This is a genomic window from Streptomyces sp. NPDC055966, assembly GCF_042269865.1.
Lineage (GTDB): Bacteria > Actinomycetota > Actinomycetes > Streptomycetales > Streptomycetaceae > Streptomyces.
In genome coordinates this window covers 1-113,273 of the sequence record NZ_JBHJYK010000015.1, presented here as the reverse complement: position 1 = coordinate 113,273, position 113,273 = coordinate 1, and the positions used below count along the sequence as shown (strand labels likewise).

Below are 113,273 nucleotides of genomic sequence, written 5' to 3'. Positions count from 1 at the left end.
CGATCATCAGGGAGACCTCGTTCTGGTCCTCGGTCGTCCACCGGAACTTCTTCAGGAAGGCCGCCGCCTTGCCGCCCGACCTGGCGAAGTCCGCGTTGAGGTACTTCTGCAGCGGGGTGTGCGGGTAGGCGCAGGCGACCTTCGCCGCGTCCGCGTCGCAGCCGTCCTTGTACGGCGGCAGCTTCACCTCCGTCATGGGGACCTTCTTGAACAGCCACTGGGGCGAGTACCAGTAGGTCAGGAAGGGCTTCTTCTCCTTGGCGAACTGTTTCATCTGGGTGATCTGCGCGGCCTCCGAACCGGCGAAGACCACCTGATAGTCCAGGTTCAGACTGCCGACCAGGGCCTTGTCGTTGGTGACGTAGGACGGGGAGCCGTCCATCAGCTGGCCCTTGCCGCCGCTCTCCGGGGTGCGGAAGAGGCCGGCGTACTTGTTCAGGTTCTTCCAGTCCGTGATGTCGGGGTGCTGCTTCGCCAGGTAGGTCGGCACGAACCAGCCGATGTGGCCGGTCACGCCGAGGTCGCCGGCGCGGGCGATGGTCTTCTTGTCCTCGACGTACCGCTTCTCCTGGTCCGGGTGGCCCCAGTCCTCCAGGATCGCGTCGACGCGGCCCTGGCTGAGCGCGTCCCACGCGGGCACCTCGTCGACCTGGACGGTGTCGACGCGGTAGCCGAGCTTGTGCTCCAGGAGGTACTGGGCGACGGCCACGTTGGACTGCGCGCCCACCCAGGACTGCACGGACAGGGTCACGGACTTCGTGCCCTGCGCGTTGGCGAACGGCGAGGCCTGCTTGGTCATGTCGGCGGCGCCGCAGCCGGTGGCGAGCCCCAGCACGGCGAGGGCGGCCGGGACGGTCGTACGTACGCGCATGTCAGGCTCCCTTCCTCGCGCGGCGTTCGGTCGGCTGGGTCACCCGGTCCAGCATCAGGCCCAGGCAGACGATGGCGGCACCGGCCACCAGGCCGGTGGCGAGGTCGCCCTGGGCGAGGCCGAAGGCGACGTTGTAGCCGAGGGCGCCGCCGCCGACCAGACCGCCGATGATGACGACGGCGAGGACCAGGACCACGCCCTGGTTGACGGCGAGCAGCAACGAGCGCCGGGCGAGCGGGAGTTGGACCTGCCACAGCTGCTGGCGGCCGGTCGCGCCGAGCGAGCGCGCCGACTCCAGCGCGGCCGGGTCGACCTGGCGCAGGCCCTGCGCGGTGATCCGGACGACGGCGGGCAGGGCGTAGACGACGGCGGCCGCCACGGCCGGGGCGCGGCCGACGCCGAACAGCGCGACGACCGGGATCAGGTACACGAACTGCGGCATCGTCTGGAACACGTCCAGGACCGGGCGCAGGGCGCGCTCGACGCGGTCGCTGCGGGCGGCGGCGATGCCGGTCGCGAAGCCGAGGACCAGGGTGACGGCGACGGCGGCCAGCACCTGGGAGAGCGTGTCGAGGGCCGGGTCCCAGACGCCGAGCACGCCGATCGCGGCCATCGCGAGGACGGCGGTCAGGGCGGTGGCCCAGGTGCCGATCAGCCAGGCCAGCGCTGCGACGATCAGCAGCACGGACCACCAGGGCAGCCACTGCAGACCGCCGCGGACCGGGTCCAGGACCCAGGTGGTGAAGTGGCCGGCCCAGTCGGCGGTGCCGCCGATGACCGGGACGCCGGAGTAGAGGTGGGCGGTCATCCAGTCGACGGCGCTGTTGACCGGCGCGGCGATGCCGAGGGTCCAGCCGGTGGGCCAGTTCAGGCCGTGCAGCAGACGGGCGGCGAGGGCGACGGCCGCGGTGACGGCGAGGGCGTACACCCAGCCGATGGTGCGGGGCGTCCCGGGCTGCGCCGTTCGCGCCGTACGGTCCTCGCCCGCGGCCGCGGTCACGCGGTCCAGGACGATCGCGAGCAGCACGATGGGGATGCCGGCCGCGAGGGCCTGGCCGACGTCGACGGAGGCGAGGGCCTGGTAGACGCGGTCGCCGAGGCCGCCGGCGCCGATGACCGAGGCGATGACGGCCATGGACAGCGCCATCATGATCGTCTGGTTGAGGCCGAGCAGCAGCTCCCCCCGGGCCAGCGGGATCCGGGCGGTCAGCAGCCGCTGGCGGCGGGTGGCGCCGAGGGACTCCACGGCCTCCAGGACCTCGGGGTCGGCGCCGCGCAGGCCGAGCGCGGTGAGGCGGGCCATCGGCGGGGCGGCGTAGACGACGGTGGCGAGGACGGCCGCGGGGACGCCGATGCCGAAGACCAGGACGACGGGGAGGAGGTAGGCGAAGGCCGGGAGCACCTGCATGGTGTCCAGGACCGGGCGCAGGGCGCGGTCGAGGCGGTCGGACAGGCCGGCGGCGAGCCCGAGCAGCACGCCCACGAGCACGGCCGCGAGCACGGCCGCGACCATCAGCGCGAGGGTCTGCATGGTCGGCACCCACATGCCGAGCGCGCCGCACGCCAGGAACGCGGCGGCCGTGCCGGCGGCGAGCCGGACTCCGGCGACGCGCCAGGCGACCAGCGCGCCGAGGACCGTGACGCCGGTCCAGCCCAGGGCGAGCAGGGTGAGGTAGACGGCGCGCACGGAGAGGACGACGGCGTTGCTGATGTAGCCGAAGAAGTACAGGAACAGGGGGTGGCTGTCCCGGTTGTCGATGACCCAGTTACTGGCCGACGTCAGCGGCCCCGCCAGGCTGACGGTCAGCTCGTGCGGCCAGGCGCCGTTGCCCCAGCGGCCGAGGACGGGCAGCAGGACGGCGGTGAGGAGGGCGAGCAGCAGGAGCTTGCCCGCGGCCCGGCTCCTGAGGATCTTCGGTTTGGCGCCGCGGGCGGCCGCCACGGTGAGCGCTGCCATCAGACGGCCTCCGGGGTGCTGCTCGGCACGTCCGTGACACCGGCGACCACGTCCAGCAGCCGCTCGTGGTCGACGACGCCCAGGCATGTGCCCTCGTCCATCACGCGGGCCGGGGCGCCCGACCGGGCGACGGCCTCGATGGCCTCGGCGACGGTGGCGTCGGGGCGCACGGCCGGGCCGCCGTCCTCGTCGGCCGCGGCCGGGCGCATGGCGGTGCGGACCGTCATGACCTGCTCGCGCGGGACGTCCCGGACGAACTCGCGTACGTAGTCGTCGGCCGGGGAGCCGACGATCTCCTCGGGGGTGCCCAGCTGGACGACCTCGCCGTCGCGCATCAGGGCGATCCGGTCGCCGAGCTTGAGGGCCTCGGCGAGGTCGTGGGTGATGAAGACCATCGTGCGGCCCTCCTCGCGGTGCAGCCGGGCCACCTCGTCCTGCATGTCACGGCGGATCAGCGGGTCGAGGGCGCTGAAGGGCTCGTCGAAGAGCAGCACCTCGGGGTCGACCGCCAACGCCCGTGCCAGGCCCACGCGTTGGCGCTGGCCGCCGGAGAGCTGGCTGGGCCGGCGCTTCTCCATGCCCTCCAGGCCGACCTTCTTGACGACCTCGGCGGCGCGGGCGCGGCGCTCGGCCTTGCCGATGCCCTGGATCTCCAGGCCGTAGGCGACGTTGTCGAGGACGGTGCGGTGCGGGAGCAGACCGAAGTGCTGGAAGACCATCGCGGCACGGTGCCTGCGCAGTTCGCGCAGCCGGGCCTTGTCCATGGCGCGGACGTCCTCGCCGTCGATGGCGATCGTGCCGGCGGTCGGCTCGATGAGCCGGGTCAGGCAGCGCACCAGGGTGGACTTGCCGGAGCCGGACAGGCCCATGACGACGAAGACCTCGCCCTTGCGGACGTCGAAGGAGACGTCCCGGACGGCGGCCGTGCAGCCGGTACGGGCGCGCAGGCCGGCGGGGTCCAGCGCGGTGAGTTCGGCGTCGGCGGGGACGCGCTCCGCCTTCGGGCCGAAGACCTTCCACAGGCCCGAGACGGAGAAGACGGGCGTGTCGGTGCCGGTCGCGGTGGGCGGCTTGCGGGTGGGGACGGTGGCGCTCATCGGGCATCACCGCCCAGCTCGACGGCCTTCTCCCCGATGAGGTCGACGGCCTTCTCTCCGACCATCAGCACCCCGATCATCGGGTTCACGGCGGTCATCGTCGGGAAGACGGACGCGTCGGCGATCCGGATGCCCTGCATGCCACGAATCCTCAACTCCGGGTCCACCACGGCGAGTTCGTCGTCGGCGGCACCCATCTTGCAGGTGCCGGCCGGGTGGTAGACGGTGTGCGCGACCTTGCGGGCGTACTCGCTCAGCTCCTCGTCGCCGGTGACCTCCGGGCCGGGGGCGACCTCGCGCTTGAGCCAGCCGGCCAGCGGCTCGGACTTCGCGATCTCGCGGGCGATGCGGATGCCGTCGACCAGGGTCCGGCCGTCGTAGTCGTCCTCGTCGGTGAAGTACCGGAAGTCCAGCGCGGGCTTGACCTCGGGGTCGGCGCTGGTCAGGTACAGGCGGCCGCGGGACTTCGGCTTGGGGATGTTCGGGGTCATCGAGACGCCGTACGCGGGGCGTTCGTAGCCCAGCCGCTCCGGGTTGTCCGTGAACGGGATCTGGTAGAAGTGGAACATCAGGTCCGGGCCCGTGTGCTCGGGGTCGCGGCGCACGAACAGGCCCGCGTCGGAGTCCATCGCGGAGTTCTCCGGAATCGGCCCGTGGGTCTCCCAGACGATGACCGACTCGGGGTGGTCGAGCAGGTTCTCGCCGACGCCCGGCAGATCGTGGACGACCGGGATGCCGAGGGCCTCCAGGTCCTGGCGCGGGCCGATGCCCGAGTGCATGAGCAGGCGCGGGGAGTCGACGGCTCCGGCGCACAGCACGACCTCGTTGCGGGCCCGTATGAGCAGTTCCTCGCCGTCCTTGGTGCGCACGTGGACGCCCTCGGCGCGGGTGCCGGCCAGCTCCAGCCGGTAGGCCCGGGTCTCCAGGTAGATGTGGAGGTTGGGGCGCTCGTCCATCACCGGGTGCAGGTACGCCACCGAGGCGGAGGAGCGCTTGTTGTTCTCGGGGTGGTAGGCGAGGTCGAAGAAGCCGACGCCGTCGGTGAAGGGCTTCTTGTTGAAGCCCTCGACGCGCGGGACGCCGAGCGCCGCCTGGGCGGCGTCGACGAAGTCGCGGGCGATGGCGTTGCGGTCCTTCTCGTCGACCGGGACGATGTTGTTCTTCAGCCGGGCGAAGTACGCCTCCATCGGCACGGCGCCCCAGCCCTTGGCGCCGGCCTCCTCCCACTCGTCCCAGTCGGACGGCAGCGGCTTGAAGGAGATCAGGGTGTTGTGCGAGGAGCAGCCGCCGAGGACGCGGGCGCGGCTGTGCCGGATGTGGGAGTTGCCGCGCGGCTGCTCGACGGTCGGGTAGTCGTAGTCGAGGTCGCCGCCGAGCAGGCCCATCCAGCGACGCAGGGTGAGGACGTCGTCGCGGTCGACGTCGGTGGGGCCGCCCTCGATGACGGCGACGGTGACGTCGGGGTTGTCGGTGAGGCGGGAGGCGATGACCGAGCCGGCCGTGCCGCCGCCGATGACGACGTAGTCGTAGAGGCGGGAGGGGGTGTGGGACATGGGGGTACTCCGAACGGACTTGCTGCGTGGGGACGTTGAGGGGGTCAGCCGGCGAACCAGCGCACGGGCCGGGGCGCGAGGTTCTGGTAGACGTGCTTGGCCTCGCGGTACTCGGCGAGTCCGGCGGGGCCCAGCTCGCGGCCGGTGCCGCTCCTGCCGAAGCCGCCCCACTCCGCCTGCGGGAGGTAGGGGTGGAAGTCGTTGATCCAGACCGTGCCGTGGCGCAGCCGCCCCGCGACCCGGCGGGCCCGGCCCGCGTCGGCGGTCCAGACGGCGCCCGCGAGGCCGTACTCGGTGTCGTTGGCGAGCCGGACGGCCTCGTCCTCGGTGCGGAAGGTCTCGACGGTGAGGACGGGTCCGAAGACCTCCTCCCGGACGACCTTCATCTCGCGGTGGCAGGCGTCGAGGATCGTGGGCTCGTAGAAGTACCCGGACTCCGGGCGGACCTCGCTCGGCTCCGGCCGCTTGCCGCCGCACCGCAGCACCGCGCCCTCGGCGAGCGCGGAGGCGACGTAGCCCTCCACCTTCTCGCGCTGCTGCGCGGAGACGAGCGGGCCGCACTCGACGCCGTCGGCGGTGCCGCGCCCGAGCCTGATCTTCTGGGCCCGGCGGGCGAGTTCGGTGACGAAGCGGTCCCGGACCGACTCCTCGACGATGAGCCGGGCACCGGCCGAGCAGACCTGGCCGCTGTGGATGAAGGCGGCGTTGAGTGCCTGGTCGACGGCGGTGTCGAAGCCCTCGTCGGTGGCGCAGGCGTCGGCGAAGACGACGTTGGGGTTCTTGCCGCCGAGTTCGAGCGCGACCTTCTTCACGGTGGGCGCGGCGGCCTGGGCGACCTTGACGCCGCTGACCAGGCCGCCGGTGAAGGAGACCAGGTCGACGTCGGGGTGCTCGGCGAGCCGGGCGCCGACGGTGTGGCCGGGGCCGGTGACGAGGTTCGCGACCCCGTCGGGCAGCCCGGCCTCGGCGAGCAGTTCGATCAGCGCGATGGTGGTCATCGGGGTGATCTCGCTGGGCTTGAGCACGAAGGTGTTGCCGGCCGCGAGCGCCGGGGCGATCTTCCAGCTGGCCTGGAGCAGCGGGTAGTTCCAGGGCGTGATGAGCGCGCAGACGCCCACGGGCTCGTGCACGACGACGCTGTGGATGTCGCTGGACCCCGCGTCCACGACCCGGCCGGGCGCCTCGGCGGCGACCAGGTCGGCGAAGTAGCGGAAGGCGTCGGCGACGCAGTCGATGTCGACGCGCCCCTCTTCCACGGTCTTGCCCGCGTCCCGGCTCTCCAGCAGGCCGAGCGCCTCGCGGTCGCGCACGAGCAGGTCGGCGACGCGGCGCAGCAGGGCCGCGCGCTCGGCGACGGGGGTGGCGGGCCAGGGCCCCTGGTCAAAAGCCTGCCGGGCCGCCGCGACGGCCCTTTCCGCATCCTTCTCGTCACCCTCGGCGACCACGGCGAACGGCCGGGCGTCCGCGGGGTCCAGGATCTCGCGTGTCGCACCCGAGACCGCTGCCAGCCACTCTCCCCCCGCGTGGATGGTCGCCTGGGCCTGTCGTGCCGTTCCGTTCGCCATGTTCGGTGTTGCCTTCCGTTCCTGATCCATGCCCCTGCGTCACACACCTGCCACGCTCGGGGACCGCGTCCGCCTGCCCGGGCCGACGAGCGGCATGCGTAATCGGTGGTCGAAAGTGCGCCGTGTCACCGAAAGTACGCCTCAAAAGGGACAGAAGGGTGCGACTCGGACCGCTGCGCTCAGTCCATGGGCACCGCACAGTGCGTGCCGGACGGATGGGGCGGCCTCGCTGCCGGGCAACGGGGGACGGACAGCGCGGGTGGGCAGCACGGGAGAACGCGTGCACGGCGGGGGTCCCGCCGTGCACGCGTTCTCCCGGGTCCGTCAGGGGTTCAGGTCGTCGGCCCGCCCGCCGAGGTTGCGGATCATCCGGCGCAGGACGTCCAGCGTGGTGGCGTAGTCCTCCTCGGGGACGCCCTCGTGGATCTCGGCGCGCACCCGCCGCAGGACGTCGACGGCGCGCCGGGTGGCCTCCCGGCCGGCGTCGGTGGTGCGCACGCGGCCGGCCCCGTCGACGCTCAGCCAGGCACGGGCGACCAGGGTGTCGACGGCCCGCCCGATCTCCTCCGGCCCGGAGTCGAGGTGCGCGGCGAGCCGGTCCTGCAGCTCGGCCCGGGTGCGGGGAGCGTCTTCGGCGGCGATGTCCTTCAGGACCCACCACTGCGGCTGGGTGAGATCGATCCCGGCCAGCGCGCCGCACAGATGGCGTACGACGGCCTGATGGGCGGCCCAGGTCCAGTAGCCGACGGGCTGGACGGCCGAGGGGGCGGCCTGCGGGGCGGCGGCGGGGGAAACGCGGACGGTCGTCATGGAGGCCACGCTAGGAGCGGCAGCGCCGGGGCGCCTCGCACGCGCCGCGAACGGGTGAGAGCCGAAGGCGTGCGCGGTCACCCCGCGCTTGAAATTCCTTCACCTCGCATACAACCGTTTCTTACCTTCGCGAGTCTCCGCATCCGAGCCAACAGGCTCCACATCACTCTCGTGCCGCCACGCAACCCCCACTGAGCGTGCGGCACGCTGTCCACTTGGGGAACGCAGATGCGCATTCGAGCCAGCCTGGCCACCGCGACCGTGTCCGGTGCCGTGGCGCTCACCTCTCTCGTCGCCCCGGCCGCGCACGCGGCCGGCAACCCGGCGGGCACCGCCGCGAAGCTGGCGGCGGCACCTTCTGTGGCCGCCGTCCCGGCCGACGACGTCCAGGGCGACACCAAGATCACCAAGGTCACCGTCAACGCCGATACGGACCTCGTCGTGGGCGTCGGCAAGAAGTCCTTCAACATCTACGTGACCGCGAACGACCCGTCCGGCATGTACACCGCCGGCGCCTTCCTGTGGCACGGCACCAGCATCGACGGCGACAACCCCGACGTGGACGGCGTCCTCGCCACGGACCAGGACGCCACGTGCGACAAGTGGAGCGCCACCGCCGCCACGTGCAAGATCACCATCACGGTCGATCCCACCAGCGACCTGTACGACAGCTCCCTGAACGGCAAGTGGAACGTCGCGGCGTGGGCGGTCGGCAACGACTCCGACTACATCCAGAAGAACACGTACAAGAACCACTGGGTGAAGCGCGCCGTCAACGTCAGCGGCTTCAACGCGGGCCCGGAGCCGGTCTCCAAGGGCAGGCCGATCACGGTCACCGGCACGCTGAACCGGGCGAGCTGGACCTACCTGAAGTACTACGGCTACGGCAGCCAGTCCGTCCAGCTGCAGTTCAAGAAGGCGGGCGCGAGCTCCTACAGCACAGTCAAGACGGTCACGTCGTCGTCCAGCGGTTACCTGAAGACCACGGTCACCGCCGCGGCGGACGGCACCTGGCGCTTCCACTACGCGGGCAACAGCACCTCGTCCGCCGCCGACGCGTACGACTACGTCGACGTGCGCTGAGCGCGCCAAGCACCCCGCACGAGCCAGAGGCCCCGGAACACTCCGGGGCCTCTGGCCGTATCAGGTCTTCTACGGCGAACTCGCCGAGTGCGTCGCTCAGATGAGGCCGAGCGCGCGAACCGCCTCGCGCTCCTCCACCAGCTCCTGCACGGACGCGTCGATGCGGGTGCGGGAGAACTCGCTGATCTCCAGGCCCTGGACGATCTCGTACGCGCCGTTCCTGGTCGTGACCGGGAAGGAGGAGATGAGACCCTCCGGGACGCCGTAGGAGCCGTCCGACGGGATGCCCATGGAGGTCCAGTCGCCCTCGGCCGTGCCGTTGACCCAGGTGTGCACGTGGTCGATGGCGGCGTTGGCGGCGGACGCGGCGGAGGACGCGCCACGGGCCTCGATGATCGCGGCACCGCGCTTGGCGACGGTCGGGATGAACTCGTCGGCCAGCCACTTCTCGTCGTTCACGGTCTCGGCGGCGTTCTTGCCGGCGACCGTGGCGTGGAAGATGTCCGGGTACTGGGTGGCGGAGTGGTTGCCCCAGATGGTCAGGCGCTTGATGTCGGCGACCGTGGTGCCCGTCTTCTTCGCGAGCTGGGTCAGCGCGCGGTTGTGGTCGAGGCGGGTCATCGCGGTGAAGCGCTCGGCCGGGACGTCCGGCGCGGCGGCCTGCGCGATGAGCGCGTTGGTGTTGGCCGGGTTGCCGACGACGAGGACCTTGATGTCGTCCGCGGCGTGGTCGTTGATGGCCTTGCCCTGCGGCTTGAAGATGCCGCCGTTGGCCTCCAGCAGGTCGCCGCGCTCCATGCCCTTGGTGCGGGGGCGGGCGCCGACGAGCAGGGCCACGTTGGCGCCGTCGAAGGCGACGTTCGGGTTGTCGGAGATCTCGATGCCCTGGAGCAGCGGGAAGGCGCAGTCGTCCAGCTCCATCGCGGTGCCCTCGGCGGCCTTCAGCGCGGGCGTGATCTCCAGGAGGCGCAGCTTGACCGGCACGTCCGCGCCGAGCAGCTGGCCGGAGGCGATGCGGAAGAGCAGGGCGTAACCGATCTGGCCGGCCGCGCCGGTGACGGTGACGTTCACGGGAGTGCGGGTCATGGCGTTCTCCGTAAGGACAGCTGGCGGTGGGGCTTCCCGGCCCCGGGCGATGATCGATCTCTTGGCGTCAAGAGATCGATCCAGCGGTCAGGCTATCGCGCATCCGGCATGCGAGACGTACCGGGCCGTGTGGCTCGCCCCACAAGGCGGCCACCCGACGCAATCCCGGCCGTCGCCCGGCCCCGATCCGGCACCGGCCCGGCCGCGAACTGCCCATGACCTGGCCCGACCTGGCCCCGGCCCGGCCCAACGAAGCGGCGGCCGCCGGTCCGGGAGAGGGGGACGGAAGGCGGCCGCCGATGGGGGAGGTACCGGCTGGCCGGACTCCCGTGGGGGGTACCGTTCGCGTGCCCAGGATCCGCCGGGCCATGCACGCCCGTCCCGGAATTTCACCCGCACGATGTCACGCGGGTGCGGTTTCCTCCGTTTCGCCGCATTGTGCACCCCGTCCGCCCGTCACTTCGTGCACCCCGTCCGCCCGGAGGCGAGGGTCGCGCACGCCTTGGCCTGTGCCGCGTCCTGCACGGCGACCATCGGGGTGTAGGCGATGGCGTCGCCCACGGCGGTGATCCGCCCCGACTGGCGGACCGTACCGGCCGAGACCTCCACCCTGTCGCCCTGCGTGGCGCCGGTGATCCGGCCCCAGGCGGCGCCGCAGGCCTTGCTGTAGCGGACCTCCAGGGTGGCGGTGCCGACGGCGGCGGTCTTGGCGGTGCTCACCAGTTCGCCGCTGCACCCCATGGCCTCGGCGTCCTTGCCGGTGCACGCGGAGCCGGCGCACTTGACCCCGGGCGGCGGGCTCGTGTTCCGGTCGGCGGTGGGCGACGGCGGCTTGGCCGCGTCCTGGTGCCTGCCGCCGTCGCGGTGGGTGAAGAAGAAGACGCCGCCGATGATGACGAGCACGCCGACGAGCCCCGCGAGGAACATCGTCACCTGCTGCCGCCTCGCGCTCCCCCCGGCGGGCCGGGCGGCGTCGTGCGGCGCCGGGCCGTCCGGCGCCGGGGCGGACCCGCCGGCCGCCCCGGCACCCCGCGCCCCGGCCCCCGGGGCGGACCCGGAGCCGGCCCCGGCACCCGCGCCGGGCCGGGGGCTCGTCCTGGACGGCCCCTGATACCCGGCCAGGCCCCAGGAGTTCACGGAGTCACGGCCGGAAGCCGCTTCGGAGCCGGCGTCCCCGCTCTCGGCCGAGCCGCGGTCGCTGCCCGCGCCGTCGGCGAGGCCGCTGCCCGCGCCACCGGCCGCGCCGCGCCCCGCCCCGCCCCGGACGTCCGCGTCCGGTCCCGAGGGCTGCACGGGAATCGTCGGCGACACACCGGCCGGTCCGGCGATGCCCGGAGTCGCCGTGGCACTGCCGTTCTTCCGGCCGGACAGACCCGGCAGCGCCTGCCCCGACGGCCCCCCGGTGGCCTCCGCCGCGCCGAACTCGCCCAGTGCCGCGCGGGCCTGGGAGATACGGATCGCCTCCATGGTGCGGTCGTGCCGCATCTCCGCCCGGCTCCAGGCGCGTTCGGCCAGCTCCCACATCGTGGTCAGGTGGACGGGGCTGGTACCGGTCACCTCGGCGAGCGCCACGACCGCGCCCTTCGGCGCGAGGAGCCGGCCGCCCAGGTAACGCTCCCAGGACGTCTTGCTGTAGCCCGTGCGGTCGGCCAGCGCGGCGACGCTCAGCCCGCTGTGGTCCACCAACCGCCGTATCTGACTGGTGAACTCCTTGATCTGCGGGTCCAGATCCTCGGGCAGGTCCTTCCAACGAGGCATCGCTTCCCCCCTTGCTCTCCCCCGGTACGTCCCGTCCTGGCTACCCACAAGGATGCCGTGCCTAAGGATCCCAGTTCCCGCAGTGGGAGCGCACGGGGGCACAGGCGGCGCGCGGACGCCGCGGCGGACCGGCCGGGGGACGCGCCGATGGCCCGCGTCCCCGGGGGAGGCGGGCCATCGGCGGCAGCGGGGCTAGTTGTTGCTGAGCGTGACGTGCAGGAGATCCTTCAGGAACGGGACGTGCAGCCACGGATTCGGCTGGACCATCATCGCGAACAGGACGATCGCGAGGCCGAGGACGCCGTAGGTGACGATGTCCGTGAACCGGGAGCGGACGGCGAGCATGCCGACGCTCGGCACGAACCAGCGCATGACCGCACCGGCCAGCAGGGCGGCGCCGATCAGCAGGGTGCCGAAGCGGAACGTGCCGAGCGCGGTCAGCAGCAGGCCGAGCGCGACCGTGCCCACCACGACCAGCATCGGCCACTGCCGGGCCGGGGCCGGCGAGGCACCCGACGCGGCCCGGCCGCCGCCCTCGGGCCGGGCGGTGTCCCGGGTGATCCGCGGAAAGCGGCGCGTGGTCTTCGCGGGCTGCTCCCCGGAGTCCTGGTGCGGCTCGCGGCCGGCGCGGGTGAGGGCCCCCGCGCGGGCGTCATCGGCCGGCACCGCGCTCCGCCGCCTCGACCACGTTGACCAGCAGGAGCGCCCGGGTCATCGGGCCGACACCGCCGGGGTTCGGGGAGATCCAGCCGGCCACCTCGGTCACGTCCGGGTGGACGTCGCCGACGATCTTGCCCTCGGCGTTGCGGGAGACACCGACGTCCAGGACGGCGGCGCCCGGCTTGACGTCCTCGGCGCGGATCAGGTGCGGGGAGCCGGCCGCCGCGATGATGATGTCGGCCCGCTTGAGGTGGGCGGACAGGTCGCGGGTGCCGGTGTGGCACTGGGTCACGGTGGCGTTCTCGCTGCGCCGGGTGAGCAGCAGCGGCATCGGCCGCCCGATGGTCACGCCCCGCCCGACGACGACGACCTCGGCGCCCTTGATCTCGACGCCGTGGCGGCGCAGCAGGGTGAGGATGCCGTTGGGGGTGCAGGGCAGCGGCGCGGGCTCGCCGAGGACGAGGCGGCCGAGGTTCATCGGGTGCAGGCCGTCGGCGTCCTTGGCCGGGTCCATCAGCTCCAGGACGCGGTTCTCGTCGATGCCCCTGGGCAGCGGCAGCTGGACGATGTAGCCGGTGCAGGCCGGGTCCTCGTTGAGCTCGCGGACGACCGCCTCGATCTCCTCCTGCGTGGCGGTGGCGGGCAGTTCGCGCTGGATGGAGGCGATGCCGACCTGCGCGCAGTCGCGGTGCTTGCCGGCGACGTACTTCTGGCTGCCGGGGTCGTCCCCGACCAGGATCGTGCCGAGGCCGGGCGTGACGCCCTTCTCCTTCAGCGCCGCCACGCGGGCGGTCAGATCGGACTTGATCGCGGCTGCGGTGGCCTTGCCATCGAGAATCTGGGCGGTCATACCCCTATCCTCGCGGATGACCCGCCCCCGGTTCCAATCCGGGTACCCCGCCGCCGTACCATCCCGCCCAACTGTTGATCAACTGTGTTGCACTTGCACAACACCTCCGCTCCTCGGCTGGACAAGCCCATATCCGGTCAAGAACGATGAGGGCACAGTGCAGCGGGCAGCTCATCGGGGGGACGGACCGCATCTGTAGAAACGCTTCCTCCGTGCAGTGCCGCGCCTCGTCCCCGCACTCGACCAAACGGAGGAACACCGCCATGAGCTACGGCGACCCGAACAACCCGTACGGCCCGCCGCCCCAGCAGCAGGGCTACGGCTACCCGCAGGGCCAGCAGCCGGGGTACGGCTACCCGCAGGCCCCGCCCGCTCAGCAGCCGTACGGCATGGGCGCCCCGATGACCGCGATGCCGGGCAACGTCAGCGGCGCCCGCGTGATGCTGTGGGTGATCGTCGGCCTGCAGGTGATCGGCGTGGCGCTGTTCGTCTTCTACGCGGCGATCGTGAACCACGCGAAGAAGGACAGCACCCTCCAGAACGACTCCCAGTTCCAGAAGTTCGCCGACTACGGCACCGGCATCCTGGTGGCCATGGCGGTGTTCGCGCTCGCCTGGGGCATCTTCGGAGCCGTCCTCGCCGCGAAGTTCAACACCGGCGGCAACGGCGTCCGCATCACCACCATGGTGTTCAGCATCATCACCGCGGTCCTCGGCCTGTACCCGTTCGTCGTCGTGGGCCTCGTCCACACGGTGCTGGCGATCCTGGTCGCCTGCTTCGTCGGTGGCGCCAACGGCAGGGCGTGGTTCAACCGCCTGCGCTACTGAGCGTTTTCTCGCCAAATCACCGCCAGGGGCCGCGTCTCACCCGTCAAGGGGGAGGCGCGGCCCCGGTGTGTCCCCCTAGGCTGGCCGGGGTAGCCGTACTGTCCGACCCGGCTATCCGTCAGGCACGGGGAGACACACCGTGTACAGCATCATCGTCGTACCTCCGCCGACCACGGAGGACGACCGCCAGCAGATCCGGCTCGCCCCCGGCGAGCGCCTCAGTTTCGGGCGCGCCCCCGGCAGCGGTCTGCCGATCCCGCACGACGGGGTCTCGCGCCGGGCGGGCGAGATCGTCGCGCAGGGCACGTTCTGGATACTGAGCAACCTGTCCGCGCGGCAGACGTACGTCGTGGAGAACCCCGAGGGCGCCGGTGAGCACATCAAGGTCGGCCCGGGCCGCCTCGACGCGCCCGTCCCCTTCGAGTTCTCCCGGATCGTGCTGCCCGCCGCCGGCGATCTGCTGCCGATCGAGGTGTGGGCGCCGCGCCACGACTACCTGGACGACGACGCGGAGCCGGACGGCGAGGCCACCGCGGCCGCGTTCTCCGTCGACCGCACGAAGCGCTACTTCTCCGTCCTGGCCGCCCTGTGCGAATCGCGGCTGCGCGGCGACCCGCACGCCCCGCTGCCCACCGTCGACCAGGTCGTGGACCGGCTGCGCCCCGCCTGGCCGGCCGCCTCGCGCACCTCGGTGCAGTGGAACATCGACTACCTGGCCGTGAAGCTGCGCCTCAAACCCGGCCCGGAGAGCGCCGATCCGGGCCCCCGCCTCAACGGCAAGAAGGAGTCCCTGGTCTCGCTGGCGCTCCGCTTCGACGTGGTGCGGGAGGACGACCTCGTCGTCCTGTCCGGCTCCGCGAGCCGGGCGGGCCGGTGACCGAGCCGTACGCCGTCCCCGTCCCCAGGGGCTACCGGGTCGGCGCCTGGGAGGTACGCGAGCCGATCGCGACGGGCGCCTTCGGCAGCGTCTACGCCGCCCGCCGCACCGAGCGGTCGCGGGACCTCCCCGACTCCGCCGCGCTGAAGTTCCTGCCCACCGGCACCAACACCCCGCGCCAACTGTCCCATCTGCGCGAGCTCGTGGAGCGCGAGGTCACGCTGTACCGCCGCCTGGAGCGGCCGCGCCTGCTCCGCATGTACGACACGCTCGTCGTGGACGACCCCGGCCGCCCCGTCCTCGACGGCGCCACGGTCCTCGTCCTGGAGAAGGCCGAGGGCTCCCTGTCCGTCCTGCTGGCCGCCGCCCCGCGCCCGGACGCCGGCCCCGTCCTGCTCGCCCAGATCTGCGAGGGCCTGGCCCAGCTGCACGCGGCGGGCTGGGTGCACGGAGACCTGAAACCGGCCAACGTGCTGCTGATGCCGGACGGTTCGGCCCGGCTCGGCGACTTCAACATGGCCGCCGAGCTGGAGGGCACCCACGCCTACACCCCCGCCTTCTCCACCCCCGACTACACCCCGCCCGAGCTGCTGTGGGCGGAGATCGGCGACCGCGGCCGCCGCATCCGCCCCTCGGCCGACGTCTGGGCCTTCGGCGTGCTCGCCCACCTCGTCCTCACCGGCACCTTCCCGCTCCCCGGCGCGACCCCGACGGCCCGCCGCGACGCGGCGATGGGCTACGCGCGCGGCACCGACGCGCTGCGTCTGTCGCCCGAACTCCCGGACGCCTGGCGGGAGATCGTCCGCGACTGCCTGGCCCGCACGCACGCCGACCGCATCACGACGGAGCCGCTGCTGCGCCGGGTCGAGGCGGCGGCGGGCACGGGCGATCCGTCGCGCCTGCTCCGCCTGCCGCGCCTGCTCCGGCGCCGCAGACGCCTGCCGGCCGCGGTCGCGGGCCTCCTCGCCGCCGCGGCCCTCGCCTACGGCATCAGTGCCTGGCCCGGCGACGCAAGCACGCACGCAGGCTCGGACGGGAGCGGCGTCAGTGCCGCCCAGGCCGCCGCCGAGGCGCGTTACGGCGCCTCCGAACTCCGTACCGGCCAAGGCGTTCCGGTGCGGTACCGCCGTCTGATCGTGGACTCCGCCCACGCCTGCTCCGAGCCCGATGTCACGCCCGCGCTCATCGCGGCGATGCTGAAGTCCGAGAGCGACTTCGACCCGAACCTCTCCGACCCCGGCAAGCAGGAGTTCGGCATCGCCCGCTGGACCCCCGCCATCCTGCGCTGGTGGATGCGGGACGACGGCGTCCCCGCGTCGGCGACCCCCACGCCGCCGCTGACCCCGTCCGTCTCCGTCCCGGCCATGGGCCGCTACCTGTGCTACATCGACAACCACCTGAAGTCCGGCCTCCCCGGCGACAAACGGGTGCTGGTCTCCGCCGGCTACCGCACCTCGGTCGAGAAGGTGAACGACACGGGCGGAGTTCCCCCGAAGTACCGCGACTACTGCGCCCGTGTCGCCCACTACCTCAAGGAGTACGCGCCCCCGGGCAGGAAGTGACCCTGAGACTTCACAGGTACCGGCGGGCGGCGGGCGCTGTGAGGGTTGGAACCACTCCGCCACGGCGGAGTGACCACACCGTTCATGCAGCACCGTTCACATGGGGGAACACGTGAACATCGTCAAGCCCGCCGCGCTTCTCGTCGCGGCCACCGCCCTCGTCGCCGGCTCCACGGTCGCGGCCGTCGCCGACAGCGCCCCGGACGGCACCCGGGTCACCGGCGTCCAGCAGGTCGCCGACCACGTCCTCGCCGGGCACCCGAAGGTGCTCTCGTCCTCCGCCGACCAGGTCCGCTACGACGGCCTGACCGTCACGAAGGCCCCGCGGGGCAGGATGAGCGCCAAGGACCTGAACTGCGCCTACGGCCACCTGTGCATGACCGTCAACGGCACCAACTTCGACTTCTACAAGTGCCAGACCTGGACCGTCTCGAACTGGACCGGCGACGGCCCGTTCATCAACAACCAGACGCCGGGCACGGTCGCGAAGTTCTTCAACCAGGACGGCAGCGTCCGCTGGACGTCCACGGCCTACGAGTCCGGCACGGCGACCTGGGACCCGATCTACTCCCTGCGTCCCTGCTGACCGACAGACCGACGGCCTCCGGCTCCCTCGGGGGAGGGCCGGAGGCCGTCACGCGTTCAGGGCGCTCAGTGGAAGAAGTGACGCGTACCCGTGAAGTACATCGTCACGCCCGCCTTCTTCGCGGCCTCGACCACCTGCTCGTCGCGGATCGAGCCGCCCGGCTGGACGATCGCCCGGACGCCGGCACCGATCAGGATCTCGGGGCCGTCGGGGAAGGGGAAGAAGGCGTCGGAGGCGGCGTAGGAGCCACGCGCACGCTCCTCACCGGCCCGCTCGACGGCGAGCTTGCAGGAGTCGACGCGGTTGACCTGGCCCATGCCGACGCCGACCGAGGCGCCGCCCTTGGCGAGCAGGATGGCGTTGGACTTGACGGCCCGGCAGGCCTTCCAGGCGAAGGCGAGGTCCGCCAGCTCCTCGGGGGACAGGGCCTCGCCGGACGCCAGCGTCCAGTTGGCGGGGTCGTCGCCGTCGGCCTGGAGGCGGTCGGTGACCTGGAGCAGGAGACCGCCGTCGATCTGCTTGGCCTCGACCCGGTTGCAGGGGGCGCTCGGGGCCTTCAGGACGCGGATGTTCTTCTTCTTGGTGAGGGCTTCGAGGGCCCCCTCCTCGTAGTCCGGGGCGACGATGACCTCGGTGAAGATGTCCGCGACCTGCTCGGCCATCTCCTTGCTGACCGGACGGTTCACGGCGATCACGCCGCCGTAGGCCGAGACCGGGTCGCAGGCGTGCGCCTTGCGGTGCGCCTCGGCGACGTCCGAACCGACCGCGATGCCACAGGGGTTGGCGTGCTTGATGATCGCGACGCACGGCTCGTCGTGGTCGTACGCGGCACGGCGCGCGGCGTCCGTGTCCGTGTAGTTGTTGTACGACATCTCCTTGCCGTGCAGCTGCTCGGCGGCCGCGAGGCCACCCCTGCCGTCGACGTAGAGGGCGGCCGGCTGGTGCGGGTTCTCGCCGTAGCGCAGGGTGTTCTCGCGCTCGAAGGTCGCGCCGAGGAAGTCGGGGAACCGCGAGTCGTCGACGGGGGCGTAGTCGCGCGCGAACCACGAGGCGACGGCCACGTCGTAGGACGCGGTGTGCTGGAATGCCTCGGCGGCGAGCCGCTTGCGGGCGGTGAGGTCGAAGCCGCCGTCCTTGACGGCCGCGAGGACGTCGGCGTAGCGCTCGGGGCTGGTGACCACGGCGACGGAGGGGTGGTTCTTGGCGGCGGCGCGGACCATCGACGGGCCGCCGATGTCGATCTGCTCCACGCACTCGTCGTCCGAGGCGCCGGAGGCGACGGTCTCGCGGAACGGGTAGAGGTTGACGACGACGAGGTCGAACGGCTCCACGCCCAGCTCGGCGAGCTGCTCGCGGTGGCTGTCCAGCCGCAGGTCGGCGAGGATGCCCGCGTGCACCTTCGGGTGCAGGGTCTTGACCCGGCCGTCCAGGCACTCGGGGAAGCCGGTCAGCTCCTCGACCTTGGTGACGGGGACGCCGGCGGCGGCGATCCGGGAGGCCGTCGACCCGGTGGAGACGAGCTGGACGCCGGCCTCGTGCAGCCCCCGCGCAAGCTCTTCCAGCCCGGTCTTGTCGTAGACGCTGACGAGCGCGCGACGGATGGCCCGCTTGCTGCTGCTGTCGCTGGTCTGGGCGGTCACTGGATAACTACCTTTCGTCCCTCAATGCGATAGCCGTTGCGGGCGAGGCGCCCCACGACCTCGACGAGCAGCCTTCGCTCGACTTCCTTGATGCGCTCGTGCAGCGCGCTCTCGTCGTCCTCGTCCCGGATCTCGACCACGCCCTGGGCGATGATCGGGCCGGTGTCGACGCCGTCGTCGACGAAGTGGACGGTGCAGCCGGTGACCCGGGCGCCGTACGCGAGCGCGTCGCGTACGCCGTGGGCCCCGGGAAAGCTGGGCAGCAGGGCGGGGTGCGTGTTGACGAACCGCCCGCCGAACCGCGCCAGGAACTCCTTCCCGACGATCTTCATGAACCCGGCGGAGACGACGAGGTCGGGCTCGTGGTCGGCGACGGCCTCGGCGAGCGCCGCGTCCCACGCGTCCCTGGTGTCGTAGTCCTTGACCTTCCGCACGAAGGTCGGCAGCCCGGCACGCTCGGCCCGGGCGAGCCCCTCGATGCCGTCACGGTCGGCCCCTACGGCGACGATCTCGGCGCCGTACTGCTCGGCTCCGGTACGCGCGATCTCGTCGAGGAGCGCCTGAAGATTGGTGCCGGATCCGGAGACCAGCACCACGAGGCGCTTGACCGCGGGGGCAGCGGGGGTGGCGGCCACGATGGGGCCCTTTCTCGGTTCTGTTCGGCTTTTCCCGGTCTTGTACATTCGTACGAATGCTTCGCGCCCCCGGATACGGGGAACTCTACGAAGCAGCCGACCGCCAGCAACGATACCGGCACACTGGACGGCCCCCTCGGGACGGGGGCGTGGCCGGAAGGTAGCGTTCGGGAGGAACCGGCTCGGGAACGCACGCGGTGTGCCATGCGTTTCCGGGGTGGAAGCTCACGTCGGACAGCCGAATTCACCCAGGGGAAGACGCTCTCTTGATGCCCCATCGCAGCCTGCGACTCCGCACGTTCACTCCGCGCCCGGCCCGGGGAGGCGAGAGCGGGCGCGGCGCCGCGCTGCTGCGGGAGCGGCCGTCCTCGCCGCCGCAGGCGCCGCGCGGAGGAGACCGGGACGGCGAGGGAGACGGCGCGGGGCAGCAGGACGACAACCCCTTCGCCCCGCCCCCGGAGGGCAGCCCGGACAACCCGTGGCGCCCCCGGCACCACGGAGGATCGTCGGGTGCGGACTCGGGCCCGGGCGGCTCCGGGGACGGCGGCCGGGGCGGCGGCCCCGAGGGCGGCTCCCCGTGGGGCGGCCAGTGGAGCGACCGGCAGCCCGGCCGCTCCCCCGGCGGCGGCTTCGGCGAGCGGCCCGGTCCCGGTGGCGGTCCCCAGGGCCCCGGCGGCGGCCCGGCCGGCGGCGGCATGCGCTGGGACCCGACGGACCCGGCCCAGCGCCGCGCCCGTTACGCACTCCTGTCGGGCATGTGGGCGGTCTTCTTCGCCCTGTTCAGCTGGCCGTACGTGTCCCTGCTCCTGGGCGTGCTGGCCCTGTACTGGGGCGTCAGCGCCCTGCGCGCGAGGCCCCGCACCCCGGGCCCGGACACCCGGCCGGCCCCCGGCGCCGGCCGCCCCCAGGTGACGGCGGCGGTGGGCGGCCTGGTGACGGCGTCCCTGGCCCTGATGCTCGTCGCCTCGACCTTCACCGTCCAGTTCGCCTACCGCGACTACTACACGTGCGTGAACGACGCCCTGACCCACGAGGCGAAGCAGTCCTGCGACACCCTGCTGCCGAAGCAGCTGCGCGGGGTGCTGGGGGTAGGGAACAGCTGAAGTGCCCCCTGAGGGGCGCCAGTTGAATCACGGCGCTTCGGCAGGAGGCGGGGGCGGGGGCATGTCCTCCGGATCCGGTGCGGGGCCGTCGGGCTCGGCGGGCGTCTCGGCCTCGGCGATGTCGGCCTCGGTGATGTCAGCCTCGGTGATGTCAGCCTCCGGGATGCCGGCATCGGCGATCTCTGCCTCGGTGATCTCGTCGGCGGTCTCGCGCCGGGCGGCCGTCTCGCGCAGGGCCGCCCAGCGGGAGGTGCGCGCGAGGTCGTCGTGCCAGCCCGGAGGATACGGGTCGTCGGCCGGGAGGAAGTCGTACAACTCCTCCTCGGGGGCCCCGGGCACGACGGACCCGGACTCGGCCTCGTTCCCCTTCGTGGCGCCCTTGGTCGTGCCCTTGTCCTTGCCCTCGTCCCCGGTCTCGGGCCTCCCCGTCCCCTCGGCCGCGGACTCGGCGTCTTCCCCTGCCTGACCCTGCCGACCCTGCTCCCCCGTCCTGTCCTGCGCCGGAATCCCCCCGCCCCGCACCCACCACGTCCGCAGCCGCCAGGCCCGTACCACCAGCGCCACCGGCATCCCGAACACCGCCGTCCAGAGTGCCGCCGCACCCCCGGTCTGCCAGCCCACCGGTCCGAAGCGGGCCAGCGCCGCCACGCCCAGCGGGCCCCCGGACAGTTCGGCGAGGAGCAGGCAGCCCGCCCCGCAGACCAGCGCCGTCAGCAGCACCACCCCGGCCGTGCGAGCCGCCGACCAGCGGGCCGACACCCTCTCCCCCTGCCGCGCGGGCCGCTCCACCGCGCCCCGCGCCACGAACCACCCCGCCGTCACCCCGGCCGCCACCGGCAACGCCCCCGCCGCCCAGTTGAGCTGCGACCCGGCCCCCGCGTCCGGCACCGCCGCCAGCAGCGGGAACGGCGGCAGCAGCGGGGCCGGACGGGAGGCGAAGGGATACACGAGGTGCCCGGCGCCGAGCAGGAAGCCGGGGCCGAGGGCGTACGACGCGGCCCAGACCGCCGCATTGGGGATCAGCGCGACCCCGAGCAGCAGTACCGCACACCGCCCGGTCCAGCCCTCCGTCAGCTGGAGGAACGACGCCCGCGCCGCCCCGCCGTGCCACGCCAGCGACACCCCGACCAGCGCCGCCCCGCCGCCGAGCAGCACGGCCGTCGCCGCACCTGTGGCCCGTACGGCCGTGCCCAGCCGCCGCCACCCGTCGGCGCCGGACACCGGTCGCCGCACCTGTCCCGGCAGCATCCGCCACACCTTCAGCACGGGCTCACGCGGCCGGCCGTACGCCGTCCACACCCCCACCGCCGCCGTGACCCCCACGACGAGCGGCAGACACACCGTCACCCACGGCCACGAAGGCCGCAGTTCCGCGCCCGCGCAGTACAGCGCGGCCGGGCCACCGACGGCGAGATAGCCGAGGACGACCCCCGTCCACACCGTGCGCGCGGGCACCAGCGGCGGTGCGTCGGCGTCGTCGCGGGGGTCGAAGACGGAGTCGGCGGGCGGGTCCACGCCGTCCCGGGCCGCCCGGTGGACCAGCCACACCGGCAGCGCGAGCAGCAGCAGCGGCGTCACCCCCACGGGCATGTGCGCGCCGGAGAGCGTGTCCGTGCGGACCAGTTCGACGCCGTGTGCCAGCAGCCACAGCGCGGCGGCGACATGCAGCGCGCCGCCCGGACCGCTGTCGGGATACGGCGACAGCACCCACAGCCCCATCACGAGCACGGCGAGCGAGCCGAGCCCGAGCCCCGCGGCGACGGCCCCGCCCAGGAGGCTCGCGGCCAGTCCGGGCGAGCGGTCGCGCAGCCGGGTCAGCAGGGTCGACAGCGACGGTCGGCGGCGAGCGGTCATCAGGGTCACGCCCGCCATGCTCCCAACGACACGCGCTTTCCCGTCGTAACAGGCGAACCCCCGTAGTGTCGCTCAATATACTTTTATGTTCATTTTCGTACGGAAGAGTGCACGGTGACGACGCTGCCCCGGGTTCCCTCCCCCGTCTCCCCGCCGGAGTCCCTGACGCCCGCTCAGGCCTTCGACGCGCTGTACGCGTTCTGCGCCCCCGCCCTCGTACGCCAGACCTACCTGCTCACCGGGCGCCGGGAGCTGGCCCGCGAGGCGGTGGAGCGGGCGTTCCAACTGGCCTGGCAGCGCTGGCCCGAGGTGGCCCGGGACCGCGATCCGGCCGGCTGGGTACGGGCGGTGGCGTACGACTGCGCGCTCTCCCCCTGGCACCGCTTCCGCCCCCGCCACCGGCACCCGGAGCCGCCGCCCGCCGACCCGGCCGGCCGCGCGCTGCTGCACGCCCTGCTGAAGCTGCCGCCGTCGTACCGGCGCACGCTCCTGCTCTACGACGGTGTGGGGCTCGACCTGCCGGAGACGGCAGCGGAGACGGAGGCCAGCACCCCGGCGGCCGCCAGTCGGCTGACCCACGCCCGGCAGGCCGTGGCGGCCCGCGTCCCGGACCTGGCCGACCCCCGCGCGCTCCACCGCGGGCTGCTCGAACTGGCCTCGGCCGAGCGGCTGCGGGCCGCGAAGCCGACCACGGTACGGACCGTGAGCGAACGCCGGAACGCCTTCTGGACCCGGACGGCGATCGCCTTCACCGTGACGATCATCGGCGCGACGGCGCTCACCCTGCGCACGGCCCCTACGCACTACGAGGCACCGATCGCTCCCGCGCAGGCGGTGGGCGGCGTGCCGCCCCGGGTGGCGCCGGGTCCGCTGTCCCCGGCGGAGCAGGCCCTGCGGGCCAAGCTGCGCCGCGCGACGGAGAGGAGCGGGCCGCAGCGACTGGTCCCGCTGGCCGGATGAACCCGGTTGGACGGGGACAGCGGAACAGCGGGAGAAGCGGGGACGGTGCGGACAACGGCGGCAGGCCCGCCCCCACCGCGGGGACGGGCCTGCCGGTGTTCCGCTGAGAAGGTCAGCCGCCCAGGATCTCGCGGGCGAGCTTGGCCGTCTCGGTCGGGGTCTTGCCGACCTTGACGCCCGCGGCCTCCAGGGCCTCCTTCTTGGCCTGCGCGGTGCCGGAGGAGCCGGAGACGATGGCGCCGGCGTGGCCCATGGTCTTGCCCTCGGGCGCCGTGAAGCCCGCGACGTAGCCGACGACCGGCTTGGTCACGTTCTCCTTGATGAACGCGGCCGCGCGCTCCTCGGCGTCGCCGCCGATCTCACCGATCATCACGATCAGCTCGGTCTCGGGGTCGTCCTGGAACGCGGCCAGGGCGTCGATGTGGGTGGTGCCGATGATCGGGTCACCGCCGATGCCCACGGCCGTCGAGAAGCCGATGTCACGCAGCTCGTACATCATCTGGTACGTCAGCGTGCCGGACTTCGAGACCAGGCCGATGCGGCCCGGCTTCGTGATGTCGCCCGGGATGATGCCGACGTTCGACTGGCCCGGGGTGATGATGCCGGGGCAGTTCGGGCCGATGATGCGGGTCTTGTTGCCCTTCTTGCCGGCGTACGCCCAGAAGGCGGCCGTGTCGTGCACGGCGATGCCCTCGGTGATCACGACGGCCAGCGGGATCTCGGCGTCGATGGCCTCGACGACCGCGTCCTTGGTGAACTTCTCCGGCACGAAGATCACGGAGACGTTCGCGCCGGTCTCCTTGATCGCCTCGGCGACCGTACCGAAGACCGGTACCTCGGTGCCGTCGAAGTCGACCTTCTGACCGGCCTTGCGCGGGTTCACGCCGCCCACGACGTTGGTGCCGTCACCGAGCATGAGCTTGGTGTGCTTCATGCCCGTGGCGCCGGTCATGCCCTGGACGATGACCTTGCTGTCCTTGTTGAGCCAGATAGCCATGGTGTGTTGGTGTCCTCGTCCTGAGTGCTTACTTGGCGGCGTGGGCCAGCTCGGCGGCCTTGTCGGCCGCGCCGTCCATGGTGTCGACGCGCTGCACCAGCGGGTGGTTGGCGTCCGTGAGGATCTTGCGGCCCAGCTCGGCGTTGTTGCCGTCGAGGCGGACGACGAGCGGCTTCGAGACGTTCTCGCCGCGGTCCTCCAGGAGCTTCAGGGCCTGGACGATGCCGTTGGCGACCTCGTCACAGGCGGTGATGCCACCGAAGACGTTGACGAAGACCGACTTGACGTCGGGGTCGCCGAGGATGATCTCCAGGCCGTTCGCCATCACCTGGGCGGAGGCGCCACCGCCGATGTCCAGGAAGTTGGCGGGCTTGACGCCACCGTGGTTCTCACCGGCGTAGGCGACGACGTCCAGGGTGCTCATGACGAGACCCGCGCCGTTGCCGATGATGCCGACCTCGCCGTCGAGCTTGACGTAGTTGAGGTTCTTCTCCTTGGCAGCGGCCTCGAGCGGGTTGGCCGCGGCCTTGTCGTGGAGCTCCTCGAAGTCGGGGTGACGGAACTCGGCGTTGTCGTCGAGCGACACCTTGCCGTCGAGGGCGATGACGTCGCCGGAGGCGACCTTCGCCAGCGGGTTGACCTCGACCAGGAGGGCGTCCTCCTTGATGAAGGTGTCCCACAGCTTGACGAGGACGTCCGCGACCTTGTCCGCGACCTCGGCCGGGAACTTGGCGGCCTCGACGATCTCGCGGGCCTTCTCCGGGGTCACACCGTCGATCGGGTTGATCGGCGTCTGGGCGACGGCCTCCGGGGTGTCCTTCGCCACCTCCTCGATCTCCATGCCGCCCTGGACGGAGGCGATGGAGAGGAACGTGCGGTTGGCACGGTCGAGGAGGAAGGAGACGTAGTACTCCTCGAGGATCTCCGGGGCGGTCTCGGCGATCATGACCTTGTGGACCGTGTGGCCCTTGATGTCCATGCCGAGGATGTTGTTGGCGTGCTCGACGGCCTCGTCCACGGAGGCGGCCAGCTTGACGCCGCCGGCCTTGCCACGGCCGCCGACCTTCACCTGAGCCTTGACGACGGACTTGCCACCCAGGCGCTCAGTGGCTGCGCGGGCCGCCTCAGGCGTGTCGATGACTTCACCGGCCAGCACCGGTACATCGTGCTTGGCGAAGAGGTCCCTCGCCTGGTACTCGAACAGGTCCACGCGCTTCCGTCCCTATCAGTGATCTCGCGGTTCGTTGGATGCGTGGGCGTGCCGCGAAGGGCAACGTGACGTCCGCTTGTCACAAGGGAGGCGCACACGGTGTCCGAGCGCGCGGCATGTCCGTCTCGCAGGTTATCCCCGCTCGCGGGGGCTCCCTAAATCGAGGGTCACACCCGAGCGGTGATACCTGTCACATGATGCCGGGTTCCCTGGCACGGCGTGCCGCGCACTGGCGCGATGTGCGAGGCCTCACCGGGCTGGGGTTGGCCCGGTGAGGCCTCTGGGCCGGCCCCGGTGGTTCCGGGACCGTGACGGTCGGCCTCCACCCCTATGGGGACCGGCCGTCTCACCCGTGGGGCCCCGCCCGAACGATCCGACGGCATTCGGCCGTCCGGGTCCGGACACCTCACGGAAGCGGGTCGGGCCCCTGCGCGTGTCCGTCAGTGATGGATCAGCAATGGATCAGTGATGCATCAGCGACGGAGCAGTGACGGATCACCGGCGATCAGAGGTGATCGGGGGGCGGTGATCGGCCATCGGTCGCCGGCGACCGGCGAGGCCCGAAGGAGGGGCGGCCGGAGCTAGCCGGGGAAGACAGGGATGTCCCGGTGCCGTTCCCGGGTGCGGGGCATGTCGGTGCGCACGGCGGTGCCGGGCACGAGCCACAGGGGGGCACGGTGACCGAGGGTGACGACATACACGTCGGCATGACGGGACGCGGTCCCCTCGGCCGCCTGCTTGCCCAGTACGCCGTTCGGGGTGCCGGCGGGCGCCGGACGACCGGGGGCGGCGACGGCACCGTTGGAACCGGCGGCGCCGTGGTGCGCGGAGGAACGCGCGGGGGGTGCGGCGCACGGGGACCCTGGGGCGCTCTCCGGCCCGTACGAGGCGAACGGGGCCGGCCCGGCCGGGGCCGCGGCACCGGCGTCGGTACGGGCGTGGCGCGGGTGCGGGTGCGGGTGCGCCGGGGCGGGCGTACCGACCGGGCTCGCGGGCCGGCTCGCCGTGCCCTCGCCCTGCCCCTGCCGGCTCGGCGCAGACACCGGCACGCCGACCGCATCGGGTACGTCCGGCACGTGGCCGAGGTCCGGCAGCGGGAGGGGGGCCGGCACGACGCGCTCGGCCGCTCCCCCGACGGTCCGGACGACCGTGGACACCGTCCGGTTCACCGTGGCCACCGTCCCCGTCACCGGGGACAGCACGCCTTGCACGTCCTGCATGTCCTGTGCAGAGGTGACGGTCTTCTCGCCGGTCGTGCGCGCCGGATGACTCTGCGCGGCCGCCCCGGAGTCCGACGGCGTCAGGGGCAGTACGGATGTCACGGACGCCGCGGATGTCGCGGATGTCGCGGATGTCGCGGACGTGAGGGACGTCGCCGCTCCCCCCGCCGGCGTTCCGTCGGCCGCGTGCGCCTGCTCGCCGAAGAGGAACCCCAGCGCGAACAACCCGCCGACCAGCAGCGTCAGTTGGAGCGCACGCCGCCCGGCCGCCGTGCGCAGCACGCGCACGGTGGTTCCAAGGAGGGCGGCGGAAAAGGTCAAGGAGACTAACGTCCTCGGATCGGCACGGCAGGGACTCCACCGATCCTTCACGGCACCCCCAAGTCCGCGCAAGCCCCGTGTTACCGATGGGTAGCCATATCCCCTTTCATTCCTCCTGTCACACGGTGTCCGGTATCGGCAGTGGTCGCTTCTCCAGGGCCGCCGCCATCACCTCGGGGAACAGGTCGGGCGTGCAGGCGAAGGCCGGTGCGCCGAGTGCGGCGAGCGCCGCCGCGTGCTCCCGGTCGTACGCCGGCGCGCCCTCGTCCGACAGCGCGAGCAGCGCCACGAACTGCACCCCGGACGCCTTCATCGCCGCGACCCGCTTGAGCATCTCGTCGCGGATGCCGCCCTCGTAGAGGTCACTGATCAGCACGACCACCGTCTCGGCGGGACGGGTGATCTGCGACTGGCAGTAGGCGAGCGCCCGGTTGATGTCCGTGCCGCCGCCGAGCTGGGTGCCGAAGAGGACGTCGACCGGATCGTCCAGCTGGTCGGTGAGGTCGGCCACCGCCGTGTCGAAGACGACCAGCCGGGTGCTGATCGCCCGCATGGAGGCCAGCACCGCCCCGAACACCGACGCGTAGACCACGGACGCCGCCATCGAACCGGACTGGTCGATGCAGAGCACGACCTCCTTCTTCACCGACCGCGCGGCCCGCCCGTATCCGACGAGGCGTTCCGGCACGACCGTGCGGTACTCGGGCAGGTAGTGCTTGAGGTTGGCCGCGATGGTGCGGTTCCAGTCGATGTCGTGGTGGCGCGGGCGGCTGACCCGGGCACTGCGGTCCAGGGCACCGGTGAGGGTGGCCCGGGTTCGGGTCGCGAGCCGCTTCTCCAGGTCCTCGACGACCTTGCGGACGACCGCGCGCGCCGTCTCCTTCGTCGTCTCCGGCATCGCCTTGTTGAGCGACAGCAGCGTGCCGACCAGATGCACGTCCGCCTCCACCGCCTCCAGCATCTCCGGCTCCAGCAGCAGGGCGGACAGCCCGAGCCGGTCGATGGCGTCGCGCTGCATGACCTGGACGACGGAGGACGGGAAGTAGCGGCGGATGTCGCCGAGCCAGCGCGCCACCGACGGCGCCGAGGCCCCGAGCCCGGCCGAACGGTCGTGCCCCGCCTGCGGTTTGTCCCCCTTGCCGTAGAGCGCGGCGAGCGTGCCGTCCATCGCCGCGTCCCGCCCGGACAGCGCGCATCCGGTCCCGTCGGCCTGCTCCCCGCCGAGCACCAACCGCCACCGCCGCAACCTCTCACTCGCCGGGTCGCCGACGCCGGGACCTGGACCGACGCCGGGGCTGGGGCCGGGACCGATGCCGGGGCCGGGACCGGTGGTCGTCGTGATCGGCTGGATTGTCATGTGCCCACCCCCGCAAGGCTGTTGTCGTCGGTCGTCCTCGGCTGCCCGCACAGGTCCCGGCCCGGACCCTTGCCCGGGTCCGGGTCCGGCTTCTCGTCCCGGTCCTCCTCCAGGCCGAGCAGCAGCCGCAGCACCGGGAGCACGGCGTCGGCGCGCTCGGTGTCCGGCTCGGCGGCGAAGCCCGGTGCCGTCCCCGCCCCTGCCGCCCGGCCGGCGGTCCGCTCGCCCGGTCCACGCCGGACCAGTTCACCGAGGGTTCTGCGCACTCCCGGCTCGTACGCCGCGAACGTGCGCCGCAGCAGCGGCAGTACGTCCGTGAACGCCTCCGCCGGCACCCCTGTCAGCCAGTTGTCGACCAGGCCGAGCAGCCGCTCGTCGTGCACCAGCAGCAGCCCGCCCCCGCCGCCGACGAAACCCTCGATCCAGGCGGCCGCGTCGGCGGGCGGTGTCCCCGGCGACAGGACGAGCCCCATCAGCCGCGCCGCCTCCTCGGGCCCCAGCACGCCGTCGTCCAGCAGCAGCCGCACCGCCCGCCCCCGCAGCACACCGGCCACGGTGTCGCGCAGCGCCAACGCCCGCAGCACGACTCGCCAGCGGTCCCGCAGCGCGCCGGGTCCGGCACCGCCACCGTCCCCTGCGCCGCCACTCCCCGCGCCTGCGTTCCCCGTGTCGGTGCCCGTGGCGGCCGCCGTCTCCGCCAGCAGCCCCACCGCCGCGTGCACGGCGTCCACATGGCCGCGCATCTCCTCCGCCGCGTCCGTGTCGAGCGCGGCGCAGGCCGGGGGCAGGCCGACGAAGATCCGCTCGGCGAGACCCGCCGCGACCCCGGCCAGCGCGCCGGTGTCGGTGCCCCGCACATCGCCGTAGCGCAGCGAGCGGACGAGGGCGGGCAGGGCCTGGGCGAGATGACCGACGTCGGTGTCGAGCGCGGCCCGGTCGGCCAGCACCCGCATGACCACCGGCAGGGCCTCCGGCACCCCCGCGAGCAGGCACTGCTCGGCGAGCGCGGTGACCTCGGCGAGGCCGCGCGCGGCCTCCGCGTCCGCCTCCGCCCTGGCCTGCGCGGCGCCCTGTACGGTCGTCCCCCACACGCCCGCCTCGGCGACCCGCACCGACAGCTCCGGCTCCCAGCGCAGCCGCCAGGTCTCCCGGAAGGTGCCCGTGCTCCCCCGCGACCGGGCCGGCTCGCCCCAGCCGACGCCGAGCAGCCGCAGCCGGTGCAGCAGTCTGCTGCGGGCGGCGTCCGTCTCCCCGCGCAGGTCCAGCTCCAACTCCCGCTCCGGCGCCTCCGGTTTGAGCCGAAGCGAGCGCTGCTGCCGGGCCAGGTCGCGCTGGAGCGGCACCGCCGGGGCCGCCTCCGGCACCTCCCCCAGCGCGTCCCCGACGACCAGCCGGTCGTGCACCAGCGCCAGCGGCACCTCGGAGCCGTCGCCCAGCACCGCGCGCACGGCGTCGGTGGTCTCGCTCAGCCCGGGCAGCGGGCGGCCGCGCAGCGCGGCCAGGGTCTCGGCGAGCCGGACGGCCTCGATGACATGGGCGGAGGAGACGATCCGGTCCTCCTCGCGCAGCAGCCTCGCCACCTTGGTCAGCCACCGCTCGACCGGCCGGTCGGGGGCGTGGAACAGATGGCCGTACCAGCCCGGCGAGTCGATGCCCGCGCCGTAGCCGCCGGCCCGGGCGAGCCTGCGGTGCGTCCACGGCACCCAGGTCAGGTCCGTCCTGACCTTGGGCAGCCCCTTCAGCAGGGCGCGGTCGGCGGTGACGGTGGTCTTCGCGCGCAGTGCGGGCACGTGCCAGGCCCCGCAGACCACCGCCACGTCGCCCCCGAACTCCTTGCGCGCGGCGCGCAGTTGGAGCCGCATGTGCGCCTCGCGTACGAGGTCACGCGCGTGCCCGCCCGCGCCGTACCGCTCGCGCAGCGCGCCCATGGCGTCCTCCAGGGCGGCGAACGGCGCGAAGGGATCCCGCTCACCCGGGCCCCGGTGCTCGACGACGTCCTCCCACCAGCGCTCGGGGTCGTCGTACCCCGCGGCCTCGGCGAGCGCGGCGAGCGGATCGACCCTGAACCGGCGGGTCTGATCACCGGCTTCGGGGGCGTCACCGATGTCCTGCGGGTCTCCCCTGTCGCCCGCGGCGCCCGGGTTCTCCTCGCTGCCCGCGGCGCCCGTGCTCTCCTCGCCGCCTGCCTCGGCCGGATCCTCCCCCGCGCCCCGTCCCGGCCGCCCGGTCCCGTCCGCAGACACGTCCCGCCCCTGCCACGCGAGCGTGTGCGTGGCAGGCAGGTCGACGAAGCGGGCCGTGACGCCCTGCTCCAGGGCCCAGCGGATCGCCACCCACTCGGGGCTGAACTCGGCGAACGGCCAGAACGCCGAGCGGCCGGGCTCGTCCACGGCGTGGGCGAGCAGGGCGACCGGGGGCCGCAGGCCGGGGTCGGCGGCCAGCGGGATGAGCGCGTCGGCCTCGGGCGGGCCCTCGATCAGGACGGTACGGGGACGGGCGGCGGCCAGCGCGGCCCGCACCGCGCGCGCGGAGCCGGGTCCGTGGTGCCGCACGCCGAGCAGGAGGGGGCCGGGGTCGCGGGCCCCGGGCCCGCGCGTGCCGTTCACGCGCTCACCTCCCGGCACGCGCGGTAGAAGTCCGTCCAGCCCTCGCGCTCGCGGACGACCGTCTCCAGGTACTCCTGCCAGACGACCCGGTCGGCCGCCGGATCGCGGACGACCGCGCCGAGGATGCCGGCGGCGACGTCACCCGGGCGCAGCACGCCGTCGCCGAAGTGGGCGGACAGGGCGAGGCCGCTCGTGACGACGGAGATCGCCTCGGCCGTGGACAGCGTGCCGCTCGGCGACTTCAGCTTCGTGCGGCCGTCGGCGCTCACTCCGTCGCGCAGCTCGCGGAAGACCGTCACGACACGGCGGATCTCCTCGATGCCGTCGGGCGCGGCCGGCAGATCGAGGGAACGGCCGATCTGCTCCACCCGGCGGGTGACGATGTCGACCTCCGCCTCGGCGCTCTCCGGCAGCGGCAGCACCACGGTGTTGAAGCGGCGGCGCAGCGCGCTGGAGAGGTCGTTGACGCCTCTGTCACGGTCGTTGGCGGTGGCGATGAGGTTGAAGCCGCGGACCGCCTGGACCTCCTCGCCCAGCTCGGGGACGGGCAGCGTCTTCTCGGACAGGATCGTGATCAGCGTGTCCTGCACGTCGGCCGGGATACGGGTCAACTCCTCGACGCGCGCCGTCATGCCCTCGGCCATGGCACGCATGACGGGGCTGGGCACGAGGGCGTCACGGCTCGGGCCGTGCGCGAGCAGACGGGCGTAGTTCCAGCCGTACCGGATCGCCTCCTCCGGGGTGCCCGCCGTGCCCTGGACCAGCAGCGTGGAGTCTCCGCTGACCGCGGCCGCGAGATGCTCGGAGACCCAGGTCTTGGCGGTGCCGGGGACGCCGAGCAGGAGCAGGGCGCGGTCGGTGGCGAGCGTGGTGACGGCGACCTCGACGATGCGGCGCGGGCCCACGTACTTGGGTGTGATCACCGTGCCGTCCGGCAGGGTGCCGCCGAGCAGGTACGTCGCCACCGCCCACGGCGACAGCTTCCAGCGGGCCGGGCGCGGGCGGTCGTCCTGCCGGGCGAGCGCGGCGAGTTCGGCGGCGAAGGCGTGCTCGGCGTGCGGTCGCAGCGCCTGCGGCTCCCGGCGTCCGCCCACTGTCCCCGTTCCCCCGCTCGCCGTCCCGCTGCTCCCGCTCGCTTCGCCGGACGCCGCGTCGACGGGCGTCGCTTCCACGGACGTCACTTCCTCGGACACAGACATGGCTGAGGCCCCCTCCAGCTCGGCCGGTTCGGATCTGGCATCCACCGTGCACCACGCCACTGACAATCGCTCTGACCTGCACAAACTCCCACGCATGGCCGATTGTCAGTGGCGGGACCTACCGTCGGGGGCATGACTGAGCAGCGGGTGCGCTGGACCGCGGACCAGGTGCTGGCACTGGCGCCTGACGCCGCGTCACGCACGGCGGGGAGCAAGCTCGGCACGGCCGGTCCGTGGTCCGAGACGGGCAGTGGAGAGGGGACGGTGTGGGGACTGTGCAGGGGCAGTGGCAGCAGGCCGTACCGGACGGTTGTGGACCTGGCCGGACCGGCGTACAAGTGCAGTTGTCCGAGCCGTAAGTTCCCGTGCAAGCACGCACTCGGGCTGCTTCTGCTGTGGGCGGGCGGCGGCGCGGTGCCGGTGTCCGGCGAGCCGCCGGGGTGGGCCGGGGAATGGCTCGCCTCCAGACGCGGGCGGGTCGAGGGCAAACCGGCCCGGGGCGAGGGGAGTTCCGCGTCCGGGCCCGCCGATCCCGAGGCGGTACGGCGGCGGGCCGAGCGCCGGGCCGAGCGGGTCACCGCGGGCGCGACGGAGCTGGAGCAGCGCCTCGCCGACCTGCTGCGTGGCGGCCTGGCCCCGGCCGAGCAGGCGGGGTACGGGGCATGGGACGAGACGGCGGCCCGCATGGTCGACGCGCAGGCGCCCGGACTCGCGGCGCGGGTGCGGGAGTTGGGGGCGATACCGGCGTCGGGGCCGGGCTGGCCGGCCCGGTTGCTGGAGGAGTGCGCGCTGCTGCATCTGCTCGACCAGGGCTGGCTGCGCCGCGACGCGCTGCCGGACGCCCTCGCGGCCACGGTCCGCTCGCGGCTCGGCCTGCCCACACCGGCGGACGGCCCGCCGGTGCGCGACCGCTGGCTGGTCCTCGCCCAGTACGACACGGTGGACGCGAAGCTGACGACCCGCCGGATCTGGCTGCACGGCGCCGATTCGGGCGACACCCGGCTGCTGCTGTCGTACGGCGCCGCGGGCCGGGCCCCGGAGCTGTCCCTGCCGGTCGGGCTGGCGCTGGACGCGGAGCTGTCCGGCCACCCGGGAGCCGCCCGGGCCCGGGCGAGCCTGGGCGAGCGCCACGCCCCGCCGACGCCTGCCGCGTTCCGCCCACCGGGCGTGTCGACGGGGGACGCGGCGGACCGGTACGGCGCGGCGCTGCGCGACGATCCCTGGCTGGAGTCGGTCCCGGTGACGCTGGAGCGGGTGGTCCCGGTCCCCGACGGCGAGACGTGGCAGCTGGCCGACGCCGACACGGACACGGCCCTGCCCCTGACCCGGGCCGCCCGCTCCCGCCCCGGCCTGTGGCGCCTGACCGCCCTGTCCGGCGGCGCCCCCGTGACGGTCTTCGGCGAATGCGGCCACCGCGGCTTCACCCCGCTCACCGCCTGGGCGGCGGGGACGGACGAGGCGGTGCCGCTGTGCTGAGCGGGCCCGAGACGAAACGGAACGCCCTGAGCCATCAGGAGGGGGACGACATGAACGCGACCTCGGCCGCCCGGACCGGCGCGGATCCCGCGGTTTCCTGGGACGACCTGCTCACCACCGCCCTGCTCGGCACCGACCGGCGCCCCTGGGCGGGTTCCGCACCCGGCCGGGAGGCTCCGCTGGCGCTGCTGGACGCGGCCGCCGTCGCGACCGTGCGGCGGCGGGCCGGGCTGCGCCCCGCGCGCGCGGGCCGACGGCCGGAGCCGGCGCCCGCGGACCCGCGCCCGGTCCTGCCCGCCGCAGCGGCCCGCCGCCTCGCCACCCTGCTGGCCGACCGCTCCGGCGCGGCGGGCAGCGGCCGCCGGGGCAGCTCCCCGGACCTCATGGAGCTGCTCCCGCAGTGGCTCGCGGCAGCCGTCGAGCACGGGTACGCGGCGCCCCCGCAAGCGCTGCCCGCCCTGTTGGACGCGGCCCGGGGGCGTACCGACCTGCGCCCGGCGGCACTGGCGTTCGCCGGCCCGCGCGCCCTGTGGCTGGCCCGGTTGAACAGGGACTGGCGCTTCGCCCTGCGCGCGGCCCCCGGCGGCGGTGCCGCACTGCCCGGCCCCGACGACGCCGAGGGGGTGGAGCGGCTGTGGCAGGAGGGGCTGTTCGCCGAGCGGGTGGCGCTGCTGGGCGCACTGCGCGCGCGTGAGCCCGCGCTCGCGCGCGAACTGCTGGCGTCGACCTGGCCGAAGGAGCGGGCGGAGGACCGGCTGATGTTCCTCGACACGCTGCGCGCGGGCCTCGCCGCCGGGGACGAGCCGTTCCTGGAGCAGGCGTTGGGCGACCGCAGCCGCAATGTCCGGGCGACGGCCGCGGAGCTGCTGTCGGCGCTGCCGCACTCGGCGCTGGCCGCGCGCATGGCCGTACGGGCGGCGGCCTGTGTGGCTCTCGACCGTACGGGACCCGTGCCGGCGATCGCGGTCGAGCCGCCGGTCGAGTGCGATTCGAGCATGGAGTGCGACGGTGTGGTGGCCACGCCTCCCGCAGGCAGAGGAGAACGCTCATGGTGGCTGGGGCAGTTGGTGGAGGCCGCCCCGCTCGGCAGCTGGCCGGAGCGGCTCGGCGGGCGCACCGCGCGGGACATCGTGGCGCTGCCCGTGGCCGACGGCTGGCAGGGCGAACTGCACGCGGCCTGGTGCCGGGCGGCGGTGCGGCAGCGCGACGCCGACTGGTCGAGGGCCTTGCTCGGCGCGCCGTCGGCGCCGGAGGCGGGCGGACCGGGGGCGGTGTCCCTGGCGGAGCGCGCGAAGCTGCTGGCGGCCCTGGAGCCGGCGGAACGGGCCGCGTGGGTGGCCGGGTTCATCGCGACACACGGCCTGTCGGAGGCGTTCCAGCTGCTCGGGGTGTGCGCCGTGCCCTGGGCGCCGCCACTGGGCCGCTCGGTCGTGGACGCGCTCAACATCGCGCGCGACGCGGGCAGTTACCCCTGGAGCTTCAGCGGGGTGATGGGACTGGCCGAGCGCTGCCTGGACCCGGCGGAGGTCGCACGGCTGGAAGGGCTGCTGGCGATACCCGACGAGCGGGAGGACGCGGCGCCGGGAGCCGGGGGCTACTGGGCGGAGGCCTTCCAGCGGCTGGTCACGACGCTGCGGCTGCGAGCGGCGATGGCGGACGAGCTGGCACCGGCCGGCACCCCCCGCGCACCCCGCCCGGACCTGCCGTCGGCTCAGCCGCCGGACGCGGCCCGCTGACCCGCGTTCTCGCGCACCCACTCCACGATCGACGCCGTGGTCGCCCCGGGGGTGAAGATCTCCGCGACGCCCTTCTCCTTCAGCGGCGCGATGTCCTCCTCCGGGATGATGCCGCCGCCGAAGACCAGGATGTCCTCGGCCTCGCGCTCCTTGAGCAGGTCGATCACCGCGGCGAACAGCGTGTTGTGCGCGCCCGAGAGGATGGACAGACCGATCGCGTCGGCGTCCTCCTGGATGGCGGTGTCGACGATCTGCTCCGGCGTCTGGTGAAGGCCGGTGTAGATGACCTCCATACCGGCGTCGCGCAGGGCACGAGCGATGACCTTGGCCCCGCGATCGTGGCCGTCGAGCCCCGGCTTGGCGACCACCACGCGGATCGGACCGGCTGCCACACCCATCACTGCCTCCATAGACGATCCCGGAAGCGATCGCTTCCGGCCCATCACGACAAGTACCGCACTTCTGGCGCGTCCCGCCACCCGTCGCGAAGTGAACGAACGTTATCTCCAGCATCCCGCAACCGGCAGTTTTACGGTGCGCAGCGAGGGGGAAATCACACGTGGGACATGAGGGCACACGGGGGATGGAGCCGTCCTCCGGCGTGCCGACAGGAGGTCGGCCCATGAAGGTCACCGGAGTACTGCCACTCTCTCTTGCGATCTACCGGCGCCTGTGGCCGGGACGGCTCGCCGGACTGTCCATGGCGCTGCTCAAGGCGACCGCCCTCGAGGCCGCGATCCTGGCCGGCCACCTGCTGCTCTATCCGACCGGCTTCGTCCAGGAGCGCCGCTTCCCGGCCCTGCCCGCGCAGAACGGCGCCGCCCGGCTGCCCGTCCGCTCCGGCCCGCCGGTCGTGCTGCTGCATGGCTTCATCGACAACCGCTCGGTGTTCGTACTGCTGCGCCGCAGCCTCGCCCAGCACGGCCGGCAGCGCGTCGAGTCGCTCAACTACTCACCGCTGACCTGTGACATCCGCACCGCGGCCGAACTGCTCGGGCGGCATGTCGAGGAGATCTGCGAGCGCACCGGCAGCGCCCGCGTCGACATCGTGGGCCACAGCCTCGGTGGGCTGATAGCGCGCTACTACGTGCAGCGTCTCGGCGGCGATCTGCGGGTGCGCACGCTCGTCACCCTGGGCACCCCGCACGCGGGGACCCGGGTGGCGCCGCTCGCCGACGCCCATCCGATCGTGCGCCAGATGCGGCCCGGTTCCGGGGTGATCGAGGAGCTGGCCCGGCCCGCGCCCGGCTGCCGTACGCGGTTCGTCAGCTTCTGGAGCGACCTGGACACCATCATGGATCCGGTGGAGTCGGCGTGCCTGGACCACCCCGACCTCGACGTGCAGAACGTCCAGGTGACCGGCATCGGGCATCTCGCCCTGCCGGTGCACCCCGCGGTCGCGGCCGGGATACGCGAGGTCCTCGACACGGCGCGCCCCGGGGACGCGCTCGCCGGCGGTCTGACGGTGGCGTGACCTACAGACGGCCTTGAGGTGACCAGCAGCCACCTCACATCGAACGCTCATCGAACTCTCGGCCAAACTCGTGTCCGGCGTCCCCCGAAAGTCCGCCGATTGCCCGTTTCCGGCCCACGCGAAACCGGCTGAAGATTGTCGCGCCCAGGTACCGGCGGGTACAGTCGCCGCACTGCTCTGGCAGCCCCTGTTGTCGAGGCGAAAGAGAAGTTGGTGAACGACCGTCACCCGTCGGGGACCATGACCACCCCGGCCCCGGCTTCTGACGCCTCCTCCGCGCACTACGGCCACGCGCCGTACGGGACGCACGAAGCCTCCTACGGCGACTTCACCACGTACGGCGGCTACGACGCCACCGGTTTCGCGCACTCCCACGACACCACCGGCACCTTCCACGGCGACCCGCTCTTCGGCAGCCTGCCCGGCCCGCAGACCACCGGCGCCTACGACACGACGCCGTGGCAGACCGGCACGACGCCGCACTACGACGCGTACGCGGCCCAGCACCACGCCGCCTACGACTCCGGCGTGCACGACGCCACCGCCTGGACCGTTCCCCCGCAGGCCACGGGCCATGACGTCAGTGGACAGTGGGACGCGAGCGGCTGGCTCCAACCCGAGCAGCCCGGCGGCATGACCCAGCAGTGGGAGTGGGGCACCCAGAGCTTCGAGACCGGCGCGTACGACGCCACGCAGTGGAACTCCCCCGGCCAGGCCGTTCCCGAGCAGGCCGGCGTGCCGTTCGACCAGCAGGCCACCGCCACGTTCGAGCAGGTCGGCGACCCGGCCGCGGACTTCCCTCAGACGGGGTACGCCGCCGACGATCCGGTGGGCACCGCAAACGGTGAACCGCCCGCCGCGAACGACCTGTTGGAGGAGCAGGAAGAGACCACGCCGACGACCCGGGCGGGCGCGCGCAGCGCCGGGCGGTCCCGGCGCCGTACGCCTGCCAAGCGCTCCGCGCTGCTGACCGTCGCCGTGCCCTCGGCCTGTGTGATGGGTGTCGCCGGGATCGCGGTCGCCTCGGTCGGTGCCTTCAGCGACGACAGCAAGGACACCGCCGCCACCGCCGCGGACGCGCACGCGGTCAAGCCGGCGATCGCCAACAGCAAGCTGGACGCCCAGCTCAAGACGCTCTCCGCCGACGCCCACGACTTCGCCGACCGGGCCAGCCGGACGCAGGAGCGGATCGACCTCAAGAACCAGCAGGAGCAGGACCGCAAGAAGGCCCTCGCGGAGGCCGCGCTCAAGGAGCGGCTGCGCCCCAAGTTCGTCCTGCCGGTCACGCAGAGGGGGCTCAGCGCCTACTTCGGCCAGGCGGGCGTGAACTGGATGTCGGTGCACACGGGCATCGACTTCCCCGTCTCCTACGGCACCACGGTGATGGCCGCCACCGACGGCACCGTCACCACCAAGTGGAACAGCGCCTACGGCAACATGCTGATACTGACGGCGAAGGACGGCACGGAGACCTGGTACTGCCACCTGTCCAGCTACCAGGTCCCCGCGGGCACGTCCGTCAAGGCCGGCCAGCCGATCGCGTATTCCGGCAACTCCGGCAACTCCACCGGCCCGCACCTGCACTTCGAGGTGCATCCGGCGGGCGGAGCGGCCGTGGACCCGCTGCCGTGGCTGCGCAGCCACGGCCTGGACCCGACCTGAGCCGCGTATCCCGACGTGAGCCGTGACGGTGTGAGCCCCGCCGGTCCGGCGGGGCTCACACCTTCCACTGCTTCTACAGCTTCTCGACCGGCGCGTAGCGCAGCAGCAGCCGCTTCGGCTTGCCGTCGCCGAAGTCGATCGTCGCCTGGGCCTTGTCGTCGGCGCCCGCCACCGCGACGACCGTGCCGAGCCCGAACTGGTCGTGGGTGACCCGGTCGCCGACCGCCAGCGACACCGCCGGCTTGTCCGTCGTACGCCGCGTGGCGAACCCGGACGCGCCCGCGGCCGACGAGCGCGAGCGGGACGAGGACAGCGAGGCGGCGATCCCGGAGGCCGGGCCGGAGGAGACCGGAGCCGTCGCGCCCGTCCGCTTCCACTCCAGGTGCGCGGTCGGGATCTCCTCCAGGAAGCGGGAAGGCGGGTTGTACGACGGCTGGCCCCAGGCGCTGCGCATGGACGACCGGGTGAGGTACAGCCGCTCACGCGCGCGCGTGATGCCGACGTACGCGAGGCGCCGCTCCTCCTCCAGCTCCTTGGTCTGGCCGAGGGCGCGCATGTGCGGGAAGACGCCGTCCTCCATGCCGGTCAGGAAGACGACCGGGAACTCCAGGCCCTTGGCGGTGTGCAGGGTCATCAGGGTGATGACGCCGGCGCCTTCCTCGTCCTCGTCGGGGATCTGGTCGGAGTCGGCGACGAGGGCCACCTGCTCCAGGAAGTCGGCCAGCGTGCCCTGCTCGCCCTCCGCGCGCTCCTGCTCGAACTCCAGGGCCACGGCCGCGAGTTCCTGGAGGTTCTCGATGCGGGTCTCGTCCTGCGGGTCGGTGGAGGACTGCAACTCGGCCAGGTATCCGGTGCGTTCGAGGACGGCCTCCAGCACGGTGGCCGGTCCGGCGCCGGACTCCACGATGGTGCGCAGGTCCTCCATCAGCGTGTTGAACCGCTTGACCGCGTTGGTGGAGCGCGCGGCCATGCCGTACGCCTCGTCCACGCGCTTGAGCGCCTGCGGGAAGCTGATCTTCTCGCGCTGGGAGAGGGCGTCGATCATCGCCTCGGCGCGCTCGCCGATGCCCCGCTTGGGGACGTTGAGGATGCGGCGCAGCGGCACCGAGTCCTCGGGGTTGGCGAGAACGCGCAGGTAGGCCAGGACGTCCCGGACCTCCTTGCGCTCGTAGAAGCGGACGCCGCCGACGACCTTGTAGGGCAGGCCGACGCGGATGAAGACCTCTTCGAAGACACGGGACTGGGCGTTGGTGCGGTAGAAGACGGCCACGTCGCCCGCCTTGGCGTCGCCCGCGTCGACCAGGCGGTCTATCTCGTCGGCGACGAACTGGGCCTCGTCGTGCTCGGTGTCGGCGACGTAGCCGGTGATCCGGGCGCCCTGGCCGGCGTTGGTCCACAGGTTCTTCGGACGGCGGGACTCGTTGCGCTCGATGACCGCGTTGGCGGCGCTCAGGATCGTCTGGGTGGAGCGGTAGTTCTGCTCCAGCAGGATCGTCGTCGCGTTCGGGTAGTCCTCCTCGAACTGGAGGATGTTGCGGATCGTCGCGCCCCGGAAGGCGTAGATCGACTGGTCCGCGTCACCGACGACGCACAGCTCGGCGGGCGGGAGGTCGTGCTCGCCCGGCGGGGCGGCGACGTCCTCGGTGACGTCCTCGGCGGCGCGCTCGACGGTGCCGACCAGTTCGCGGACCAGTGCGTACTGGGCGTGGTTGGTGTCCTGGTACTCGTCGACCAGGACGTGCCGGAAGCGGCGGCGGTAGTGCTCGGCGACGTCCGGGAAGGCGCGCAGCAGATTGACCGTCGTCATGATCAGGTCGTCGAAGTCGAGCGCGTTGGCCTCGCGGAGGCGGGACTGGTAGAGCGCGTAGGCCTGGGCGAGGGTCTTCTCGAAGCCGTCGGCGGCCTGGGCGGCGAAGTCCTCCTCGTCGATCAGCTCGTTCTTCAGATTGCTGATCTTGGCGCTGAAGGACTTGGGCGGGAAGCGCTTGGGGTCGAGGTCCAGGTCGCGGCAGACCAGGGCCATCAGGCGCTTGCTGTCGGCGGCGTCGTAGATCGAGAACGACGACGTGAAACCGAGCTTCTTCGACTCGCGCCGCAGGATGCGCACGCACGCGCTGTGGAAGGTCATCACCCACATCGCGTGCGCGCGCGGGCCGACGAGCTGCTCGACGCGCTCCTTCATCTCGCCCGCGGCCTTGTTGGTGAAGGTGATCGCGAGGATCTGGCCCGGGTGCACGCTCCGCTCGGCGAGCAGGTGGGCGATGCGGTGGGTGAGCACACGGGTCTTGCCGGAGCCGGCGCCGGCGACGATGAGCAGGGGGGAGCCGGCGTGGACGACCGCGGCGCGCTGGTTGTCGTTCAGCCCCTCCAGCAGCGCCGCCGCGTCGAGTGCGGGGCGGGGGGCGCCGTCGCGGTAGTAGGAATCCCGGTCCGGCGGCACGTCGAACTTCCCGCCGAACAGATCGTCCGGAAGCGGCTCCGGAGCGTGATCGTCCTCGGGCGGCGGCGGAGGCTCCTCCTCGCGCCCGCGCGGGGGCTGGAGGTCCGCCAGGAAGCTGTCGTCAAAGAGGCTGCTCATCGCTCTCCGAGTCTAGGGCGCCCCACCGACAACCGGTCGCCGTCCCGGGAAGAAGACCGCGCGGGCGAAGGGGCGAACATCCCTTACCCAGCGGAATCACCCGATGACCCGGACGTGATTCCGGTCTCGGATCACGAAAATGTATCGGACATATCACGCACCAACCTTCACACTAGCCACACGAGTTGGCTAGGTTGCGGTCGGGCCGCGTGCGCGGCCCCCGCCGAGTCCGGCCCGTCCCGTACGGGGCACCCGGAGCCGGGGACCCACCGAACCTGGGGTGAATCGGCCGAATCCCGTCCGGGACGACGCCGTAGGGCAACCCTTCCGAACCACCGCCCGAACCCGACAGCTAACCCGGTAGGCGGACCATTGGAAGGAGTCGCCTCCCTTGGCGTCGCACCGCAAGCCGCGCCCCGGCGGGACCACCGCGGCGGGTATACGCACCCCCGCTCTCGCCACCGCCGCCCTCACCTCCATAGCCATGCTGTCCCAGACCGCCGAGGCCGCCCCGGGCACCGACCACAACCGGCCGAGCCTGGAGGAGGTGGAGAAGAAGGTCGACGACCTCTACCGGCAGGCGGAGTCGGCGACCGAGAAGTACGACGCGGCCAAGGAGCGCACCGGCAAGGAGCGCGGCCACGTCGACGCCCTCCGCCAGGAGGTCGCCCGCCGCACCGACAGCCTCAACAAGGCCCGCGAGGAGCTGGGTTCGTTCGCCGCGGCCCAGTACCGCACCGGCGCCGCCGCGCCGAGCACGGCCACCTTCCTGCTGGCGAACGACCCGCAGGACTACTTCGACCAGACCCAGCTGATGAACCGGCTGACCACGCGCGAGAAGAGCGCGGTCGACGCCTACATCGGCGATCAGGCCGCCACGATGAAGAAGCGGCGGGAGGCCGCCGAGAGCCTCCAGACGCTGACCACCTCGCAGCAGGACCTCCAGACGGCCAAGACGACCGTCCAGAAGAAGCTCGCCTCCGCGCGCGAACTGCTCTCGCAACTGACGGCCCAGGAGAAGGCGCGACTCGCGCAGATCGAACAGGCCAAGCAGCAGGAGGCGGCGCGCAAGGCGGCCGAGCTGGCGAAGCAGCAGGCCGCGGCCCGGGCCAAGCAGCAGAGCAGTTCGTCCGGCTCGTCGTCGTCCGGCTCCGGCGGGTCCACGTCCACGGGCTCGACGGGTTCCACCTCTTCGGGGTCCTCGGGATCCTCCGGCTCGTCCGGTTCGTACGACACGAAGGCCGAGAAGGCCCTCGCCTTCGCCCGCGCCCAGATCGGCAAGCCGTACGTGTGGGGCGCCACCGGGCCGGGCTCCTACGACTGCTCGGGCCTGACCCAGGCCGCATGGAAGGCAGCCGGCGTCGCGCTCCCGCGCACCACGTACGACCAGGTGAACGCCGGCACCACGGTCTCCCTGGCGGACGCGCGCCCGGGCGACCTGATCTTCTTCTACGACGACATCAGCCACGTCGGCCTCTACATCGGCAACGGCATGATGATCCACGCCCCCAAGCCGGGCGCCTACGTCCGCGAGGAGTCGGTGTACTACGGCGGAGAATCGATCATCCACAGCGTGGTCCGCCCGGGCTGATCTCCGCACCGGTGCCCACGCGCGCGTACCGGCGTTTCCCGGCCACGCGCGCGTACCGGCTGTTCTCGCGCCTCGGCTCCGCGTCCCGGACCTGGCCTGGTACGTCGTCCTGCCGGCGGCCGAGGCGGCGCGGCCCCGGCCCGGCTACGACGTACGGCGGTGGTCGACGGTGTTCCCGATGGGGATGACGGCGGCTGCGACGCTTTCCGTCGCGGCCGCCGTGCGACTCCCGTGGCTCCGGTGGCCGGGGCGGGTGCTGGTGTGGGTGGCGGTGGCGGCGTGGCTCGCGGTCGGCGCCGGAGCGGTGCGCGCGGCCCGTACGGCGGGAGGGACGGCCGTCAGGTCCACAGGACGGCGATGAAGATGTTCGCCATGGTCAGCAGGCCGACGACGCCGAAGGCACCCTTCTCGACCTTCTCCTCGTCGCGCTTGACGTAGACCAGGCCGAGGATCACGATCAGCAGGGCCAGCTTCAGACCGATCTTGATGGTGTTGATGTGGTGGTCACCGGCCTGGTTGAGGCCGACCAGCACCACTCCGGTGACGAGCATGGTGAGCGCGCCGTGCAGCATCCCGGGGACGAAGCGGGCCGTGCCCTGGCCCATCGCCTTCATCTGGGTGAGGAAACCGCCGAGCAGCGCCGCGATGCCGATGATGTGCAGGCCGACGAAGAGATGGATGAGTACGTCCATGAGGCCGGAGCCTAATCAGGGCGATGCGGTCCCTCGCCACCGGGCCCTGGCACAGCCGTCCGCACCCGGCCGTCCACCGCTGCGGATCTTGCATATATGCGGCCCATAGCACCTCACGCCTCCCGCCTGTTCCGCTTTCCGCGCATCGGTCACCACGCCACGTGAAGGGGACGACTCCGGACCGGCCGCACGATCACGTACGGTCACCTACCGATCTGTCGACGCCAGTTCCGTACACTGCGTTACCTACCCGTCACACTCCGGCCTAGCGTCCTCCCCCAGGTGACCGGCTCCCCATCACCGCCCGGGCCAGGGGCGGCGGCCGGGCACCACCGCCGAGAAGGGTCCGGCGGCGGCCCGTTCCCCCTGTGCGGGCCACCGCCGGACGCAGGCACCGCTGGGCCGGACCGCACGGCCCACGGACCGCTCGGCCGTCGGATCGTGTCGAGTCGCACGGAAGGACGTGACAGTCCAGGTGGCAGCGCACCGCAAGCCCCGGCAACGCCCGATCGGCCCCACGGCCCGGACCGCTGCCACGCTCGCCCTGACGGGCGCGGCCACCGCGACGGGCTTCGGCGGTTCGGCGCACGCCGAGCCCCCGCCGACACCGGCACAGGTGAAGGCCAGGGTGGACGCGCTGTACCAGCAGGCCGAGGCCGCGACCGAGAAGTACGACGGTGCCAAGGAGGCGGCGGACAGCACCCGGCGCAGGCTCAACGCCCTGCGCGACGAGACCGCCCGCAAGCAGGACGGCCTCAACTCGGCCCGGGAGGCGCTCGGTTCGTTCGCCACGGCGCAGTACCGCGCCGGCGGCTTCTCCCCCGCCTGGCAGCTGGCCCTCTCCGACAACCCCGACCGGTACCTGGCCGACGCCGCGTTCGCCGAGCGGGCCGGTGACCAGCAGGCCGCCGCCGTGTCCCGGGTGCGCGAACAGCTGTGGGAGATCGAGCAGTTGCGCGGCGCGGCGCGCGTCCAGCTGACGTCGTTGCGCTCCCGGCAGGCGGAGCTGCGGCGTCAGAAGACGACGATCACCGGCAAACTGGGCGAGGCCCGGCGGCTGCTGGCGCGGCTCACGCCGCGGCAGCGGTCCGCGGTCACCGGCGACGGCGGCACCCGGGGGCGTGCCTCCCGGTCCGCCTCGGACGTCCGGGACGCCCTTGCACAGGCCGGGCCCGCCGCGGCCCCCGACACGCGGGCGGCGGCGGCCGTCGGCTACGCCTACGCCAAGCTCGGCAGCCCCTACGTGTGGGGGGCGACCGGCCCGAACGCCTTCGACTGCTCGGGCCTGGTCCAGGCCGCCTACCGCTCCGCCGGCATCTCCCTGCCCCGCACCACCTACGCCCAGATCGACGCGGGCCGCCGCGTCTCCCGCTCCGAACTGCGGCCCGGGGACCTGGTGTTCTTCTACTCCGGCGTCAGTCACGTCGGCATCTACGTGGGAGGCGGACTGATGATCCACGCCCCCAACCCCTCGGCGCCGGTCCGGCTGGCCCCGATCGACCTGATGCCGTTCGCGGGGGCGACCCGGGTGGTGTGAGGGCGCCCCCCAGGGGTCCCGGAGCCGGTCGGGGTCAGACCAGGCGGCGGGCCGTCGCCCAGCGGGTCAGCTCGTGGCGGTTGGACAGCTGGAGCTTGCGCAGGACCGCCGAGACATGGGACTCGACCGTCTTCACCGAGATGAACAGCTGTTTGGCGATCTCCTTGTAGGCGTAGCCGCGGGCGATCAGCCGCAGCACCTCGCGCTCGCGCTGGGTGAGGCGGTCCAGGTCCTCGTCCACGGGCGGGGCGTCGGTGGAGGCGAAGGCGTCCAGGACGAACCCGGCCAGCCGCGGCGAGAAGACCGCGTCGCCCTCCTGCACCCGGAAGATCGAGGCGACCAGATCGGTGCCCGTGATGGTCTTGGTGACATAGCCTCGGGCGCCGCCGCGGATCACTCCGATCACGTCCTCCGCCGCGTCCGACACGGACAGCGCGAGGAAGCGGACGGGCTGCTCGGCGTCCGCCATCAACGCCGCGCACCGGCGCAGCACTTCGACCCCGCCGCCGCCCGGCAGGTGGACGTCGAGGAGGACCACCTCGGGCCGGGTCGCGGTGATGACCGTGACCGCCTGGTCGACGTCCGCTGCCTCCCCGACCACCTCGACCCCGGTCTCCGCGGTCTGGCCGATCTCGGCCTGGACACCGGCGCGGAACATCCGGTGGTCGTCCACGAGCACGACCCGTACGTGCCGTCCGGCCGCGCCGGCCCCCGTCGTACCGTTCGTCTCGGTCGCGTCGCTCATGACGTCTTCTCCGCCCTCTCCATCTCCAGCTCGACCTCCGTGCCGCCGCCGGGCACCGCCCGCAGCCGGGCCGTGCCGCCGTTGCGCTCCATGCGGCCGATGATCGATTCTCTGACGCCCATCCGGTCGGCGGGTATCGCGTCGGGGTCGAAGCCCGGTCCGCGATCGCGTACGGACACGAAGACCGTCCTCCCCTCGACTTCGGCATAGACCTGTACGGCACCGCCCTCGCCACCGTACTTGGCGGCGTTCACCATCGCCTCGCGCGCGGCCTGCATCTGCGCACGGGTCCTGTCGTCCAGCGGGCAGTCACCGACGACGACCACCTCGATGGGCACACCGTGCTTGTCCTCGACCTCGGCCGCGCTGCGCCGCACCGCCTCGGCGACCGTGTCCGGCTCGTCGGCCTCGTCCTTGCCGGTGCCCTCCGGCTTGTACAGCCAGGTGCGCAGGTCGCGCTCCTGGGCGCGGGCGAGACGGCGCACCTCGCCCGCGTTGTCCGCGTTGCGCTGGATCAGGGTGAGGGTGTGCAGCACGGAGTCGTGGACGTGCGCGGCGACCTCGGCGCGCTCCTGGGCGCGGATGCGCATCAGGCGCTCCTCCGACAGGTCCTGGGTCATGCGCACCAGATAGGGACCTGCGAGCAGCGTGATGCCGACGAGGACGGCGAGCGCCGCCTGGAGGACCGCGCCGAGGTGGGCGGCCGACCCCTGGAGCACGAAGACGGCCGAGACACCGGCCGTGACGAGCAGGACACCGCCGGCTGCGCGCAGCAGCGTCAGTGTGCGGCGCCGGCGGCCGACCTCGACCCAGCGGGCCCGGCGTGCGTTGTCCGCCTGCCTCCACACCAGGGCGACACCGGCCGCGACGAGCACGGCCGGCACCAGATACGCCTTGGCGGCGCTGGTCAGATTGACGCTGCCCACGAACACCATGGACACGGCGACCATGAGGAGCAGCGCGACGATCTGGCCCTTGTCCGGTCTGCGGGCCACGAGTCTGCGGCGGCCGCCCGGCGCGGTCTCCGCGGCGACCGGCGGCTTGTGACCTCCGACGCCGCCGACGCCGAGGGGGACGAAGAACCAGAAGGCCGCGTACAGCAGCGCGCCGAGGCCGTTGGCCATGAACAGGCCGACGAAGACGAGCCGCACCCAGATGACGGGCAGCCCGAGATGCCCGGCGAGGCCCCGCGCCACTCCGCCGAGCCAGCGTCCGTCGCTGCTGCGGTAGAGCTTGCGCGGCGGCCGCGGGTCGTCGACTGGCAGGCTTGCGGCTTCCGGCATGCCAACGATGGTCACATGACCGGCGGGGCCAGGCATCAGGGTCGGCCCCCGAGACGCCCCTGATCTTCGGCGGAACCCGGTCGGGGAGCGCCGGGCGAGTAGGGTCCGGTGCCGGTCGAACGGCTCCCCGCCCCTTCTCAGGGCCGAATTCAGGGTTCGCCCAGGGTCGTCCCGACTGCCGTCGCGACGGCCGGGCCGTCACCATGGACGCATGACGGATCACGAGCACGCCGCGACGGGTCCGGGACCCGGCCCCGGCCCGCGCCCGGCCCCGGGCACCGGACCGACGGATGCCGGGCCCGCCGCGACACGGAAGACGGGAGCGGCCGGCCCCGGCACCGACACCCCCGCCGGGGAAGAGGAGCAGGAGCAGCAGGCCGTCACGGCCTTCGACCGGTTCCGGCGCGACCGCCGGCACAAGATGATCGCGGGCGTGTGCGCGGGCCTGGGCCGGCGGACGGACATGGACCCGGTGATCTTCCGGATCACGCTGGCCGTGCTGTCCGCGACCGGCGGCATCGGCCTGATCTTCTACGGCTTCGTCTGGCTCCTCGTGCCGTTCGAGGACGAGGAGGAGAACGAGCTGCGCAAGCTCCTGACCGGCCGGGTCGACGGGCAGGCGCTCGCCGCCGTGCTGTTCGCCCTGGTCGGCTGCGGGATCTTCCTGACCCTGCTGCGAAACGGCGGGGTGCTGACCTTCGCCGCGGTGCTCTCTCTCCTGCTGGCGGGCGCCGGGTACTGGTCGCGGCGCCGCGGCGGTGCCGACCCCGACCCCCTCGCCGCGCAGGCCGCCGCCGACGCCCCGCCGGAGGCCCAGGCGCCGCCGGTCGTCACCACCTATCCGTCCTGGTGGCGGGACCCGATCGTCAAGGACGGCACCCATGTCGGCGGCACGGGCTATCTGTGGGGGCCCGGCGACACCCGCGACCGCGACCTGACCTCGGTCGTCGACGTGCGCGTCGCGTTGCCGTGGCCGCACACCGGCTCCATACAGCCGCGGCCGGCCGCGCCCCCGAGACCGCGCGGACCGCGCTGGATCGGCGGCTGGGTGTTCCTGCTCGCCCTGGTGGCGGGCGGCCTGGGCACGGGGCTCACCTGGGACACCCGCCCGCTGGGCACCAGCCTCCAGACCGGTCTCGCCTGCGCGCTGGCGGTCTTCGGCCTGGGCCTCGCGCTCAGCTCCTTCCTGGGGCGCACGGGCGCCGGGACGGTGTTCCTGGCGCTGGTCACGGCGGTGCTGCTCGCCGGGGCGACGGCCATGCCGAAGGACATCACCACCCACTGGAGGGACACCTCCTGGACACCCGCGGCGACGGCACAGGTCCAGCCGCGCTACGACCTCGGCACCGGTCGGGGCACCCTCGACCTGACCCGGGTACGTCCGGCCGAGGGAGAGACGGTCACGACGAACGCCCATGTGGGAGCCGGGCAGCTGCGGGTGATCCTGCCGGCGGCCGGGACCGTGCGGATGGACATCGAGGTGGGAGTCGGCGACATCCGGCTGCCGGGGGACAACAGGAAGGACGTGGACGTGCGGCCACGCAGGCTTCAGAACGTGACACTGGCGCCGGCCAAGGGCGCCGAGAGCGCCGGCACGCTGGACCTCGAACTCGGGGTCGGTGCGGGACAGGTGGAGGTCAGCCGTGCTGCGTCATGAGTTCCAGCCCGGGAGGCTGATCGCCGGGCTCTTCCTCACCGCCGCAGGGGCGGTCTGTGCGGGAGCCGCGGGCGGGCTGTGGAAGACACCGTGGTTCGCGATCGCACCGCTGGTCGTGACCGGGCTGTTCCTGGCCGCTGTGGCAGGGGGCGTGGCCCGGGCGATACGCAGACGGAGCGGCACGGAGGGCGACTGACGGCAGCCGGCCGCCGACCTGCCTACCGGTATCCGCCCTGCCGTCGTCGGGATCGCCAGAGCGCGTCCACGGAGAGGTAGGGGGCGCCGGCCAGGATCAGGGGGAGCCAGGCCATCAGGTAGGCGAGGTCGTTGCCGTAGTAGTAGGGGGTCGTCGCCCAGCTCACGGTCAGCCACAGGCTGAGCGAGATCAGCGCGCCGCCGAGCGCGGCCAGCCGGGCGAGCAGGCCGAGCAGGGTGCCGATGCCGACGGCCAGTTCACCGAAGGCGATGGCGTAGCCGAAGCCGACGGGGCTCTTCAGGGCCAGGTCGATCAGGGCCGGGACGGCGGCGGAGTCGCGGGCCGCGCGCATGATGTCGCCGACCGAGCCGGTGCCGCCGGACTTCATGAAGGCGCTGTCGGTGAGCTTGTCCAGGCCGGCGTAGATGAAGGTGACGCCGAGGAAGACGCGCAGCGGGAGCAGGGCGTAGTGGGCGGCCGTGTCCCGCCAGCCGCGGGGGCCGTTCAGCCGGTTCATGTGCGTGTCCGTGCGCATGCCGTGAGTCATCGTCGCCAGCCGCCTCTCGCCCGCCGTCCCACCCCTCACTCGACGATACGTACGACAGTCAGGGCCGGTTCAATCCCCTCCCGGAGGTTTTTCCGGAATTCGGGTGCTTGTGCGAAGCGGGCATGTGAAAGCGCGAAAGGACGAAAGGAAGGGAGGAAGGAAGACATGACGGTGACGCGGCAGCGGTCCGGGTCACTCCGTCACCCGGACCGTGTACCGGTTGGTCGCCACCCCGGCCGCGGTGACCACCTGGACCTCCACCGAGCCCGGCTCGACCTCGACCGGTACGGGGACGGTCAGGACGGTGTCGGTGGGGTTGCGGAAGCCACCCGTGACGGGAATCAGAGGGACGTGCACGTCGACGGTGCCGATGCGGACCACCATCCGGGAGAGCCGGTCGGCGGTCCGGGCACCGGGCGGGACGAAGCCCGCGCCGCGGATCTCGATGTCGTCGCCGGTGCGGATCGGCCCGTCCAGGTCGCCCGGTTCGCGGGCGCGGACCACGGAGAGGACGACCGGGCGGCCGCCCTCGGCGTACTTGCCGGCCAGGTAGGTGGCGGCCGAGATCAGCACGATCACGGCCAGCCCCCAGGGCAGATCGGGCAGTTGGTCGGGCCGGCGGGCGAGCCGTACGGCGGCGAACACCAGGGCGACGGCGCTGATGACGGCGTACTGGATGTCGCTGAAAGCGCCCCGGCCGGAGTCGTCGGTGAGCAGGTCGGCGGCGCGCGGCCGGTGGGCCGGCACCTTCTGCAGCCGCTGGGCGAGGATGCGCAGCGCCACTACGCGGCGGACCAGGACGGCGATGCCGCACACCACGCCGAGGACGGTCACCACGCCCGTGCCGCGCGCGAGGTCGAGTCCCGAGATCAGCGCGTCGCGTTCGGCGTGGCCGGAGGCGGCGGCGAGCCGGGCGGCCAGCAGCAGCACGGCGTAGCCGACGAACAGCACCCAGGCGGCGGCCACCGTGCGGGAGGTGGACATCCGGTTGTCCTCGCCGATCACCGGGGCGAGCGCTCCGCCGCGGGCGCGGTGGAGCCGGCCGGCGGTGGTCAGGGCGCCGGCGACGACGAGCGCGGCGAGCAGCGCCGCGGTGCGGGCGGTGGTCCAGCCCGCACCGATCGCGGTGAGCGCCTCGCCGAGCAGGAGGGCGACGACGCCGCCCCACACCGCGACCACCGTGAGCAGCCACAGCCCGGCGACCCACGCCTCGCCCTCGGCGCGGCCGCGCTCCGCGACGGCCTCCGCGCGCTGGGTCAGTTCCTCCGACACCCACTGGCGGGACGCCGAGGCCGAGTGCGCCACGCCTGCCGGCAGCCCCTGCCCCGCGGCGAACTCGTCCCGTCGGCGCAGGAACGCGGCGACGGCCCGCCGGTGCCCCTCGCGGGCGCCGTGCGGACAGTCCTCGCAGGTGCAACCGCCCTCGTGGGTCCCGTCGGCACCCGTGTCCTGTCTCGCCTCCTGCACCGCCACGCCGGACGCCCGCCTTCCCCACGACTTGTCGACACGGCCGGCGGCCCCTCGGCAGGCCGTCTCGTCGCCGCACAACTCCCCCGCTTCGTCAGCGAATTGTGCCCTACGGCGAGCCGTCCGGGCTTGTCGGACCGGGTCAGGGCGGGTGAAGTGAGGGCCTGTGTGTTGACTCGGCCGGCGAGGAGTTCGCGTCGGCGAAGGCGGTCGTGCTCGGGGAGTTCAGCTGAGCAGGTCCGGTTCGCTGCGGCTGATGTCCTGCCACAGCGGCTGGTAGTTGATCCAGGCCACGAGGTCGCCGCCGAGCTGTTCGCGGGTGGCGACGGCCAGTTTGTGGTCGATGAGGACCGGGCGGCCGGCCGCCTTCGCCATCAGCTGCACCTGGCAGGAGCGTTCCATGGACAGGAACCACCAGGCGGCCGCGTCCACCGAGTCGCCGACGGTGAGCAGTCCGTGGTTGCGCAGGACGAGCGCCTTGCGGGAGCCGAGGGCGGTGGCGATGCGGCGGCCTTCCTCGGCGTCGACGGTGACGCCGCTGTAGGCGTCGTAGAGCGCCACGTCCTCGTAGAAGGCGCAGCTCTCCTGGGTGATCGGGTCGACCAGCTCGCCGAGCGCGGCGAGGGCGCGGCCGTGCACGGAGTGGCAGTGGGCGACGGCGACGACGTCGGGGCGCGCGGCGTGGACCTGGGCGTGGACGGTGAACGCGGCCTGGTTGACGTGGTAGCGGCCCTCGATGACCTGCCCGTCCTGGTTGGCGAGGACGAGGTCGCTGACGGTGACGTGCTTGAACGGCATGCCGAAGGGGTTCACCCAGAAGCAGTCGGTGAACTCCGGGTCGCGTGCGGTGATGTGGCCCGAGACCCCGTCCTCGAATCCGCTGCGCCCGAAGACCCGCAGGGCCCCGGCGAGTCGCTCCTTGCGGTGCCGGCGTTCGTCCTCCGCCGAGTCGTGCATCGGCGGCATGGCGAAGCGGAGCTGGTCGGTGGGCAGCGGCAGGGGCGAGGTCGGCCCGTGCATAGGTCCTCCAGCGCTGGATTGCGGTCTGGGCCGGAAGTTACCCGCGGTCAGCGCAAAAGGGCAGAGTCGTTTTGTAAAGATGACGTACGCAGCGAATACACGACAGAGGTTGTCCGGTTTACCGGTGAGACTGTCGCGTATGACGTCCGTGAACTGGGAGGCCTTCGCCTCCGCCGAACCCGAACTGGCCCGGATCACCGAGGAGCGCTTCCGCGCCCACCGGCATCATGTGCTCGCCACCGTGCGCAAAGATGGTTCGCCGCGCACCTCCGGGCTGGAGACCGACTTCCGTGGCGGCGAGCTGTGGCTCGGCATGATGGACCGCTCGCTGAAGGCCCTCGACCTGCTGCGCGATCCCCGCTTCGCGCTCCAGGCGAACCCGGGCGAGGGCACGGAGATGGGCGGCGGGGACGTACGGATCTCGGGCCGGGCGTACGAGGTCGAGGGCGAGCGGAAGTCCGGATACGCGAAAGAGGCGGAACCGCCGGAGCCGTTCCACCTCTTCCGTACCGAGCTGACGGAGGTCGTGCGGACCTACGTCGAGGACGAGCGGTATCTCGTCCTCCAGGTCTGGAAGCCCGGTGCGCCCCTGCGCACGGTCAGGCGCGCGTAGGAGCCGTGGGAGTCAGCCGGTCACTCCCACTCGATGGTGCCCGGGGGCTTCGAGGTCACGTCGAGGACGACGCGGTTGACGTCCCGGACCTCGTTGGTGATGCGGGTCGAGATACGGGCGAGGACGTCGTAGGGCAGCCGGGACCAGTCGGCGGTCATGGCGTCCTCGGAGGAGACCGGGCGCAGCACGATCGGGTGACCGTAGGTGCGGCCGTCGCCCTGGACGCCCACGCTGCGGACGTCGGCGAGCAGGACCACCGGGCACTGCCAGATGTCACGGTCCAGGCCGGCCGCGGTCAGCTCCTCGCGGGCGATGGCGTCGGCGTCGCGGAGCAGGTCCAGACGCTCCTTCGTCACCTCGCCGACGATGCGGATGCCGAGACCCGGGCCCGGGAAGGGCTGGCGCTGGACGATCTCGTCCGGCAGGCCCAGCTCCTGGCCGACCATCCGGACCTCGTCCTTGAACAGCTTGCGCAGCGGCTCGATGAGCTGGAACTCAAGGTCCTCGGGGAGGCCGCCGACGTTGTGGTGCGACTTGATGTTGGCGGTGCCGGTGCCGCCGCCGGACTCGACCACGTCCGGGTACAGGGTGCCCTGGACCAGGAACTCCACGGCCGGGCCCGCGTCGGCGATGATCTCGGCCTGCGCCTGCTCGAAGACGCGGATGAACTCCCGGCCGATGATCTTGCGCTTCTCCTCGGGCTCCGAGACGCCCTTGAGCGCGGTCAGGAAGCGCTCCTCGGCGTCGACGACGACCAGCTTGACGCCGGTCGCGGCCACGAAGTCCTTCTCGACCTGCTCGGTCTCGCCCTTGCGCATCAGACCGTGGTCGACGTACACGCAGGTCAGCTGGTCGCCGATGGCGCGCGCGACGAGGGCGGCGGCGACGGCGGAGTCCACGCCGCCGGACAGACCGCAGATCGCACGCTTGTCGCCGACCTGCTCGCGGATCGCGGCGACCTGCTCCTCGATCACGTTGCCGGTGGTCCAGGACGGGGTCAGGCCCGCGCCGCGGTACAGGAAGTGCTCCAGCACCTGCTGGCCGTGCGTGGAGTGCATGACCTCGGGGTGGTACTGGACGCCGTAGAGCTTCTTCTCGTCGTTCTCGAAGGCGGCGACCGGGACGACGTCCGTGGACGCGGTCACGGAGAAGCCCTCGGGGGCGGCGGAGCAGGCGTCGCCGTGCGACATCCACACGTGCTGCTCGGCCGGGGTGCCCTCGAAGAGGGTGGAGGACGTCCGGGAGACGTGCAGGTCGGTGCGGCCGTACTCGCGGGCGCCGGTGTTGTCCACCGTGCCGCCGAGGACCTGCGCCATCAGCTGGAAGCCGTAGCACATGCCGAAGACGGGCACGCCGGCCTCGAAGAGCGCGCGGTCGAGGCGGGGGGCACCCTCCTCGTAGACCGACGAGGGGCCGCCGGAGAGGATGATCGCCGCGGGGTTCTTGGCGAGCATCTCCTGGACCGGCATGGTGCTCGGCACGATCTCGCTGTAGACCCGCGCCTCGCGGACGCGACGGGCGATGAGCTGGGCGTACTGCGCGCCGAAGTCGACGACCAGGACGGTGTCGGGGGCGGCGGCAGCGGTGTTCGCTGATGACACGGGGTGCCTTCTGGTGGTCGGGCGGGGGTCTGTGGTTCCGATTCTAACGGGGCGGGGGTGGGACCTCTTCGGTCAGGCGCCGTGGCATACTGACCGCATGCTCGCGCACTCGACCTTCCTCTTTACCTATGGCAACCGGCCCGCCGGCTGCCATGGTCGTGCTGCTTGAGCTGAGCGAACGCCAAGCGACTTCCCAGGCGCCCCGGGCCGACAAGGCCCGGGGCGCCTGACGTTTTCCGGGTTCTGTCGTTCCGGGGCTCCCCCGACAGCCGCCCACCGGTCCCAGCGACCCTCACCCAGGAGCCCCGAACATGACCACCACCTCCCCGGAAGCGCCCGAAGCCCCGGAAGTCCCCGAAGCCCCGGAAGAGACCATCGCCGGTGCCCGTGAGCGCATCGACGTGCTCGACGACCGGATCATCGGCCTCATCCAGGAGCGGATGGCCGTCTCCGCCGTCGTGCAGCAGACCCGCATCACCTCCGGCGGGCGGCGCGTGCACCTCTCCCGCGAGATGGAGATCCTCGGCCGCTACCGCGAGGCCCTCGGCAAGCCCGGCACCCCCCTCGCCATGACCCTGCTCGAACTGTGCCGGGGTCGCATCTGAGTTCTACCGCCGTCTCACCCGTACGGCGCGTGACCGGCCCGCGCACCGCTTCGTTGAGGGGTTGTCCGTGCCAGCCAGGGGCGGGCCCGACAGAACCACGCGTGGCTCGCTGGAGCGATGAGGCGTACGGGTCGTGCCGTGCGCCGTGGGACCTCGCTCCGGAAAGTGACCGGACGGCAGGGGACAGCAGCCCGGTCACCCCAGAGAACGGTCGGCTCCGGGGACGCCCGGGGCCGACCGGCGGGAAAACTGCACATCAGCACCAGTGCCGGGTCGAACGATGCGCCGCAGCCCCGGGTCCCCGCGCAGACAGCGAACGACGGCACGACGGCACTGCTGCCTACTCCGACCGCCGACCGACCAGCGGTGCGCCCCCCCCCGGCACCGCTTCCCAGGCACCGACGCTGCCCTGCCGTCGGTGCTGACTGAAAGAGAAGGGCCCCGCGACCTCTCCGTCCCGCGGGGCCCTTCGTCATGCCCAAGGCCCTTCGGCATACCCGAGAAGGCACCGGCAAGTGACTCGGATCACATCGAAATCCGGTGCCGCCGGGGCAACCGTTCATGGTTCTCGCTGATCAAACCTGCCGAGTCGTACGAGGGACCTGCTTTCGGAGGGGGATGCAGGTCCCTCTGCGCCGATTCCTGTGCAGGTTCCTGCGCCGGCCCGCGCGGGGCGCCGCGCTTACTTCTTCGGCGGCACCGCCGGAATCCCCAGGAACGGCAGCCGCAGTGCGCCGAAGGCGTCCTGCGGGACCGCCGGGGACTGCGGTTCGACCGGCTTCAGGCGCTCGTACGCCGCTCCCGGTGCCGGGCGCGGGTCCGCCTCGCCCTTGTTCGGCCAGAACGACATCGCACGCTCGGCCTGCGCGGTGATCGTCAGCGAGGGGTTCACGCCCAGGTTCGCCGAGACCGCGGCGCCGTCCACGACCGAGATGCCGGGGTGGCCGTAGAGACGGTGGTACGGGTCGATCACTCCGGTCTCCGCCGAGTCGCCGATGGGGCAGCCGCCGAGGAAGTGCGCGGTCAGCGGGGTGCCCATCAGTTCGCCGACGTTGCTGCCGGCGAAGCCGTTGATCTCGGCGGCGAGCACGCTCGCGGCCTCGGTGGCGGCCTTGATCTGCTTGGGGTTGGGGGCGCCGTGGCCCTGGCGGGCGGTGAGCAGGCCCTTGCCGACGCCGTTGGGCTTCAGGTACGTCGTCAGCGAGTTGTCCAGGGACTGCATGACCAGGCCGATGATGGTCCGCTCCGACCAGCGCCGGTTGGACAGCGACCGCAGCACCAGGAGCGGGTGCCTGGCCGCGTTCGTCAGCCAGGCCAGCGCGCGCGAGGAGCCCTCCGCGTACGGCACCTGGAGGATCGACAGGCCGCCCATCGCGTTGGAGCCCTTGCCGTAGCGGACCGGCTCGATGTGCGTGTTCTCGTCCGGGTGGATCGAGGACGTGATCGCGACGCCCTGCGTGAAGTCGGCCGCCGCCGTGCCGTGTGCCTTGCGGTAGCGGCGGTTGTCGGTCTGCGCGCCGACCAGCGCCTCGGAGTTGGTCCGGGTCAGGTGGCCGAGGCGCTCGGACAGGTACGGCAGCTGGCCGCCGGACCGCATCCGGTGCAGCAGGGTCTGCGTGCCGTAGGTGCCGGCCGCGAGGACGACCTTCCGGGCGGTGAACAGACGGCCCTCGCCCTTCTTCTTCCGGTCCGTCGGCAGGGTCGCCACCGCGTACCCGCCGCGCGAGTCGTCCGTGACGGACACGACCGTCGTCATGGGGTGCACCTCCGCGCCCGCCCGCTGGGCGAGGTGGAGGTAGTTCTCGTTGAGGGTGTTCTTCGCACCGTGGCGGCAGCCGGTCATGCACTCGCCGCACTCGGTGCAGGCGTTGCGGGACGGGCCCGCGCCGCCGAAGTACGGGTCGGCGACCTCCTGCCCCGGGCTCGCCTTCGCCGTCCCGTCGGCGTCCTTGCCGTCACCGAAGAACACCCCGACCGGGGCCAGATGGAAGGTGTCGCCGACGCCCATCTGCTGGGCCGCCGCCTTCAGATGCACGTCGGACGGCGTCATCGTCGGGTTCAGGCGGACGCCGAGCATGCGCCGGGCCTGGTCGTAGTACGGCCGCAGCTCCTCCTGCCAGTCGGTGATGTCCTTCCACTGCGGGTCCTCGAAGAAGGGCTTCGGCGGGACGTAGAGGGTGTTGGCGTAGTTGAGCGAGCCGCCGCCCACACCCGCGCCGGCCAGCACCATCACGTTGCCCAGCAGATGGATGCGCTGGATGCCGTACAGGCCGAGCTTCGGGGCCCAGAGGTAGTTCTTCAGGTCCCAGGAGTTCTTCGGGAGGGCCTCGCGGGTGTAGCGGCGGCCGGCCTCCAACACGCCTACCTTGTAACCCTTTTCGGTCAGGCGGAGGGCGGACACCGCACCGCCGAATCCGGAGCCGACGATCAGGACGTCGTAGTCGTAGGCGTCGTGCGGCACGTGTGCTCCTCGTTGGGTCGTCCTCGTCGGGCCGTCAAGGGAAGGGGAATCGGGGCCGTCAAGGGAGTAAGGGAATTACCTGAACCGGAACGCCTTCATCACCCGAAGACTCGTGCTCATGAAGCGGGCGTAACTCGCGTCGTCCATCCCCAGCGACGGCGCCATCGGCAGCAGCCGCTGCTGGGCCACCGTCTGGGCCTCGGTGTACTTGAGGATGCCCTCCGAGCCGTGCCGGCGGCCGAGACCGGAGTCCTTCATGCCGCCCATCGGGGACTGGACGCTGCCGTAGGCGGGCGCGTAGCCCTCGTTGACGTTGACCGTGCCGGTGCGCAGGCGGGCGGCGACCTCGCGGCCGCGCCGGGCGCTGCCCGTCCAGACCGACGCGTTCAGGCCGTACGGCGTGGCGTTGGCGCGCTCGACCGCCTCGTCGTCGGAGGAGAAGCGGTAGACCGAGACGACCGGCCCGAAGGTCTCCTCCGCACAGACGGCCATGGAGTCCTCGACGCCGTCCAGGACGGTGGGCTCGAAGAAGTAGGGGCCGATGTCGGGGCGGGCCCGGCCGCCCGCGAGCACCTTCGCGCCCTTGCCGACGGCCTCCTCGACGTGCCGCTCGACGGTCTTCAGCTGGCGTTCGCCCACCAGCGAGCCCATGTCGGCGCCGTAGGCGAGGGAGTTGCCGAGCCGCATGGCCCGGGTGCGGGCGGCGAAGCGCTCCAGGAAGGCGTCGGCGACCGACTCGTGGACGTACAGCCGCTCGATGGAGATGCAGAGCTGTCCGGCCGAGGAGAAGCAGGCGCGTACGGCGCCGGCGGCGGCCTTCTCGATGTCGGCGTCGTCCAGCACCAGCATGGCGTTCTTGCCGCCGAGTTCGAGGGAGACGCCGACCAGACGGGCGGCGGCGCCCTGGGCGACCTCGCGGCCGGTGCGGGTGGAGCCGGTGAAGGAGACGTAGTCGGCGTGCCGGACGACCTCGGGGCCGACGACCGGGCCCTCGCCGAGGACGACCTGGAAGACGCCCTCGGGCAGACCGGCCTCGATCAGCAGGTCGCGCGCCCACAGCGCCGTCAGACAGGTCTCCGTGTCCGGCTTCATCACCACGGCGTTGCCGGCCACGAAGGCGGGCAGGGCGTCGCCGACGGACAGTTCCAGGGGGTAGTTCCAGGGGGCGATCTGGCCCACGACCCCGCGCGGGTGGCGCAGTTCGGTGACCTTCGTCAGGGTCGGGATGGCGCCGGTGTGCCGCTTGGGCCGCAGATAGGCGGGGGCCTTGCGGCCGTAGTGGCGGGCCGCGACGGCGACGGCCTGCACCTCCTCGTGCGCGTGCAGCCGGGCCTTGCCGGTCTCCAGCTGGATGAGGTCGAGGACCTCGGCCTGCCGCTGGAGCACCAGGTCGTGGAAGCGCAGCAGCACGGCGGCCCGCCGCCCCACCGGGGTCCGCCCCCACACGGACTGCGCGGCGCGGGCGGCCTCGAAGGCCTTCTCCACGTCCTCGGGGGTGGACTCGGGCAGGTCGGCCAGCTTCTCGCCGGTGAACGGGGTGTGGTTGGCGGTCCGGCCGGAGCCGACCACGCCCTTGGTGAGCCGGGCCACCAGTTCCGGGGTGACCACGTCGGCGGCGGTGCGGGCGCCCTCGGGGGCGGGCGCGAGGGGGTTGGTACCGGCGATGTCCGAGGCCTGCGTGTCCGTCATGAGGCGCAGGGTATGCCGGAGCACAGCCTTTGTGTACCCGTCGGTAACGGGGATTCACGACCTGCTCACACACTGCCAGTGATCACTGGCAGTGAATGTGCTGATCAGGGCGTTGACACCCGCCCGAACAGAACGATCATTCGAGTCCGGCTTTTTTCGCCAGGAGCAGGCCGAGGGTGGTGCGCGGGGTGCGGCGACGCGGTCCTGCCGCGGGGCCGGCCTCGGCCGCCTCGGCCGCCTCGGCCGCCTGGACCTGCCGTACGGCCCGCGGCGGCACGGGCTCCGGTACGGGGGTGAGCCCGAGGTAGTCGTGGAGTGCGGCCGCGACCTGCGCCGCGTCGGGGCGGGCCGCCGGCTCGTCGGCGTTCAGCCGGTCCAGCAGCGGGCCGAGCGCGCCCAGCGGCACCTGGCCGGCGACCTCGACGGCCCCGGTGCCCCCTGTGCCCTCGGTGGCCTCACTGTCCCCGCGGCCCTCGGTGTCCTCCCCCACCGCGGCCCGCAGCAGCGCGCCCAGGGACCACAGGTCGGAGGCCGGTCCGGCGCCGGGGCCCGCGGCGCGCTCGGGGGCGACGAACCCGGCGGGCGCCGCGCCGGGGTGGCCGTCGCCGGTTCCGAAGTCGGTGACGACGACCCGCCCGGTGCCGGACTCCAGCAGCACGTTGGCCGGCTTGACGTCCCGGTGCACGATGCCGACGGCGTGCGCGGCGCGCAGGGCGCCGAGGACGGCGAGCCCGATCCGGGCGGCCTCGACGGGCGGCAGGGGCCCGCGCCGCAGCACCTCGCGCAGCGACTCGCCCTCCACCAACTCCATGACGATCCACGGGACATGACCCTCGGCGACGACGTCCAGCACCGTGACGGCACAGGGGTGGCGCACCCGGGCGGCGGCCCTGGCCTCCGTGGAGAGCCGGTGGGCGATACGGCGGCTGTCCTCGTCGTCGGCCGGATCGCCGGGCAGCAGCGGCTCCTTGAGGGCGACCTGCCCCTGCCCGGCCTCGTCCTGTGCGCGCCAGACCGTCCCGGTGGGCCCGGAGCCGAGGCGACCGGTGAGGCGGTAGCGGCCACCGATCAGACGTGCGCCGGGCGGGTGTTCGCCGTCTTCAGTCATGCCCCATGAGTACCGTGTGCACCAGGCCGTTGTCGAAGCGAACGGTCAGGGCCCCGCGCGGGGGCGGCAGTTCGGGCGGTCACTCCACCGGTGCGGGTTGAATCCGCGAGGCGCGGTGCGCACCCCCACGGCACCGCCACCGCCCGCGAAGTCCGCCGGTATCACCGACTCCCGCTCGGCGGCCGCACGTTCCAGCGCCGGATCCACAGGGGCCGGGATCCGGTCACGAAGCCGTGACCGAGAAGGTGTCCAGCGCCACGTCGAAGTACTCCCGCGCCTCCCGCACCTTGCCGACCGGCGCCGACACCCACACGTCGTACAGCCGCCCGGACTCCTCCCAGCACAGGTCGTAGGTGTGCCGCGGGCCCTCCGCCGCGCTGAAGCCGGCCCAGCTGAACTCCCAGAGCGCGGCCGGGTGTCCCGCGTGCACGGCGCGGGTGACCCGGCCGTCGTGGTAACCGGGATTCGTGTGCGGGCCGTCGGCCGCCGACCGCTCCATCGCCGCCTGCGGGCCGCCCGGCCGGGCCGCGCCGACCCGGATGCCGAGGCGGAAGGTCCCGCCCGGCGAGAGGTAGAAGACGCGCTCGCCCTGCGGGCTGCGGGTGAAGTCCTCCGGTACGGCGAGGGAGTAGCCGGCCGGGTCCCGGGCCGTGCGGTAGCCGGAGGGCGCGGTACGGGAGTCGGTGCCCGTCGGACCCGGCGAGGCGGTCGGCGAGGGGGGCGAGGGTGAGGTCGAGGACGGACGGGTGCCGGTACTGCCGGTTCCGGTCGCCGGGGACGTCGCCGTACCGCCGGGGCTGCCGCCCCCTCCGGCGTCGTCCCCGTGCAGCAGCAGTGCGGCCGACACGCCGGCTCCGGCCAGCGCGGCGACGAGCACCGCCGCGATCAGCACCCCGCGGGTGGCGGTCCGGGGCGGCGGGACGGCCGAGGGAGCGGGGGCGGCGGGCGGGCGCGGCACGTCCGGCCGGGTCGGCGAGTAGGGCGCCACCGCCCCGGCCGTACGGCTCCCCGTACGGCTCCCTGTGCGATGTCCCGTACGGCTGCCCGCACCCGGCCGCGCCGTACGCCCCCCGCCGGTCCAATGACCGCGCGACCCGCCCGCCGCGGCGGCCGCGCCCGGTGCGTCCGGCGTCCGTCCCGTCTCCAGGTACGTCCGCAGCATGTCCTCGGCGTCGGCCGCGCCGAGCCGCCGCTCCGGGTCGCGCTCCAGCAGCCCCCGCACGACGGGCAGCAGCGGCTCGGCCTCGGCGGGTGGCCGGATCTCGGCGGCGACGACGGCGTGCAGGATGCCGCCGATCGAGTCGCGCCGGAACGGCGACTCGCCGCTGAGCGCCGTGCACAGCAGCGCGCCCAGCGACCACAGGTCGGACTCCGGCCCGGTGCGCACCCCCGACATCCGCTCGGGCGCGGTGTACTCGGGCGAGCCGACGAAGGAACCCGTCTCGGTGAGCGTGGTGGCGCCCGCGACCTGCGCGATGCCGAAGTCGGTGAGCACGACCCGGCCGGTGCCCGACTCGATCAGCACGTTCGCGGGCTTGATGTCCCGGTGCAGCACCCCCGCCTCGTGCGCCGCGCGCACCGCGCTGAGCAGGGCGACCCCGATGCGCGCGGCCTCGGCGGCGTCGACCGGGCCGTGCCGGGCGATCCGGTCGGCGAGCGAGCCGCCCTCGACCAACTCCATGACCAGATACGGTCGTTCGTCCTGCTCCACGACGTCGTGCACGACGATGATGTGCGGATGCCGCAACTGGGCGACCGCCCGCGCCTCGCGGAACGTACGGTCCTGGCGGCGCCGCGTGTCGTCGTCCGGGAGCGCGTCGTCCGCGAGGATCTCCTTGACCGCGACCCGGCGCCCCAGCAACTCGTCGCTCGCCCGCCACACGACGCCCATGCCGCCGCGCCCGATGCGTGCCTCCAGACGGTAACGGCCCGCGATCACCCGGAAGTCGGCGCCCTCGGTCCCCATGCGCCCCATCATGCCGCACCGGACCCGCGCGCTCCGGGACACCGATCAGCCAAGCAGTACCGATCGACCAGCGGTTTTCGGCCGTATCGGCCGCGCCGGCCGCATCGGGCGCCCTCGGCGGTCCTGAGCGTCCGTCAGCTGTTGCCCGGTTCCTGCCAGCCCTGGAGCACCCACGTGAACTGCTTGCTGGTCCGCGCCCAGTCCTCGGCCGGCGTCGACATGTAGATGGCGTACTCGACGCCCGAACGGGAGTAGTACGTCTCCTCGATGGCGTGCCGCGGTCCGGCGACGTACGGCGGGTCCTTCTTCAGCGCGTTCCAGGTGTACTCCCACAGCGCGCCCGGGCGGTCGCGGTAGATGTTCCCTTTCATCTGCACTTTTTTGTAGTCGACCAGTCGCTGGAGCTGCGTCTCCAGGTCCTTCTGGTGCAGAAGGGGCGTGGCGAAGTCCGGGGAGCCGTCGATGGCGATGCGCACGAAGTGCTTGCCGTCGTCCGGGCTGTAGTCGATCTGCTTGAGGTTGCCCTGGATCTCGTAGACCTTCCGCTTCCAGCCCTTGGGCAGGGTGAGGCTGAAGCCGAGCGGGTCGTGGTGGGTCTCCCAGTCGGCCGGGATCGTGCCGTCGGGGTCCTGCGAGCTCGCGGCGCTCGCGGAGGGGTCGGTGGCCGGGCCCGCGCCGCCGCTCGACCCGGTGCTGCTCGCCGCCGCGCCCCACTCCTGGACGGCGACCGCCGCGCCGCCGCCGAGCACGGCGGCCGCCGCGACGACGAGGGCGAGGGTGCGCAGCCGGCGCCGGGGACGGCCCCGTCCCGCGCCGCCGCGGCCCGCGGGGACCGCGGCCGATCCCGCCGGTCCGCGCGGGGCGGGTGCCACGGCCGTCGGTCCGGTCATCGAGCGGCCGGCGCCCGGCGCGGCCGGGTCGCCGTAGCCGGGGACGGTCGCGCCGGTGCCGTAACCGGTACCGGAGGTGCCGGGGCCGTAGCCCACGGAGGCGCTGCTGGTGTGCAGGCCGGAGTTCTGGGTCGGGACGAAGGCCTGCGCCGCGTCGGGGCGGCGGCCCTCCGCCGCCTCGGCGAGCAGTTGCTCCGCCTCCTCGGCGCCCGGCCGCCGGTCGGGCTCCTTGCGCAGCAGGGCGGATATGACGGGGCCGAGCGCACCGGCGTGGCGCGTCTCGGCGGCCTCCTCCTCGACCACGGCCTGCATGGTGCTCAGTGGTGAGGTGCGGCGGAAGGGCGAGCGGCCCTCGACCGCCGTGTACAGCGTGGCGCCGAGCGCCCACAGGTCCGAGGACGGGCCCGGGTCGTGGCCGCGCACCCGCTCAGGCGCGAGATAGTCGACCGAGCCGACGACCTCTCCGGTGCGGGTGATGGTGGAGTCGCCCTCGATCTGGGCGATGCCGAAGTCGGTGAGCAGGACCCGGCCGTCCTTGCCGAGGAGTACGTTGCCGGGCTTGACGTCCCGGTGCAGCACACCGGCGGAGTGCGCGGCGCGCAGCGCCCGCAGCACCCACAGGCCGATCCGCGCGGCCTCCCGCGGTTCGACGCGGCCGCGCTCCTTGACCTCGTCGGCCAGCGAGTTGCCCTCGACCAGCTCCATGACGATCCACGGGCGGCCGTCGTGTTCGAGGACGTCGTGCACGGTGACGACGGCGGAGTGGTTGATGCGCGCGGCGGCCCGGGCCTCGGCCCGGGTACGGGCGAGCAGCACGGCCCGGTCGCTGTCCGAGACGTAGAGGGCCGCCGTCAACTCCTTGACGGCGACCGTCCGGTGCAGCACCTCGTCGTGGGCGCGCCACACCCGGCCCATGCCGCCGCTGCCGATGGAATCGGCGAGCCGGTAGCGGCCCGCTACGAGCAGGCCCTGCATCTGATTCACGTTGCCCCGCAATGCTCTTGACAGGCTCAGACTAAGGACCGGCCCGCCCGCAGGGAACCAGCGGGGTACCAAGGTGACAGCACTGTGACGCTTGTCGCCTGCCCAAGCGCTTTCCGCCGGTTACCCGGCGCGCTCAACCGGTGCCCGTGGCGCTCAACCGGTGTAGGTGTACGTCTCGGTGGCCTGCTCGTACAACCGGGTCACCTGGTCCCGCTCGGACTCCGGGCCACGGACCTGGATGATGTGGTAGCGGCCGTTCAGCAGGATCGCCATGTTGCGCACGAACAGGTCGCGCCCCTGCCCGTCGGTCCAGGTGAACTGCCCCTCGGCCATGGTCCGTCCGCCCACCTCGATGGTCCGCAGCCCGGTGGCCGTGGCCCAGCTGGAGTCCCGGTACGGCTGCAGCTCGCTCTCCTTGTCCCGCTGGTACGCCATCGGGTCACTGCCGTAGGCCGCCGCGCTGTCCCTTCCGGGTACGACGATCAACTCGAAGTCCCCCTGCCCGTACACGACCTCCCCGCTGCCGTTCTTCGGGGTGCGGCCCCAGCCCTTGGCGACGGCGATCTTGAAACCGCCGGGGTCGGTACGCAGAGTGAAACCGTCACCGACGCTCGGATCGCCCCCGGTCTGGGTCTGGGTGGCGGGCGCGGACGCGGAGGGACCGCCGTCCGCGGACTGCCCGGAGGAGGGCTGCGGGCCGGAGGGCTGCGGGTCGTGCGAGGGCGCGGGGCTCGCCTCCCCCGCGCTGCCGGTCCGGTCGCCGCCGGCCGCTCCGTCGTGCCCCTGCTTGGGCAGGAACAGCATCGCGTACGCGATCGCGCCGGCCAGCAGGAGCAGGATCAGCACAAGCAGGGTCCGGCCGAGACCGCGCGGCGAACGCGCCTCGCCCCCGGCCCGCTCAGGGGACCGCTTGTGCCGGCCGTGCGGCGAGGCCTCCGCCGCACGGGCACGCCGGCGCCGCAGCCGCACCAACTCGCCGCGGCGCCGGACGATCGGCAGCCGGCGCGGGTCGCTGGGCGGCACGGTCACCACGTGCGTACCGGCGTCGGGCTCGGGCGCGGACCGCACCAACGACCGCAGCCAGCCGCCCAGTTCCTCGAAGTCGAGCCGCTCGGTCGGATCCTGCCGGAGCAACGACTCCACGACCGGCCGCAGCGGCCCGCACTCCTCGGCGAAGGCGGGCGGCTCGGCGCACACGAGCTGCACCAGCTCGGCCGTCGACTCCTCCGGGTACGGCGCGTGCCCCTGCACCGCCCGGAACAGCAACGCCCCGAGCGCCCACAGGTCGGTCGCGGGCCCGATCGGCGCCGCCAGCTGCCAGTTCTCGTGTACGGGCCCGGCCTGCTCCGGCGCCCACCGCTCGGTCACCGGCCCGACCACCGTCATCCGCACCTGCCGCGCCCTCTCGGCCGCCAGAGCGGTCACGGGCCCACGCGGAGGCCCGGCCAGAACACCGGACTCATCCCAACGGGAGACACCGGCGGACTGCGAGGGCAGAACCTGACGGGTGGCATCGATGCCGGGGAGGGGGGAGGAGGGCTGCTCGGGGGCGGCGGGGTTCTGGCCGGGGGTGAACGGGTTCTGGCCGGGCGCGAGCGGGCTCCCGCCGGGGGCGAGTGAGTTCTGGCCGGGGACCGCGGGGGGCTGGCCGGGGGTGAACGGGTTCCGGCCGGGGGCCAGCGGGCTCTGACCGGACGCGGCGGCGTTCCGGCCCGGGACGGCGGGGGCCTGGCCGGGGCTGACAGGGCTCTGACCGAGTGCGAGCGGGTTCTGGCCCGGCACGGCGGAGTTCTGGCCGGGGACGAGCGGGTTCCGGCCCGGGACGGCGGGGTTCTGGCCGGGGACGAGCGGGTTCCGGCCCGGGACGGCGGGGTTCTGGCCGGGGACAGCGGGGTTCTGGCCCGGCATGGCCGAGGGGCGCCGTCCGTCCGAGGGCAGCCCGTGGCCGCCGTGGGGGTTTGCTCCCGGAGCGGGGAGTGTCCGGTCGGCGCCGTAGGTGGTGCTGCCCTCGGCGGGCGGGCGGGCGCCGGGCAGTGCGGGGCGTCCGGTCTGCCGGGACTCCTGCACCCGGGCGGCGGCACGCGCGCCCGCGCGATACGCGGCGATGGCTCCGGCGCGGGCGGCCCGGATGTCGGCCCCGCTCGCCCCGCTCGCCCCACCCGTACCGCTCGCTCCGCTCTCCAGGGCCCGCGGTTCTGGCGTATCGGCGCCGCCCGACGTCCCGTCGGCGCCCGGCAGGCCGCCGGCCGCCCTCGCCCGGATCGCCGCCCGGCGCGCGGCCTCGGGATCGACGTCGGCGGACGGAACACCGCCCGCCGGGCCACCGGAAGAGGCGGCGGCTCCCTGCCCACCGCCGAACGCACCGTCGGCACCGTCCGCACCGTCCGCACCGGCATTCGCCGCCCACCCTCCGGCGAACGCACCCCCGCCCCGCCCCGCAGGCCCACCCACGCGACCGCCACCCGGGCTGCCGGTGGACGCCGTCCCGGTCTCCGGCTCGGCCCGCTCCAGGCCCGCCGGACCCACAGGTCCCGCCGTTCCCGTCCCGCCCGGCGTCCCGGGAATTCCCTCGTTCGGTGCGTCGTCAAGGCTCGGTACCGGGTCGTACCCGCTCAGCGCCTCCTCCGCCGCGCCGACCGCGAGGCCGGTCAGCATCACGCGGCCGTCGTCGCAGACGAGCACCGTACGGGCCGTGATGTTGCGATGCACCCAGCCGTGGGCGTGCAGCACCCGCAGCGCCATGAGCACGTCGGAGGCGACCTCGGCCGCCCGGTACGGCGACAGCGGCTGCTCGGCGAGGAACGCGGACAGCGGGCGCGCCGCGACCCACTCGCTGACGATCCACAGGGACCCGCCCTCGGCGAACACGTCGAAGACCTGGTCCAGCCGGGGATGGTCGGGGATGCGGGCGGCCGCCTGCGCGGCCTCGACGGCGCGCCGTACGGCCGGGTCGGCGGGCCGGCGGGTGGCCGTACGGGCGTCCGGCGCCGCCCGCCGGGACCCGCGCTCGCGCGCCGTGAACCCCTCGGGCAGTCCCTCCGCGTCGAGCACCTCGGCCTCGACGACCTCCGGCAACGGCACCTGCCGGACGAGGACTTCCTGCCCGCTGTAGGTGTCGAAGGCGCGGGTCTCGGTGAGTTCGTACTCGTCGGAGGGCGGCAGCGGCAGGCGGTAGCGGTCGGCGAGCACCCGACCCGCGTAGTCGTCCACGTTGCCTCCCCCGGCCGCCCGGTTGGTCACATCCGTTCGCCTCGCGCCCCGTTTCGCACACTCATACGGCTGCGTACGGTCCGCAACCATTCACGATACGTGCCGGAGGCAACCCGCATTGAGCGGATGCCGGATTATGACGCCCCAAACCGCCGTACGGTGATTACGACTTGGGTGTGAAGGACGCCGTCAGCGTCTTCCAGGTGTCCTTGCGCAGCGCGCTGTCCCAGTCCGCGTCCTTCGCGGTGTACATCAGCCCGTAGCCGAGACTGCCGTTGACGACGAATCCCCGGTCGATGGTGTGGTACTTGGCGCCGTCGACGTACGTGAACTCCCAGTCGGCCGTGTTCCAGTCGCGGTAGTCCACCTTCTCTATACGGACCTTGTGGTACTGGGAACGCACCATGTAGCGCTCCTGGTTCTTCCAGTCCGCCACCGGGTCGCCCTTGGGCGTGGTCGTCCACGCGACGAGCAGCTTCTGCCCGTCGGGGCCGGTGTAGCGGTCGCCGGCGCTGTCGCTGGACCCGTACGACCAGCCCTTGGGCAGCCCGATCGAGTAGCCCTGGCCGCCCTTGCGGGTCGACACCGCCGGCGCGCTGCCGCCGCCCTTCGCGGCGGACGAGCCGGAGCCGGCGGCGGACGCGCTCGCGCCGCCGTCGGTCCGGTCGCCCGACGGCGTGCCGCCGGCGGACGACGGGCTCGACCCCTCCGCCCGCGCGGCGCCGCCCGTGCCGCGGTCCTCCTTGGTGGACGCGCTCGCGCTCGCCGCCGCCCTGGCCCCGCCGCCGTTGTCGTTCTTGTCGCCGCCGCTGAGGGCGAAGGCGAGCACGGTGCCGAGCACGGCGAGGGCGACCACCACGGCGATGATCACCAGCGTGCGCCGGGGCACCACGTCGGTCAGCGGCGCCCTCGGCACCGGCCGCGGCGGCAGGTCCAGGTCCGGCGGCGGCATCACCGGCCAGCCCGAACTCGGCTTGCTCGCACCGGAGTTCGGCCCGCCCACGGCGGACGGGGCCGTACCGGTCTGCCGTGCGCCGCCCTCCGCAGGCCCACCGGGCCGTCCGGCGCCGGAGGCACCGGGTCGGTCGGCGCCGGTGACAGGACCGGCCGCGCCCGCGGAACCGGTCGTACGCGCGCCACCCCCCGACCCGCTCGCACCACGTGCACCGCTCGCACCACGCGTACCGCTCGAAGCGGCCGTGCCGCCCGCGGGGGGCGTGCTCGGGTTGCCGCCGCTCTTCGCCCGCGTCGCGGCCGCGGCCGAGGCGGCGCCCGCCGCCTTGCGGACCGAACGCAGCGCGCCGCGCAGCTTGTCCGCGGCCTCCTCGCTCCGTCTGCCCTCGGCGGGTGCGGGCTGCGGCGGCAGCGGAACCACCCGGGTGGCGTCCATCGGCTCCGGCTCGGGCGCGCGGATCACCTTGTTGAACTCGGAGCGGGCGCCCGCGTCGTCGAGCCGCTTGGCCGGGTCCTTGGTGAGCAGGCCGTAGATGACGTCCCGCAGCGGGCCCGCGTTCTTGGGCTCCTCCAGCGGCTCGGTCATCACCGCGGTGAGCGTGGCGATCGCCGAACCCTTGTCGTACGGCGGAGTGCCCTCCACCGCCGCGTACAGCAGGCCGCCGAGGGACCACAGGTCGGCCGCCGGGCCGGGCTTGTGGCCGCGGGCGCGCTCCGGGGAGATGTAGGAGGGGGCGCCGACGAGCATGCCGGTGGAGGTGATGGACGGGTCGCCCTCGACCTGGGCGATGCCGAAGTCGGTGAGCACGACCCGGCCGTCCTCGGCGATGAGCACGTTGGACGGCTTCACGTCCCGGTGCAGGATGCCCTCGCGGTGCGCCGAGCGCAGCACGTCGAGGACGGCGAGCCCGACCTCGGCGGCGCGCCTCGGCTCCAGCAGACCGTCCTCGCGGATGACCTCGGCGAGGGACTTGCCCTCCACCAACTCCATGACGATCCAGGGCCGGTCGTCCTCGTCGACGACGTCGAAGACCGTCACCGCGCTGTTGTTGCGGATCCGGGCGATCGCCTTGGCCTCGCGCAGCGTGCGCGTGATCAGGCGCCGCTTCTCCTCCTCGTCGATGTTCGACGGGAACCGCAGCTCCTTGACGGCCACCGTCCGGCCCAGGGTCTCGTCATCGGCCCGCCACACGGTGCCCATGCCGCCGCGGCCCAGCACGTCTCCCAGCCGGTACCGCCCGGCGAGGAGACGACGCTCGCTCTTGTCCTGACGAGTTTCCTGACGAGAAGTGCCCGCCCGCTCCGCCTCCGACATGCGTCCCCTCATGCAACCCGCCCTGACAGAGCCTCCATTGTCTCTCACCCGACAAGTGCCCGACGCCCAGGGGGCCTACCTGAAGCAGCCGTTCCGCTTATCGGGATGAGGGGTTGCAAGAGGGGAGGAACCGGGACCCTGACACCGCTTCAGGGTCTGACGCGGCTACAGCGGCACGATGTCCGGCGCCCCCAGCCGGGCCGCGTCCGCCGTCAGGTCGTCGGGCTGGAGCTGGGACTCGCGCTCGGCCTCCACCCGCTTCTCGTAGTGCTCGACCTCTCTCTCGACCTGGCCCTTGTCCCAGCCGAGGACCGGCGCCATCAGCTCGGCCGCCTCGCGGGCGCAGCGCGTGCCCCGGTCGAAGGTCTCGATGGAGATGCGGGTGCGGCGGGTGAGGACGTCGTCCAGGTGCCGGGCGCCCTCGTGGGAGGTGGCGTAGACCACCTCGGCACGCAGATGGTCGTCGGCACCGGTCAGCGGCGCGCCCAGCGCGGGGTCGGCGGCGACGAGGTCCAGGACCTCCTCGGCCAGCGAGCCGTACCGGTTCAGCAGATGCTCGACGCGGGCCACGTGCACTCCGGTGCGGGCGGCGATGCGCGCGCGTGCGTTCCACAGCGCCTGGTACCCCTCGGCGCCCAGCAGCGGGGTCTCCTCGGTCACGCAGTCGGCGACGCGCATGTCCAGGCCGTGCACCGCCTCGTCGACGGCGTCCTTGGCCATCACGCGGTAGGTGGTGTACTTGCCGCCCGCGACGACCACGAGCCCCGGCGCCGGATGGGCGACCGTGTGCTCGCGGGACAGCTTGCTCGTGGCGTCCGACTCCCCGGCGAGCAGCGGGCGCAGGCCCGCGTACACACCCTGGACGTCGTCGCGGCCGAGCGGGACCGCCAGCACGGAGTTGACGTGCTCCAGCAGGTAGTCGATGTCGGCGCTGGACGCGGCCGGATGGGCCTTGTCGAGGTCCCAGTCGGTGTCGGTGGTGCCGATGATCCAGTGCCGGCCCCAGGGGATGACGAAGAGGACGGACTTCTCGGTGCGCAGGATCAGGCCGCTGGCGGAGTGGATGCGGTCCTTGGGCACGACGAGGTGGATGCCCTTGGAGGCGCGGACGTGGAACTGGCCGCGCTCGCCCACCATGGCCTGGGTGTCGTCGGTCCACACGCCCGTCGCGTTGACGATCTGTTTGGCGCGGATCTCGTACTCCCCGCCACCCTCGACGTCCCGCAGCCGCGCGCCGACGACCCGGTCGCCCTCGCGCAGGAACCCGGTCACGCGCGCGCGGTTGGCCACCTTCGCGCCGAAGGACGCGGCGGTGCGCACCAGGGTGGCCACGAAGCGGGCGTCGTCCACCTGGGCGTCGTAGTACTGCAGGGCGCCGACCAGCGCGTCCTTCTTCAGGCAGGGGGCGACGCGCAGGGCGTGACGGCGGGTCAGATGCCGGTGCAGCGGCAGGCCCCGGCCGTGTCCGCGCGCCATGGACATCGCGTCGTACAGGGCCACGCCCGAGCCGGCGTAGAGCCGCTCCCAGCCCTTGTGCTGCAACGGGTAGAGGAACGGCACCGGCTTGACCAGGTGCGGGGCGAGCCGCTCCAGCAGCAGCCCGCGCTCCTTCAACGCCTCCCGTACGAGGGCGAAGTCGAGCATCTCCAGGTAGCGCAGGCCGCCGTGGATGAGCTTGCTGGACCGGCTGGAGGTGCCGGACGCCCAGTCGCGGGCCTCGACGAGACCGGTGGACAGACCGCGCGTGACCGCGTCCAGCGCCGTACCGGCACCGACGACTCCGGCGCCGACCACCAGCACGTCCAGCTCGCGCTCCGCCATCGCCGCCAGTGCCTCGGCGCGCTGCTCAGGGCCCAGAGTCGCTGTCCTCACCGCTGCCTCCCGCTGTCGCACTCGCTCGCGTCGGCCGCACCCGGTGGGCGAAGCCCGGTTCATCCCCTCCTCATGCCCAAATTCTGACCGGCTTGCCCGGCTTCAGCCACCACGGGCTTCCACGCTGTGGACAACTCACGCACAACCCTCGGAAGACACACGAACACAATCACACATAACGGTCATATCTCTACCTAGGCTGACATCGTGCCCGCTCAGGCTGTCCACAGCGGTTGCGCACCTGTCCCGCTTCGGCTACTGGGAAGGACGGCTCACGCCAATGCCCGCAGACCTCGCCGTCATCGGACTCGGTCCCTACGGCTTGCCGCTCGCCCAGGCCGCCGTCGCCGCCGGCATCTCCACCATCGGCTACGCCACGGGCCCCGAGGCGGGCTCGCTCAGCCCGGCCGAGCTGCGCCGGATGCACGCCGCGGGCTTCCGGCCCGGCACCGACGCCGCCCAGCTCGGCCGGGTGCGCACCGCCGTGATCTGCGCGCCGACCCCGCGCGACGCCGACGGCGGGCTCGACCTCGGCCAGGTGGAAGCGGCCGCCCGCACCCTGGCCGAACGGCTGCGCCCGCATACCACCGTCATCCTGGAGTCCCCCGTCCTGCCCGGCACGACGGAGAACTTCCTGCGGCCGCTGCTGGAGAAGGGCTCGGGGCTGCGCGCCGGACGCGACTTCCACCTCGCCTACGCGCCCAGCCGCGTCGACCCCGGCAACCGCGACCACACCCCCGCCGGCACCCCCAAGGTCATCGGCGGCCTCACCCCCGCCTGCACCGAGTCGGCCGCCGCCTTCTACGGCCGGCTCACCGACAAGGTCGTCCGCGCGCGCGGGCTGCGCGAGGCGGAGACCGTGCAACTGCTGGAGACCAACTTCCGGCACGTCAACATCGCGCTCGTCAACGAGATGGCCGTCCTCTGCTACGAGCTCGGCGTCGACCTGTGGGACGTCATCCGCTGCGCGGAGACCAAGCCCTTCGGCTTCCAGGCCTTCCGCCCCGGCCCCGGCGTCGGCGGGCACGGTGTCCCGCAGGACCTCACCGGCCACGCCACCCGCACGCTGCGCATCGTGGAACTGGCCCAGCAGGTCAACCACCGCATGCCGCGCTACGTCGTCCAGCGCGCCGCCACCCTCCTCAACGAGTACGGCAAGTCCGCTCGGGGCGCGCGCGTGCTGCTGCTCGGCGTCACCTACAAGGCCGACCTCGCCGACCTCCAGGGCACACCGGCCCAGGAGGTCGCGATCCGGCTGATGGAGATGGGCGCCTCGGTGAGCTACCACGACCCGTACGTGGCCGCGTGGAACGTCCTGGACCGCCCGGTCCCGCGCGCGGACTCGCTCTACGAGGCGGCCGCCGAAGCCGACCTGACGATCCTGCTCCAGCAGCACCGCACGTACGACCTGCAAGGCCTGTCGGTGAAGGCCCAGCTCCTCCTGGACACCCGCGGCGCCACGCCGACGGGGGCGGCGCACCGGCTCTGAGCGGGCGGAATCGCTCTCCGGAAAAATATCGGCCGCCGATGTCGAGAACCCGCGTCCGGCTCCGTCCCCGGGGTGAACGCGACCACAATGGGTCGCACCAGGCGAGGAGAGACACGATGGCCAAGTACCTGCTGCTGAAGCACTACCGCGGCGCCCCGGCCGCGGTCAACGACGTGCCGATGGACCGGTGGACGCCGGAGGAGATCTCGGCGCACGTGCAGTACATGAACGACTTCGCGGCCCGGCTGGAGAAGACCGGCGAGTTCGTCGACGGCCAGGCGCTCGCCCCCGAAGGGGCCTGGGTCCGGTACGACGGCGAGGGGCGCCCGCCGGTCACCGACGGCCCGTTCGCCGAGACGAAGGACCTGATCGCCGGCTGGATGGTGATCGACGTCGACAGCTACGAGCGCGCCGTCGAGCTGGCCGGGGAGCTGTCGGCCGCCCCGGGTGCGGGCGGGAAGCCGATCCACGAGTGGCTGGAGGTGCGCCCGTTCCTGACCGCGTCGCCCACCATCACGGAGTGCTTTCACTCGTGAACGAGGCTCTGCTGAGGAGCCTCACACCGAGCGTGCTCGCCGTCCTCGTCCGCCGCGGAGCCGACTTCGCGGCGGCCGAGGACGCCGTACAGGACGCGCTGGTCGAGGCGGTCCGCGTCTGGCCGGCCGAGCCGCCGCGCGATCCGAAGGGCTGGCTGGTCACCGTGGCCTGGCGCCGGTTCCTCGACGCGACCCGCGCGGACACCGCGCGCCGCCGGCGTGAGGACCTCGTCGACGCGGAACCGGCCGCCGGTCCCGCGTCCGGGGCCGACGACACGCTCCAGCTCTACTTCCTCTGCGCCCACCCCTCGCTGACACCGTCGTCCGCGGTCGCGCTCACGCTGCGTGCCGTCGGCGGGCTGACCACCCGCCAGATCGCCCAGGCCTATCTGGTGCCCGAGGCGACCATGGCGCAGCGCATCAGCCGGGCCAAGCGCACCGTCTCCGGCGTACGCCTCGACGAGCCCGGTGACGTGGCCACCGTGCTGCGCGTCCTCTACCTGGTCTTCAACGAGGGCTACTCCGGCGACGTCGACCTCGCCGCCGAGGCCATCCGGCTCACCCGGCAGCTCGCGGCCCACGTCGACCACCCCGAGGCGGCGGGGCTGCTGGCCCTGATGCTGCTCCACCACGCGCGGCGCGCCGCGCGGACCGCGCCCGACGGCAGCCTCGTACCGCTCGCGGAGCAGGACCGCGGCCGGTGGGACACCGCGCTGATCGCCGAGGGGGTCGAGATCCTGCAGACGGCCCTCGCCCGCGACCGGCTGGGCGAGTTCCAGGCCCAGGCCGCCGTCGCCGCACTCCACGCGGACGCGCCCACCGCGCAGGAGACCGACTGGGTGCAGATCGTCGAGTGGTACGACGAGCTCGCGCGCCTCACCGACAGCCCGGTCGTCCGGCTCAACCGCGCGGTCGCCGTCGGCGAGGCCGACGGACCGCGCGCAGGCCTCGCGGCGCTCGCGGAACTGGACGACTCACTGCCGCGCCACACCGCGGTGGCGGCGTACCTCCACGAGCGCGACGGCGACCTGGCGACGGCGGCACGGCTGTACGCCGAGGCGGCCCACAAGGCACCCCACCTCGCCGAGCGCGACCACCTGACACGCCAGGCCGCCCGGCTCAACGCCCGCCGGAGTCGCTGACGGGCCGTGCGGGACCCCCACCGCACCGGTGGACGGGGCCCCGCGGCGTCGTACGGGTCAGCGGCGGTGCTGGCTGTCCGCGACGGTGACCTCGACCCGCTGGAACTCCTTCAGCTCGCTGTAGCCGGTCGTGGCCATGGCGCGGCGCAGGGCGCCGAAGAAGTTCATCGAGCCGTCGGGGGTGTGGGACGGGCCGGTGAGGATCTCCTCGATCGTGCCGACCGTGCCGAGGTCGACCTTCTGGCCGCGGGGCAGCTCCTCGTTGACCGCCTCCATGCCCCAGTGGTGGCCCTTGCCCGGCGCGTCCGTGCCGCGCGCCAGCGGGGAGCCCATCATCACCGCGTCGGCGCCGCAGGCGATCGCCTTGGGCAGGTCGCCGGACCAGCCGACGCCGCCGTCCGCGATCACGTGCACGTACCGGCCGCCGGACTCGTCCATGTAGTCCCGGCGGGCCGCGGCCACGTCGGCGACGGCCGTGGCCATCGGGACCTGGATGCCCAGCACGTTGCGCGTGGTGTGCGCGGCGCCGCCGCCGAAGCCGACCAGCACACCGGCCGCGCCCGTGCGCATCAGGTGCAGGGCCGCGGTGTACGTGGCGCAGCCGCCGACGATCACCGGGACGTCCAGCTCGTAGATGAACTGCTTCAGGTTCAGCGGCTCGTGCGAGGACGAGACGTGCTCCGCCGAGACCGTCGTACCGCGGATCACGAAGATGTCCACGCCCGCGTCCACGACCGCCTTGGAGAACTGGGCCGTGCGCTGCGGGGAGAGCGCGGCCGCCGTGACCACGCCGGAGTCGCGCACCTCCTTGATGCGCGCGCCGATCAGCTCCTCCTTGATCGGCGCGGCGTAGATCTCCTGGAGGCGGCGGGTCGCCTGCTCGGCGGGCAGCTGGGCGATCTCGTCCAGCAGCGGCTGGGGGTCCTCGTGCCGCGTCCACAGACCTTCGAGGTTGAGGACACCCAGGCCGCCCAGCTCACCGATGCGGATCGCGGTGGCCGGGGAGACGACCGAGTCCATGGGGGCGGCCAGGAAGGGCAGCTCGAAGCGGTAGGCGTCGATCTGCCAGGCGATCGAGACCTCCTTCGGGTCCCGCGTACGGCGGCTGGGGACGACGGCGATGTCGTCGAAGGCGTACGCCCTGCGGCCCCGCTTGCCGCGCCCGATCTCGATCTCAGTCACGTCTTGGCCTTTCCCTGATGCGTTTCAGCGTCTCCCAGTATCGCCGACGGGTACGACAAGGGCGGCCCCGGATGCTCCGGGGCCGCCCTTTTCCTGCCGTCACGCGTACGCGTGCGTCACTTCCTGCTGTAGTTCGGCGCCTCGACCGTCATCTGGATGTCGTGCGGGTGGCTCTCCTTCAGGCCCGCCGAGGTGATCCGCACGAACCGGCCGCCCTCCTGGAGCTCGGGCACGGTCCTGCCGCCGACGTAGAACATCGACTGGCGCAGACCGCCGACCAGCTGGTGGACGACGGAGGCCAGCGGGCCGCGGTAGGGCACCTGGCCCTCGATGCCCTCGGGGATCAGCTGCTCGTCGGAGGCGACGCCCTCCTGGAAGTAGCGGTCCTTGGAGAACGACTTGCGGTCGCCGCGGGTCTGCATGGCACCGAGGGAGCCCATGCCGCGGTACGACTTGAACTGCTTGCCGTTGATGAACAGCAGCTCGCCCGGGGACTCCTCGCAGCCCGCGAGCAGCGAGCCGAGCATCACCGTGTCGGCGCCCGCGACCAGGGCCTTGGCGATGTCGCCGGAGTACTGCAGACCGCCGTCGCCGATGACCGGGACACCGGCCTCCTTGGCGGCGAGGGCGGCCTCGTAGATCGCGGTGACCTGCGGGACGCCGACACCGGCGACCACGCGCGTGGTGCAGATGGAGCCCGGTCCGACACCGACCTTGATGCCGTCGGCGCCCGCGTCGACCAGCGCCTGGGCGCCGTCGCGGGTGGCGACGTTGCCGCCGATGACGTCGACGCCGGCGGCGTTCGACTTGATCTTGGCGATCATGTCGCCGACCAGCCGGGAGTGGCCGTGCGCGGTGTCCACGACGATGAAGTCGGCACCGGCCTCGACCAGGGCCTGGGCGCGCTCGTAGGAGTCACCGGCCACGCCGACCGCCGCGCCGACCAGCAGCCGGCCCTCGGAGTCCTTCGCGGCGTTCGGGTACTGCTCGGCCTTGACGAAGTCCTTGACGGTGATCAGGCCCTTGAGGACGCCCTCGTCGTCGACCAGCGGCAGCTTCTCGATCTTGTGCTTGCGCAGCAGCTCCATCGCCTCGGCGCCGGAGATGCCGACCTTGCCGGTGACCAGCGGCATCGGGGTCATGACCTCGTGCACGCGGCGGCTGCGGTCGCTCTCGAAGGCCATGTCACGGTTGGTGACGATGCCGAGGAGCTTCTTGTCGCCGTGCGTCACCGGGACGCCGCTGATGCGGAACCTGGCGCACAGCGCGTCGGCCTCGGCGAGCGTGGCCTCCGGGTGGATGGTGATGGGGTCGGTGACCATGCCGGACTCGGAGCGCTTCACCAGGTCGACCTGGTTGGCCTGGTCCTCGATGGAGAGGTTGCGGTGCAGCACGCCCACGCCGCCCTGGCGGGCCATCGCGATCGCCATGCGGGACTCGGTCACCTTGTCCATGGCGGCGGACAGCAGCGGGATGTTGACCCGCACGTTCTTGGAGACGTACGAGGCGGTGTCGATGTCGTCGGGCGCCATGTCCGACGAGCCCGGCAGCAGCAGCACGTCGTCGTAGGTCAGCCCGAGTGTCGCGAATTTTCCGGGCACTCCGTCGACGTTGGCAGTCATGACACCTTCCCCAAATGGCCTTGATCGGTGCGGATGTCCATGCTAACGGGAAGCGCCGCTAGCAAATTCCACGGTACGGGGTGGCTTCAGGCTTCGTATGTTCGTACGGAAGCGGAAGCGTGACTGTTCAACAACGGGCGCCGCAGGGGCTCCGCTCACGGTGTCACTGCTCGGCGAGCGCCCTCAGGCGGCTCAGCGCGCGGTGCTGGGCGACCCGGACCGCGCCGGGTGACATTCCCAACATCTGTCCCGTCTCCTCCGCGGTCAAGCCCACGGCGATGCGCAGCAGGAGCAGTTCGCGCTGGTTCTCGGGGAGGTTGGCCAGCAGTTTCTTGGCCCACGCGGCGTCGCTGTTGAGCAGGGCGCGCTCCTCGGGACCGAGGGAGTCGTCGGGGCGCTCCGGCATCTCGTCCGAGGGGACGACCGTGGAGCCCGGGTGGCGCATCGCCGCACGCTGGAGGTCGGCCACCTTGTGCGAGGCGATGGCGAAGACGAACGCCTCGAAGGGGCGGCCGGTGTCGCGGTAGCGCGGCAGGGCCAACAGGACCGCGACGCAGACCTCCTGGGCGAGGTCCTCGACGAAGTGACGCGCGTCGCCCGGCAGCCGGGACAGCCGGGTGCGGCAATAGCGCAGCGCGAGGGGGTGGACATGGGCGAGCAGATCGTGCGTGGCCTGCTCGTCCCCGTCGACGGCACGATGCACGAGCGCACCGATCGCCCCCTGGGCCGTGCCCGCATCGTCGTCGCGCATCGGTCCATGGTGCCTTGCGGCCGTCCGGTCCGTCGCATTGTGCTCGTGGTTGTGCACCGAAGCGTTATGAGCAGGTGCGCCGGCACTCATCTCCTGCGCCCTCCCCTTCCGCTCGACCGACTCGTCCCCGAGAGACTCCACATCTCAAGGATGCGGCATCCGCGCCGAAACGAGCGTCGCGCGTACGGCGTGCTGCCTTGCGCGCCACTCGCAGAGATGTCCGGTGGGGTCGTACGCCCGGCGCACGCCACCCGCGCGCCCGCACCCCGAACCACCCCGCACGGCACCGTCCGTGGCCGCTCCGCTCCGGGCCGACGAACGCCGCCGACCTGGGCCTTGCCGGACGACACCGCTCCTGCGGACCGGCGTGTGACGGCACCCGGCGCACGGCGCGTGATCACGGTCCCGCACACGGGGGAACACCGTGCCGACGAGTCGGCGCAGATGCCCCCGAATGTGACCGGGTCCACCCCGTGACGGCACCTCACAGCAACTCCCCCGGGCGGCCGGGACGCGCGTCCGGGGCGTTCACGAGCGCTCCCGGGGCGCGAGCCAAGTCCCGGGGCGCGCGCGGCGACTGCCCGGGGCGGCGGGGCCGTCGCCGGCCTCGGGCGAACCGCCCGGGGCCGACCGGTCCCGCCCGGCCCCGTGGGGCCGGACACCGGCTACCGGACCAGTCCCCAGCGGAAGCCGAGCGCCACGGCGTGGGCCCGGTCCGAGGCGCCGAGCTTCTTGAACAGGCGGCGCGCGTGCGTCTTGACCGTGTCCTCGGAGAGGAACAGCTCGCGCCCGATCTCCGCGTTGGAGCGGCCGTGGCTCATGCCCTCCAGGACCTGGATCTCGCGCGCGGTGAGCGTGGGCGCGGCGCCCATCTCGGCGGAGCGGAGCCGGCGCGGGGCCAGCCGCCAGGTCGGGTCGGCCAGCGCCTGCGTCACCGTGGCGCGCAGCTCCGCGCGCGAGGCGTCCTTGTGCAGATACCCGCGGGCGCCGGCGGCGACCGCGAGGGCCACGCCGTCGAGATCCTCGGCGACGGTGAGCATGATGATGCGCGCGCCCGGGTCCGCCGACAGCAGCCGGCGCACGGTTTCCACACCGCCCAGGCCGGGCATGCGGACATCCATCAGGATGAGATCGGAGCGGTCGGCGCCCCAGCGGCGGAGGACTTCCTCGCCGTTGGCCGCCGTCGTCACGCGCTCGACACCGGGCACGGTCGCGACCGCGCGGCGCAGTGCTTCTCGGGCAAGCGGGGAGTCGTCGCAGACGAGGACGGAAGTCATGACCGCCCTCCGCAGCTGATGCGCGTCACCTTGAGCCTCCAGGCTGGTACGGAATCGTCACCTGTGCGGTCGACCGCCCCGGACGCCTGCCCGAGTGCCGGTGTTCTCAACCGCCTCCGCACTCTCAACGACGGTCACTCGAAAGAGTTACGGGGCTGCATACCGTCATCGGCACTCTACGTGAGGGTCTCGACACGGTGCAGACACGACCAACAGACCCTCAACTTTTCATCACAACCCATGCCCCATTCGGCCGCTTTTCTTCCCGTTTCGGGATGTCCGAGGCTAGATTCGCAATGAGTCATATTTTCATCTCCTTAGACCGGAGATGTACGGTCGTTGGCACCGTATCCGCCCAGAACGGCTACAAGGGGTCACGTAATGGCAGATTTCTCCCGCCTTCCCGGACCGAACGCTGACCTGTGGGACTGGCAGCTGCTGGCTGCCTGCCGCGGGGTGGACAGCTCGCTCTTCTTCCACCCGGAGGGTGAGCGCGGGGCGGCTCGGAGCGCTCGCGAGAACTCGGCCAAGGAGGTCTGCATGAGGTGCCCTGTCCGTGCGGAGTGCGCGGCGCATGCGCTTGCGGTGCGTGAGCCGTACGGCGTGTGGGGCGGCCTGACCGAGGACGAGCGTGAAGAGTTGATGGGGCGGGCTCGCAACCGCCTGGTGTCGGCGTCGACCACCAGCGGGAACACCGCCCCGAGTCATTGAAGGAACGTTTCTTCAACTATTCCGGGCACCCACGCGCGTGCCCGTGACCGGTGCCGTCGCGCCGCTTACGCGCGCGCGGGCGTGCCCTCGTGCCCCTGTGTGTGCCCCTGTGCGCGCAGGGACACACGGGCCAGTTGCTCCAGGGTCGCCGCCACGGCCGGCACCTGGGCCAGGTCGGGCAGTGTGAGGGCGACGATCTCGCGCCGTACCGCCGGCTCCAGCCGGACCGTGCGCACGCCCCTCGGCCGGACCGACTCCACCGCGAGCTGCGGCAGTACGGCCACGCCGAGGCCCGCGCCGACCAGACCGACCACCGCCGGGTAGTCGTCGGTGGCGAAGTCGATGCGCGGGGTGAAGCCGGCCCCCTCGCACACCTCGACCAGCTGGCCCCGGCAGCGCGGGCAGCCCGCGATCCAGGGTTCCTGGGCCAGCTCGCCGATGGCGACGCTCTCCGCGCGCGCGAGGCGGTGCCGCTCGGGCACGAGCGCGACCAGCCGGTCCGTCAGCAGGGGCCGTACGACGAGGTCGTCCCAGTCCTCGGCGGCGGCCGCGCCGGCGTAGCGGAAGGCCAGGGCCAGGTCGCAGTCGCCCTCGCGGAGCAGCTCGACCGACTTCGGGGGCTCGGCCTCCTCCAGGGAGACGCGGGTGCCGGGGTGGGCGGCGCGCAGGGCGGCCAGGGCGGTGGGGACCAGGGTGGAGCTGCCGCTCGGGAAGGAGACCAGCCGGACCCGGCCGGCGCGCAGGCCGGCGATGGCGGCGACCTCCTCCTCGGCGGCGGTGAGCCCGGCGAGGATGCCGGAGGCGTGCCGGACGAGGGCCTCGCCGGCCTGGGTCAGGCGCATCTCGCGGCCGGTGCGGACCAGGAGCGGGGTGCCGACCGAGGTCTCCAGGGCCTTCATCTGCTGGCTGACGGCGGGCTGGGTGCAGCCCAGTTCGCGCCCCGCCGCCGAGAAGGAACCGGTGGCGGCGACGGCGCGCAGGACACGGAGATGGCGGGCTTCTATCACCCTCCAAGTATAAGCCCCGCTTGGAGATCGCGCCCGATATTCGCTCGACGCTTTGAGATGACCTCCCGTACCGTATGTGCATGAAAGTCCTCACGGTCAATCTGGGCCGCCCGCAGCCGGTGCCGTACACGGACCAGGCGCAGGGCGTGACGGGCATCGACAAGAAGCCGGCCGACGGTCCGGTTCGGGTGGCGGCGCCGGGCCCCAAGGGGACCGGCGCGAGCGGGCTCGCCGGGGACGCGGTGTGCGACCTGCGCCATCACGGCGGGGACGAGCAGGCGGTGTACGCGTTCGCCCGCGAGGACCTCGACGACTGGGAGCGCGAACTCGGCAGATCTTTGGCCAACGGTTGCTTCGGGGAGAACCTGACGACGCGCGGGCTGGACGTCTCCGGGGCGCTGATCGGCGAGCGCTGGCGGGTCGGCGCCGAGCTGGTCCTGGAGGTGACCTCGGGCCGGATTCCGTGCCGTACGTTCCAGGGCCATCTGGGCGAGCGCAGCTGGGTCAGGAGATTCACCCGGAAGGCCGTGACGGGGGCCTACCTCCGGGTGATCGAACCGGGTGAGATCCGCTCGGGCGATCCGGTCGAGATCGTGCACCGCCCGGACCACGGGGTGACGGCGGCGATGGAGTTCCGCGCGACCACCACCGAGCGGGAGCTGCTGCCGCGGCTGCTCGCGGCGGGCGGCGCGCTGCACGCGGAGGCCCTGGCGCAGGCGCGCAAGTACGTGGCGCAGCAGCGGGGCTGAGCGGCTGTCACCCCGGTTCCCGCACGGGGCCCGGGGCAGCGGAGGCTGTCGGTCCGGGTCACTACCCTTGGGCCATGACAACGGCTCTGATTACGGGATCGACCGCGGGGATCGGCGCCGCGTTCGCGCGGCGGCTGGCGGCGGAAGGGCATGACCTCGTCCTGGTGGCGCGGGACGCCAAGCGGCTGCGCGAGCAGGCCACCGAGTTGCACGACCGGCACGGCATCGAGGTCGAGGTGCTGAGCGCCGACCTGTCCGAGGACAAGGGCATCGAGTCGGTGGCGGACCGGCTGGGCGACCGGAAGCACCCGGTCGACCTGCTGGTCAACAACGCCGGCTTCGGCAACAAGGGACGCTACCTCGACGTGTCCATGGCCGACGAGCTGAAGATGCTCAAGGTGCACTGCGAGGCGGTGCTCCGGCTGACGTCGGCGGCGGCCGAGGCGATGCGCGAGCGGCACCGGGGCGGCATCGTCAACGTCGCCTCCGTGGCCGCCTTCGTGCCGCGCGGCACCTACGGCGCCTCCAAGGCCTGGGTCGTGCAGTTCACCCAGGGGGCGGCCAGGGACCTGGCCGGCAGCGGGGTGCGGCTGATGGCCCTGTGCCCCGGCTTCGTGCGCACCGAGTTCCACGAGCGGGCCGGGATGGGCACGGACAACATCCCGGGCTGGATGTGGCTGGACGCCGACAAGCTGGTCGCGGCGGCCCTGGCCGATCTGGCGCGCGGCAGGTCGCTGTCGATCCCCGACCCGAGGTACAAGGCGCTGATGGGCCTGGTGAAGGTCACGCCCCGGGCGCTGCTGGGCGGGATCACCTCGAAGACGGGGCGCAAGTACGGACCGCAGTAGCCCCCGGGCGAGCACGGACGACGCCGTCGCCCCGGTGTGAGAACGGGGCGAAAATGGGCGTGACGGAAACCGGGCCAGGGGGGCCGGGAGGCGGCGTCATGACCTTCGTACAACTCATCGAGTGCAGGACGAGCCGGCTGGACGAGATGAACCGGCTCATGGACGACTGGGTCGCGCAGACCAAGGGACGGCGGACGGCGACGCACGCGCTGGTCGGCAAGGACCGCTCGGACGCGTCGCACGTCGTGGAGTTCGTGGAGTTCCCGTCGTACGAGGAGGCGATGCGGAACTCGAACCTCCCGGAGACCGACCGGGTCTTCCAGGGGATCCTCGCCCTGTGCGACGGGATGCCGACGTTCACGGACCTGGACGTCGTGCGGGACGACCGGCCGGCCGAGGAGACCGTGCGGCGGTTCTTCGCGGCGCTGACGGCTCCGGGTGAACTGCCGCCGCTCAACGACCTGTTGGACGAGGACATCCACAGCCACGACCCGATCAACCCGCAGGACACCCTGGGGCTGGACAACTTCCGCGCCGAGGTCCGGATGTGGCGCACGGGCTTCGACCTCACGTTCACGATCGAGGACCTGCTCGTGCAGGACGAGCGGGCCTGCGCGCGCTGGACCGGGAACGCCACGCACAAGGGCGAGTTCCTGGGGATCGCGCCGACCGGGCGGCAGGTCGTCATGAGCGGGACGACGGTGTTCCGGTTCGGCGCCGACGGCAAGATCGCCGAGACCTGGTGGCAGCACGACACACTGGGGCTGATGCAGCAGCTGGGCGCGCTGGACGAGTTGGAGCAGTAGCCCCGCGCGGGGGCGGACAGGGCGAAGGCCCGGCTCCCCTTCCGGGGTGCCGGGCCTTCGCTGACGGGTGCTTGCCTCAGTGGGCGTGGCCGTGGCTGTGACCGTGGCCCGCGGCCTCCGGCTCCTCTTCCTTCTTCTCGACGACCAGGGTCTCGGTCGTGAGCAGCAGGGAGGCGATGGAGGCGGCGTTCTCCAGGGCGGAGCGGGTGACCTTCACCGGGTCGATGACGCCGGCCTTGACCAGGTCGCCGTACTCGCCGGTGGCGGCGTTGTAGCCCTGCCCCTTCTCCAGGTCCTTGACCTTGGAGACGATGACGTAGCCCTCCTGGCCGGCGTTCTCGCCGATCCAGCGCAGCGGCTCGACCACGGCGTTGCGGACGACCGCGACACCGGTGGCCTCGTCGCCGGTCTTGTCGAGGTTGCCCTCCAGGACCTTGGAGGCGTGGACCAGGGCGGAGCCACCACCGGAGACGATGCCCTCCTCGACCGCGGCGCGGGTCGCGGAGATGGCGTCCTCCAGACGGTGCTTCTTCTCCTTCAGCTCCACCTCGGTGGCGGCGCCGACCTTGATCACGCACACGCCGCCGGCCAGCTTCGCGAGGCGCTCCTGGAGCTTCTCGCGGTCCCAGTCGGAGTCGGTGTTCTCGATCTCGGCCTTGATCTGGGCGACGCGGCCGTGGACGTCCTCGGTCTTGCCGGAGCCGTCGACGATGGTGGTGTCGTCCTTGGTGACCGTCACGCGGCGGGCGGAGCCCAGCACGTCCAGGCCGGCCTGGTCGAGCTTGAGGCCGACCTCCTCGGAGATGACGGTGGCGCCCGTGAGGACGGCCATGTCCTGGAGCATCGCCTTGCGGCGGTCGCCGAAGCCGGGGGCCTTGACCGCGACCGCGTTGAAGGTGCCGCGGATCTTGTTGACGACCAGGGTCGACAGGGCCTCGCCCTCGACGTCCTCGGCGATGATCAGCAGCGGCTTGGAGGCTCCGGCCTGGATGACCTTCTCCAGCAGCGGCAGCATGTCCTGGATGGAGGAGATCTTGCCCTGGTTGATGAGGATGTAGGGGTCCTCCAGGACGGCCTCCATGCGCTCCTGGTCCGTCACGAAGTACGGCGACAGGTAGCCCTTGTCGAAGGCCATGCCCTCGGTGAAGTCCAGCTCCAGACCGAAGGTGTTGGACTCCTCGACGGTGATGACACCGTCCTTGCCGACCTTGTCCATCGCCTCGGCGATCAGCTCGCCGACCTGCTGGTCCTGGGCGGACAGCGCGGCGACGGCCGCGATGTCGGACTTCTCGTCGATCGGGCGGGCCGTGGCCAGCAGCTCGTCGGAGACGGCCTTGACGGCGGCGTCGATGCCCTTCTTCAGGGAGGCCGGGGAGGCGCCGGCGGCGACGTTCTTCAGGCCCTCGCGCACCAGCGCCTGGGCGAGCACGGTGGCGGTGGTGGTGCCGTCACCCGCGATGTCGTTGGTCTTGGTCGCCACCTCCTTCACCAGCTGCGCGCCGAGGTTCTCGTACGGGTCCTCGATCTCGACCTCGCGGGCGATCGTGACACCGTCGTTGGTGATGGTGGGGGCGCCGAACTTCTTGTCGATGACGACGTTGCGGCCCTTGGGGCCGATCGTCACCTTCACCGTGTCGGCCAGCTTGTTGACGCCGCGCTCAAGGGCGCGACGGGCGTCCTCGTCGAACTTCAGAATCTTCGCCATGACAGCGGAAGCCCTCTCGGAAATCTGTGGGTGAAAAAAGCTGCGCCCCGGGCGCCCGGCTTCTTATCGGTCGCGGGGGCCAGGGGCGCAGCTCAGGAGCAAAGGAATGCTCGAAGTGATTACTTCTCGATGATCGCGAGCACGTCGCGAGCCGAGAGGACGAGGAACTCCTCGCCGTTGTACTTCACCTCGGTGCCGCCGTACTTGCTGTACAGGACGACGTCGCCGACCTTGACGTCGAGCGGAAGACGCTCGCCGTTCTCGAAGCGGCCCGGACCCACGGCGAGGACGGCGCCCTCCTGGGGCTTCTCCTTCGCGGTGTCCGGGATGACCAGGCCAGAGGCGGTGGTCTGCTCGGCGTCGAGCGGCTGGACCACGATGCGGTCCTCAAGCGGCTTGATGGCAACCTTGGAGCTGGTGGTCGTCACGATCCGACCTCCCCCTTCGGAGATCTCACGGGGTTAACTGTCTGAGGTGGCGACCAGGTGGATCCGTCGTCGCGGGTGCCGGACCTGCCCGTCGCGTGTTTGGCACTCTCACGCGTCGAGTGCCAGAGCCGAGACTATGACCGCGATTAGCACTCGGTCAAGCGGACTGCTAATCCGTGCGGCGCGTCGGCCGGACGAAGGTCCCGGACGGCCCCCGCGACCGCTTCCGGGAGCGGCTACAGGTAGTCCTCCAGCCGCCCCACCGTCAGCCCCCGCTGCTGGGCCCTGCGCAGCACCCTGATCGTGCGGTCCCGCAGGGTCCGGCCCGTCGTCTCGTCCGGCCCGACCAGGACGATGTCACCGGGGCGAAGGCGGTGCTCGCCCCGGCTGTAGGCCAGGTCGGCCGGGGTCATGGCGGCGCGCCACAGGACGAACGCGGAGATGCCGCAGTCGGTGGCGGCGCGCAGGGTGGTCGTGTCGTAGGAGCCGTAGGGCGGGCGGAAGAGGCGGGGGCGCAGGCCGAGCCGGGACTGGAGGCGGTCCTGCTGGCCGCAGATCTCGGCGCGCTGGCTCGCGTACGGCAGTCCGGCCAGGACGCGGTGGTCGAGGGTGTGGTTCTGGATGCCTGCGCCCAGCGCGCGCAGCCGGGCGAAGTGGTCGTACCGGGGGCCGGCCACGCTGTCGGTGAGGAACATGCTGACCGGCAGCCGCAGTTCGCGGACCATGTCGACGAAGCGGGGGTCCTTGTCGGCGCCGTCGTCGTAGGTGAGGAAGACGACCGGGTCACTGGTGGGGACGTGGTCCATGACCCGGGGCAGGGAGCGGCCGGCGCTGTGCGGGCTCAGGGCGAGGGTGTGGGCGTCCGGCCGGGGCGGGCGGGCGAGGGGCTCGGTGAGGCCCCAGTGGCGGTAGCGCCGGTCCGTGGCGGGGCCGTGCGGGGCGTGCGGCCGGACCTCTTCGGCGGCCTTGCGGCCGAGGCGTTCGATGGGGTCGACGGACTGCGCGCAGCCCGCGAGGAGGAGCGCGGGGAGGAGGAGCGCGGCGCTCAGCGCCCGGCGCGCGCGGCGGGCGGGGGCACCGCCGGGCACAGGGCCGGACACGGGGCCGGGCACGGGAGTTCGCCGGTGGGGCGGGGCCCAGGGGCTCCTCCCGCGCGTCACAGGTAGTCCTCCAGGCGGGCCACGGCGTAGCCCTCGCGGGTGACCTTGTTCAGGAAGCGGCGCATGTCGTCGACCATCGTGCCGTTCCACTCGGAGCGGCCGCGGAAGTGGGTGAGGACGATGTCGCCGCGGCGCAGCTTCTGGTCGTCCTCGCGGTACTCCCAGTGGTCGACGTACACCTCCTCGTTCCAGATCGGCGCGTACCTGATGCCGCAGGCCTTGGCGGCGCGCAGGCTGTCCTGGTTGTAGTTGCCGTACGGGAAGCGCATGACGGTGGGCGCCTTGCCGAACTGCTTCTTCATGATCTCCTGCATGCCGCAGATCTCGGCCTTCTGGTCCTCGTAGGACAGGCCCGGCAGGTAGGGGTGGTGCAGGGTGTGGTTGTCGAGGGTGTGGCCCTCGGCCTGCATGGTGCGGAAGTAGCCGTAGTCGTCCTTCACCAGGTAGTTGCTGAGGAAGGCGGTGTACGGGATCTTCAGGTCCCGCATCATGCGCAGGAAGCGGGGGTCCTTCTCCGAGCCGTCGTCGATCGTGAGGAAGACGATCTTCCGGTCGGTGGGGATCGTGGTGAAGACCGGGGGCAGGTCCCAGTCCACCTGGTGTTTCACCTCGAAGCCGGCCCGGGCCCTGATCTCCGGCTTCACCCTGGGCGGTGGCGGGGGCGCCAGCGGGACCCCGTTCAGGCCCCAGCGCTTGGCGGCGGCGACGAGGCGGGCGTGCTCGGCGGCCTGCCGGGCCCGGGCGCCCAGGGCCTGTTCGGGGCCGCCCCGGCCGCTGGGGGCGGGGCGGGTCACGGCGGGGCGAATCTCGACGGGACGGGTCTCGGCGGGGCCGGCGCAGCCGGAGAGGAGGGCGGCGCAGGCCAGGGCGGCGGCTCCGCAGCCGAGTCCGGGACGTCCGCAGTGCGACCAATTCTTATCGTTTTGTACGACTGCTCGCATGACGCCGGATCCTCCCAGGACCGCCCCCGGATCCCCGGCCGACACCGCCGCCGCAGGCGCGCCGTCCACCGACTGGCCCACAATGACCCGGTGAACGACCTCGCTCTCCTGCTCACCCCCGAAGGCCGCGCCCTCCTCGACGAGGTGCGCGACACCGCACCGGCGGACGAACTCGCCGTCGCCACCCGGCTGCGCCGCGACCACCCGGCCGAGCTGGTGTCGGCCGCGCTCGGCCAGGCCCGGCTGCGGCAGCGGGCGGCGGCGAAGTTCGGGGCGGCGGACGCGGGGCGGATGTTCTTCACGCCGAACGGGGTCGAGCAGTCGACGCGGGCCGGCGTGGCGGCGTACCGCGCCGAGCGGTTCACGGCGCTCGGCGTGACCTGCGTCGCCGACCTGTGCTGCGGGATCGGCGGGGACGCGATCGCGCTGGCCCGGGCCGGGATCCGGGTGCTCGCCGTGGACCGGGACCCGGTGACGGCGGCCACGGCCCGCGCGAACGCCGAGGCGCTGGGCCTCGCCGAGCTGATCGAGGTCCGCGAGGCCGACGTCACGGAGGTGGACACGAGCGGGTACGACGCGGTGTTCGTGGACCCGGCGAGGCGGAGCGGCCGCGGCCGCATCTTCGACCCGGAGGCGTACTCGCCGCCCCTGTCCTGGGCGGTCGGCGCGGCCCGTACGGCTCCCCGCGCCGCTCTGAAGATCGCCCCGGGCATCCCGCACGAGGCGGTTCCCGCCGAGGCGGAGGCCGAGTGGATCTCCGACGGCGGGGACGTGAAGGAGGCGGTGCTGTGGTTCGGCACCGGCGCGCCGGGCGCCGTACGGGCCACCCTGCTGCCCGGCCCGCGCACGCTGCTGGGCCGCGGGCTGCCCGACCCGGACGTCCGGCCGGTGGGGCGGTACCTGTACGAGCCCGACGGCGCCGTGATCCGCGCGCATCTGGTCGCCGAGGTCGCGCAGGACCTGGCCGGAGGTCTGCTCGACCCCACCATCGCGTACGTCACCGCCGACGAGCGGCGCCCGACCCCGTACGCCACCGCCTACGAGATCACCGACCAACTCCCCTTCAACGTCAAGAAGTTGAAGGCCCTGCTGCGTGAACGCGAGGTCGGCACGCTGACCGTGAAGAAGCGCGGGTCGGCGGTCGAGCCGGAGGAACTGCGCAAGAAGGTGAAGCCGCAGGGGCCGAACGCGGCGACGGTGTTCCTGACCCGGGTGGCGGGCGCACCGACGATGCTCGTGGGGCACCCCGCCTGAGCGCTCCGCCGGAAGTGCCGGGATGCGCCGTCGATCGTCTGCGGGCCCGCTCCGTCACGGCAGTTCGGCGGCCCGGCGCAGCAGCAGTTCCCGCTCCTTCTCGTTGCGTGCCAGGGCCGCCGCCCGGGTGAACTCCTCGCGGGCCTCCGTCGTGCGGCCGAGGCGGGCCAGGAGGTCGGCGCGGACGCTGGGGAGCAGGTGGTAGTCGCGCAGGGCGGGGTCGGCGGTCAGGGCGTCGACCAGCCGCAGTCCCTCCGCCGGGCCGTCGGCCATCGACACGGCGACCGCGCGGTTCAGTTCGACCACGGGGGACGGGGCACGGGCCGCCAGCAGCGCGTACAGGGTGGCGATGGCGCGCCAGTCGGTGTCCTCGTAGCGGTACGCGTGCGCGTGGCACGCGGCGATGGCCGCCTGGAGGGCGTACGGGCCCGGGGCGCCCGACGCGGTGGCGCGGTCGAGGGCGTGGATGCCGCGGGCGATGAGGCGCCGGTTCCAGCGGCGGCGGTTCTGCTGCGCCAGCAGGACCGGTTCGCCCTCCGGGCCGGTGCGGGCGGCCGTGCGGGACGCCTGGAACTCCAGCAGCGCGGTCAGGCCGTGCACCTCCGGTTCCTTGGGCATCAGGGCGGACAGGACGCGGGCCAGCCGCAGCGCGTCCTCGCACAGGCCGGGGCGCAGCCAGTCGTCGCCGACGGTCGCCGCGTACCCCTCGTTGAAGATCAGGTAGATGACGTCCAGGACCGAGCCGAGGCGGGCCTCGCGGTCGGGGCCGTACGGCAGCTCGAAGGCGACGTTCTTCGTGGCGAGCGTCCGCTTGGCGCGGACGACGCGCTGGGCGATCGTCGGTTCCGGCACCAGGTAGGCGCGGGCGATCTCGGCCGTGGTCAGGCCGCCGACGAGGCGCAGGGTGAGCGCGGTGCGGGCCTGCGGGGACAGCACCGGGTGGCAGGTGGTGAAGACGAGCCGGAGCAGGTCGTCGTCGATGTCGTCCGGGTCGGCCGGCTCCTCGGGCGGCACCGTCGTCGCCAGGTCCCGGCCGATCTCGGCGAGCTTGCGGGCGTAGGTCTCGCGGCGCCGGATCAGGTCGACGGCGCGGTGCCGGGCGGTGGCCATGAGCCAGGCGCCCGGGTTGTCGGGCACACCGTCCCGGGACCACCGCTCCAGGGCTGCGACCAGGGCGTCCTGGGTCAGCTCCTCGGCGATGCCGACGTCCCGGACGATCCGGGCCACGCCCGCGACGACACGCGGGGACTCCAGCCGGAAGACGGTCTCGATGGCGTGCGCCGCGGCGGGGTCCGGGGTGCCGTGCCGTGCCGGGGTGGGCTGTGCTTCCACAGCCCACCATGCAACACCCCTCGATGCCGCAGGGCCAGCGAACACTCAGCCCTCGGCGATCTCCCGCACCTCGCACGAGACGGTCCAGTAGTCCTCGTGCACCTTCAGGAACCGCTTGGTCCACTCGACGGCCTCGGCCTTGTCCTTGCACTGCATGATCGCGTAGCCGCCGACGACCTCCTTGGACTCGGTGAACGGCCCGTCGGTGACGGACAGCTTCCCGCCCTGCCAGCGCACGGTGGTGCCCTGGGCGGCGGGGGTCAGCCCGGCGGTCTCCAGCATCACGCCGGCCTTGGTGATCTCCTCGATCAGCTCGCCCATCCGTCCCATCAGCTCCTCGCTGGGGCCGGCGGGAGCGGTGGACTCGTCGATGTGCACGATCGACAGATAGCGGGGCATGGTGACTCCTTCGGTCCGGGTGGTGGGGTCCGTCCCCGCCACTCACCCATGCGTCGAACGGCGGGACCCGGGATCGACACACCTCCGGAAATATTTTTCTTCAGCGCAGGGACGCCCACAGCGCGCTCGCCGCCGGTTCCTTCGCGATCACCCGGTTGGGGTCGGAGGGGGCCGTGACGACCGGCATCATCACCGTCGTCACATGGTCGGCGGTCAGGGCCTTCAGGCTCTCGCCGAGGCTCATCAGCGCGTTCAGGGAGCCGAGGCCGGTGTCCGTGGTGAGGCCGGCGGTGGCCGCGTCGGCGACCCGGTAGAGCCGGGCCGGGTCGGTGAGCAGGCTGGTGCTCGCCATCTGCTGCAGCAGGGCCTTGACCAGCTTCTGCTGGAGCCCTATCCGGCCGAGATCGCTGCCGTCGCCTATGCCGTGCCGGGTGCGGGCGAGGGCCAGGGCCTGCGTGCCGTCGAGGTGGTGGGCGCCGGCGGCGAGGTCGAGGTGGCTGTCGGCGTCGTGGATGTCCTGGCCGGTGGTGACGTCGACCCCGCCGAGGGCGTCCACCAGCTTGGCGAAGCCGGAGAAGTCGGCCTCCATGAAGTGGTCCATGCGGACGCCGGTGATCGACTCGACGGTCTTCACGGCGCACACCGGCCCGCCCACCTCGTAGGCGGTGTTGAACATCGCGCCGTACGCCACCGCCGTGGACCGGCCCGCGGACAGCGGGCAGGACGGGCGGGTGACGAGGGTGTCGCGCGGGATGCTGACCACGGTGGCCCGGGTCCGGCCCGCGTCGATGTGCACGACCATCGCCGTGTCCGAGCGGGCGCCCGAGCTGTCGCCGCCGCCCAGCTTCCGGTTGGCGCTGCCGCTGCGCGAGTCCGAGCCGAGGACCAGGATGTTCAGGGAGCCGGACGGCAGCGGGGAGGCGGAGGCCGAGGGGGACGGGATGGTCATCGGCCTGGCGGGGCGGTCGTCGCCCAGCGCGCCGTTGATGTCGACGCTCCTGATGTTGTGGTCGAGATGCCAGTACGCCCAGCCGACGGTCCCCCCGCCCAGCACCAGCACCCCCGCCAGAGCGAGGCCGACGATCTTCGGCACCCTCGGCCGCCGGCCACCTCGTCCGCCCGTGTCGTCCTGCTCGCCGTGCCCCTCGTGTCGCGTCACGGCACAGGAACGTAAGTCCGAATTATTAGGGGACTGTTAGCAGAAGCGGTGGGAGTCGGTTTTCTTCGGAAATTCTCATCCCGCATGTTTTGGCCACATGACCGACTCAATTCGGAGCAGGCGGCGCTAGACCGCCGCAGGCGCATCCGTGCTCGACCGCACCACCAGGCTCGTCGCCAGCTCCACCCGTGTCGCCGTCCGCTCCTGCTGCTCGCGCCCCAGCTCCAGCACCAGCCGGGCGGCCGCCTCGGCCATCTCGGTCAGCGGCTGCCGTACGGTCGTCAGCGGCGGACCCACCCAGCGGGCCACCGGCAGATCGTCGAAGCCGACCACACTGAGGTCCTCCGGGATGCGCAGCCCCAGCTCGCGGGCGGCCTCGTACAGGCCGAGCGCCTGGAGGTCGTTGCCCGCGAAGACGGCGGTGGGCCGGTCGGGGCGGCGCAGCAGCTCCAGGCCGAGCCGGTAGCCGGCGTCGTGGTGGAAGTCGCCGCCCACGATCAGCGAGGGATCGACGGGCAGGCCGGCCGTCTCCAGCGCGGCCCGGTAGCCGTCGACCCGGGCGCGGCTGCACATCATCCGGGACGGGCCGCTGATCGCGCCGATCCGGGTGTGGCCGAGTTCGACCAGGTGGCGGGTGGCGGCGAGGCCGCCCTGCCAGTTGGTGGCGCCGATGGAGGGCACGTCGGGGCCCGGGTCGCCGGCCGGATCCATCACCACGAACGGGATGGACCGGCTGGTCAGCAGCGCCCGCTGGGACTCGTCGAGCCCGGACAGCACGAGGACCACGCCGTGCGGGCGGCGCGCGGCGACCTGGTCGGCCCAGGTCCGGCCCGGGGTGAGGCGCCCGGCCGACTCCGACAGCACGACGCTCAGCCCGGCGTCCCGGGCCACGTTCTCCACGCCCCGGATGACCTCCATCGCCCAGGCGCTCTCCAGCTCGTGGAAGACCAGGTCGATCAGCGGGGAGCGGGACGCCTCGGCGCGCCGGCGCCGGTAGCCGTGGGCACGCAGCAGTTCCTCGACGCGGGTGCGGGTCGCCGGGGCGACATCGGCGCGGCCGTTGAGGACCTTCGAAACAGTCGGGGCGGACACCCCGGCCTCACGGGCGATTTCGGCGAGGGTCGCCGTCTGGCTCTCTGCGGGCTTCGAAGGTTTCATGCCCGGGATCGTATGAGCCCAGCAGAGCCGGACGGGAGTCCCATGCCGTGAGGTCCTGTGCGACGGGGCGTGAGCGAACAGCGCGAACATTGGCAAAAAGCAAGCCCTGTGCCGCGCGTGTTCAGGAAGCGTTCATGTTGCCCCTGGGAGGGTCGGGCCGCACTCGACTCCCCCCACAGGAGCACCCTTGACAACGATGCCTTCGACGACGCCTTCGACGGCGAAGTCCGTCATGAAGAAGCTGCCCGAGGTCACCCTCGCGTTCTGGATCATGAAGATCGCGGCGACGACCCTGGGCGAGACCGCGGGCGACCTGTTCGCCCAGACCCTGAAGCTCGGCTACTTCCTCACCACGATCGCCCTGTTCGCGGTCTTCGTGGTGACGCTGGTGATCCAGCTCCGCTCGACGCGCTACAACCCGTTCTTCTACTGGACCGTGATCCTGTCGACCTCCATGGCCGGCACCACCATGTCCGACTTCATGAACCGGGACGACAGCGCCAAGTACCTTTCCGGCGGCGCCACATCGCTCGGCTGGGGCCCACAGGGCCTCGGCCTCGGCTACCCGGAGGGCGCCGCGATCCTGATCTCCCTCCTGCTGCTGATCTTCCTCGGCTGGAAGCTGAGCGGGATGACCTTCCAGATCACCGAGATCGTCACGTTCCACGGCGAGGCCCTGTTCTGGTCGGCGATCCTGGTCTCCAACACGCTCGGCACCTCGATGGGCGACTTCCTGTCCGACAGCTCGGGCCTCGGCTACCTGGGCGGTGCCTCGCTGGTGACCGGCCTCCTGCTGCTCCTCGTCGCCCTGATGAAGGTCCCGGCGGTGCCGAACGTCCTGCTCTTCTGGATCGCGTTCGTCCTGACCCGCCCGCTCGGCGCCACGGCCGGCGACCTGCTGACCAAGCCGGTCGCCAAGGGCGGGCTCGACCTGGGTACGGCCGGTTCCTCGGCGGTGCTGCTGGCCGTGCTGTTCGGCCTGATGGCGTACGCGCATCTGAAGGAACGGCGGGCTGCGGTTCCGGCGACCCCTGAGGCGCAGGCGTCGCGGCCGCAGCGGGCCGGGCACCGGTAACGCCGAAGTCCCGCCTCGGAACCCGAGGCGGGACTTCGTGTGGAGCGCCGGGCAGGCCTTGCACCTGCATCTCCCCGCAGGAAGCGGGACGTCTTTCCTTGGACCACCAACGCACTGCGTCCGGGTCGGTTTCCGTTTCCGGTTCCCGGCCGTTCGCTGTGTGATGATCATAGCGCATTCCGGCCGGGCCTCTCAACCTCAGCCCCCGGCCACCGCTTCGAACCGCCAGCGGTGCACGCCCCGGGTCACCAACTCCGTGTCCGGCTCCGGCAGTTCGGGCAGCTCGGCGGCGTACGGCGCGTCCCACCACGTGATGACCAGCACCCGGTCCTGCGGCGCCCGGAGGGTCTCCCGGCGCAACGGCTCGGCGGCGAGCGGCTGTTCACGTACCCAGGCCAGCAGCTCCTCGCCCCGGCCGGCGACGGCCCGGGCCTCCCACATCAGCGCGACCGTCACGAGTACAGGTTCTCCTTGCTGACCTCGTGCACATGATCGTGGTCATGGCCGTGCTCCTGACCGGGCACGTGCGGGTCGGTCACCGGCAGGGAGGAGTCGGCCGACAGGTCCCAGCCGGAGGCGGCACGGCCCCGCGCGACCATCTCGGCGCCGAGGGCCGCCACCATCGCGCCGTTGTCCGTGCACAGCTTGGGACGCGGGACGCGCAGCCGGATCCCGGCGGCCTCGCAGCGCTCCTGGGCGAGGGCGCGCAGCCGGGAGTTGGCCGCGACACCGCCGCCGATCATCAGGTGGTCGACGCCCTCGTCCTTGCAGGCGCGGACCGCCTTGCGGGTGAGGACGTCCACGACGGCCTCCTGGAAGGAGGCGGCCACGTCGCGGACCGGGACCTCCTCGCCGGCCGCGCGCCTGGCCTCGATCCAGCGGGCCACGGCCGTCTTCAGGCCGGAGAAGGAGAAGTCGTAGGCCGGGTCGCGCGAGCCGGTCAGGCCGCGCGGGAAGGCGATCGCCGTCGGGTCGCCCTCGCGCGCGTACCGGTCGATGACCGGGCCGCCGGGGAAGCCCAGGTTTAGCACGCGGGCGATCTTGTCGAAGGCCTCGCCCGCCGCGTCGTCGATGGTCGCGCCCATGGGCCGTACGTCGGAGGTGATGTCCGACGACAGCAGCAGCGAGGAGTGGCCGCCGGAGACCAGCAGGGCCATGGTCGGCTCGGGCAGCGGGCCGTGCTCCAGCTGGTCGACGCAGATGTGCGAGGCGAGGTGGTTGACGCCGTACAGGGGCTTGCCCAGGGCGTAGGCGTACGCCTTGGCCGCCGAGACGCCGACGAGGAGGGCGCCCGCGAGGCCGGGGCCCGCGGTCACGGAGATGCCGTCGAGGTCCTTCGCCGAGACGCCCGCCTCCTTCAGCGCGCGGTCGATGGTGGGGACCATCGCCTCCAGGTGGGCGCGGGAGGCCACTTCCGGGACGACACCGCCGAAGCGGGCGTGCTCGTCGACGCTGGAGGCCACGGCGTCCGCCAGCAGGGTGGTGCCCCGGACGATGCCGACGCCGGTCTCGTCGCAGGAGGTCTCGATGCCGAGTACGAGAGGCTCGTCGCGTGAGTCAGCCATGGTTCTTCTCTTCGGTCGCTTGGTCGGTGATCAGGCGCATCACGAGCGCGTCCACGTTGCCCGGCTGGTAGTAGCCGCGCCGGAAGCCGATGGGCTCGAAGCCGTAGCGCTCGTAGAGCTTCTGGGCGCGGACGTTGTCGACCCGGCACTCCAGCATCACCTCGTGGCACTCGAACGCGGTCGCCGCGCGCAGCAGTTCGGCCAGCAGCCGCCCGCCGAGGCCGGTGCCCTGCAGCTCGCGGGCGACGGCGATGGTCTGCACGTCGGCCTGGTCGCCGGACGAGGCGAGGCCCGCGTACCCGACGATCCCGCCCTCCCCCTCGGCGACCAGATAGCGGCGGGTCGCCTCGGCGCCCCGGGAGTGGGCCAGCTCGGACCAGAACATGCCCCGGGACCAGGCGTCCTCGGGGAACAGGTCCTTCTCCAGCTCCAGGACCCGGTCGATGTCCCACCAGCGCATCTCGCGCAGTCGCACGCTCACGTCGGTCACTTCGGGGTGACCACCTTGTAGTTCTTGGGCACCTGCGCGTCCGGGCGGCGCAGGTACAGCGGCCGGGGGGCGGGCAGTTCCTCGCCCGCGGCGAGCCTCTCGGCGGCCAGCGCGGCGAGCGCCGCGGCGGAGACGTGCTCGGGTTCGAGGGCGTGCGGGAACGTGTCCGGGTAGAGCAGCGCGCCCGCGCCGACCGCGGGCAGCCCCGCGACCCGCTCGGCGATGTCGGCCGGCCGGTCCACGGCCGGGCCGGTGAGCCGGGTGCGCGAGTCGGCGTACGTGGCCCAGTAGACCTCCTTGCGCCGGGCGTCGGTCGCCACGACGAAGGGGCCCTTCTCGATGTCGGCGGCATAGGCGAGGCCGTCCAGCGTGCACACGCCGTGCACCGGGACGCCGAGCGCGAGGCCGAAGGTGTCGGCGGTCATCAGACCGACGCGCAGCCCGGTGTAGGGGCCGGGCCCGACGCCGACGACGATGCCGGTGACGGCGTCCAGTCCCAGTCCGGCCTCGGCGAGCACACGGTCCACGGCAGGCAGCAGCAGCTCTCCGTGCCGGCGCGCGTCCACCTGGCTCGACGAGGCGACGACGTCCGTGCCGTCGTGCAGCGCGACGGTGACGGCGGGTGTTGCGGTATCCAGAGCGAGCAAGAGCACGCGAACAGCCTACGGCGCCGACGGCTCGGGCATCGCCGTCCCGGTCGAACGGTCACTGACTGCTACGGTCTGTACGAAGTACGACATATCGCATGAGGGCAGAACGAGGCAGAGGTGGGGCACGTGGCAGGGACCAGCTCGGGGATCGTGGTCGGCCTCACCGCGCTGGCCGTCGGCGCCGTCGGTTTCCTCGCCCACCAGGCCCACACTGCCGGACCGGTGGGCCCGGCCGGCCGCCCCGGGGCGACGGCCTCGCCCGCGGCCCGCGCCGGCAAGGCGCCCCGGGACCCCCGGCACCCGACGGCCCTGCCGAGCGGCTCCGGCAGGGGTGAACGGGTCGTGTACTCGCTGGACGACGACCGGGTCTGGCTGGTCGGCCGCACGGACCGGGTGGAGCGCACCTTCACGGTGAGCCCCGGCACCGTCGATCCGCCGCCCGGCTCGTACTGGATCACCTCCCGCTCCAGCGCGGTCATCGGCACCGACGGCACGCCGGTCGAGCACGTCGTGCGGTTCACCAGCGTCGACGGGCTGGCGATCGGCTTCAGCGCGGCGGTGGGCACGCAGCCTCCGGCCGGGCCCGGTGTGCGGACCGGAGGGGTCCGGGAGAACCGGGTGGACGGCGAGGAGATGTGGAAGTTCGCGACGATCGGGGTGCCGGTCGTCGTGATCCGCTAGGCGGCGCTGCGCCCCGCGGTGCGCTCCGCGGGGGATCGGGGGAGGTCGTCGGGCGGCTGCGGCGCCGTGGCGGCTGGTCGCGCAGTTCCCCGCGCCCCTTCGGGGCGCTCCGGCGGTCTGGAGATCGCGTCCGCCGCCGCGCACGACGCCAGCAGTTCGTGCATCGAGACCCGGGTGGGGCTGGTCGCGGTCATGGACGCCTCCTGAGGTGCGGGGGCGGGTGAAGTTAGGTACGCCTAACTTCGGGCTGGCTACCATATGACCACGCCCGGGACGTCCTGCGCAATATCTTGCCGACGGCCTGTCGGAATCCTGATGTTCCCCAGGCGGAGGTTCAGGCGGCCAGCGTCTCCAGGCCGGCCTCCGCCCAGCGCTCCCCCAGTCCGGTCACGGTCACGTGCCGTACCTCGTCGTCGGTGTCACCGACGGCGCGGTGGACGAGGACCTGGAGCCGGTCCTCGGTCAGCTCCTCGACCTTGCCCTCGCCCCACTCCACGACGATCACCGAGTCGGGCAGCGAGACGTCGAGGTCCAGGTCCTCCATCTCGTCCAGGCCGCCGCCGAGCCGGTAGGCGTCGACGTGGACCAGGGGCGGGCCGTCGCCGAGAGAGGGGTGGACGCGGGCGATCACGAAGGTCGGCGAGGTGACCGCGCCGCGCACGCCCAGGCCTTCGCCGAGCCCGCGGGTCAGCGTGGTCTTGCCCGCGCCCAGCTCCCCGCTGAGCATCACCAGGTCGCCCGCGCGCAGCAGTTTGGCCAGCCGGCGGCCCAGCTCCCGCATCTGCTCGGGCGAGGTGATCGTCAGCCGCGTCTCAACGGGGCCCTGCGGTGCTGCTGGTGCTGCCGGTCGTTCCATAGCCACTAACCGTAGCCCCTGCCGGCACGGCACCGGCGCGGGTGAGCAGATCGGCGAGACGGTCGGTGACCGCTTCCGGGTGCTCCAGCATCACCAGGTGCCCGGCGTCCGGCACGAGCACCAGCTCGCACTCGGGCAGCAGGTCGGCGATGACCTCGCTGTGCTCGCTGGGCGTGACCAGGTCCTGCACTCCGGCCAGCACCAGCACGGGCATGTCCTGGAAGGAGGCGAGGGCCTCGGTCTTGTCGTGGTCGGTGAAGGCCGGGTAGAACTCGGCGACCACGTCGATCGGCGTCGACTCGATCATCCGCTCGGCGAACCGCTCGACGGCCGGATCGACGTCCCGCCCGGCGAACGAGTACCGCTTGATGATCCCGGCGAACAGCTCGGCGGTGGCCCGGCGGCCCTTCTCCACCAGCTCCGCCTGCTGCCCGAGCGCCTTCAGCACGCCCGGCAGGATGCGGCGCACCGCGTTGACACCGGCGATCGGCAGCCCGAAGTTCACCTCGCCGAGCCGTCCGGACGACGTGCCGACGAAGGCGGTGGCGACGACCCGGTCCCGGATCAGCTCCGGGTACTGGGCGGCGAGGGCCATCGTCGTCATCCCGCCCATCGAGTGCCCGACCAGCACGATCGGCCCCTCCGGCACGGCGGCGTCGAGCACGGCCTTCAGATCGCGGCCGAGCTGGTCGATGGTGACCGGCACCCGGTCCCGGGTCTGGGCCACCCCCCGGCCGGAGCGGCCGTGGCTGCGCTGGTCCCAGTGCACGGTGCGCACGACCCCGCGCAGGGCCGCCCGCTGGAAGTGCCAGGAGTCCTGGTTGAGGCAGTAGCCGTGGCTGAAGACGACGGTGACGGGAGCGGGCGCCTTGCGGCCGAAGAGCCTTCGCCGGCGCGGCGAGACGTGCGGGCCGGTGTCCGGCTCTATCTCCTCGACCTCGTAGTACAGCTCGGTGCCGTCGTCGGCGATCGCCTTGCCCGGGGTGCCGCGCAGGGTGCCGTAGGGGCCTGCGGAGTCCAGGGCCAGCCGGGCCTTGCGGCGCATGCCGCGGCCGACCGTCATCCGCTCGACCGCCACGCCGGCCGCCGCGCCCGCCGCGAGGACGCCTATCGCGGCACCGGCGATGCCGGTCGCCCGGCGCCAGCCGCCGGCCGCTCCCGCGGAGGCGGCGGCCGCCGAGGCGATGACGCCCGCCACGGCCTCCGCGCTGCTCTCGCTCACTACCGCTCCTCTTCGCCGGATGCGATTTCGCTGGGTGCGATCGATGGTGCCGTTGTCGCCGCCGTAACAGGTATGACCGGTGTTACACGTGATACGGGTCGCGTTCCGCCCGACGGACTACCGGAGTCTTCCCCGTTCCCGGGGAGTCGTTCACATGTCCGCGTTCACATAGACGCGGGGAACGCGGGTTCCGATGCGCGTCACGATCTCGTACGCGATCGTGCCGCAGGCCTGCGCCCAGTCCTCGGCGGTGGGCTCGCCGCGGTCGCCGGGCCCGAACAGCACGGCCTCGCTGCCGACCGCGGGCTCGTCGCCGCCGAGGTCCACCACGAACTGGTCCATGGCGACCCGCCCGGCGATCGTGCGCCACTTGCCGTCGACCAGCACCGGACCGGCGCCGGAGGCGTGCCGCGGGATGCCGTCCGCGTAGCCGACCGGGACCAGGCCGAGGGTCGTCTCGCCGGGTGTGACGTAGTGGTGGCCGTAGCTGACGCCGTGTCCGCCGGGGACGTGCTTGACCAGGGCCAGCGAGGCGCTGAGCGTCATCACCGGGCGCAGTCCGAAGTCGGCCGGCGTGCCCAGTTCGGGGCTCGGCGAGATGCCGTACATGGCGATGCCCGTGCGGACCAGGTCGAAGTGGGTCTCGGGAAGGGTCAGTGCGGCGGGCGAGTTGGCGATGTGCCGCACCTCGGGGCGCACACCCTGCTCCTCGGCGTACGCCACCATCTCCCGGAAGCGGTCGAGCTGGGCGGCGATGGACGGATGCCCGGGCTCGTCCGCGCAGGCGAAGTGCGACCACAGTCCGGTGACCCGCACCAGTCCCTCGGCCTCGGCGGCGAGGGCCGCGCCGACCAGCTCGGCCCAGTCGGCCCCGGGCGGGCAGCCGTTGCGGCCGAGCCCGGTGTCCGCCTTGAGCTGCACCCGCGCGGGCCGGCCGGCCTCGCGGGCCGCCAGCACGGCCTCGCGCAGCGCCCACATCCCGCTCAGGGACACGTCGATGCCGGCCTCGACCGCCTGCCGCCAGGGCCCGCCGGGCACCCACAGCCAGCACAGGATCCGGCCGGGCAGCCCGGCCGCGCGCAGCGCGAGGGCCTCCTCGGGCGTGGCCGTGCCGAGCCAGGTCGCGCCCGCCGCGAGGGCCGCGCGGGCGCACGGCAGCGCCCCGTGGCCGTACCCGTCGGACTTGACGACGGCCATCACGGCGGCGCCCTTCGCCCGGGCGCGCAGGGTCCGCACATTGGCACGCAGGGCACCCAGATCGATCTCGGCGCGGGCGCGCAGGGGGGCGGTCGGCTCAGCTGCTGTCTCACTCATGGCGCCCCCAGTGTCTCAGAGGACCTCGCGGGCCCCGGTCGCAGTCTCGGCTCCTCAGGTGCCGGGCCTGCGCCCCCACACGTAGACGTGGTCGCCCTTCTTCAGCACACCCCACAGTGTCTTCGCGTCGCCGAGCCTCAGATTGACGCAGCCCCAGGAGCCGACGGTGGTGTAGAGGGTGCCGTAGACGGCGTGGAAGGCCTCGCCGCCGTCGAAGAACTGGGCGTAGGGCATGGGCTGGTGGTAGAGGGTCGACACGTGGTTCTTGTGCCGCCAGTAGACCGTGTGCCAGCCCTTGCGGGTGACGTGCCCCGCGCGTCCGCTGCGCATCGGCACCGGCCCGAACACCACCCTGGAGCCCCGCTGCACCCAGGTGAGCTGCCGGTCCAGGTCGACACAGGCGACGGTGTACGACCGGACGGGGCACTTGCGGTCCGCGTTCGGATCCTTCCGTGCCGAGACGAGCATCATGGTCGCCCAGGTGACGGGCCCGGCGAAGCCGCTCGCGGGCTTGATCTCGTACTTCAGCTGGAAGGCGCGGACGGCCCTGCAGTCGGCGGCGGACTGCTTGCCGTCCACCCTCAGCCCCAGCCAGCGCTCCACCTGCCGCTGGTACGGCCCGGTCTGCTTGCTGCACGACACCCGGGCGACGGCGTCGGAGAGCGGCACGTACTCGATGAGGTCGTACGCCCCGGCCGCCGCCTGCCCGGGCTCGATGCGGTCCTCGCGGGGCGTCGGCACGTACACGTCCGGCGCCAGCACCTGGTCGGGCGTGTCGATCTGTGCGGGCTGGCCGACCGGGGCCACACCGGGGACGAGATCGGGTTCGGGTTCGGTGCGGGGGGCGGGAGGCGCCGGCCGGGCCACCCGGGCGGGCGCGGCGCCCGCGGCGAGGGTGCCGGCCGGCAGCGCCGTCACGATGGCGAGCAGCACCGCGACAGCCCGGGACGCGATTCGTCTGCTGATCATGCGATCAGCCAAACGTGCGGCCCCATCGGATCGGCGATGCCGCGCGGAGGGGTCACCCGAGCGGTTGAGGGCCCCGTCCGCGGCACGTCATCCGCGACCCGGCCGTCGCGGGGCGGCTCAGTACCGCACGTCCCGCCACGCCTCCGGGATCTGCTCGGAGACCTCGTGCGCCCCCGCCGGCGCCCCCTGTGCCGCGAACCGCCCGGCGAGCCCGTGCAGATACGCGGCCGTGCTCCCCGCGTCCAGCGCCCGGAGCCCGGCCGCCAGCAACGACCCGGCGAGCCCCGACAGCACATCGCCGCTGCCCGCCGTGGCCAGCCAGGACGTGCCCGTGGGGTTCACCCGCACCGCGCCGCCCCCGGCGTCGGCGACCAGCGTGGTGGACCCCTTCAGCAGCACGGTCGCCCGGTACACCGCCGCCAGCTCCCGCGCGGCCGCCAGCCGGCGCCCCTCGACCTCCTCGCGCCGCACCCCCAGCAGCGCGGCCGCCTCCCCGGCATGAGGGGTCATCAGCGTCGGCGCCGTACGCCCCCGCACCGTGTCCCGATCGGCCAGCCGCAGCCCGTCCGCGTCGAGCAGCACCGGCACGTCGGTGCCGAGCACCTCGGCGACGGTCGCCGCGTCCTCCCCGGCGCCGGGCCCGGTCACCCAGGCCTGCACGCGGCCCGCCTTCGCCGGACCCCGGTCGGAGACCAGCGTCTCCGGGAAGCGCGCGATGACCGCGTCCCCGGCGGGACCGACGTACCGTACGGCCCCGGCCCCGCCCCGCAGCGCCCCGGACACGGCGAGCACGGCCGCCCCCGGATAGCGCGCGGACCCGGCCGCGATCCCGACGACGCCCCGCCGGTACTTGTCGCTCTCCGCCCCCGGCACCGGCAGCAGCCGCGCCACGTCGGCGTGCTGCAGGGCCTCCAGCTCGCCCTCGCCGGGCAGTTCGAGGCCGATGTCGACGAGCCGTACGACTCCGGCGTACTCCCGTGCCGGGTCGACCAGCAGGCCGGGCTTGTACGTGCCGAAGGTGACGGTCAGATCGGCCCGTACGGCGGCCCCGAGCACCTCCCCGGTGCCCGCCTCGACCCCGCTGGGCAGGTCCACGGCCACCACGGCGGCCCGGGACAGCTCGGCCGCCTCGGCGAGGGCCGCCGCCCCGGGCCGCAGCCCGCCCTCCCCGCCGATCCCGACGATCCCGTCCACGACCAGGTCGGCCCGCTCGACCAACTCCTCGGCCGTGGCGGCGGAGTCGGCCGCCACCGCGCCGCCCGCCCGCCGCAGCGCGGCCAGTCCCCCGGCGTGCGCCCGCTCGGGCGAGAGCAGTACGGCCGTGACGCCGGCTCCGCGCCGGGCCAGCCGGGCCCCCGCGTACAGGGCGTCCCCGCCGTTGTCCCCGCTGCCCACGAGCAGCACCACCCGGCTGCCGTACACCCGCCCGAGCAGTTCCGCGCAGGCCGCGGCCAGTCCCGCGGCGGCCCGCTGCATCAGCGCGCCCTCCGGCAGCCGTGCCATGAGGGCCCGTTCGGCCGCCCTTACCGTCTCCACGCTGTACGCAGTACGCATGGCACCGAGTCTGCCCCGCACCCCCCACCCGTCACACCCACCCCGGCCCCGGACCCCGGCCCCCGCCTCCGAACCGACGGCACGACGACACCTGGACGGCCCCCGGCGCTCCCTCCCCGGACCGACCGCGCCCGGAACCGACCTCGGGACCGCCCCGCCCCTGACCGACCGCCCGCAGAACACCCACCGGGAACCAGCCGCCCCGGCCCGACCGTGTCCCGGCCGGCGTCGCGGGACCCGCGGCCGCTCAGCCCTCGGCGATCACCACCGCCGAGGCGACACCGGCGTCATGGCTGAGCGAGACGTGCCAGGACGTGACGCCCAGCTCCGCCGCCCTGGCCGCCACCGTCCCGCGCACCCGCAGCCGGGGCTGCCCGGTGTCCTCGACGTACACCTCGGCGTCGGTCCACTGCAGCCCGGGGGGCGCGCCCAGGGCCTTGGCCAGCGCCTCCTTGGCCGCGAACCGGGCCGCGAGCGAGGCGATCCCGCGCCGCTCCCCGCTGGGCAGCAGCAGCTCCGTCGCCACGAACAGCCGGTCGGCCATCTGGGGCGTGCGCTCCAGCGACGCCCGGAACCGGTCGATCTCGGCGACGTCGATCCCCACTCCGATGATGCTCATGCCGGGCAGCCTACGATCGCCCGGTGCCGTCTACGCTGCGCACCATGACGTCCCACGCCTATCTCTCCGACCTGTTCGCGCTGGACGACCGCACCGCCCTGGTGACCGGGGGCAGTTCCGGCATCGGCCGGGCCATCGCCGGGGCGCTGGCGCGGGCCGGCGCCCGGGTGGTGGTCGTGGCCCGGGGCAAGGACCAACTCATCGGCACCGTCGATGAGTTGAGGTCGGCAGGGGCCCAGGCGGCCTGGGTCGCGGGCGACTTGGCCACGCGCGCCGGGGTGCGGGCCGTGGCCGAGGAGGCGGCGGAGGTCTTCGGGGAGCCGGACATCCTCGTCAACTCCGCCGGGATCAACCTCAGGCCGCCCCTGGGCGAGCTGGGCGAGGACGTGTGGGACACCACCATGGCCGTGAACCTGGAGGCGCCCTTCCTGCTGGGGCAGCGCTTCGGCCCCGGCATGGCGGAGCGCGGCTTCGGCCGGATCGTCCACGTCACCTCGCAGCAGGCCCACCGCGCCTTCGTGCAGAGCGGTGCCTACGGCGTCTCCAAGGGCGGGCTGGAGTCGCTGGCCCGCTCGCAGGCCGAGGCCTGGTCGCCGTACGGCGTCACGGTGAACACGCTGGTGCCGGGCTTCGTGATGACGCCGCTGAACGAGCGGCTCGCCGCCGACCCCGAGAAGTCGGCCGCCCTGGCCGCGCGCACGATGATCGGCCGCAACGGCCTGGCCGAGGACTTCGAAGGCGCGGCCGTCTTTCTCGCGAGCCGCGCCTCCGCCTACGTCACCGGCCAGTCGCTCTTCGTGGACGGCGGGCTGTCCGTCCACTGAGCGGGCCTACTCGACCGTGACCGACTTCGCCAGGTTCCGCGGCTGGTCCACCTCGTTGCCCCGCGCGGTGGCCAGCTCGCAGGCGAAGACCTGCAGCGGCACGGTCGCGACCAGCGGCTGGAGCAGGGTCGGCGTGGCCGGGATGCGGATCAGGTGGTCGGCGTACGGCACGACCGCCTCGTCGCCCTCCTCGGCGATCACGATCGTGCGGGCGCCCCGGGCCCGGATCTCCTGGATGTTGGAGACGATCTTGTCGTGCAGGACCGAGCGGCCGCGCGGGGACGGGACGACCACGACCACCGGCACGTCCTCCTCGATCAGCGCGATCGGACCGTGCTTCAGCTCGCCCGCCGCGAAGCCCTCGGCGTGCATGTAGGCCAGCTCCTTGAGCTTCAGCGCGCCTTCGAGGGCCACCGGGTATCCGACGTGCCGGCCCAGGAACAGCACCGTGTCCTTCTCCGCCAGCGTCCGGGCCAGGGCCCGTACCGGCTCCATGGTCTCCAGGACCCGCTCGACCTCCTCGGAGATCCGGGAGAGGTCCTTGATCACGGCCTGGATCTCGTCGCCCCACTTGGTGCCGCGCACCTGGCCCAGGTACAGCGCGACCAGGTAGCAGGCCACCAGCTGGGTCAGGAAGCACTTGGTGGAGGCGACGGCGACCTCGGGGCCGGCGTGCGTGTACAGCACCGCGTCCGACTCGCGCGGGATGGTCGAGCCGTTGGTGTTGCAGATGGCCAGCACCTTGGAGCCCTGCTCACGGGCGTGCCGCAGCGCCATGAGGGTGTCCATGGTCTCGCCGGACTGGGAGATGGCGATGACCAGGGAACGGCTGTCCAGGATCGGGTCCCGGTAGCGGAACTCGCTGGCCAGCTCCACCTCGCACGGGATGCGCGTCCAGTGCTCGATGGCGTACTTGGCGATCAGGCCCGCGTGGAAGGCCGTACCGCAGGCGACGATGACGACCTTGTCGATCTCGCGCAGCTCGGACGGCGCGATGCGCACCTCGTCCAGGGTGAGGGAGCCGGACGGGTCGATCCGGCCCAGCAGCGTGTCGGCGACCGCCTTCGGCTGCTCGGCGATCTCCTTGAGCATGAAGTAGTCGTAGCCGCCCTTCTCGGCGGCGGAGGCGTCCCAGTCCACGTGGTAGCTGCGGACCTCGGCCGGGCGGCCGTCGAAACCGGTGACCGTGACGCCGTCGCGGCGCAGCTCCACCACCTGGTCCTGGCCCAGCTCGACCGCGGACCGGGTGTGGGCGATGAACGCGGCGACGTCGGAGGCCAGGAACGCCTCGCCCTCGCCGACGCCGACGACGAGCGGTGAGTTCCGGCGGGCGCCCACGACCACGTCCGGCTCGTCGGCATGCACCGCGACCAGCGTGAACGCGCCCTCCAGCCGTCGGCACACCAGCCGCATGGCCTCGGCCAGGTCGGCGGTCTGCGAGAACTCCTCGGCGAGCAGATGGGCGACCACCTCGGTGTCCGTCTCGGAGGTCAGCTCATGGCCGCGCTCGGCCAGTTCGGCGCGCAGGACGGCGAAGTTCTCGATGATGCCGTTGTGCACGACGGCGACGCGGCCGGCGTTGTCGAGGTGCGGATGGGCGTTGCCGTCGGTCGGTCCGCCGTGCGTGGCCCAGCGGGTGTGGCCGATGCCCGTCGCGCCGGTCGGCAGCGGCCGCTCGACCAGCTCCTTCTCCAGGTTGACCAGCTTCCCGGCCTTCTTCGCCGCGGCCAGCCCGCCGTCCGCGAGCACGGCGACGCCCGCCGAGTCGTACCCCCGGTACTCCAGCCGCTTCAGTCCGGCCATCACGACATCGAGCGCCGACTGCGCCCCTACGTATCCCACGATTCCGCACATGCGCCGCAGCCTACGACCGCGGAGCGGCCCGAACAGGCCTCCGCCTGCCCGAATTCGGAAATTCCCACCGTCGTACGAAGGCCTCGGGAGGGCCTTTTGCGATGCGGTGACCGTATGCGTGACGGAGCCCACCCACCGCCTCGTTCAAACTCCGTTAACAATGGAATGTGATCTCACCGGTCTCCTCGATCCGGAGCGCCCACCGGCACAAGCCGGAGGCGACTCCCTACGTCGACCTCACCCGCGCCGAGTGGAGCGCGCTGCGCGAGAAGACGCCGCTGCCGCTCACCGCCGAGGAGGTGGAGAAGCTGCGCGGCCTGGGCGACGTCATCGACCTCGACGAGGTCCGCGACGTCTACCTCCCGCTCTCCCGGCTCCTCAACCTCTACGTCGGTGCCACGGACGGACTCAGAGGCGCGCTGAACACGTTCCTCGGCGAGCAGGGCTCCCAGTCCGGCACCCCGTTCGTCATAGGCGTCGCCGGCTCCGTGGCCTGCGGCAAGTCCACCGTCTCCCGGCTCCTGCAGGCCCTGCTCTCCCGCTGGCCCGAACACCCGCGGGTCGAGCTGGTCACCACGGACGGCTTCCTCCTGCCCACCCGGGAGCTGGAGGCCCGCGGCCTGATGTCGCGGAAAGGTTTCCCCGAGTCCTACGACCGCCGGGCCCTGACCCGCTTCGTCGCCGACATCAAGGCCGGCAAGGACGAGGTGACGGCCCCCGTCTACTCCCACCTGATCTACGACATCGTCCCCGACCAGCGGCTGACGGTCCGCCGCCCCGACATCCTGATCGTCGAGGGCCTGAACGTCCTCCAGCCCGCCCTGCCCGGCAGCGACGGCCGCACCCGCGTCGGCCTCGCGGACTACTTCGACTTCAGCGTGTACGTCGACGCGAGCACCGAGGACATCGAGCGCTGGTACCTGAACCGCTTCAGGAAGCTGCGCCAGACGGCGTTCCAGAACCCCAACTCGTACTTCCGCAAGTACACCCAGGTCTCCGAGGAGGAGGCCCTCGACTACGCCCGCACCCTGTGGCGCACGATCAACAAGCCCAACCTGGTCGAGAACATCGCCCCCACCCGCGGCCGGGCCACCCTCGTGGTCCGCAAGGGCCCTGACCACAAGGTGCAGCGGCTGAGGCTGCGGAAGCTGTAGACGCGCCGAAGGGGCGGAGCCGCGCATCGCGCACAGCCCCGCCCCCTCGAACCCGGAACCGTCGACTAGCCGAGCGCCGACTTCACGGCATCGGCCAACCGCCCGGCCACCGACCGCGCCTGCTCGATGTCCGCGGCCTCGACCATCACGCGCACCAGCGGCTCGGTGCCCGACGGACGGAGCAACACCCGCCCGGTCTCGCCGAGTTCGCGCTCCGCCTCGGCGACGGCGGCAGCCAGGTCACCGGACGTCTTCACGCGGGACTTGTCCACGTCGGGCACGTTGACGAGGACCTGCGGCAGCCGCTCCATCACCGAGGCCAGCTCCCGCAGCGACCGCCCGGTCTCCGCGACCCGCGCGGCGAGCAGCAGCCCGGTCAGCGTGCCGTCACCGGTGGTCGCGTGGTCGAGGATGATCACGTGCCCGGACTGCTCGCCGCCGAGGGCGTACCCGTGCTCCTTCATCTCCTCCAGCACGTACCGGTCGCCGACGCCGGTCTGCACGAGCCGGATCCCGGCCCGCTCCATCGCCAGCTTGAAGCCGAGGTTCGACATCACGGTCGCGACCACGGTGTCGGCCCGCAGCGCGGAGCGCTCCCGCAGGGCCAGCGCCAGCACGGACAGGATCTGGTCGCCGTCGATCTCCTCGCCGGTGTGGTCCACGGCCAGGCAGCGGTCGGCGTCGCCGTCGTGCGCGACGCCGAAGTCCGCGCCGTGCTCCACGACGGCGGCCTTCAGCTTGTCGAGGTGGGTCGAGCCGCAGCCGTCGTTGATGTTGAGCCCGTCCGGCTGCGCGCCGATCGTGACGATCTCCGCGCCCGCCCGGGAGAACGCCTCCGGCGAGACCCCCGAGGCCGCGCCGTGCGCTTCGTCCAGGACGATCTTCAGGCCGTCGAGCCGGTTCGGCAGCACGGCGAGGAGATGGCCGACGTACTGCTCGAAGCCCTCCTCGTACGCGCGCACGCGGCCCACACCCGCACCCGTCGGCCGCTCCCAGGGCTCGCCGTGCCGGTGGGACTCGTAGACCGCCTCGATCCTGTCCTCCAGCTCGTCGGCGAGCTTGTGGCCGCCGCGGGCGAAGAACTTGATGCCGTTGTCCGGCATGGCGTTGTGGCTGGCGGAGAGCATCACGCCCAGGTCGGCGCCGAGCACGCCGGTCAGGTGGGCCACGGCGGGCGTCGGCAGCACGCCGACGGTCAGCACGTCCACGCCCGCGCTCGCGAGACCGGCGACCACGGCCGCCTCCAGGAACTCCCCGGACGCGCGCGGGTCCCGCCCGACCACCGCCTTCGGCCGGTGGCCCGCGAAGGTGCCCGCCTCGGCCAGCACGTGCGCCGCGGCGACGGAGAGGCCGAGCGCCATCTCGGCGGTCAGATCCGCGTTGGCGACACCGCGCACGCCGTCCGTACCGAAGAGTCGTCCCACTTGTCCTCCCGAGGAAACTTCCGATCACACAAGCCTTCGAGCGTCTTGTGTCGTTATACGCCCTTGACTGGGATAAACGAACGCCCCGACAGCACATGTGGCGTGCCGCCGGGGCGTTCGGAGTACGTGCGGGCCAGTACGTACCCGTATACGTACGAGCAGGCAGCTGGCGATTAACGCTTGCTGTACTGCGGGGCCTTGCGGGCCTTCTTCAGACCGGCCTTCTTGCGCTCGACCGCACGGTCGTCGCGCTTGAGGAAGCCGGCCTTCTTCAGCGGGCCGCGGTTGTTGTCGACGTCGGCCTCGTTCAGCGCACGGGCGACACCGAGACGGAGCGCACCGGCCTGACCGGAGACACCGCCACCCGCGATGCGGGCGATGACGTCGTAACGGCCTTCGAGCTCCAGCACCTTGAAGGGCTCGTTGACTTCCTGCTGGTGCACCTTGTTCGGGAAGTAGTCCTCAAGGGTGCGACCGTTGATCTTCCACTTGCCGGTGCCCGGGACGATCCGGACGCGGGCGATGGCGTTCTTGCGGCGACCCAGGCCGGCGGCCGGCTGGGGCTCACCGAAGCGCGAGGCGAGGGACTCGGAGGTGTACTCACCCTCCAGCGGAACCTCGGACTCGGTGGTGTAGCTGTCGATGTCGACGAGCTCAGTCTCTTCGACCGGCTGCTCAACGGTGGTCTCGGCCACGATTCTCCTCAGATTCTCTTCAGTCTTAGGGGGTGGCCGGACTTACTGCGCGACCTGGGTGATCTCGTACGGCTGCGGCTGCTGCGCGCCGTGCGGGTGCTGGTCACCCTTGTAGACCTTCAGCTTCGAGAGCATCTGACGGCCCAGCGTGTTCTTGGGGAGCATGCCCTTGACGGCCTTCTCGATGGCCTTCTCGGGGTTCTTGTCGAGGAGCTCGTCGTAACGGACGGAGCGCAGACCACCCGGGTAGCCGGAGTGGCGGTACGCCATCTTCTGGGTGCGCTTGTTGCCGGACAGGTGCACCTTGTCGGCGTTGATGATGACGACGAAGTCACCGGCGTCGACGTGGGGGGCGTAGATCGGCTTGTGCTTGCCCCGGAGGAGGGTCGCTGCGGTGGTGGCGAGACGGCCCAGGACGACGTCCTGAGCGTCGATGACGTGCCACTGGCGCGTCACATCGCCGGGCTTGGGGCTGTACGTACGCACGGTTCGTAGCCTTCGCTTCGAGTGAATGGTCCTGAACAGGTCACCGAAACGATCACGACAGCCTTGACCGCACTGCGGTGACGCAAACCGCGTGCTGGTCGCTGGTCATCGGCCCGGCGGACCGGTGTAAGGGCCCGTCCCGTGAGAATGAGCAAGCCAATACACAACGAAGAAGCAGGTTACCTGCCGGGGCCCCGCAGGGTCAAAACGACCCTGATTCCCACCCTGCCGGCGGACAAACGTGGCATGCCGCCGCACGCGCTCCGCGCGCCCGGGGAGCCCGTCTAAGATGCGCCCCATGAGTTACGGGCAGGGGGGACCCCAGTCTCAGTGGGATCCCTGGAAACCGAATTCCCAGCAGCCCTGGGCAAGCAGCGGTGACGACGGGACCCCGGACTGGGCGGCACTCGCCGAGGCGTCCGAGACCCGCACCAAGCGCCGCAAGCTGCTGTTCATCGGCGGCGGCGCGGTGGCCACGATCGCCGTCGGCACCGCCGTGGCCATGGCCGTGGTGTCCGCGAACGGCAAGAACAGCGCCTCGGGCAACCCGACCAACCTGCCCGCCAGCGCCTCGGCGAGCGGGTCGGTCACCCCGTCCTTCGCGCCCACCAGCGCCCCGCCGCCACTGGACCCGAAGGAGTTCATAGCCAGCGCCGCGAAGGACAAGGCCCCGATCAGCGCCGACAGCCTCTTCCCCGGCACCCAGCTGACCACGGGAAACAGCGTCTACAAGAAGGGCGCCACGGCCGACACCACGAGCTGCGCCTCCGCCGCCGGCGGCAAGCTGCCGCAGATCCTCACCGCCAACGGCTGCACCCGGCTGATCCGCGTGACCTACGCCAAGGACGGCATCGCGGCCACCGTCGGCGTCGCCCTCTTCGACACCCAGGCCGAGGCCACGAAGGTCAAGGCCCAGGCCGCCAAGAACGCCATGGTGCGCTCCCTGCCCGGCAAGGGCGTCAAGGACTTCTGCAACGCCGCGGTCTGCCTGACCACAGCGAACTCCGTCGGCCGCTACGCCTACTTCACGACGGTCGGCTTCACCGACGGCAAGAACGTCACCAACAAGGACTCCAAGGTCTTCAACACCGGCAACGACCTCCAGGAGTTCACCTTCAACCAGATCTACCGCCGCGGCCAGGCCCAGGCATCCGCGGCGACGAACGGCTAGGTCAGCAGCACCCCGCCGACGGGAGCGAGCGCTTGTTGCGGGCTTCCCTGCTGCGTGCGGCCAGCAGCTCGTCGGCGGGGTAGCCGACCTCCTCCAGCGTCAGCCCGTGCGGTCGTACGACGTGCACGGCTGAGTCCCGCACCCCCGCGGCCAGCACCTTCCCGGGCCACTGCGGTCCGCGGTGCCCGTCCCCGACGAAGAGCAGCGCGCCGATCAGCGAACGCACCATGTTGTGGCAGAAGGCGTCGGCGCGCACGGTGGCGGTGATGATCCCGTCGGACCCGCGCACGAGGCTCAGCTCCTGCAGGGTCCGGATCGTCGTGGCCCCCTCCCGCTTCTTGCAGTAGGCGGCGAAGTCGTGCTCGCCCAGCAGCTGCCGGGCCGCCTCGTTCATGGCGTCCACGTCGAGCGGCCAGTCGTGCCAGAGCACATGGCCGCGCAGCAGGGGGTCCACACCCCCGGGGTTGTCGGTCACCCGGTACGCATAGCGCCGCCAGACCGCCGAGAACCGCGCGTTGAAGCCCGCCGGGGCCGGCCTGAGCGCCCACACCCGCACGTCCTTCGGCAGCCGCCCGGCGAGCCGCTTGAGGAGCTTCTCGTGATGCTCCCGCCAGACCCCCTCGGGCAGGTCCACGTGCGCCACCTGGCCCCGCGCGTGCACCCCGGCGTCGGTGCGTCCGGCGACGGTCAGCTCGTACGTCTCCCGGGACCGGGTGACGGTCCGCAGCGCGTCCTCGATCTCCCCCTGCACGGTCCGCCTGCCGCCGGCCTGCTTGGCCCAGCCGTGGAAGTCGGTCCCGTCGTAGGACAGATCGAGGCGGACACGGACGCAACCGGGCTGTACTTCGTCACTCACGGGGAAATCCTCTCAAGCTCCAGCTCCTCTCCGGTACGCGAAAGCGGGCCCGCCCCGAAGGGCGGACCCGCTTCCCGCGTCAGGCAGAGCCTCAGGCGTCCTTCGACTCCTCGGCAGCGGCCTCCTCGGCCGGCGCCTCGGTGGTCTCGGCAGCCTTGGCCTCCTCGGCCTCCTTGACCGCACGCTTGGTGGCGGCCTCGGCCTCGCCGGTCGCCTGCTGGGCGACCGTCAGCGCCTCGACCAGCTCGATGACGGCCATGGGCGCGTTGTCGCCACGGCGGTTACCGATCTTGGTGATGCGGGTGTAGCCACCGGGGCGGTTCTCGTACCGCGGGCCGATCTCGGTGAAGAGCGTGTGGACGACGCTCTTGTCCGTGATGACCTGGAGCACCTGACGGCGGTTGTGAAGGTCGCCCTTCTTCGCCTTGGTGACCAGACGCTCGGCGTACGGGCGCAGGCGGCGGGCCTTCGCCTCGGTGGTGGTGATACGGCCGTGCTCGAAGAGGCTCTTCGCCAGGTTCGCGAGGAGCAGCTTCTCGTGCGCGGCGCTGCCGCCCAGACGGGCACCCTTGGTGGGCTTCGGCATTTTTCTTCTCCTGTGTGTCTGCCCCGGCCGTGTCAGGTACCGGGGTCAGGAACCCGATGAGCGGATGCTCACCGGCAACGACCGATCAGTACTGCTCGGTCTCCACGAAACCCGCGTCCGCGTCGTCGTCGGCGCCGAAGGCGTCGGCAGCGGCCGTGGGGTCGAATCCGGGCGGGCTGTCCTTGAGGGCCAGGCCCATGCCGGCCAGCTTCGCCTTGACCTCGTCGATCGACTTCGCACCGAAGTTGCGGATGTCGAGGAGGTCGGCCTCGGAGCGGGCGACGAGCTCACCCACGGAGTGGATGCCCTCACGCTTGAGGCAGTTGTAGGAGCGGACCGTGAGCTCCAGCTCCTCGATCGGCAGCGCGAGGTCGGCGGCCAGGGCGGCGTCCGTGGGGG

Annotated in this window: 97 protein-coding genes, 1 pseudogene and 1 riboswitch (1 of these 99 running past the window's edge); of the genes and pseudogenes, 31 read left to right on the top strand and 67 right to left on the bottom strand. The window is 72.7% G+C overall.

Features of this window, described 5'->3' with window-relative positions; genetic code table 11:
• The 6 genes from ACFC8N_RS29320 to ACFC8N_RS29295 all read right to left on the bottom strand — a co-directional run.
• A protein-coding gene (locus ACFC8N_RS29320) for an ABC transporter substrate-binding protein (protein ID WP_376291112.1) crosses the window boundary here: on the bottom strand, nucleotides 1-871 show its 5' portion. 83 nt of this gene lie to the left of the window's left edge; the window shows 871 of its 954 coding nt (coding positions 1-871); the start codon lies at nucleotides 869-871; its stop codon lies off the left edge, out of view.
• A gap of 1 nt (nucleotide 872) precedes the next feature.
• Nucleotides 873-2,828, bottom strand: a complete 1,956-nt coding sequence (locus ACFC8N_RS29315; RefSeq protein ID WP_376291110.1) for an ABC transporter permease — start codon at nucleotides 2,826-2,828, stop codon at nucleotides 873-875.
• Nucleotides 2,828-3,925 (bottom strand): glycine betaine/L-proline ABC transporter ATP-binding protein, encoded by a 1,098-nt coding sequence (locus tag ACFC8N_RS29310; protein ID WP_362818231.1) that lies wholly within the window; start codon nucleotides 3,923-3,925, stop codon nucleotides 2,828-2,830. The genes ACFC8N_RS29315 and ACFC8N_RS29310 overlap by 1 nt, the downstream gene beginning before the upstream one ends.
• Nucleotides 3,922-5,478 (bottom strand): GMC family oxidoreductase, encoded by a 1,557-nt coding sequence (locus tag ACFC8N_RS29305; protein WP_376291107.1) that lies wholly within the window; start codon nucleotides 5,476-5,478, stop codon nucleotides 3,922-3,924. Before ACFC8N_RS29305 ends, ACFC8N_RS29310 begins: the two co-directional genes overlap by 4 nt.
• A gap of 44 nt (nucleotides 5,479-5,522) precedes the next feature.
• Complete coding sequence (locus ACFC8N_RS29300) at nucleotides 5,523-7,043, bottom strand: aldehyde dehydrogenase family protein (protein WP_362818228.1); 1,521 nt, start codon at nucleotides 7,041-7,043, stop codon at nucleotides 5,523-5,525.
• A gap of 324 nt (nucleotides 7,044-7,367) precedes the next feature.
• On the bottom strand, nucleotides 7,368-7,853 hold the full coding sequence (locus tag ACFC8N_RS29295) for a MarR family winged helix-turn-helix transcriptional regulator (protein WP_376291104.1): 486 nt from the start codon (nucleotides 7,851-7,853) through the stop codon (nucleotides 7,368-7,370).
• Between the two features lie 228 nt (nucleotides 7,854-8,081).
• Here ACFC8N_RS29295 and ACFC8N_RS29290 point away from each other — a divergent pair, with 228 nt between their 5' ends.
• Nucleotides 8,082-8,936 (top strand): calcium-binding protein, encoded by an 855-nt coding sequence (locus tag ACFC8N_RS29290; protein WP_376291102.1) that lies wholly within the window; start codon nucleotides 8,082-8,084, stop codon nucleotides 8,934-8,936.
• A 96-nt stretch (nucleotides 8,937-9,032) separates the two neighbouring features.
• Here the strand turns inward: ACFC8N_RS29290 and ACFC8N_RS29285 are convergent, their stop codons facing one another.
• From ACFC8N_RS29285 to ACFC8N_RS29270, 4 genes are all read right to left on the bottom strand, one after another.
• The gene (locus ACFC8N_RS29285; protein WP_356030164.1) at nucleotides 9,033-10,022 is read right to left on the bottom strand and encodes a malate dehydrogenase; all 990 of its coding nucleotides are present in this window, start codon (nucleotides 10,020-10,022) and stop codon (nucleotides 9,033-9,035) included.
• A gap of 456 nt (nucleotides 10,023-10,478) precedes the next feature.
• Nucleotides 10,479-11,780, bottom strand: coding sequence for a DUF2690 domain-containing protein (locus tag ACFC8N_RS29280; RefSeq protein WP_376291099.1), 1,302 nt, complete (start codon nucleotides 11,778-11,780; stop codon nucleotides 10,479-10,481).
• 192 nt (nucleotides 11,781-11,972) lie between these two features.
• Nucleotides 11,973-12,446 carry a DUF3017 domain-containing protein gene (locus tag ACFC8N_RS29275; protein ID WP_362818220.1) on the bottom strand — a complete coding sequence of 158 codons (474 nt, stop codon included), beginning with the start codon at nucleotides 12,444-12,446 and terminating at the stop codon, nucleotides 11,973-11,975.
• On the bottom strand, nucleotides 12,433-13,290 hold the full coding sequence (locus ACFC8N_RS29270; RefSeq protein WP_376291096.1) for a bifunctional methylenetetrahydrofolate dehydrogenase/methenyltetrahydrofolate cyclohydrolase: 858 nt from the start codon (nucleotides 13,288-13,290) through the stop codon (nucleotides 12,433-12,435). The genes ACFC8N_RS29275 and ACFC8N_RS29270 overlap by 14 nt, the downstream gene beginning before the upstream one ends.
• 263 nt (nucleotides 13,291-13,553) lie before the next feature.
• On the opposite strand from ACFC8N_RS29270, the gene ACFC8N_RS29265 reads away from it, so the two are divergent.
• The 4 genes from ACFC8N_RS29265 (at nucleotide 13,554) to ACFC8N_RS29250 (ending at nucleotide 17,142) form a co-directional block, all read left to right on the top strand.
• The gene (locus tag ACFC8N_RS29265; protein WP_356030158.1) at nucleotides 13,554-14,117 is read left to right on the top strand and encodes a hypothetical protein; all 564 of its coding nucleotides are present in this window, start codon (nucleotides 13,554-13,556) and stop codon (nucleotides 14,115-14,117) included.
• Nucleotides 14,118-14,256: 139 nt separating this feature from the next.
• Nucleotides 14,257-14,994, top strand: a complete 738-nt coding sequence (locus ACFC8N_RS29260) for an FHA domain-containing protein (RefSeq protein WP_356030156.1) — start codon at nucleotides 14,257-14,259, stop codon at nucleotides 14,992-14,994.
• Nucleotides 14,991-16,556 (top strand): protein kinase, encoded by a 1,566-nt coding sequence (locus ACFC8N_RS29255; RefSeq protein ID WP_356030154.1) that lies wholly within the window; start codon nucleotides 14,991-14,993, stop codon nucleotides 16,554-16,556. The genes ACFC8N_RS29260 and ACFC8N_RS29255 overlap by 4 nt, the downstream gene beginning before the upstream one ends.
• Before the next feature lie 100 nt (nucleotides 16,557-16,656).
• Nucleotides 16,657-17,142, top strand: coding sequence for a hypothetical protein (locus tag ACFC8N_RS29250; protein ID WP_356030153.1), 486 nt, complete (start codon nucleotides 16,657-16,659; stop codon nucleotides 17,140-17,142).
• A 65-nt stretch (nucleotides 17,143-17,207) separates the two neighbouring features.
• Here ACFC8N_RS29250 and purH read toward each other — a convergent pair whose 3' ends face one another.
• Nucleotides 17,208-18,782 (bottom strand): bifunctional phosphoribosylaminoimidazolecarboxamide formyltransferase/IMP cyclohydrolase, encoded by a 1,575-nt coding sequence (gene purH / locus ACFC8N_RS29245; RefSeq protein ID WP_356030151.1) that lies wholly within the window; start codon nucleotides 18,780-18,782, stop codon nucleotides 17,208-17,210.
• Nucleotides 18,779-19,417: a phosphoribosylglycinamide formyltransferase gene (purN, locus tag ACFC8N_RS29240; protein WP_356030150.1), complete on the bottom strand. Its 639-nt coding sequence runs from the start codon at nucleotides 19,415-19,417 to the stop codon at nucleotides 18,779-18,781. The genes purH and purN overlap by 4 nt, the downstream gene beginning before the upstream one ends.
• Nucleotides 19,418-19,686: 269 nt before the next feature.
• Between purN and ACFC8N_RS29235 the strand changes: the two genes are divergently transcribed.
• Nucleotides 19,687-20,520 carry a hypothetical protein gene (locus ACFC8N_RS29235; protein ID WP_376291091.1) on the top strand — a complete coding sequence of 278 codons (834 nt, stop codon included), beginning with the start codon at nucleotides 19,687-19,689 and terminating at the stop codon, nucleotides 20,518-20,520.
• Nucleotides 20,521-20,547: 27 nt separating this feature from the next.
• On the opposite strand, the gene ACFC8N_RS29230 is transcribed toward ACFC8N_RS29235, so the two are convergent.
• The gene (locus tag ACFC8N_RS29230) at nucleotides 20,548-22,392 is read right to left on the bottom strand and encodes a DUF6350 family protein (RefSeq protein ID WP_376291088.1); all 1,845 of its coding nucleotides are present in this window, start codon (nucleotides 22,390-22,392) and stop codon (nucleotides 20,548-20,550) included.
• Between the two features lie 96 nt (nucleotides 22,393-22,488).
• On the opposite strand from ACFC8N_RS29230, the gene ACFC8N_RS29225 reads away from it, so the two are divergent.
• Entirely contained in the window at nucleotides 22,489-23,334 is an 846-nt protein-coding gene (locus ACFC8N_RS29225) for a sigma factor-like helix-turn-helix DNA-binding protein (protein WP_356030145.1), read from the top strand.
• Nucleotides 23,335-23,446: 112 nt separating this feature from the next.
• Here ACFC8N_RS29225 and sucD read toward each other — a convergent pair whose 3' ends face one another.
• From sucD to ACFC8N_RS29195, 6 genes are all read right to left on the bottom strand, one after another.
• Nucleotides 23,447-24,331: a succinate--CoA ligase subunit alpha gene (sucD, locus tag ACFC8N_RS29220; RefSeq protein ID WP_071370071.1), complete on the bottom strand. Its 885-nt coding sequence runs from the start codon at nucleotides 24,329-24,331 to the stop codon at nucleotides 23,447-23,449.
• Between the two features lie 28 nt (nucleotides 24,332-24,359).
• Nucleotides 24,360-25,541 (bottom strand): ADP-forming succinate--CoA ligase subunit beta, encoded by a 1,182-nt coding sequence (sucC, locus tag ACFC8N_RS29215; protein ID WP_356030144.1) that lies wholly within the window; start codon nucleotides 25,539-25,541, stop codon nucleotides 24,360-24,362.
• Nucleotides 25,542-26,122: 581 nt separating this feature from the next.
• A complete protein-coding gene (locus ACFC8N_RS29210; protein ID WP_376291085.1) occupies nucleotides 26,123-27,082 on the bottom strand; it encodes a hypothetical protein in 960 nt (319 codons plus the stop codon).
• Between the two features lie 118 nt (nucleotides 27,083-27,200).
• Nucleotides 27,201-28,439, bottom strand: a complete 1,239-nt coding sequence (locus ACFC8N_RS29205) for a VWA domain-containing protein (protein ID WP_376291082.1) — start codon at nucleotides 28,437-28,439, stop codon at nucleotides 27,201-27,203.
• Complete coding sequence (locus ACFC8N_RS29200; protein WP_376291079.1) at nucleotides 28,436-31,045, bottom strand: DUF5682 family protein; 2,610 nt, start codon at nucleotides 31,043-31,045, stop codon at nucleotides 28,436-28,438. Before ACFC8N_RS29200 ends, ACFC8N_RS29205 begins: the two co-directional genes overlap by 4 nt.
• Nucleotides 31,042-32,244, bottom strand: coding sequence for an AAA family ATPase (locus ACFC8N_RS29195; RefSeq protein WP_356030138.1), 1,203 nt, complete (start codon nucleotides 32,242-32,244; stop codon nucleotides 31,042-31,044). The genes ACFC8N_RS29200 and ACFC8N_RS29195 overlap by 4 nt, the downstream gene beginning before the upstream one ends.
• A 132-nt stretch (nucleotides 32,245-32,376) precedes the next feature.
• On the opposite strand from ACFC8N_RS29195, the gene ACFC8N_RS29190 reads away from it, so the two are divergent.
• On the top strand, nucleotides 32,377-33,720 hold the full coding sequence (locus ACFC8N_RS29190; RefSeq protein WP_376291077.1) for an SWIM zinc finger family protein: 1,344 nt from the start codon (nucleotides 32,377-32,379) through the stop codon (nucleotides 33,718-33,720).
• 50 nt (nucleotides 33,721-33,770) lie between these two features.
• On the top strand, nucleotides 33,771-35,456 hold the full coding sequence (locus ACFC8N_RS29185; RefSeq protein ID WP_376291075.1) for a DUF5691 domain-containing protein: 1,686 nt from the start codon (nucleotides 33,771-33,773) through the stop codon (nucleotides 35,454-35,456).
• Here ACFC8N_RS29185 and ACFC8N_RS29180 read toward each other — a convergent pair.
• Nucleotides 35,432-35,854 (bottom strand): cobalamin B12-binding domain-containing protein, encoded by a 423-nt coding sequence (locus ACFC8N_RS29180; RefSeq protein ID WP_362818198.1) that lies wholly within the window; start codon nucleotides 35,852-35,854, stop codon nucleotides 35,432-35,434. The genes ACFC8N_RS29185 and ACFC8N_RS29180 overlap by 25 nt on opposite strands.
• A gap of 224 nt (nucleotides 35,855-36,078) precedes the next feature.
• Here ACFC8N_RS29180 and ACFC8N_RS29175 point away from each other — a divergent pair, with 224 nt between their 5' ends.
• Nucleotides 36,079-36,930, top strand: coding sequence for an esterase/lipase family protein (locus ACFC8N_RS29175; protein WP_376291072.1), 852 nt, complete (start codon nucleotides 36,079-36,081; stop codon nucleotides 36,928-36,930).
• A gap of 213 nt (nucleotides 36,931-37,143) precedes the next feature.
• Entirely contained in the window at nucleotides 37,144-38,592 is a 1,449-nt protein-coding gene (locus ACFC8N_RS29170; RefSeq protein WP_356030132.1) for a M23 family metallopeptidase, read from the top strand.
• Nucleotides 38,593-38,665: 73 nt separating this feature from the next.
• Here ACFC8N_RS29170 and pcrA read toward each other — a convergent pair whose 3' ends face one another.
• A complete protein-coding gene (gene pcrA / locus ACFC8N_RS29165; protein WP_362818194.1) occupies nucleotides 38,666-41,170 on the bottom strand; it encodes a DNA helicase PcrA in 2,505 nt (834 codons plus the stop codon).
• Nucleotides 41,171-41,381: 211 nt separating this feature from the next.
• Nucleotides 41,382-41,554: riboswitch (cyclic di-AMP (ydaO/yuaA leader) on the top strand.
• A gap of 7 nt (nucleotides 41,555-41,561) precedes the next feature.
• Here pcrA and ACFC8N_RS29160 point away from each other — a divergent pair.
• The gene (locus tag ACFC8N_RS29160) at nucleotides 41,562-42,761 is read left to right on the top strand and encodes an NlpC/P60 family protein (RefSeq protein WP_376291069.1); all 1,200 of its coding nucleotides are present in this window, start codon (nucleotides 41,562-41,564) and stop codon (nucleotides 42,759-42,761) included.
• Between the two features lie 88 nt (nucleotides 42,762-42,849).
• Nucleotides 42,850-43,122, top strand: a pseudogene (locus ACFC8N_RS29155) (hypothetical protein); the annotation flags it as partial.
• On the opposite strand, the gene ACFC8N_RS29150 reads toward ACFC8N_RS29155, so the two are convergent.
• Entirely contained in the window at nucleotides 43,100-43,453 is a 354-nt protein-coding gene (locus tag ACFC8N_RS29150) for a hypothetical protein (RefSeq protein WP_071370084.1), read from the bottom strand. The pseudogene ACFC8N_RS29155 and the gene ACFC8N_RS29150 sit on opposite strands and share 23 nt — an antisense overlap.
• 475 nt (nucleotides 43,454-43,928) lie before the next feature.
• On the opposite strand from ACFC8N_RS29150, the gene ACFC8N_RS29145 reads away from it, so the two are divergent.
• On the top strand, nucleotides 43,929-44,990 hold the full coding sequence (locus tag ACFC8N_RS29145; protein WP_376291068.1) for an NlpC/P60 family protein: 1,062 nt from the start codon (nucleotides 43,929-43,931) through the stop codon (nucleotides 44,988-44,990).
• A gap of 34 nt (nucleotides 44,991-45,024) precedes the next feature.
• On the opposite strand, the gene ACFC8N_RS29140 is transcribed toward ACFC8N_RS29145, so the two are convergent.
• On the bottom strand, nucleotides 45,025-45,735 hold the full coding sequence (locus ACFC8N_RS29140; RefSeq protein WP_356033417.1) for a response regulator transcription factor: 711 nt from the start codon (nucleotides 45,733-45,735) through the stop codon (nucleotides 45,025-45,027).
• Nucleotides 45,732-47,018, bottom strand: a complete 1,287-nt coding sequence (locus ACFC8N_RS29135; protein WP_362818189.1) for a PspC domain-containing protein — start codon at nucleotides 47,016-47,018, stop codon at nucleotides 45,732-45,734. Before ACFC8N_RS29135 ends, ACFC8N_RS29140 begins: the two co-directional genes overlap by 4 nt.
• Before the next feature lie 211 nt (nucleotides 47,019-47,229).
• On the opposite strand from ACFC8N_RS29135, the gene ACFC8N_RS29130 reads away from it, so the two are divergent.
• Nucleotides 47,230-48,675, top strand: a complete 1,446-nt coding sequence (locus tag ACFC8N_RS29130) for a PspC domain-containing protein (RefSeq protein WP_376291065.1) — start codon at nucleotides 47,230-47,232, stop codon at nucleotides 48,673-48,675.
• Nucleotides 48,662-48,871 carry a hypothetical protein gene (locus tag ACFC8N_RS29125; RefSeq protein ID WP_356033425.1) on the top strand — a complete coding sequence of 70 codons (210 nt, stop codon included), beginning with the start codon at nucleotides 48,662-48,664 and terminating at the stop codon, nucleotides 48,869-48,871. Before ACFC8N_RS29130 ends, ACFC8N_RS29125 begins: the two co-directional genes overlap by 14 nt.
• A 22-nt stretch (nucleotides 48,872-48,893) precedes the next feature.
• On the opposite strand, the gene ACFC8N_RS29120 is transcribed toward ACFC8N_RS29125, so the two are convergent.
• The 3 genes from ACFC8N_RS29120 to ACFC8N_RS29110 form a co-directional block, all read right to left on the bottom strand.
• Nucleotides 48,894-49,418 (bottom strand): DoxX family membrane protein, encoded by a 525-nt coding sequence (locus ACFC8N_RS29120; RefSeq protein WP_376291062.1) that lies wholly within the window; start codon nucleotides 49,416-49,418, stop codon nucleotides 48,894-48,896.
• A 192-nt stretch (nucleotides 49,419-49,610) separates the two neighbouring features.
• Complete coding sequence (locus ACFC8N_RS29115) at nucleotides 49,611-50,891, bottom strand: hypothetical protein (RefSeq protein ID WP_376291060.1); 1,281 nt, start codon at nucleotides 50,889-50,891, stop codon at nucleotides 49,611-49,613.
• 219 nt (nucleotides 50,892-51,110) lie between these two features.
• Nucleotides 51,111-51,905, bottom strand: coding sequence for a class II aldolase/adducin family protein (locus ACFC8N_RS29110; RefSeq protein WP_356033432.1), 795 nt, complete (start codon nucleotides 51,903-51,905; stop codon nucleotides 51,111-51,113).
• Between the two features lie 139 nt (nucleotides 51,906-52,044).
• On the opposite strand from ACFC8N_RS29110, the gene ACFC8N_RS29105 reads away from it, so the two are divergent.
• Nucleotides 52,045-52,518 carry a pyridoxamine 5'-phosphate oxidase family protein gene (locus tag ACFC8N_RS29105; RefSeq protein ID WP_356033435.1) on the top strand — a complete coding sequence of 158 codons (474 nt, stop codon included), beginning with the start codon at nucleotides 52,045-52,047 and terminating at the stop codon, nucleotides 52,516-52,518.
• Nucleotides 52,519-52,538: 20 nt separating this feature from the next.
• Here ACFC8N_RS29105 and guaA read toward each other — a convergent pair whose 3' ends face one another.
• Nucleotides 52,539-54,119 (bottom strand): glutamine-hydrolyzing GMP synthase, encoded by a 1,581-nt coding sequence (guaA, locus tag ACFC8N_RS29100; RefSeq protein ID WP_356033438.1) that lies wholly within the window; start codon nucleotides 54,117-54,119, stop codon nucleotides 52,539-52,541.
• Between the two features lie 311 nt (nucleotides 54,120-54,430).
• Between guaA and ACFC8N_RS29095 the strand changes: the two genes are divergently transcribed.
• Nucleotides 54,431-54,724 carry a chorismate mutase gene (locus ACFC8N_RS29095; protein WP_376291057.1) on the top strand — a complete coding sequence of 98 codons (294 nt, stop codon included), beginning with the start codon at nucleotides 54,431-54,433 and terminating at the stop codon, nucleotides 54,722-54,724.
• 682 nt (nucleotides 54,725-55,406) lie between these two features.
• Here ACFC8N_RS29095 and ACFC8N_RS29090 read toward each other — a convergent pair.
• From ACFC8N_RS29090 to ACFC8N_RS29055, 8 genes are all read right to left on the bottom strand, one after another.
• Nucleotides 55,407-57,185, bottom strand: a complete 1,779-nt coding sequence (locus ACFC8N_RS29090; RefSeq protein ID WP_356033443.1) for a GMC family oxidoreductase — start codon at nucleotides 57,183-57,185, stop codon at nucleotides 55,407-55,409.
• A 75-nt stretch (nucleotides 57,186-57,260) separates the two neighbouring features.
• Complete coding sequence (locus ACFC8N_RS29085; RefSeq protein ID WP_356033446.1) at nucleotides 57,261-58,874, bottom strand: succinic semialdehyde dehydrogenase; 1,614 nt, start codon at nucleotides 58,872-58,874, stop codon at nucleotides 57,261-57,263.
• Nucleotides 58,875-59,010: 136 nt separating this feature from the next.
• Nucleotides 59,011-59,982: a serine/threonine-protein kinase gene (locus ACFC8N_RS29080; protein WP_376291054.1), complete on the bottom strand. Its 972-nt coding sequence runs from the start codon at nucleotides 59,980-59,982 to the stop codon at nucleotides 59,011-59,013.
• A 223-nt stretch (nucleotides 59,983-60,205) separates the two neighbouring features.
• Nucleotides 60,206-61,948, bottom strand: coding sequence for a serine/threonine-protein kinase (locus ACFC8N_RS29075; protein ID WP_362818174.1), 1,743 nt, complete (start codon nucleotides 61,946-61,948; stop codon nucleotides 60,206-60,208).
• Nucleotides 61,949-62,082: 134 nt separating this feature from the next.
• A complete protein-coding gene (locus ACFC8N_RS29070) occupies nucleotides 62,083-63,813 on the bottom strand; it encodes a serine/threonine-protein kinase (protein WP_362818172.1) in 1,731 nt (576 codons plus the stop codon).
• A gap of 162 nt (nucleotides 63,814-63,975) precedes the next feature.
• Nucleotides 63,976-67,032: a protein kinase gene (locus ACFC8N_RS29065; protein WP_376291049.1), complete on the bottom strand. Its 3,057-nt coding sequence runs from the start codon at nucleotides 67,030-67,032 to the stop codon at nucleotides 63,976-63,978.
• Between the two features lie 163 nt (nucleotides 67,033-67,195).
• On the bottom strand, nucleotides 67,196-69,301 hold the full coding sequence (locus ACFC8N_RS29060) for a protein kinase (RefSeq protein ID WP_376291048.1): 2,106 nt from the start codon (nucleotides 69,299-69,301) through the stop codon (nucleotides 67,196-67,198).
• Nucleotides 69,302-69,466: 165 nt separating this feature from the next.
• Nucleotides 69,467-71,173, bottom strand: coding sequence for a glycerol-3-phosphate dehydrogenase/oxidase (locus ACFC8N_RS29055; protein WP_376291046.1), 1,707 nt, complete (start codon nucleotides 71,171-71,173; stop codon nucleotides 69,467-69,469).
• Between the two features lie 280 nt (nucleotides 71,174-71,453).
• Here ACFC8N_RS29055 and ACFC8N_RS29050 point away from each other — a divergent pair, with 280 nt between their 5' ends.
• The 3 genes from ACFC8N_RS29050 (at nucleotide 71,454) to ACFC8N_RS29040 (ending at nucleotide 74,340) form a co-directional block, all read left to right on the top strand.
• Nucleotides 71,454-72,662 (top strand): nucleotide sugar dehydrogenase, encoded by a 1,209-nt coding sequence (locus ACFC8N_RS29050; RefSeq protein WP_376291044.1) that lies wholly within the window; start codon nucleotides 71,454-71,456, stop codon nucleotides 72,660-72,662.
• 116 nt (nucleotides 72,663-72,778) lie between these two features.
• Nucleotides 72,779-73,198 (top strand): YciI family protein, encoded by a 420-nt coding sequence (locus ACFC8N_RS29045; protein ID WP_356033465.1) that lies wholly within the window; start codon nucleotides 72,779-72,781, stop codon nucleotides 73,196-73,198.
• Nucleotides 73,195-74,340 carry an RNA polymerase sigma factor gene (locus tag ACFC8N_RS29040; protein WP_376291274.1) on the top strand — a complete coding sequence of 382 codons (1,146 nt, stop codon included), beginning with the start codon at nucleotides 73,195-73,197 and terminating at the stop codon, nucleotides 74,338-74,340. The genes ACFC8N_RS29045 and ACFC8N_RS29040 overlap by 4 nt, the downstream gene beginning before the upstream one ends.
• Nucleotides 74,341-74,397: 57 nt before the next feature.
• Here the strand turns inward: ACFC8N_RS29040 and ACFC8N_RS29035 are convergent, their stop codons facing one another.
• The 4 genes from ACFC8N_RS29035 to ACFC8N_RS29020 form a co-directional block, all read right to left on the bottom strand.
• Entirely contained in the window at nucleotides 74,398-75,522 is a 1,125-nt protein-coding gene (locus tag ACFC8N_RS29035; RefSeq protein WP_356033467.1) for a GuaB3 family IMP dehydrogenase-related protein, read from the bottom strand.
• Between the two features lie 116 nt (nucleotides 75,523-75,638).
• Entirely contained in the window at nucleotides 75,639-77,144 is a 1,506-nt protein-coding gene (guaB, locus tag ACFC8N_RS29030) for an IMP dehydrogenase (RefSeq protein WP_376291042.1), read from the bottom strand.
• A 163-nt stretch (nucleotides 77,145-77,307) separates the two neighbouring features.
• A complete protein-coding gene (locus tag ACFC8N_RS29025) occupies nucleotides 77,308-77,895 on the bottom strand; it encodes a sigma-70 family RNA polymerase sigma factor (RefSeq protein ID WP_356033471.1) in 588 nt (195 codons plus the stop codon).
• A gap of 665 nt (nucleotides 77,896-78,560) precedes the next feature.
• Nucleotides 78,561-79,172 carry a response regulator transcription factor gene (locus ACFC8N_RS29020; protein ID WP_003948568.1) on the bottom strand — a complete coding sequence of 204 codons (612 nt, stop codon included), beginning with the start codon at nucleotides 79,170-79,172 and terminating at the stop codon, nucleotides 78,561-78,563.
• A 381-nt stretch (nucleotides 79,173-79,553) separates the two neighbouring features.
• Between ACFC8N_RS29020 and ACFC8N_RS29015 the strand changes: the two genes are divergently transcribed.
• Nucleotides 79,554-79,883, top strand: coding sequence for a WhiB family transcriptional regulator (locus ACFC8N_RS29015; protein WP_071370108.1), 330 nt, complete (start codon nucleotides 79,554-79,556; stop codon nucleotides 79,881-79,883).
• 65 nt (nucleotides 79,884-79,948) lie between these two features.
• Here ACFC8N_RS29015 and ACFC8N_RS29010 read toward each other — a convergent pair whose 3' ends face one another.
• A complete protein-coding gene (locus ACFC8N_RS29010; protein ID WP_356033473.1) occupies nucleotides 79,949-80,890 on the bottom strand; it encodes a LysR family transcriptional regulator in 942 nt (313 codons plus the stop codon).
• Between the two features lie 80 nt (nucleotides 80,891-80,970).
• On the opposite strand from ACFC8N_RS29010, the gene ACFC8N_RS29005 reads away from it, so the two are divergent.
• The 3 genes from ACFC8N_RS29005 to ACFC8N_RS28995 all read left to right on the top strand — a co-directional run bounded on the left by ACFC8N_RS29005 (nucleotide 80,971) and on the right by ACFC8N_RS28995 (nucleotide 83,293).
• Nucleotides 80,971-81,639, top strand: a complete 669-nt coding sequence (locus tag ACFC8N_RS29005) for an MOSC domain-containing protein (protein ID WP_376291039.1) — start codon at nucleotides 80,971-80,973, stop codon at nucleotides 81,637-81,639.
• Between the two features lie 74 nt (nucleotides 81,640-81,713).
• On the top strand, nucleotides 81,714-82,487 hold the full coding sequence (locus ACFC8N_RS29000) for an SDR family oxidoreductase (protein ID WP_356033477.1): 774 nt from the start codon (nucleotides 81,714-81,716) through the stop codon (nucleotides 82,485-82,487).
• Between the two features lie 98 nt (nucleotides 82,488-82,585).
• Nucleotides 82,586-83,293, top strand: coding sequence for an ester cyclase (locus ACFC8N_RS28995; RefSeq protein WP_376291037.1), 708 nt, complete (start codon nucleotides 82,586-82,588; stop codon nucleotides 83,291-83,293).
• A gap of 76 nt (nucleotides 83,294-83,369) precedes the next feature.
• On the opposite strand, the gene groL is transcribed toward ACFC8N_RS28995, so the two are convergent.
• The 4 genes from groL to ACFC8N_RS28975 form a co-directional block, all read right to left on the bottom strand.
• A complete protein-coding gene (gene groL, locus ACFC8N_RS28990; RefSeq protein ID WP_356033481.1) occupies nucleotides 83,370-84,998 on the bottom strand; it encodes a chaperonin GroEL in 1,629 nt (542 codons plus the stop codon).
• Between the two features lie 119 nt (nucleotides 84,999-85,117).
• The gene (groES, locus tag ACFC8N_RS28985; protein WP_057584642.1) at nucleotides 85,118-85,426 is read right to left on the bottom strand and encodes a co-chaperone GroES; all 309 of its coding nucleotides are present in this window, start codon (nucleotides 85,424-85,426) and stop codon (nucleotides 85,118-85,120) included.
• Nucleotides 85,427-85,662: 236 nt separating this feature from the next.
• Nucleotides 85,663-86,526, bottom strand: coding sequence for a polysaccharide deacetylase family protein (locus tag ACFC8N_RS28980; RefSeq protein ID WP_376291033.1), 864 nt, complete (start codon nucleotides 86,524-86,526; stop codon nucleotides 85,663-85,665).
• Nucleotides 86,527-86,582: 56 nt separating this feature from the next.
• Nucleotides 86,583-87,527, bottom strand: coding sequence for a polysaccharide deacetylase family protein (locus ACFC8N_RS28975; protein ID WP_356033485.1), 945 nt, complete (start codon nucleotides 87,525-87,527; stop codon nucleotides 86,583-86,585).
• Nucleotides 87,528-87,617: 90 nt separating this feature from the next.
• Between ACFC8N_RS28975 and ACFC8N_RS28970 the strand changes: the two genes are divergently transcribed.
• Complete coding sequence (locus ACFC8N_RS28970) at nucleotides 87,618-88,781, top strand: class I SAM-dependent methyltransferase (protein WP_362818156.1); 1,164 nt, start codon at nucleotides 87,618-87,620, stop codon at nucleotides 88,779-88,781.
• A gap of 54 nt (nucleotides 88,782-88,835) precedes the next feature.
• Here the strand turns inward: ACFC8N_RS28970 and ACFC8N_RS28965 are convergent, their stop codons facing one another.
• From ACFC8N_RS28965 to ACFC8N_RS28950, 4 genes are all read right to left on the bottom strand, one after another.
• Nucleotides 88,836-90,113: an RNA polymerase sigma factor gene (locus ACFC8N_RS28965; protein ID WP_356033489.1), complete on the bottom strand. Its 1,278-nt coding sequence runs from the start codon at nucleotides 90,111-90,113 to the stop codon at nucleotides 88,836-88,838.
• Nucleotides 90,114-90,158: 45 nt separating this feature from the next.
• Entirely contained in the window at nucleotides 90,159-90,512 is a 354-nt protein-coding gene (locus ACFC8N_RS28960; RefSeq protein ID WP_362818154.1) for a YciI family protein, read from the bottom strand.
• Nucleotides 90,513-90,612: 100 nt separating this feature from the next.
• Nucleotides 90,613-91,671, bottom strand: a complete 1,059-nt coding sequence (locus tag ACFC8N_RS28955) for an LCP family protein (RefSeq protein WP_376291030.1) — start codon at nucleotides 91,669-91,671, stop codon at nucleotides 90,613-90,615.
• 126 nt (nucleotides 91,672-91,797) lie between these two features.
• Nucleotides 91,798-92,829: a LacI family DNA-binding transcriptional regulator gene (locus ACFC8N_RS28950; protein ID WP_356033495.1), complete on the bottom strand. Its 1,032-nt coding sequence runs from the start codon at nucleotides 92,827-92,829 to the stop codon at nucleotides 91,798-91,800.
• A gap of 196 nt (nucleotides 92,830-93,025) precedes the next feature.
• Between ACFC8N_RS28950 and ACFC8N_RS28945 the strand changes: the two genes are divergently transcribed.
• Entirely contained in the window at nucleotides 93,026-93,904 is an 879-nt protein-coding gene (locus ACFC8N_RS28945; RefSeq protein WP_376291028.1) for a hypothetical protein, read from the top strand.
• Nucleotides 93,905-94,102: 198 nt separating this feature from the next.
• On the opposite strand, the gene ACFC8N_RS28940 is transcribed toward ACFC8N_RS28945, so the two are convergent.
• Genes ACFC8N_RS28940 through tsaB form a run of 4 tightly spaced genes read right to left on the bottom strand, consistent with a single transcriptional unit; the run spans nucleotide 94,103 to nucleotide 96,612 of the window.
• Nucleotides 94,103-94,360 (bottom strand): hypothetical protein, encoded by a 258-nt coding sequence (locus ACFC8N_RS28940; protein WP_356033499.1) that lies wholly within the window; start codon nucleotides 94,358-94,360, stop codon nucleotides 94,103-94,105.
• Nucleotides 94,357-95,469 (bottom strand): tRNA (adenosine(37)-N6)-threonylcarbamoyltransferase complex transferase subunit TsaD, encoded by a 1,113-nt coding sequence (tsaD, locus tag ACFC8N_RS28935; RefSeq protein ID WP_376291026.1) that lies wholly within the window; start codon nucleotides 95,467-95,469, stop codon nucleotides 94,357-94,359. The genes ACFC8N_RS28940 and tsaD overlap by 4 nt, the downstream gene beginning before the upstream one ends.
• A complete protein-coding gene (gene rimI / locus ACFC8N_RS28930) occupies nucleotides 95,462-95,929 on the bottom strand; it encodes a ribosomal protein S18-alanine N-acetyltransferase (RefSeq protein ID WP_356033547.1) in 468 nt (155 codons plus the stop codon). The genes tsaD and rimI overlap by 8 nt, the downstream gene beginning before the upstream one ends.
• A gap of 26 nt (nucleotides 95,930-95,955) precedes the next feature.
• Nucleotides 95,956-96,612: a tRNA (adenosine(37)-N6)-threonylcarbamoyltransferase complex dimerization subunit type 1 TsaB gene (tsaB, locus tag ACFC8N_RS28925; RefSeq protein WP_356033503.1), complete on the bottom strand. Its 657-nt coding sequence runs from the start codon at nucleotides 96,610-96,612 to the stop codon at nucleotides 95,956-95,958.
• 123 nt (nucleotides 96,613-96,735) lie between these two features.
• Between tsaB and ACFC8N_RS28920 the strand changes: the two genes are divergently transcribed.
• Nucleotides 96,736-97,290 carry a hypothetical protein gene (locus tag ACFC8N_RS28920; RefSeq protein WP_362818143.1) on the top strand — a complete coding sequence of 185 codons (555 nt, stop codon included), beginning with the start codon at nucleotides 96,736-96,738 and terminating at the stop codon, nucleotides 97,288-97,290.
• Here the strand turns inward: ACFC8N_RS28920 and ACFC8N_RS28915 are convergent.
• From ACFC8N_RS28915 to ACFC8N_RS28885, 7 genes are all read right to left on the bottom strand, one after another.
• Entirely contained in the window at nucleotides 97,287-97,484 is a 198-nt protein-coding gene (locus tag ACFC8N_RS28915; protein WP_376291023.1) for a hypothetical protein, read from the bottom strand. The two genes, ACFC8N_RS28920 and ACFC8N_RS28915, sit on opposite strands and share 4 nt — an antisense overlap.
• Before the next feature lie 140 nt (nucleotides 97,485-97,624).
• The gene (gene tsaE, locus ACFC8N_RS28910) at nucleotides 97,625-98,146 is read right to left on the bottom strand and encodes a tRNA (adenosine(37)-N6)-threonylcarbamoyltransferase complex ATPase subunit type 1 TsaE (protein ID WP_356033509.1); all 522 of its coding nucleotides are present in this window, start codon (nucleotides 98,144-98,146) and stop codon (nucleotides 97,625-97,627) included.
• Nucleotides 98,103-99,368: an alpha/beta hydrolase gene (locus ACFC8N_RS28905; protein ID WP_356033511.1), complete on the bottom strand. Its 1,266-nt coding sequence runs from the start codon at nucleotides 99,366-99,368 to the stop codon at nucleotides 98,103-98,105. Before ACFC8N_RS28905 ends, tsaE begins: the two co-directional genes overlap by 44 nt.
• Nucleotides 99,369-99,518: 150 nt before the next feature.
• Nucleotides 99,519-100,682, bottom strand: coding sequence for an alanine racemase (alr, locus tag ACFC8N_RS28900; RefSeq protein WP_376291020.1), 1,164 nt, complete (start codon nucleotides 100,680-100,682; stop codon nucleotides 99,519-99,521).
• Between the two features lie 54 nt (nucleotides 100,683-100,736).
• Nucleotides 100,737-101,651 carry a L,D-transpeptidase family protein gene (locus tag ACFC8N_RS28895; protein WP_356033516.1) on the bottom strand — a complete coding sequence of 305 codons (915 nt, stop codon included), beginning with the start codon at nucleotides 101,649-101,651 and terminating at the stop codon, nucleotides 100,737-100,739.
• A 117-nt stretch (nucleotides 101,652-101,768) separates the two neighbouring features.
• Nucleotides 101,769-103,205, bottom strand: coding sequence for an NAD(P)H-hydrate dehydratase (locus ACFC8N_RS28890; RefSeq protein WP_356033518.1), 1,437 nt, complete (start codon nucleotides 103,203-103,205; stop codon nucleotides 101,769-101,771).
• Between the two features lie 247 nt (nucleotides 103,206-103,452).
• Nucleotides 103,453-103,824 carry a holo-ACP synthase gene (locus ACFC8N_RS28885; protein WP_071381104.1) on the bottom strand — a complete coding sequence of 124 codons (372 nt, stop codon included), beginning with the start codon at nucleotides 103,822-103,824 and terminating at the stop codon, nucleotides 103,453-103,455.
• A gap of 44 nt (nucleotides 103,825-103,868) precedes the next feature.
• Between ACFC8N_RS28885 and ACFC8N_RS28880 the strand changes: the two genes are divergently transcribed.
• Entirely contained in the window at nucleotides 103,869-104,648 is a 780-nt protein-coding gene (locus ACFC8N_RS28880; protein WP_362818132.1) for an SDR family oxidoreductase, read from the top strand.
• 6 nt (nucleotides 104,649-104,654) lie between these two features.
• On the opposite strand, the gene glmS is transcribed toward ACFC8N_RS28880, so the two are convergent.
• Entirely contained in the window at nucleotides 104,655-106,502 is a 1,848-nt protein-coding gene (gene glmS, locus ACFC8N_RS28875; RefSeq protein WP_356033523.1) for a glutamine--fructose-6-phosphate transaminase (isomerizing), read from the bottom strand.
• A gap of 167 nt (nucleotides 106,503-106,669) precedes the next feature.
• Between glmS and coaA the strand changes: the two genes are divergently transcribed.
• Nucleotides 106,670-107,656, top strand: a complete 987-nt coding sequence (coaA, locus tag ACFC8N_RS28870; RefSeq protein WP_376291018.1) for a type I pantothenate kinase — start codon at nucleotides 106,670-106,672, stop codon at nucleotides 107,654-107,656.
• A gap of 65 nt (nucleotides 107,657-107,721) precedes the next feature.
• On the opposite strand, the gene glmM is transcribed toward coaA, so the two are convergent.
• The 3 genes from glmM to rplM all read right to left on the bottom strand — a co-directional run bounded on the left by glmM (nucleotide 107,722) and on the right by rplM (nucleotide 110,261).
• On the bottom strand, nucleotides 107,722-109,080 hold the full coding sequence (gene glmM / locus ACFC8N_RS28865) for a phosphoglucosamine mutase (protein ID WP_356033528.1): 1,359 nt from the start codon (nucleotides 109,078-109,080) through the stop codon (nucleotides 107,722-107,724).
• 173 nt (nucleotides 109,081-109,253) lie between these two features.
• Complete coding sequence (rpsI, locus tag ACFC8N_RS28860) at nucleotides 109,254-109,775, bottom strand: 30S ribosomal protein S9 (RefSeq protein WP_356033531.1); 522 nt, start codon at nucleotides 109,773-109,775, stop codon at nucleotides 109,254-109,256.
• Between the two features lie 42 nt (nucleotides 109,776-109,817).
• Complete coding sequence (rplM, locus tag ACFC8N_RS28855) at nucleotides 109,818-110,261, bottom strand: 50S ribosomal protein L13 (protein WP_356033533.1); 444 nt, start codon at nucleotides 110,259-110,261, stop codon at nucleotides 109,818-109,820.
• Nucleotides 110,262-110,559: 298 nt separating this feature from the next.
• Here rplM and ACFC8N_RS28850 point away from each other — a divergent pair, with 298 nt between their 5' ends.
• On the top strand, nucleotides 110,560-111,432 hold the full coding sequence (locus tag ACFC8N_RS28850) for a hypothetical protein (RefSeq protein WP_356033536.1): 873 nt from the start codon (nucleotides 110,560-110,562) through the stop codon (nucleotides 111,430-111,432).
• A gap of 1 nt (nucleotide 111,433) precedes the next feature.
• On the opposite strand, the gene truA is transcribed toward ACFC8N_RS28850, so the two are convergent.
• From truA to ACFC8N_RS28835, 3 genes are all read right to left on the bottom strand, one after another.
• On the bottom strand, nucleotides 111,434-112,288 hold the full coding sequence (gene truA / locus ACFC8N_RS28845) for a tRNA pseudouridine(38-40) synthase TruA (protein WP_356033539.1): 855 nt from the start codon (nucleotides 112,286-112,288) through the stop codon (nucleotides 111,434-111,436).
• 91 nt (nucleotides 112,289-112,379) lie between these two features.
• A complete protein-coding gene (gene rplQ, locus ACFC8N_RS28840; protein ID WP_356033541.1) occupies nucleotides 112,380-112,874 on the bottom strand; it encodes a 50S ribosomal protein L17 in 495 nt (164 codons plus the stop codon).
• Between the two features lie 85 nt (nucleotides 112,875-112,959).
• Nucleotides 112,960-113,273: DNA-directed RNA polymerase subunit alpha C-terminal domain-containing protein (locus ACFC8N_RS28835; RefSeq protein ID WP_308812713.1), on the bottom strand; the 314-nt coding region annotated here is incomplete at its 5' end.

Excerpts from the sequence above, each read along its gene's own strand:
- ACFC8N_RS29085 (WP_356033446.1), bottom strand. The coding sequence starts at position 58,874 with ATGACGGACACGCAGGCCTCGGACATCGCCGGTACCAACCCCCTCGCG.
- pcrA (WP_362818194.1), bottom strand. The coding sequence starts at position 41,170 with ATGAGCAGCCTCTTTGACGACAGCTTCCTGGCGGACCTCCAGCCCCCG.
- ACFC8N_RS29290 (WP_376291102.1), top strand. The coding sequence starts at position 8,082 with ATGCGCATTCGAGCCAGCCTGGCCACCGCGACCGTGTCCGGTGCCGTG.
- ACFC8N_RS29185 (WP_376291075.1), top strand. The coding sequence starts at position 33,771 with ATGAACGCGACCTCGGCCGCCCGGACCGGCGCGGATCCCGCGGTTTCC.
- ACFC8N_RS29000 (WP_356033477.1), top strand. The coding sequence starts at position 81,714 with ATGACAACGGCTCTGATTACGGGATCGACCGCGGGGATCGGCGCCGCG.
- ACFC8N_RS29105 (WP_356033435.1), top strand. The coding sequence starts at position 52,045 with ATGACGTCCGTGAACTGGGAGGCCTTCGCCTCCGCCGAACCCGAACTG.
- ACFC8N_RS29230 (WP_376291088.1), bottom strand. The coding sequence starts at position 22,392 with ATGGCGGGCGTGACCCTGATGACCGCTCGCCGCCGACCGTCGCTGTCG.
- tsaD (WP_376291026.1), bottom strand. The coding sequence starts at position 95,469 with ATGGCTGACTCACGCGACGAGCCTCTCGTACTCGGCATCGAGACCTCC.
- ACFC8N_RS29305 (WP_376291107.1), bottom strand. The coding sequence starts at position 5,478 with ATGTCCCACACCCCCTCCCGCCTCTACGACTACGTCGTCATCGGCGGC.
- groL (WP_356033481.1), bottom strand. The coding sequence starts at position 84,998 with ATGGCGAAGATTCTGAAGTTCGACGAGGACGCCCGTCGCGCCCTTGAG.
- ACFC8N_RS29060 (WP_376291048.1), bottom strand. The coding sequence starts at position 69,301 with ATGTCGGAGGCGGAGCGGGCGGGCACTTCTCGTCAGGAAACTCGTCAG.
- sucD (WP_071370071.1), bottom strand. The coding sequence starts at position 24,331 with ATGGCTATCTGGCTCAACAAGGACAGCAAGGTCATCGTCCAGGGCATG.
- ACFC8N_RS29265 (WP_356030158.1), top strand. The coding sequence starts at position 13,554 with ATGAGCTACGGCGACCCGAACAACCCGTACGGCCCGCCGCCCCAGCAG.
- rimI (WP_356033547.1), bottom strand. The coding sequence starts at position 95,929 with ATGCGCTGGTGGGACATCGACCGGGTCCTGGAGCTGGAGAAGGACCTG.
- ACFC8N_RS29120 (WP_376291062.1), bottom strand. The coding sequence starts at position 49,418 with ATGACTCACGGCATGCGCACGGACACGCACATGAACCGGCTGAACGGC.
- ACFC8N_RS28895 (WP_356033516.1), bottom strand. The coding sequence starts at position 101,651 with ATGATCAGCAGACGAATCGCGTCCCGGGCTGTCGCGGTGCTGCTCGCC.
- ACFC8N_RS29180 (WP_362818198.1), bottom strand. The coding sequence starts at position 35,854 with ATGGGTGTGGCAGCCGGTCCGATCCGCGTGGTGGTCGCCAAGCCGGGG.
- ACFC8N_RS29140 (WP_356033417.1), bottom strand. The coding sequence starts at position 45,735 with ATGAGCGACGCGACCGAGACGAACGGTACGACGGGGGCCGGCGCGGCC.
- ACFC8N_RS29015 (WP_071370108.1), top strand. The coding sequence starts at position 79,554 with ATGGCAGATTTCTCCCGCCTTCCCGGACCGAACGCTGACCTGTGGGAC.
- ACFC8N_RS29195 (WP_356030138.1), bottom strand. The coding sequence starts at position 32,244 with ATGTCTGTGTCCGAGGAAGTGACGTCCGTGGAAGCGACGCCCGTCGAC.
- rplQ (WP_356033541.1), bottom strand. The coding sequence starts at position 112,874 with ATGCCGAAGCCCACCAAGGGTGCCCGTCTGGGCGGCAGCGCCGCGCAC.
- ACFC8N_RS28975 (WP_356033485.1), bottom strand. The coding sequence starts at position 87,527 with ATGCGAGCAGTCGTACAAAACGATAAGAATTGGTCGCACTGCGGACGT.
- ACFC8N_RS29270 (WP_376291096.1), bottom strand. The coding sequence starts at position 13,290 with ATGACCGCCCAGATTCTCGATGGCAAGGCCACCGCAGCCGCGATCAAG.
- ACFC8N_RS28950 (WP_356033495.1), bottom strand. The coding sequence starts at position 92,829 with ATGAAACCTTCGAAGCCCGCAGAGAGCCAGACGGCGACCCTCGCCGAA.
- ACFC8N_RS29315 (WP_376291110.1), bottom strand. The coding sequence starts at position 2,828 with ATGGCAGCGCTCACCGTGGCGGCCGCCCGCGGCGCCAAACCGAAGATC.
- guaB (WP_376291042.1), bottom strand. The coding sequence starts at position 77,144 with ATGACTGCCAACGTCGACGGAGTGCCCGGAAAATTCGCGACACTCGGG.
- ACFC8N_RS28885 (WP_071381104.1), bottom strand. The coding sequence starts at position 103,824 with ATGAGCATCATCGGAGTGGGGATCGACGTCGCCGAGATCGACCGGTTC.
- tsaE (WP_356033509.1), bottom strand. The coding sequence starts at position 98,146 with ATGGAACGACCGGCAGCACCAGCAGCACCGCAGGGCCCCGTTGAGACG.
- ACFC8N_RS29050 (WP_376291044.1), top strand. The coding sequence starts at position 71,454 with ATGCCCGCAGACCTCGCCGTCATCGGACTCGGTCCCTACGGCTTGCCG.
- ACFC8N_RS28915 (WP_376291023.1), bottom strand. The coding sequence starts at position 97,484 with ATGACCGCGACCAGCCCCACCCGGGTCTCGATGCACGAACTGCTGGCG.
- ACFC8N_RS29235 (WP_376291091.1), top strand. The coding sequence starts at position 19,687 with ATGCCCCATCGCAGCCTGCGACTCCGCACGTTCACTCCGCGCCCGGCC.
- ACFC8N_RS29150 (WP_071370084.1), bottom strand. The coding sequence starts at position 43,453 with ATGGACGTACTCATCCATCTCTTCGTCGGCCTGCACATCATCGGCATC.
- ACFC8N_RS29045 (WP_356033465.1), top strand. The coding sequence starts at position 72,779 with ATGGCCAAGTACCTGCTGCTGAAGCACTACCGCGGCGCCCCGGCCGCG.
- ACFC8N_RS29250 (WP_356030153.1), top strand. The coding sequence starts at position 16,657 with ATGGGGGAACACGTGAACATCGTCAAGCCCGCCGCGCTTCTCGTCGCG.
- ACFC8N_RS29130 (WP_376291065.1), top strand. The coding sequence starts at position 47,230 with ATGACGGATCACGAGCACGCCGCGACGGGTCCGGGACCCGGCCCCGGC.
- ACFC8N_RS29110 (WP_356033432.1), bottom strand. The coding sequence starts at position 51,905 with ATGCACGGGCCGACCTCGCCCCTGCCGCTGCCCACCGACCAGCTCCGC.
- ACFC8N_RS29300 (WP_362818228.1), bottom strand. The coding sequence starts at position 7,043 with ATGGCGAACGGAACGGCACGACAGGCCCAGGCGACCATCCACGCGGGG.
- ACFC8N_RS29005 (WP_376291039.1), top strand. The coding sequence starts at position 80,971 with ATGAAAGTCCTCACGGTCAATCTGGGCCGCCCGCAGCCGGTGCCGTAC.
- ACFC8N_RS28850 (WP_356033536.1), top strand. The coding sequence starts at position 110,560 with ATGAGTTACGGGCAGGGGGGACCCCAGTCTCAGTGGGATCCCTGGAAA.
- ACFC8N_RS29070 (WP_362818172.1), bottom strand. The coding sequence starts at position 63,813 with ATGCAGGGCCTGCTCGTAGCGGGCCGCTACCGGCTCGCCGATTCCATC.
- ACFC8N_RS29135 (WP_362818189.1), bottom strand. The coding sequence starts at position 47,018 with ATGCCGGAAGCCGCAAGCCTGCCAGTCGACGACCCGCGGCCGCCGCGC.
- glmS (WP_356033523.1), bottom strand. The coding sequence starts at position 106,502 with ATGTGCGGAATCGTGGGATACGTAGGGGCGCAGTCGGCGCTCGATGTC.
- ACFC8N_RS29020 (WP_003948568.1), bottom strand. The coding sequence starts at position 79,172 with ATGACTTCCGTCCTCGTCTGCGACGACTCCCCGCTTGCCCGAGAAGCA.
- ACFC8N_RS29280 (WP_376291099.1), bottom strand. The coding sequence starts at position 11,780 with ATGCCTCGTTGGAAGGACCTGCCCGAGGATCTGGACCCGCAGATCAAG.
- ACFC8N_RS28890 (WP_356033518.1), bottom strand. The coding sequence starts at position 103,205 with ATGCGTACTGCGTACAGCGTGGAGACGGTAAGGGCGGCCGAACGGGCC.
- alr (WP_376291020.1), bottom strand. The coding sequence starts at position 100,682 with ATGAGTGAGACAGCAGCTGAGCCGACCGCCCCCCTGCGCGCCCGCGCC.
- ACFC8N_RS29025 (WP_356033471.1), bottom strand. The coding sequence starts at position 77,895 with ATGCGCGACGACGATGCGGGCACGGCCCAGGGGGCGATCGGTGCGCTC.
- ACFC8N_RS29285 (WP_356030164.1), bottom strand. The coding sequence starts at position 10,022 with ATGACCCGCACTCCCGTGAACGTCACCGTCACCGGCGCGGCCGGCCAG.
- ACFC8N_RS28995 (WP_376291037.1), top strand. The coding sequence starts at position 82,586 with ATGACCTTCGTACAACTCATCGAGTGCAGGACGAGCCGGCTGGACGAG.
- ACFC8N_RS28960 (WP_362818154.1), bottom strand. The coding sequence starts at position 90,512 with ATGCCCCGCTATCTGTCGATCGTGCACATCGACGAGTCCACCGCTCCC.
- ACFC8N_RS29310 (WP_362818231.1), bottom strand. The coding sequence starts at position 3,925 with ATGAGCGCCACCGTCCCCACCCGCAAGCCGCCCACCGCGACCGGCACC.
- ACFC8N_RS29295 (WP_376291104.1), bottom strand. The coding sequence starts at position 7,853 with ATGACGACCGTCCGCGTTTCCCCCGCCGCCGCCCCGCAGGCCGCCCCC.
- ACFC8N_RS28880 (WP_362818132.1), top strand. The coding sequence starts at position 103,869 with ATGACGTCCCACGCCTATCTCTCCGACCTGTTCGCGCTGGACGACCGC.
- ACFC8N_RS28945 (WP_376291028.1), top strand. The coding sequence starts at position 93,026 with ATGCCTTCGACGACGCCTTCGACGGCGAAGTCCGTCATGAAGAAGCTG.
- ACFC8N_RS29205 (WP_376291082.1), bottom strand. The coding sequence starts at position 28,439 with ATGACAATCCAGCCGATCACGACGACCACCGGTCCCGGCCCCGGCATC.
- ACFC8N_RS29190 (WP_376291077.1), top strand. The coding sequence starts at position 32,377 with ATGACTGAGCAGCGGGTGCGCTGGACCGCGGACCAGGTGCTGGCACTG.
- ACFC8N_RS29075 (WP_362818174.1), bottom strand. The coding sequence starts at position 61,948 with ATGGGGACCGAGGGCGCCGACTTCCGGGTGATCGCGGGCCGTTACCGT.
- ACFC8N_RS29095 (WP_376291057.1), top strand. The coding sequence starts at position 54,431 with ATGACCACCACCTCCCCGGAAGCGCCCGAAGCCCCGGAAGTCCCCGAA.
- ACFC8N_RS29175 (WP_376291072.1), top strand. The coding sequence starts at position 36,079 with ATGAAGGTCACCGGAGTACTGCCACTCTCTCTTGCGATCTACCGGCGC.
- ACFC8N_RS29080 (WP_376291054.1), bottom strand. The coding sequence starts at position 59,982 with ATGACTGAAGACGGCGAACACCCGCCCGGCGCACGTCTGATCGGTGGC.